This is a genomic window from Microbacterium foliorum (genome assembly GCF_003367705.1).
Classification (GTDB): Bacteria; Actinomycetota; Actinomycetes; order Actinomycetales; family Microbacteriaceae; genus Microbacterium; species Microbacterium foliorum.
This window is the reverse complement of record NZ_CP031425.1, coordinates 628,020-741,622: the sequence shown is the minus strand read 5'-3', so window position 1 is coordinate 741,622 and position 113,603 is coordinate 628,020. Positions and strand designations below refer to the sequence as shown.

The window sequence follows — 113,603 nt, the reverse complement described above, 5'->3', positions numbered from 1 at the left end:
TGCGGCCTCGGCAGCGTCGACGGCGGTCGCCGCTCTCGCCTTCGGTCCGAGCTCCGCGATGAGACCCGCGAGGGTCTCCGGCCCGCGGGAGTTCGCGATCACGACGTCGTACCCGTTTGCCACCGCGACCCGCGCGATCTGGCTGCCGATGTGTCCTGCTCCGATGATTCCGAGAGTTGTCATGCTCGGGCCAACGTCCGAGCGGGCGCACTATTCCCGCGGCGGCCCGCGTGTCGCCGATTGCTCCGTGCCGCCGATTGCTCCGCAGCGCGGGTTAGTCCGTGCCGAGGTTCCCTCAGAGAGACAGCAGGAATCGCTCCTCGACGCGGCGGTATCCCAGCCCCTCGTACAGCCGCACCGCGGCCTCGTTGAAGCCGAAGACGTGCAGTCCGATCGAGTCGGCGCCGAACCGCGCCGCCTCCCGTTCGGCCGCGATCATCACGTCGCGTCCGTACCCCCGGCGACGCCGGTCGCTCGCGATCTCGATGTCGAGGATGAACGCGTGCGGGCGCCCGCCCCGCCGGCGGATGCCGATCCAGAGCACCCCGACCTCCTCGCCGTCGACCTCGGCGGTGAAGAGCTCCTGTCCGGCGGACTCGATGCCGTCGGGCAGTTCGAGCTGCATCTGCCGATGCGACTCGACCGCCGCATCTTCCGCGGAATAGCGACCGGAGGATGCGAGGTCCTCGGCGAAGGCCGCCTCCGACGACGCCGCGAAATCGACGAAGCGGTCGGCCGTCATCGGCGTCAGCACCAGAGACGACGGCGGATTGCGCGGCGGCAGCGGTTCGAGGAGCATCTGGATCGAGGCGACCTCGAATCCGCGCCCCTCGACGAACGCGCGGCTCGTGCCGTCGCAGACGTAGACGGCCATGCTGATCCGGTCGACGCTCTGCCGCCGTGCGAGCTCCTTCAGACGATCGAGCACCTGGTCGAGCAGCCGCGCATCCGGCACGGAGTCGAACGAGAGATCGACGACGAAGAGCACCCCGTTGTTGGCTGCCAGCCACACCGTTCCCCGACGGTGCGCTCCCTCGTCGATCGTGAGGATCAGAGAGGTCTCGGTGGCGAGCCCGTGCGGCAGCAGCTCGTCGAGGAACTCATCGACCCGTTCGATCGCGTCGCCCCCGACGAACATCCCCGACTCGCGGCGCAGGGCGAGCAGGCGCACCCGCGTGGCCGCACGCCAGTCGTCGAACCGGGCGTCATCGAGCGGAGTCAGGCGCAGAGGCATGTCTCCATCCTGCCCGCGCGTGCTCACGCCCGGTGGAGCGCGTCTTCGACGGCGACCCAGGCGAGCATCGCGCACTTCACCCGTGCCACGTACCGCGAGACACCGCCCAGGGCCGCCACGTCGCCGAGGAGCTCCTCGTCGGGCTCGATCTTGCCGCGCGAGCGCATGGCCTCGCGGAACGCCGCGATGCGGACCTCGAGCTCGGGCACGGTGAGTCCCTCGGCGAGCTCGGCGAGCAGCGACGCGGATGCCTGGGAGATGGCGCATCCGTGCCCCTCCCACGCCAGCGCCTCGATGCTGCCGTCGTCGGCCCGATGCACCTGCAGGGTGACCTCATCGCCGCAGGTCGGGTTCACCTGGTGGGACTGCGCCGCGATCTCCTCGCGGAGCCCGAACCCGTGCGGGGTGCGCGAATGGTCGAGGATGAGCTCCTGATACAGGCCCTGCAGATCACTCATGCGCCCCTCCGGAAGAAGTCGATCGCGCCCTGGACGCCGTCGACGACGGCATCCACTTCGGCGTCGGTGGTGTACAGATACGTGCTCGCCCTGGTCGACGAGGTGATGCCGAGACGGCGGTGCAACGGCTGCGCGCAGTGGTGTCCGACCCGCACCGCGATGCCGAGGTCGTCGAGGAACTGCCCGACGTCGTGCGAGTGGATGCCGTCGACGTCGAAGCTCGCGAGGCCCACCCTGGGCAACGCGATGCCGGCGCCGAGCACCCGCACTCCGTCGATGGCGGTGAGCCCGTCGAAGAGGCGTGCGCCGAGCGCCGCCTCGTGGGCGGCGATCCGGGGCATCCCCACCGCGGTGAGGTAGTCGACCGCGGCGGCCAGCGCGACGACCTGCGACACCCGCTGCGTACCGGCCTCGAAGCGCTGAGGCGGTGGCAGGTACGAGGCCTCGGTGGTGGTGACGGTGGTGATCATGGATCCGCCGGTGAGGAACGGGGGCATGATCTCGAGCAGCTCGCGGCGTCCGTAGAGCGCGCCGATCCCGGTCGGACCCAGCATCTTGTGACCCGAGATCACGGCGAAGTCGACGTCGAGAGCATGCACGTCGAGCGGCAGATGCGGCGCGGACTGACAGGCGTCGAGCACCACCAACGCGCCGACCTCGCGGGCGAGACCGACGAGCTGGGCCACGGGGTTGATCACCCCCAGCACGTTCGACACGTGGGTGACCGCGACGAGCCTGGTGCGCGCGGAGATGATCTCCGCAGCGGCATCGAGCCGCAGTGCACCGTGGTCGTCGAGCGGGATCACGCGCAGGGTCGCGCCGGTGCGCGCGGCGAGCTCCTGCCACGGGATGAGGTTGGCGTGGTGCTCCATCTCCGTGGTCACGATCTCATCGCCCTCGCGCAGGCGCAGCGGCTCCGCCGCCGCTCCCCCGCGCCCGAGCGAGGCGTTCGAGAGCGAGTACGCGATGAGATTCAGCGCCTCGGTGGCGTTCGACGTCCAGACCAGCTCGCCCTCGCCTGCTCCGATGAAGCGCGCCACGCTCTCCCTGGCATCCTCGAAGACCTCCGTCGCCTCGGCCGCCAGCGTGTGCGCACCGCGGTGCACGGCCGCGTTGAGGGTGGAGGCGAACTCGCGTTCCGCATCGAGCACGGAGAAGGGGCGCTGCGACGTCGCCCCGGAGTCGAGGTAGGAGAGCGGATGCCCGTGCACCTCGGTCTGCAGGATCGGGAAGTCCTCGCGGAGGCGTCGCACCTCCTGATCTGTGAGGGGACCGTCGCTCGGCGGGCTGATCGCGTCGTCGTCGCGGGAAGTGCTCATCCTTCTAGCTTCTCATCCGGCGGGACGAGACGGGTCACCCGCGCTCGGTCGCGCTCGTCGCACCCGGTCGTCGTGCCGCTGCTCACATCCGGGCATAGCGGGCGCGCACGATCGAGAACACGCCGTACAGCGCGAGCCCGAGACCGACGACCCACAGCACGACACGTCCGAACGGCAGCTCGATGAGACTGCGCAGCGCCGCGTCGAGGCCGCCCGACTTCTCTGCGTCATGCGTCCATGCGGCGACGACGAACAGCACGCCGGTGACGCCGACGGCGATGCCCTTGGCGATGTATCCGAAGATCCCGAGCACGACGATGGGCGGACGCCCCGCTCCCGACGGCAGGTCGAGCATCTTGCGGAAGCCGGTGGTCACGCCGCTGACGAGGAAGCCGATGCCCACGCCCACGACGGTCAGGCCGATCGCGATCAGCAGGAAGACGCCGCCGGGCGCCGACAGCAGCACGGCACTGAGCGTCTTCGACGACTCCTCGGATTCCACGTCGCCGCCGAACGCGTAGACGAGCGCGAGACCGGAGATCACCAGGTACGCGATGGCGATGCCGACCAGCTTGATGCGCTGCCCCCACTTCTTCACCTCGCCGCCGACCGCGACGAACGCGGCCACGCCCTGCCAGATCGCCAGCGCGATGAGCGCCGCGGCGACCACGGCGAGCAGCAGGCCGCCGATCGGCGTCGAGCGGATCTGCTCCATCGCGCCGTCCTGATCGGCATCCCCGCCACCGCCCGAAGCGATCGAGATGGCTATGGCTCCGATGATGATGTGCACCACACCCACCATCACGAAACCCGCCCGTGCCACACGGCGGAAGGCATCGGAATGTTGGGCCGTGCGCGCGGCATCCTTCGGAGAGGAGGTCATCCCTGCAGGATATCGCCGCGTGGCGAGGCATCGGTGGGGCGCACGGCGGCGCTCACGCCCGCGCCATCGCTGCCGCCGAGAAGTCGACGGTCGGCCTCGTCGTCGTAGCGATCCTGGGCGTCGAGGACCTCGTCGACATGCGATTCCGCCCAGATCCGCAGAGCCTGCAGCGGTTCGTGCAGTGTGCGCCCGAGCGGGGTGAGCCGATAGCGTGCATGTCCGTCGTCGTCCACCGCGCGCACGAGCATGCCGTCACGGTCGAGTGCGCGAAGAGTGTCGACCAGGACCTTCTTCGTGATCCCCTCGACCTTCCGGTGCAGCTCGCCGAACCGCAACGGCTCCTCGTGCAGGAGGATCACGATCATCGCGGTCCACTTGTTGGCCACCCGCGCCAACGACGCGCGCGACGGGCAACTGGAGGAGAACACGGTCCATGAGGGGCTCATCCGCTCGGCATCCCTCCGGTGACGTTGAAGTGACCACGCCTGTATGGAGACGCTGGATGCTCAGAATACCGAGACAACGAGGAGGACATCATGTCGGCGATCGACATCGTGGGACAGTACGGGGCGGCCATGGCCGCGGGAGACATGCAGGCGCTGGCGGAGACGTTCGCCGCGGATGCCGTCTGGCACCAGCCGGGCAGGAGCCAGGTCTCCGGCGACAAGGTCGGCTCTGAGGCGATCATGGCGCATCTCGGTCACTTCATGGAGCTGAGCGGTGGCACCTTCGTCCTTGAGACCGACTCGGTGACCGAGAGCGGCGATCTCGTGTCGGCGACGGTGCGCTTCCGCGCCGCGCGCGAGGGATATGCGGATCTCGATCAGCACGGCGTCGATGTGTTCCGCGTGGCGGCCGGGCGGATCGCGGAGGTGTGGCTGATCAGTGAGGACCAGCAGGCGGAAGACGCGTTCTGGGGCCACGCCTGAGGCGGAAAGCAGCGGCCACGCCCGAGGCTGACGCTGAGGTCGGAGAGGCGCATCGGGCGCTCTCCGGCCTCAGCGTCGGACCGGTGGGTCACCCCACGCGCTCGACCGGCTGCCGCAGGATGGTGCGGAGCCTCGCCGGCTGGACCCGCCGGACGTCGCTGAGGTAGACCTCATGATGCAAGCCCGTCATGCGCAGGCCGTTGTCGGGGATGAACCGCTCATGCAGATCGGCGAGGACCGGGGCTTCGTCGTCGTACGAGCCGACGTGCAGGGTCTGCACGCAGAGTCCCTCGTCGAGCGTCTCGAGGCGCACCGTGCGCAGTGCCGGTTTCTGCGGCTGCTTCTTCTTCGCCGCCTTCTGCTCGACCGCCTCGACGGCGTCGGTGAACATCTCGGGCGTGACATGGTCGGGAACCATGACCATCAGCGTCCACACCCACGCCGACTTGTCTCGCCGCGAGGTGAACGACTCCATGTCGGGCGCGTGCCACAGCCCTTCCAGCGGCATCACGACCGTGTCGATTCCGAGGCTCTTCCTGCTCTCGAACTTGAGCGTGTAGGCCAGCGGGAAGAGCGCCCCGACGGCATCGGAGTAGGCCGGCGCCGTGTTCGGGTCACCCGCACCGTCGATCATCAGGTACTGCATCGCCGGCACCTCGAGGATGCGGAACTCGCCCCGCCTCGCTCGGTAGGCGTCGAGCGTCTTCTTCGGATCGATCGCCATCGCCGTTCCTCTCACTGCCGGACACGGCCTCCCGCCGCGGCGACAGTGTCGCACCGACGTCCGACATCGGGCGGGCTCAGCTGCGCTCCCCCGGGTCCGCCAGCAGACCGGCGAAGGCGAGTTCGGCGGCTCCGATCAGCAGGCGGTCTGCACCGAGGTCAGCAGGACGGATCTCGAGCCCCTCGACACTCTCGGACATCGCGAGAGCGCCGACGTCTGCGGCGATCTGCTCGGAGCGCAGATCCGCGATCGTCGCGAGGAAGCCGCCGAGCACGACGAGGCTCGGATTGAGCACGTTGACGGCGTTGGCCAGTGCGCTCGCGAGCACGTGCGCCTGGCGCGTGATCTCGTCGGACACCGCGTCCGAGGTCGAGGCGGAGAGCTCGGCGTCGAGCGTCTCGTCATCGGCGGCGTGCGGGCCGACCGCGTCGAGGCCGACCGCGTCGAGCAGCAGCCGCCGACTCACCTCCGCTTCGAGCACGCCGTCGCCGGTGCGGCGGTCGCCGTCCGCCGAGATGCGCGGCCGGTTCTGTCCGAACTCCCCCGCGTAGCCGCCCGCCCCCGCGACCGCCCGACCGTGGATGATCAGGCCGCCGCCGATGCCCGACGCCCCGCCGTTCAGGTACACGATGTCGTCGATTCCCCGCCCGGCACCGTAGCGGTGCTCGGCGATGGCGCCGAGCGTGGCGTCGTTGTCGACGAAGGTCGGCGTGCCGGTCGCAGCCCGCACCAGCTCAGCGAGCGGCACGTCGATCCACGCCAGGTGCGGGGCGTTGCGCACGACGCCGTCGGAGGTGCGCACGAGACCGGGCACCGCGACGCCGACGGCCTCGATGCGCGCGTCGGCGAGGGGGCCGTCCCGCCAGGCCGCCACGCGACCGGCGATCGTCTCGGCGACGGCCTCGGGCGTGGGAGTGTCGCGGTTGGGCAGCCGCTCGCGCGCGAGGATGCTGCGGTCGAGGCCGACGGCGGCGATCTCGATGGCGTCCACCTCGGGGTTCACCGCGATCGCGACGACTCGAGCCGACGCGCTCACGACCGGCGACGGGCGACCCACCCGACCCGCGATGTCGGGGATGCGCTCGTCGACGAGTCCCCGGCGCACCAGCTCCCCCACCAGGTCGGCGATCGTCGAACGGTTCAGTCCGGTCTGCTCCGTGAGAGCGGCCCTCGAGCGGGCGCCGTCCTCGTGCACGACCCGCAGGACGCGCGAGAGATTGTGGGCGCGCGTGCCCGGCGCGGGGCTCGGCTGTGACGGCATCCCTTCACTGTAGGGGGTGGACGACCACCCGGACATGAGATATGTTGTGATTCACAACTTATTCGCTGACCTGCACAGGAGCAGACATGCCCACTCCCACCCGTGACGACAAGTTCTCCTTCGGCCTGTGGACCGTGGGCTACAACGGAGCCGACCCGTTCGGCGGCCCCACCCGGCCCGCGCTCGACGTCGTCCATGCCGTCGAGAAGCTCGCAGAGCTGGGCGCCTACGGTCTCACCTTCCACGACGACGACCTGTTCGCCTTCGGATCGACCGACGCCGAGCGCCAGACGCAGATCGACCGCCTCACCGGCGCGCTCGCCGACACCGGCCTGATCGTTCCGATGGTGACGACCAACCTCTTCAGCGCCCCCGTCTTCAAAGACGGCGGCTTCACCTCGAACGACCGCGACGTGCGGCGATTCGCCCTGCGCAAGGTGCTGCGCAACCTCGACCTCGCCGCCGAGCTCGGCGCCAAGACGTTCGTGATGTGGGGCGGTCGCGAAGGCGCCGAGTACGACTCCGCGAAAGACATCCGCCAGGCGCTCGAACGCTACCGCGAGGCGGTCAACCTGCTCGGCGACTACGTCACCGACAAGGGCTACGACATCCGCTTCGCCATCGAGCCCAAGCCGAACGAGCCGCGAGGCGACATCCTCCTGCCCACCCTCGGGCACGCGATCGCGTTCATCGACTCGCTCGAGCGCCCCGAGCTCGTGGGCGTGAACCCCGAGGTCGGTCATGAGCAGATGGCCGGGCTCAACTTCACCGCCGGCATCGCACAGGCCCTGTTCCACGGCAAGCTGTTCCACATCGACCTCAACGGCCAGCGGGGCATCAAGTACGACCAGGATCTCGTGTTCGGCCACGGCGACCTGCACAACGCGTTCTCGCTGGTCGACCTGCTCGAGAACGGCGGCCCCGGGGGCGTTCCCGCCTACGACGGGCCCCGGCACTTCGACTACAAGCCCAGCCGCACCGAGGACGAGTCCGGGGTCTGGGACTCGGCCGCCGCGAACATGCGCACCTACCTGCTGCTCAAGGAGCGGGCCGCCGCATTCCGCGCCGACCCCGAGGTGCAGGAGGCGCTCGCCGCAGCGCGCGTCGACGAGCTGGCGACGCCCACCCTCGACCCCGGCGAGTCCTACGACGACCTGCTCGCGGACCGCTCCGCCTATGAGGACTTCGACGCGAGCGCGTACTTCGGCGGCAAGGGATTCGGCTTCGTCCGCCTGCAGCAGCTCGCGACCGAGCACCTGCTCGGCGCCCGCTGATCGCCATGCCGCTGGTACTCGGGATCGACTCGTCGACCCAGTCCTGCAAGGCGGTCGTGGTCGACGCCGCGACCGGTGCGGTCATCCGCACCGGTCGCGCGGCGCACCCCTCGGGGACGGCCGTCGACCCCGAGGCCTGGTGGCACGCGCTCGACGCCGCGATCACCGACGCGGGCTCGCTCGGCGACGTGGCGGCATGGTCGATCGGCGGCCAGCAGCACGGCATGGTCGCCCTCGATGCGTCAGGGCGAGTCATCCGTGACGCCCTGCTCTGGAACGACACCCGGTCGTCGGGGGCCGCGGCCGATCTGATCGACGAGTTCGGTGCGTCCGTGCTGGCGGCGCGCACGGGCCTGGTGCCCGTCGCCTCGTTCACGATCACGAAGCTGCGCTGGCTGCGCGATCACGAACCAGAGAACGCGGCGCGCGTCGCCGCCGTCGCGCTGCCGCACGACTGGCTGACCTGGCGGCTGCGCGGCTTCGGGCCGGAGAACCCTGTGCTCGACGAACTCGTCACCGACCGCTCCGACGCCTCGGGCACCGGCTACTGGAACCCCACGACCGGCGACTACGACCGCGAGCTGCTGGTGGCGGCGCTCGGACACGACGTGGTGCTGCCGCGTGTGCTCGGGCACGACGAGTGGGTGACGGATGCCGACGGGCGCCGCGTCGGCGCAGGAGCGGGCGACAACGCGGCGGCAGCGCTCGGACTCGGTGCCGTGCCGGGAGATGTCGTCGTCTCGATCGGAACCTCCGGCACCGTCTGCGCGATCAGCCGGACGCCCATCATCGACCCCAGCGGCACCGTCGCCGGCTTCGCCGATGCATCCGGGAACTTCCTCCCGCTCGTCGCGACGCTGAACGCGGCCAGGGTCGTCGATGTCACGGCGGCCCTGCTCGGGGTCACGCACGGCGAGTTCAGCGACCTCGCCCTGCACGCCGATCCCGGCGCGGCCGGGCTGACGCTCCTCCCCTATTTCGAAGGCGAGCGCACCCCGAACCTGCCTGACGCCACGGCGTCACTGTCGGGGATGACGCTCGCGTCGACCACGAGGGCCAACCTCGCACGTGCCGCGGTGGAGGGCATGCTGCGCGGTCTCGGCGCGGGCCTCGACGCCCTGCGCGAGCTCGGCATCCCCCTCGAGCGCGCCCTGCTCATCGGCGGGGGCGCGCAGTCCGAGGCTGTGCGGCGGATCGCTCCCGACATCCTCGGCCTCACGGTCGAGGTGCCCGAGCCCGGCGAATACGTCGCCCTGGGCGCGGCGCGACAGGCGGCCCAGCTGGTCGGCTGAGCCCGCGGCAGCACCCCCTCGGGAGGAGAACTCTGCCTCGGGAGGAGAACTCTGCGTCGGGAGGAGAACTCTGCGTCGGGAGGAGAACTCCGCGTCGGGAGGTTAGATCCCCCGCATCCGTCCTCCCGAGGCGCAGTTCTCCGCCGCACGCGACGGATGCCGTCAGCCGGCGAGCACCCGAGCATCCCGCTGCGCGATGATGCTCAGCTCTGCCGCCGTGAAGGCGTGCGCCTGCGTCATCGCGTGCTCGGTGCGGTCGAGGCAGTCGCGGATGAGGTGCCCGAAGAACGGGAACCCGGTCTTGCCCGTCGCATCGAACCGGAACTGCCCGTCCTGGTTGACCAGCAGCACCTGCCCGCCGCCGTTGTCGGTCGTGATGTCGGTGTACTTGCGCAGCTCGATGTACCCGTCGGTGCCGAGAAGAACGGTGCGGCCATCGCCGAAGACATCGAGCCCCGCCGGGGTGAACCAGTCCACACGCACGTACCCGGTGGTGCCGTTGTCGAGCACGACGTGCGCGTCTCCGAAGTCCTGCAGCCCAGGAGTCTCAGGGTGCGCGTAGTTCGCCACCGTCGAGCTGACGATCTCGCCGTCGGTCGCGCCGGTGTAGTGGAGCATCTGCTCGAAGTTGTGGCTGCCGATGTCGCAGATGATGCCGCCGTACTGCTGCGGGTCGTAGAACCAGTCCGGGCGCCCGGTGCCGATGCGGTGCGGCCCGAACGACGCGACCTGCAGCACGGTGCCGATCGCCCCCTGGTCGATCAGCTGGCCGGCGAGGATCGCCGCCTCGGAGTGCACCCGCTCGCCGTAGTAGACCGCGAATTTTCGACCGGTGCGCTCGACAGCCGCGCGGGCTGCCATGAGGTCGTCGATCGTGGTGATCGCGGGCTTGTCGGCGAAGAAGTCCTTGCCCGCATCGAGCACGCGCACTCCGAGCGGAGCCCGCTGATTCGCGATCGAGGCGCTCGCCACGAGCTGCACCGCGGGGTCCTCGAGCACCTCCTGCTCGCTCGCCGCGGCCCGCGCCTGCGGGAACCGTTCGACGAAGTCCGCGACCTTCGCGGCATCGTCGTCATAGACCAGCGACAGGGTCGCACCGGCCTCGATGAGCTGCTCGACCATGCCGTGAATGTGTCCGTGCGCCAGACCGACGGCCGCGAAGACGAACTCCCCGGGGCCGACGACCGGCTCGGGCAGTGGGTCGAAGGTGTACGTGCGGGTCATCGGTCGTTCTCCTCGTCGGTCGTGGCGCCGTCGGTCAGGTCGCCGTCGGTCACGTCATAGGTGCGCAGGCGGCCGCACATGCCGTACCCGCGGTCCCCCACCGAGGGTACGGCCTGGTGCACGCGGGCATCGGCGAGGTGGGCCGCCGACCCCGACGCGACGGCTGCGGCGAGCGCGAGCGACTGCGCGGCCTGCGCCAGCGGACGCTCGCGCACGAGGTCGCCCCAGGCCTGGGCCCGATCACGCGAGAGAGCCCCCGCGGCGGCATGGAAGGCGTCGAGCGGGCCCCGGTCGCCGGCGACGACCGCATCCCGCAGGGTCTCGAATCCGGTCACGGCCAGGTCGCGACGTACGGCTGCACGCCCGGCCCTGCCGCTCTCGTCTCCGAGCGACGCCGCCGCCGCATAGGCATCCGGGTCCGCCACGATCTCTGCGGGGAAGGTCATCACGGCGTCCCCGGCCTCGGGCAGCCCTGCGTTGCTCATCAGCACCACGACCCGGAGGTCGCCGCGGTTCACGGCGCGGTGGATGGTTCCCGGGGTGAACCAGACGACCGATCCGGCCGACAGGGCGGTCTCTCGAAAGCCGCCCGCATCGATCGTCTGCAGCGCGCCGTGCCCCGAGATCACGACGTAGGCCTCGGTCGAGACGAGGTGCATGTGGGGGCTCCCGCCGCAGATGCCGTCGGGGGCCGCATCCGCATAGACGTCCAGATGCGACAGCGACGTGCCGCCGGGGAACGAGGAGGCGGTCATGATGCCGCCTCGATGAGCGAGGCCTTCTTCTCGAAGAAGTGCGGCGCGTTCGCGACGAGCCGGCCCGCCCGGTAGTACGGGTCGGATGCCGCGATCGGCAGCGCCACGAACTCACGCTCGAAACCCGCCTTGTAGATCGCCGTCACGACCTCGACCGCATTGCGGCCGTCCTGGCCCGTGGAGACCGGCGCGCGTCCCTCGCGGACGGCGGCGAGCAGATCGCCGATCTGCCCTTCGTGACCGAGGTGGGCGAGTGGGGTGCGTGCTGCGACGAGGGCGTCGATGCGGGACACCACATCGGGATCACCGCCGGGTTCGGGGAAGCCGTCGGGGCGGGATCGCTCCGCGACGACCGAGAAGGGCTGGGAGACTCGCGCGTGCGCGCCCTGGATCACGATCGCCTGCTCCTGCCCGTGATGCACGACCGAGCTGGTCAGCTGCGCGAGCCCGCGGTCGTAGCGGAAGAGCGCGACCGACAGATCCTCGACCTCGGCGTTCTCATGCTGTGCGTTGGCGAGCATCGCGGTGATCTCGGTGGGGCTGCCCAGCAGCCACAGCAGCAGGTCGATGTGGTGGATGGCGTGGTTGAGCGTGCAACCGCCGCCCTCCTTCTCCCACGTGCCGCGCCACCAGAGGTCGTAGTAGGGCAGCCCCCGCCACCAGGCCGAGTCGACGCGGATGTGGGAGATCGAGCCGAGCATCCCCGAGTCGACGACGTCTTTGAGGGTCGCGAGGTCGTCACGGAAGCGGTTCTGCGCGACGACGGAGAGCATCCTGCCCGAGCGCCGCTGCGCGGCGAGCATCGCATCGCACTCCTCGAGCGAGGGTGCCATGGGCTTCTCGACGAGCACGTGGATGCCCGCGTCGAGGGCGGCGACCGCGAGGGCGGCATGGGTCGAGGGCGGGGTCGCGATGCTCACGATGTCGAGCCGCGCCTCCGCGAGCATCGCGCGCGGGTCGTCGAACGCCGCGACCTCGGTGAGGCCGAATGCCAGGGCCTTGTCGTGAGCCTTGCCCGGCACGACGTCGGCCAGCGCCACGATCTCGCAGGTCTCGGGGAACGCGCGGTACCCCTCGATGTGGGCGTCGGCGATGCCGCCGGTTCCGATGATGCCGATCCTGAGCATGACACGACTCCTCGTTGAGCTGTTACTACGTATTACTAAGACGTAGTAGATACTATCGAGGGAGGCCCCTGACCCGTCAACCCCGGAAGGATGGATGCATGGAACGGCGACCGACCAGCCACGACGTCGCGCATCTCGCCGGGGTCTCGCAGTCGACCGTGTCATTCGTCCTCACCGGCCGTTCGGGCATCTCCGTGGCGACGCGCGACCGGGTGCTGCGCGCCGCCGCCGAGCTGCACTACCGGCCGAATCTCGCCGCACGGTCGATGCGCACGCAGCGCACCGGCCGCCTCGCCGTGGTGGTGCCGATCGCGACGATGAACCCGCTGACGCTCCTCTCGGGGGCCATCTCGGCGGCCCGTGATGCCGGGTATGTGGTCGAGGTCATCAACCTGCCCGACGAGGAGCCGGATCGAGGCGGGCGGCTCAGCGACGTGGTGGACTCGGGCCAGTACGAGGGGATCCTCTCGTTCACTCCCCTGCCCGCCGTCGACACCGAGGGCGGGCCTGTCGTGCTGCCTGTGGGCGAGTTCGACGAGGCAATGCACATGACCGGGGAGTTCACCGACGCGCGTCCCATCACCGAGATGATCACGCACCTGGCAGCGCAGGGCCATCGACGCTTCCTGCACCTCGCCGGCGCCGAGGAGTTCCCCTCCGCACGTGCGCGACGCGAGGCGTACGTCGAGACGATCACCCGCCTGGGCCTGCACTCGCTGGGCATCGTCGCGAACGACTGGAGCGCGGCGGCCGGCGCGGCGGCGATCGCCGCACTGCCCGACGACGCGCCGCCGCTCGCCGTGATCGCCGCGAACGACCTCCTCGCCACCGGAGCCATCCGCGCAGCCGTCCGTCGCGGCTGGCGTCTGCCCGACGAGATGGCCGTGACGGGGTGGGACGACCACCTGCAGAGCGAGTTCCTCGTACCGTCGTTGACGAGCGTCTCGCAGGATCGCGAGCGTCTCGGCGCCTACTCGATGCACCGTCTCATCGCGGCGGTGCGCGGGGAGGATCCGCCGCAGAAACCCGAGCGCCTGCTCGCCGTCGTCTGGCGCGAGTCGACCGAATCCCCCCAGTCCTGATCGCGAACACGGAGGCACCCATGAAGGTCCTGATCCCGAACACCATCGAACTGCCGCTGACGGCCGATGTCGATGCCGTCGTCTACGACACCTCCGCCGACATCCCCGACGAGCATCGCGATGCCGAGATGCTCGTCGTCTGGGGCAACTCCGCCTCCTGGCTGCAGAACGCGGCCGGATCCCTGCCGCGGCTGCGTCTCGTGCAGGCGCTGGCCTCCGGCGCCGATGCGGTGCTGAACGCCGGGTTCGGCTCCGAGGTGCGCATCTGCTCGGGGCGCTCGCTGCACGACGGCCCGGTCGCCGAGCACGCCCTCGCACTGATCCTGAGCGCCGTGCGTCGGATCGACCGCCTTCGCGACGCGCAGCGCGAGCACCGCTGGGACGACGCGTTCAACCAGGAGCAGGCCGCGTCAGCGACGCGAGCCCACCACACCCTCGACGGCGCCCACGTCACGATCTGGGGCTTCGGCTCGATCGCCTCGACCCTCGCCCCGCTGCTCGCAGCTCTCGGAGCCCAGGTCGAGGGCATCGCCCGCACGGCCGGACACCGTGCGGGCTTCGAGGTGCACGCGGATGCCGACGCACCGGCGCTGCTCGCCCAGACCGACGTCCTGGTGTCGATCCTGCCCGCCACCGACGCCACCGCCGACCTGTTCGATGCCGAGGTCTTCGGGGCGCTGAAGCGCGGCGCCGTGTTCGTGAACGTGGGCCGCGGGGCGACGGTCGACGAGACCGCCCTCATCGACGCCCTCGAGTCGGGGCAGCTGCGGGCGGCGGCGATCGACGTCGCGAAGGCCGAGCCGCTGCCGGCATCCGATCCGCTGTGGGACACACCGAATCTGCTGCTCACCCCGCACGTCGCCGGCAACCGCCCGGTCGGCGCCGCTGACCTGGTCGATGAGAACATCGCCCGACTGCGGGCGGGTGACGAACTGGTCAATCAGGTGCACCCCTGAGCTGTGCCGGCCACAGAATAACCTCCGATCGGAGGTTTTCGTCGCGCTCTCGCTATCATCGGAGGATGACCGATCCGACCCCCCGATCGTCGGGACCGCGCGGAAGTTACGCGAAGGGCATCGCGCGGCGCCAGGAGATCCTCGACAAGTCGATCGAGGTGTTCGCGCGACGCGGGGCGAAGAAGACCAGTCTGCGCGCGATCGCTCAGGAGGTCGGCGTGACGCACGCCGCCCTCACGCACTACTTCGGCTCTCTCGAAGACCTGCTCGTGGCCGTCTACCGCGAGCACGAGCGCCGCTCCGACTCCGAGCATCCCGAGACGCCGGCGGATGTGAGCCCTGCGCTGATGATGCGTGTCTCCGCCGAAGAGAACCGCAGCATCCCCGGCCTGATCCAGCTGTACTCCACGCTCGTCGCCACCGCGCTCGAGGAGGAGGGGTCCCCCGCCCACGAGTTCGCGACCCAGCGATTCGGTCGACTCCGCATCGAGCTCACCGACCGGGTGCGTCTGCTGCAGTCCACCGGACAGCTGCGCGACGACCTCGAGCCCTCGCTCGTCGCCGCCCTGGTGATCGCGGCCTCCGACGGGCTGCAGACGCAGTGGCTGCTCGATCCGTCGGTCGACCACGAGGCCGCCCTCGAGATGCTCGACAACCTGCTCGCCGGCGACCACCGCCGATAGGCCAGCTCGATCCTGCGACCGGACGGGCCAGACAGACCGCGCCCCCGTCGACGCAGTGTCGACGGGGGCGCGGTCGGTGCAGAGGACGAGCCGACTAGAGCGTCGCCGCGAACGGGTCGAAGCCCTCGGGGAGCAACGGAACCGGTGCGACCGTGCTCTCGACCACGATCGTCTGGCCTGTTGCCGCCGACTCCTGCGCCGAGAGCAGAATGTCGAGCACGTGGAAGCCGAGCTCACCGGAGGCGACGTGCGGACGCCCCTCGGCGATCGCGCGCACCATGTCGAGCGCGCCGATGCCGCGGCCGACCACGACGTCGTCGTGCTCGATCTCGATCCACTCCTGCTCGAACGACATGCCGTCACGGATCACACCGAGCGGCTTGACGTAGGCGATGCGACCGGCGAACTGGTTCGGATCGGGGATCACGATCGTGCCCTCGGTGCCGTGGATCTCGACGATGCCGTGGCGCTCGAGCGCGGAGTCGAAGCTCAGCAGGCTCTGCGCCTGGGCACCGCCCTCGAAGGCGGTGACGATCTGGATCGTCGACGGCACCTCGACCGGGAACATGGTCCCGGCGTGGGGTCCGGTGTGGATCTCGCGCTCCTCGCGCGCCTTCGTGCCGACCGCGGCGACGTGGTCGACCGGTCCGAGAAGGCTCACCAGGGCCGAGAAGTAGTACGGCCCCATGTCGAGCAGCGGCCCCGCACCCTCCGCGAAGAGGAAGGCAGGACTCGGGTGCCACAGATCGGGCCCCTGGGTCTGGAACGTGGTCTGGGCGAACAGCGGGCGGCCGATGACTCCGCTCTCGATCGCACGACGAGCGGCCTGGAAGCCCGGGCCGAGCAGCGTGTCGGGGGCGGAGCCGATCCGCAGGCCTGCGGCGTCGGCCTCGCGGAGCAGGTCGGCAGCGCCGTCGCGGTCGAGCCCGAGGGGCTTCTCCGTCCAGACGTGCTTGCCTGCGGCGATCGCGGCGCGGGAGACCTCGATGTGCACGGCGGGGATCGTCAGGTTGATGACCAGATCGACGCCGGGGTGGGCGAGCACGTCGTCGGCCGTGCCGAACGACGGCACCCCGTACTTCGCGGCCTGCGCCTCGGCGCGGTCGACCAGCAGGTCGCCGACGACGAGCACCTCGACGTCGGGGAACGACGACAGGTTCTCGAGGTACGTGTCGCTGATGACGCCGAGGCCGATGATTCCGATGCCGACCGCGCTCATCGTGCGAACCCGCCCTCGATGAGGAACGAGTAGCTCGCGGCGATGTCGGCGAAGACGTCACCCGGCGCGTTGTCGTACTCGATGATGGCGTACTTCAGGTCGGATGCCGCGCGCAGCGAGTCCGCGAGGGGCACATCGCCCGTGCCCGCGTGGCGCTGGTCGAGGCTCGCCGAGCCGAACTCCTCCGCCCCGGGGGCGAACGGGTTCTTCTCGGGAGCGATGCCGTCCTTGACGTGCGCGGCGACCAGACGGTCACCGAGGCGGGAGACCAGAGCGGTCACGTCCTGGCCGCCCACGAGCGCCCAGTACAGGTCGAGTTCGAGCACGACGCGCTCGTCGGTCAGCGCGACGAAGCGCTCGTACGCCGTCTGCCCGTCGAAGTCCTCGACGAACTCCTGGGCGTGGTTGTGGTATCCGACCTCGAGGCCGAAGGTCGCGGCCGTCTCGACCAGCGCGTTCAGGCGGTCGGCGATGTCGGTGACGCCCTCGAGGGCGAACCATCGCTCGGGAACCACGAACGGGTCGATCACGGTCTTGATGCCGACCTTGGCCGCGGCCTCGAAGACCACCTCGGGGGCGGGGCTGGGGATCGATCCGTCGGGCGTCCAGAGCTCATCGGAGAGCAGCGGGGCGTGGCCGGTCGGCGAGACGAGGCCCGAGGCGTCGAGCGCCGCGCGGATCTCGTCGGGTCGGCGCACGAAGTCGAACGCCTCGACGTTGCGCAGTCCGATGGCGGCGAGCTTGTCGAGCGAGCCGCCCATGTCGGCAGAGAACTCCGCGGCGAGTGTGTACAGCTGAACAGATGCTTCTGGCAGGGCCACGTTGACCTTCCTTGATTGTGCGAGTGGACGGAGGAATCGCCCGCCGCAAGACTACCAGAAACCTCCACCCGGAAGTAATGAGTTTTTCGTGTCGGCAGCGGTCGACCGCACGCCCTCGCCCCTGGACACACGCGGTGCCGCGGAGCATGCTGAACGCATGAGCGCGTTCCAGACCACACATGCATTCAGCGGGTTCAGCGTCGACGACATCGATGCCGCCCGCTCGTTCTACGGCGACGTCCTCGGACTTCGGGTCGAGACCAACGAGATGGGGTTCCTCGACATCCGGCTCGACGACGGCGGCTCGATCCTCGTCTATGCGAAGCCCCACCACACTCCGGCGAGCTTCACGATCCTGAACTTCCCCGTCGACGACATCGACGCCGCCGTCGATGACCTCAACGGGCGCGGCGTGGAGACGAAGATCTACGACGATTCCGAGTTCGACACGGACCCGAAGGGCATCATGCGGGGCGGACCGGGGCGCGGGCCCGACATCGCCTGGTTCCGCGACCCGGCCGGCAACGTCCTCGCGGTGATGTCCGCCGCCTGAGCCGGGGGCCAGACGTCAGGCCAGACGTCAGACGCCTGGCATCAGGCCAGGAGCCGGTCGAACAGCGCGTTCATCGCCGGGTCGACGCGCTGCAGTTCAGGGTGCGCGTCATGCCAGTCGATGATCTCGCGCGCCGCGGTGTGCAGCGGCACGACCGGGGCGAAGTCCGGCACGATGCGGCGGATCTTCGTGTTGTCGAAGACCACCGAGTGGGCCATGTCGCCGGTGAGCTGCCCCGCGCGCTCGGGGGCCGCGGCTTCGATCGCCGCGCTGGTGGCGTACCGGATCCGGGGCTCGGCACCGGCCGCGCGCCCGAGGATCCCGTAGATCTCGTTCCAGGTGTAGACGAAGTCGCTCGTGATCTGAAAGGTGTCGCCGTAGGCGAGCGGGTTGCCGAGCAGTCCCGCGAACCCGACCGCGAAATCGCTCGCGTGGGTGAGGGTCCACAGCGATGTCCCGTCTCCGTGCACGATGATCTCCTCGCCCCGGCGGATGCGGTCGATCGCGGTCCAGCCGCCGAACGCGGGGATCGTCCATCTGTCGTACGTGTGCGAGGGGCGCAGCACCGTGACGGGGAAGGCGCGGTCCCGATAGGCGGTCGTGAGCAGATCCTCGCAGGCGATCTTGTCGCGTGAGTACTGCCAGTGCGGGTTGCGCAGCGGTGTGGACTCCGTGATCGGCAGGCGGGCCACCGGCTTCTGGTAGGCGGACGCGGAGCTGATGAACACGTACTGACCCGTGCGCCCCTCGAACCGGTCGATGTCACGCTGCACCTGGTCGGGGGTGAACGCGATCATGTCGGCGACGACGTCGAACTCCCGCCCGGCCAGCGCCGCATCGACGGCGGCGGCATCGTCGATGTCGGCCGTGAGCACCTCGACGCCCTCCGCGGGGTCGCGACGCGACGTGCCCCGATTGAGCAGCGTGACCTCCATGCCGCGTGAGGCGGCCAGCGCACTCGCCGCCGACGAGATGATCCCGGTTCCGCCGATGAACAACACCTTCGTCGCACTCATGCGATCGACTCTAGCGAGGCACCCGCCCGCGGGGGCGGGATCGCGCCCCGCGGGCGTGCCGTCAGACGACGGCGGTGCCGGGCGCGGCCGCGAACTCCTCGAGTGCGGCGACGACCTCGGCGGAGAGCTCCACGCGGCTTGCCGCGACCGCATCGTCGATCTGTCCGGTGCGGGAGGCGCCGATGATCGCCGTGGTGACCACCGGATCGCGAAGCACCCAGGCGATGGCGAGCTGTGGGATCGAGAGCCCCGCATCCTTCGCGATGCGGTCGATGCCGCGGATGCGCTCGAGGTAGTCGTCGGTGAGCGCCGACCCGTTCAAGAAGTGACTGCTCGCCGCCCGTGAGTCGGCGGGCACGTCGCCGTCGATGTACTTCGCCGTCAGCAAGCCCTGTGCGAGCGGTGAGAAGACCGCGCTGCCGACGTTCAGCTCGCGCAGCGCCGGGAACAGTTCGGCCTCGGGCGTGCGGTCGAACAGCGAGTAGCGGGGCTGGTGCAGCAGCAGCGTCACGCCCTGCTCGGCGAGCAGTTCGTAGGCGCGGCGGGCGAGCTCGGCCGGGTAGTTCGAGATGCCGACGTACAGCGCCTTGCCGCTGCGGACGATGTCGGCGAGGGCCGTCGTCGTCTCCTCGAGCGGCGTCTCGGGATCGGGCCGATGCGAGTAGAACACGTCCACGTAGTCGGTGTTCATGCGCTGCAGGCTCTGCTCGAGCGATCGCACGAGGTACTTGCGCGATCCGCCGTCGCCGAAGGGCCCCGGCCACATGTCGTAGCCGGCCTTGGTCGTCACGAACAGCTCGTCACGGTAACGGGCGAGACCGCTGGCGAGCACCGATCCGAACGTCGACTCGGCCGATCCGTACGGCGGGCCGTAGTTGTTCGCGAGGTCGATGTGCACGACGCCCCGGTCGAAGGCGTGCAGCACGATCTCCCGCTGGCTGTCGAAGGTGCGGTCTCGTCCGAAGTTCTGCCAGAGGCCGAGCGAGATCTTCGGCAGCTGCACGCCGCTCGCGCCCGCGCGCTGGAAGGGCACGTCCGTGTAGCGCGCGGATGCGGCCTCGTAGACGGAGGTGAGGCGAGGGTCATCAGCGGCGATGGGCATGGAGGATGCTCCTAGGCGAGGCGAGAGGAAGGGCTTCAGGATAGCGCTTCCCGAACGGCCGGAGCAGCCCGGGGTGCCATACTGCGCAATCCTCGAGACGCCGGTGCGGGCAGGCCCGCTGCCCTGCTGTCAACCACGCCGACGAAGTCCGACGCTCGGGGTAACGTGGCGAAGAGTCGGCGATCGTCGCATCCACCCCCGCTCGCCGCGGGATACGAGAAGAGGTCCATGATGGGCGCGACCCCACCGTCGAAGCTCTCCGCCACGTCGAACGCCATCGTCGTGACCGGGGCACGCGTGCACAACCTTCGAGAGGTCGACGTCGCGATACCCCGCGACGCCCTCGTGGCCTTCACGGGCGTCTCCGGCTCGGGAAAGAGCTCCCTCGCGTTCGGCACGCTGTACGCCGAGGCCCAGCGACGCTACTTCGAGTCCGTCGCGCCCTACGCGCGGCGCCTGATGAGCCAGGTCGACATCCCCGACGTCGACGCCATCGAGGGACTGCCCCCGGCGGTCGCCCTCCCCCAGCAGCGCACCGCCGGCAGCGCACGATCGACCGTCGGCAGCGCCACCTCGATCGGCAACGTGGTGCGCATGCTGTTCTCGCGCGTCGGCACGTACCCGCCGGGCGCGGAGCCCCTGTTCGCCGAGGACTTCTCGGCGAACACCGTGCAGGGCGCATGCCCGCGATGCCACGGCATCGGGCAGGTCTACGACGTGCCCCTGCACCTGATGGTCCCCGACGAGTCGTTGTCGATCCGCGACCGCGCACTCGATGCCTGGCCACGAGCGTGGCACGGAAAGCAGCTCATCGACAGCCTGATATCCCTGGGCTACGACATCGACATCCCGTGGCGCGATCTGCCCGAGGAGCAGCGTCGGTGGGTGCTGTACACCGAGGAGTCCCCCCAGGTTCCGGTGTTCACCGACCGCGGTCCTGCACAGGTGCGCAAGGCCGTCGCCGCCGGCGTCGAGCCGTCGTACATGAGCACGTTCGTGGGAGTGAAGCAGTACGTGCTGAACACGTTCGCCCACTCGAAGAGCGCGAAGATGCGCGAGAAGGCGGCGACTTTCATGGTCAGCGTCCGCTGCCCGCTGTGCGACGGACGCCGGCTGAAGCCCGAGGCTCTGGCTGTGACGTTCGCCGGTCTCGACATCACCGAGATGGCCGCGCTGCCGCTCGCCGATCTCTCGGCGCTTCTCGAGACGGTACTCACCCCCTCCGACAGCGGGTCGGATGCCGGCGGCTCCGCAGTCCCTGCACTCGCACCCGAGAAGCAGCTCGCGGCACAGCGGCTGGTCGACGAGCTGCGCGACCGCGTCTCGCCCATCATCGAGCTCGGCCTGGGCTATCTCTCGCTGGATCGATCGACGCCCACCCTCTCCTCCGGCGAGCTGCAGCGCATGCGGCTCGCCACCCAGGTGCTCTCGCAGCTGTTCGGGGTCATGTTCGTGCTCGACGAGCCCTCCGCCGGGCTCCACCCCGCCGACGGCGAGGCACTCGTGCGCATCCTCCGCTCGCTCCGGGACTCCGGCAACACGGTCTTCTTCGTCGAGCACTCGCTCGATGTGATCCGGCATGCGGACTGGATCGTCGACATCGGACCCGGTGCCGGGGCGACCGGTGGCGAGATCGTCTACTCCGGCCCGATCGACGGCCTCCGCGAGGCGGAGCATTCGCAGACCCGGCGATACCTCTTCGCCGACGACCGGAGCGCCGACCGGTCGCCGACGCCGCCGCCCGCCGCCCGCGAGCCCGACGGCGAGCTCGTGCTCACCGACGTCTCGCGGAACAACCTCCGCAGCGTGTCGGTGTCGATCCCCCTCGGCTGCCTCACCGCCGTCACCGGCGTCTCCGGCTCGGGCAAGTCGTCTCTGGTGACCCAGGCCCTGCCCGATCTGCTGCAGAAGAGCCTGTCGAGCGAGGTCGACGGCTCGACGATCGACGCGTCGAACGGCGAGCAGACCGGCACGACCGCCGATCCGCTGTTCTCGGCGCCGACGGCCGAGACGACGGGGCGGGCGTCGGGTCCCGCCGGCCGCGTGCGACGTGTCGTGCAGGTCAGTCAGAAGCCGATCGGCCGCACGTCACGATCGAATGTGGCGACGTACACGGGCCTCTTCGACCGCGTCCGCGCTCTGTTCGCCGCGACTCCGGAAGCACGCCGGCGGCGATACGCCGCGAGCCGGTTCTCGTTCAACCTGGCGAGCGGGCGATGCCCCACCTGCAAGGGCGAGGGCACGGTCGAAGTGGAGCTGCTCTTCCTGCCGACCGTGCATGCTCCCTGCGGCACGTGCGGCGGCACCCGGTACAACCCCGAGACGCTCGAGATCGAACTCCACGGACACACGATCGCCGACGTCCTCGCCCTCAGCGTGAACGATGCGCGCGTGCTCTTCGCCGACGACGCCGACGTCGCGCGCCACCTCGACGCCTTGCTCGATGTAGGACTCGGATACCTGCCGCTGGGCCAGTCGGCGACAGAGCTCTCGGGCGGCGAGGCGCAGCGCGTGAAGCTGGCATCCGAGCTGCGGCGCGCCCAGCACGGCGACACCCTCTACCTGCTCGACGAACCCACCTCGGGACTGCATCCGTCGGACACCGACCGGCTGCTCGTGCATCTTCAGCATCTGGTCGACGCCGGCAACACTGTGGTGATGGTCGAGCACGACATGCGCGTGGTCGCACAGGCCGACTGGGTGATCGACATGGGCCCCGGCGCCGGAGACCTCGGAGGATCCGTCGTGGCACAGGGGCGCCCGCGCTCCGTCGCCTCGGCGAGTGGGAGCACGACGGCGTCGTACCTGGCGGATGCCCTCGCCGCGCAGTGAGTCAGTATCGGCGCCTGAAACCAGAAAATCCCTGCCGAGGCAGGGATTTCATCTGCGGAGACGAGGGGATTTGAACCCCTGGTCCCCGTGAGGGGACTCCACCTTAGCAGGGTGGTGCACTCGGCCGGACTATGCGACGTCTCCAGGCATCCGAACCGTGAAGACCGGATGCACCTTGCAATCATAACGGGTTCGCGGGGCAGCGACGAATCGGTCGATCTCGGATCCCCGTGCCGGTTGCAGGACGGAAGCACGTCTGCAGGACCAGACCCCACAGATGACCCTGCATCCGTGCCCCGGCCCTGCAGACGGACCAGAACGGGGATGAGACGGACGGAAGAGACCGGACGTCAGTCGGTGACGGCGCTCGACTCCCGCACGATGAGCTCGGGCTGGAACCGCACCCGACGGTCGTGCTCGACGCCGTCGAGCTCCTTCAGGAGCAGGTCTACGCCGGTCCAGCCGAGCAGCCGAGCGGGCTGGCGCACCGAGCTCAGCGGCACGACGGTGGCCGAGGCGAAGTCGATGTCGTCGTAGCCGACCATCGCGATGTCCTGAGGCACGCGGATGGCGGAGCCGAAGCTGAACGCCTGCAGCAGACCGACGGCGAGCAGGTCGTTCGCCGCGAAGACGGCATCCGGACGCGCATCGGCGGCCCGCGCCGCGATGGCCTCGCCCGCCGCTCTGCCCTGCAGGACGGTCAGCGCGGACTGCTCGAAGATCTCGAGAGTGACGTCGGAGTGGGCGGCGACCGCCGCCTGCACTCCCCGCAGACGGTCGGCGACCTGCTGCACCGACTGCGGTCCCCCGACGAAAGCCAGCCGACGCCTCCCCGAAGACAGCAGATGCTCGGCAGCCAGACGCCCGCCCTCGACGTCGTCGACCGAGACCGAGGGCAGCAGCCCCTCTTCCACTTCGCGGTCGACGAGGATCACCGGCATCCCGCCCGCGGCGAAACGATGCACGGCCGAGAGGTCGTCGGACGCAGGCGTCAGCAGCACGCCGTTGACGCGCTGCTCCTGGAAGAGCTCGAGATGAGCGACCTGGCGCTCGTCACGCTCGTCGCTGTTGCCGAGCAGCACGGTCATGCCGGCATCCGCCGCTCTGTCTTCTGCCCCGCGCACCACCTCGGCGAAGAACGGGTTTCCGATGTCGGGCACCACGAGTCCGATGCTGCGGCTGCGGCCGGCTCGCAGCTGCCTGGCCGCATCGTTGCGTACGAAGCCGAGCTCCTGGATGACGCGCTGCACGCGCTCGACCGTCTTGGCCGAGACGCGCTCCGGCTGGTTGAGCACGTTCGAGACGGTGCCGACCGAGACGCCGGCCGCAGCCGCGACGTCTTTCACCCCTACCGCCATGGCGTGCCTCCGTCCGTCTGCGCGTGCGCCAACGACTACCTTCTCATCCCGCGCGGTTCTCTCCACGCCGGCGGCGTGCGGGCACGGCGACGACGGCAAGCGCCGCGCAGCCGATTCCGGCGATGAACAGCGGCGCGAGCGCCCAGGTGACGACGCCGGTGAAGATCGCGGCCGCGGCGATGTAGGCGGCTCCCGCGACATCCGCACGGACGACGCCCGGCACCGCGCGCACCGCGGCGACCCAGCCGCGCGAGGGAGACCATTCGCCCGCCGCGAGCAGCACGGTGACCGCGAGCGCGAGCAGACCCGCCCAGCCGACGACCGCGATGGCCTCGCCGCCGGGCAATGCGCCCGACCCTGCGAGCACGACGTCGATCGTGAGCACGGCGGCGAGCAGCGCCGCCGGAACTCCGACGGCGAGCGACGGCAGGATGCCGGCGCGCACGTCATCCCAGAACAGCTGCGCCCGCGAATCCTCCGCCGCGACGAACCGTCGCAGATGACGGATGCCGGCGGCGACCGCGATCGGCAGCGTGACGACACCGAGGGCGACGACCGCCATCATCAGACCGATCGTGAGCACCTCGCCGAACAGGCCGAACTTGGCCGTCGCACCGGGGTTCGCTCCCGGTTCCACGCCCGCGACCGTGGGGCCGGCCCCCGAGCGCGCCTCGCGCGTGGCCGCTCGATGCGCCCGGCGCTCCGCGTTGGTGACCGACATCACTAGCCCTTCAGACCCTGCGTCGCGACACCGTCGACGAGGAAGCGCTGGAAGACGACGAAGAACAGCAGCACCGGGACGAGCGCCACGAAGGAGGCCGTGACCGTCGCACCGTAGTCCGACGACGACGTCTGGTCGTTGTAGAGCCGCAGCGCGATCGGGAGCGGATAGTTCTCGGGACTCGTCAGGTAGAGGAGCGGTCCGAGGAAGTCGTTCCACGCCCAGATGAACGAGAAGATCGCGCAGGTGATCAGCGCCGGCTTGATGAGCGGCAGGATGATCGACCAGAAGATCCGCAGGTGGCCCGCACCGTCGATGCGCGCGGCCTCGTCCATGTCGCGCGGCATCTGGCGGATGAACTGCACGAGCAGGAAGACGAAGAACGCCTCGGTGGCGAGGAACTTCGGCAGGATCAGCGGGATGAAGGTGTCGACCCAGCCGAGCTGGTTGAAGATGATGTACTGCGGGATGATCACGACGTGGAACGGCAGCAGCAGTGTGCCGATCATCGCGGCGAACAGCACCCCGAGGCCCTTGAACTGCACGCGGGCGAACGCATAGGCGGCGAGCGCCGACGAGAGCACCGTGCCGACCACTGCGGACACCGCGAGGATCAGCGAGTTGAGGAAGAAACGCCACATCGGCACTCCGGCGATGCCCTCCATGACCTTGCCGTAGTTCTCGATCGTCGGCGCCTGCGGGAACAGCCCCGGGTTCTGGCCGAACTCGGAGTTCGGCTTGAACGTCGACAGGAACAGCCACAGCAGCGGGTAGAGCACGACAGCGGTGAGCAGGAGCAGACCGACGAACCAGATGACGGTCTGCCAGGTCTTGCGCTTGACGGTGCGGCGAGAGGCGGGCGGCCCGGCGGGCGTCGTCTGCTGCGCGGCGAACACGGGGGTCGACGCGGAGCCGGACGTGGTGGCCTGATTGGAGGTGCTCATTTGTCGTCTCCCGAGTAGTGCACCCACGACCTCTGGGTGCGGAACAGGATGAGGGCGATGATCGCGACGACGACCAGCAGGACCCAGGCGATCGCGGCGGCGTACCCCATCTGTCCGTCGGAGAAGCCGCGCTTGTACAGGTAGACGGTGATGAAGTTCGTCATGCCGGCGGGGCCGCCCGAGCCGTTCGAGATGATGTACGCCGAGGCGAACACCTGGAAGGCGCCGATGAGGCCGAGCAGCAGGTTGAAGAACATCACCGGAGAGAGCATCGGGATCGTCACCGCGCGGAACCGCCGGTAGGCGTTCGCCCCGTCCATCTCGGCGGCCTCGTACAGCTCCTTGGGGATCTGCTTGAGACCGGCGAGGAAGATCACCATCGTGGCTCCGAACTGCCAGACGGCGAGCAGGATCATCATCGGGAGCACGAGCCCCGGATTGCCGATCCATCCGCCCAGGTCGATCCCGAAGATCTGCAGTCCGCTGTCGACGGGACCGTCGGAGTTGAACATCGCACGCCAGACGATGGCGACCGAGACCGAGCCGCCGATCAGCGAGGGGGCGTAGAACGCGGAGCGGAAGAACCCGGCGCCCTTGTCGCGGTAGTTCAGGAGCATCGCGACACCGAGTGCGGCGGCGAGGGTGATCGGCGTGCCGATGAAGACGTAGACCAGGGTGATCTGCGCCGACTGGATGAAGTTCGGGTCGCTCGTGAAGAGACGGATGTAGTTGTCCAGCCCGATCCACTTGGGCGGCTGGAAGATGTTGTACTTCGTGAAGGAGAGGTACAGGGAGTAGATCATCGGCACGGCCGTGAGGCCGAAGAATCCGATGAGCCACGGGGTGAGGAACGCGTAGCCGGTCGCCGTCTCACGCCGCTGGCGCGACCGCTGGCCGGGCCGTGCGGGCTCGTTCTCTGGGCGGCGGCCGCTGCGCAGCGCCTGCCCTCGTCCGGACTTCTTGCCCGTGACGATCGTCCTCGTCGCCGTCGTGCTCATGACAGCTCCTTCCGAAGTGTGCGGGGTGCGGTGGGCCGGGCGGATGACGCCCGGCCCACCGACGGAATCACTGGTTGAGGACGACGTCCATCTCGGAGAAGAACTGCGTGACCGCATCGTCGACCGTCGTGGTGCCGAAGTTCAGCTCGGTGCCCAGCACGCGGAACTTCTCCTCGAGGGTGCCGTAGCCGACGATCGGCACGGGAGGAGCGTCGCCGAGACGGTCGGCGATGGACTCCTCGTAGTCCTTGACGGCCTGGCTCATCGGGTCGAGATCAGCGGCCTCGAGGGCGGTCTCCGAGGCGGGGAGCCCGCGGTTCGTGCCGAAGATGGATCCGGCCTCCGGCGAGTTCACCAGGAAGTTCACGAGGGTCGCCGCCGCTTCGGGGTGCTCGGTCTTGGCCGAGATCGTGTGCAGCATGGACGGCTTCAGGTACAGGTCCTTCGCCCCCTCCTCGGTGACGGGCGGTGCGACGATGCCGAGCTCGGTGTAGCTCTCGCCCAGGTTGGCGAGGTATCCGGCGCCGAAGTTGTCCCAGGTCAGCTCGCTGGCGTTCTTCGCGGTGTCGAAGGCGCTGAGCGGGAGGACTTCCTCGACGACCTGCTGCGGCACCACGGCGCCGTCGCGGATGTCGGAGCCGGACTCCCAGAACTCCTTCAGACGGTCCTCGTCGAAGCCCGCGGTGCCGTCTTCGTTGAAGAGGTTCTTGCCCTCGCTGCGCAGCTGCAGCTCGAAGTTCTGGATGCGGCCGGTCCAGTCGGATCCGCCCCAGAACTGTCCGCCGCCGGCAGTGGTGACCTCGCCGATCCAGTCGTCGTAGTCCTCCCAGTCGCCGCCGGCGAACTGCTCGACGCCGGCGGTCTCGAGCAGCACCGGGTTGGTGAAGACGGCCCAGGCGTTCGTGGACGTCGTGATGCCGTAGGTCGTGTCGTCGACAACGCCGATGCCGAGGATGTTCTCCGACAGCGGCTCGGTGTCGATGACGGATCCGAGATAGGGCTCGAGGTCGAGCAGCAGACCGTTCTCGGCGTACTGACGCAGGTACGAGTAGTCGAACTGCATGACGTCGGGGAGGCCGCCGCCGGCCGCCTCGGTCTGGCGCTTCTCCCAGAACTCGGGGAATCCGAGGAAGGTCGCGTTGACCGTGATGTTCGGGTACTCCTCGTTGAACGCGTCGATCGCCTGGTTGTACAGGTCGGCCCGCACGTCGTTGCCCCAGAACGCGAGGTCGAGGGTGACCTTCTCGTCGGGGTCGTAGGTGGCACCGGCTTCGGGGCCTCCGCCGCCGGCGCAGCCGGCCAGCACCAGCGCTGCGCTGGTGGCGACGGCCGCTGTGGCCGCCAGACGCTTCTTGCTGAACATCGTTGTCCTCTCTGGTGAACGTCCTCGTCCGGCAGTGCCGCGGAACGCCTGTGTCCATGTGGTGCGGGTGCATTCTCCGTCGAGTGGGGAAAACGCTTACCTGCACGCTAATCCAGATTGAAACGTTTCGCAACCGGGAATTCGCGAGGCGGGATTACATCGATTACCGCCCGCTCTCCGATCCTCTCACGACGAGGTTCCCGGCCTCGACGTCGAGGCGCACGCGATGCACGGCCGACCGCCGTCGCTCACCGGTCGCGCCGTGAGCGGCCCCGTCCGTCGCCGTGCGGAAGAAGTAGAACCACAGATCATCGCCGTGCTGTATGTGCGCACCGTGGCTGCCCTGCGCGTCGCCGGGAGCGGAGGCGAGGATCACGGCATCCGGGTCCCCCTGGCGCGTCCAGCCGACGCCGTCGTCGGATCTGTACACCCCCATCCCCCGCCACTCGTCGACGATCATCCACCAGGATCCGCCGAGCTCGAACGCCGTCGGGCCCTCGTGCGGGCGCCCGCCGATCGCGACGCCGTCGAGACTCCAGGCGGCGAAGTCGGCCGAAGACGCGACCATGGTCACCGAATCCGCCGCCTCGTCCTTGTACCAGAGCCGCCATGCGCCGTCGGGGGTGCGCGCCACCGCGGCATCGATCACCCGGTCGCTGCTCAGCGCGAGCGGCCCGCGCCGGCTCCATCGCCGCAGATCGGCAGAGGTGTACTCGACGATGGTGCGCCTGAATCCGGGCCAGCGGTCGGGGGTGCCGTCGATCTCGGTGAGGAACATGCGCCAGCGCTCGCCGTCCCAGACGACCTCGGGAGCCCAGTGCGTCCGGTCCACCTCGGCGGGTGGCGGTCCCGGCTCCAGCGCGAGGTCGGATGCCGCCGGCTCGAGAGTCCCCTGGTATTCCCATCCGAGCCCGTCGACCGAGGTGGCGACCCCGATCCGACTGCCGTGGATCCACGAGACTCCCGGCCCCGCGTCCTCCAGGCTCGCGCGCCGCTGGGTGTAGAACATCCACCATCGCCCGGATGCATCGACGACGACGCGGGGATCCGTGGCCCCGTCGTAGACCGGGTCGCGGTACAGCTCGCTCATCGGCGCAGGTCGGTCACCGGGCTCGCGAAGCCGGCGCGATGCGTCGGGTGCGCGCCGAGCAGCTCCGGCGTGACGACCGCTCCGTCGGCGGCGGCGGAGGCGTAGATGCCCGCCACGATCTCGAGCGAGCGAGCCGGGGCGTCGGCGGTCGGGGGCAGCGGGGCTCCGTCGCGCAGCGCATCGAAGACGTCACGCAGCAGCGGCGCATGGGCGCTGCGCTCCTCGACATCCGGGAACTCCCATGCCGCCGACTCGTCCTCGAACCCGGGCGCGGGGGTGATCCGCCAGTTCTCGTGGCCGTGTCCGTACACGTGATCGACCGTGATCGTCGCCTTCTGGGTATCGATGCGGATCGAGCTCGTCTCACGCGGCGACACCGCGCTCGTGATGAGCTGGGCCACCACACCCGCCTCGAACACGATCGTGGCGGTCGAGACGTCTTCGGTCTCGGTCTCGCGATCGAGCCTCCAGAGACGCCCCTGCACCGACGACCAGTCGCCCAGCAGGTGCGCCAGCAGATCGATCTGGTGGATGCCGTGCCCGAGCGTCGTCCCCCCGCCCTCGGTCTCCCACCTGCCCCGCCACGGCACCGCGAAGTACTCGGGGCCGCGGAACCAGAGCGTCTGACACACCGCGACCAGCGGACGCCCCAGCGCACCGCCCTGCAGCAGGCCCCGCACGTGCGCGGCCGCGGTTCCGGTGCGCTGCTGGAAGACGACGGCGAGCTGCCGCCCTGCGGCCTCGGCGGCCGCGCGCATGTCGTCGAGCTCGTCGAGCGACGGAGCCGGCGGTTTCTCGACGATCACGTGCGCGCCGGCCGCGAAGGCGGCGAGCGCCTGCTCGCGATGCGGCGCGGGCGGCGTGCAGATGAGCACGACGTCGGGATGCTCGACCGCCAGCATCTCGTCGAGGTCCGCGTAGGCGCGCACGATGCCGTACCGGTCGGCGAACTCTCTGGCCTTGGCGAGGCTCAGGTCTGCGACCGCGACGAGCTCGGCGTGCGGGTACGCAGCGACCGCCTCGGCGTGCGAGTTCGCCACGGAACCGGTGCCCACCAGCACGGCGCGCAGGGTCTTCTCGGATGTCATCTGTCCTCCTCAGGACGCGGAGCGCCTGTCATCTCATGCCGTTCTGCACCAGGTGCAGCCGAGCGTACCGCCCGTCGGCGGCGAGCAGCTCGTCGTGCGATCCCTGTTCCACGATGCGTCCGTGCTCGAGCACCACGATGCGGTCGGCCTGCCGGACGGTCGACAGCCGATGCGCGACCACGAGAGTCGTGCGACCGCGCATCAGACGCTCGAGCGCCTCTTTGACGAGTCCCTCGGATTCGGGATCGAGCGCGCTGGTGGCCTCGTCGAGCAGCAGGATCCGCGGATCGCGCACCAGCGCCCGGGCGATCGCCAGCCGCTGCCGCTGTCCGCCCGACAGCCGCGCACCGCGCTCGCCGACCACGGTGTCCCAGCCCTGGGGCTGCGCGCTCACGAATTCCCAGGCGTTCGCGTCGCGCAGTGCGCGTTCGACACGATCGGGGGTCACGTCGGGCAGGCCGTAGGCGATGTTGTCGAAGACCGATCCCTCGAACAGCACCGATTCCTGCGGCACCACCGAGATCGACCGACGCACCGTGCGCAGGTCGAGGTCCTGCATGTCGCGGCCGTCGAGCAGGATCCTTCCACTCGTGGGGCGCACGAACCCGAGCACCAGGTTGAGCAGGGTGGACTTGCCCGATCCCGACGACCCGACGAACGCGACGGTCTCGCCCGGCGCGACGCGCAGATCGATCGCGGACAGCGCGTCATCGTCGGCATCCGCATACCTGTGCGCCGCGGCGTCGAGCACGATCTCCCCCTCGACGCGCGAGACGACCTGCTTGCCGGAGTTCTGCTCGACATCCGGCTCCTGCAGCACCTCGGCGATGGAGCGCACGGACTCGAGCCCTCGGGCGCCGACCGGGATCAGCATGAGCAGCTGGGTGAGCCCGCCGGTCAGCAGGGTGAAGTAGCTCGACAGCATGACGACCTCGCCGGGCGTGATCGGCAGGAAGCCCGTCAGAGCGCACACGGCGGCGAGCATCAGGCAGGCGACGCCGAGCAGCTGCATCGCGACCCACGAGATCGAGGCGACGCGGCCGTTGAGCAGGTCGAGGTCGAGTCCCGCACGACGCACGCCGTCTGCGCCCCCGGCGACCCGCGTGATCGCCGTCTCCTCGAGTCCGTGAGCACGGGTCACCGGGATCAGCGAGGCCATCTCGCCGACGCGGGCGGAGAGCGTCTCGATCTCGCGCCGGAAGACCTCGTTGCGCCGCTGTGACCTGTTGCGCATGCCGTAGCGGATGCCGATGGCGATGGGCACCGCGAGCGCGTAGACGGGGAGGAACTGGGGCACCGTCACCGCGGTCATGCCGAGCGCGCCGAGCATCACCATGGTCGACGAGAGCAGCGGATGCGTGACCTGCTGCAGCATGAGCTCGACGTTCTCGACGTCGCGCACCACCTTCGTCTGCACGATCGAGGAGCTGACCCTTGTGTGGTATCCGATCGACAGGCTCTGCAGACGCGCGGTGAGGGCGTTGCGGAGATCCGCGCCGAGGTCGCGCACCACGGTCATGAAGTTGCGCGTGTAGATGATGTGGTTGGGGTAGTTCTGCAGCAGCAGCACGGCGGCGAGCGCGAACCACCACAGCACCTCGGTCACGTCGCCCTTGCTCGCCACCACGTCGATGATCGCGGCGGTGATGACGGGCAGCGACCAGAGCGGGATCTCCTTGACGGCGAAAGCGGTGATCGCGAACGTCAGCCGCCAGGGGCGACGCGCGACGAGACGCAGCACGGAGCGGGTCGGATGGTGCCCGTCGATGAGCGCGGCCGGGTGGGAAAGCGCTTTCTGTGGCATGGTCCTATCGTAGAGTCCGAACCGTCACCGGGAAAAGCGTGACGACCAGAACCGCCGGGAGCGCACTCATGACCTTCGACGCCGCATTCGACTGGGCCCGCCGTCACGTGCAGGCCGAGCGCCTGCCCACCGCCGTGGTCGGCATGGCCACCGCCGACGGGATCGTCGACCTCGAAGGATTCGGTGCGGCGACCGATGCGGTCTATCCGCTCTTCTCGATCACCAAGGTGCTCACCGGCATCACCGCGGCGCGGGCCATCGAGCGCGGGCTGCTCACGCCGAACACCCCGCTCACCGATGCCCTGCCCGAATTCGGGGGCAGCCGCGACGACATCGTGCGCCTGTGGCATCTCGCCTCGCACACCTCGGGCATCGCCGAGCCCGCACTCGACACGGCAGTGCCTCTGCGCCAGGAACTGCTCACCCGCGGGCGCGACTTCGCGGCGGGAACCGCTTCGCGCTACTCGACGCTGGCCTTCGAGGGCATCGCGGCCTTGATCGAGCACGCGACCGGAACACCCTGGGATGCGGGCACGCTCGCCTGGGCGGCGGAGATCGGCGCGATCGGCCTCACGCTCGATGCGGGGCGATCCGTCGGAGTGCCCGACGCCGCCGCAGGCGGGCTCGACCTCGACCGCTTCCACGCCACCCGCGCGCCCGGGGCCGGCCTGCTCGGTCGCGCCGAGGATCTGCTGCACCTCGGCACCGAGCTGCTGCGCATACATCGAGGCTCCCGCGACGGTATCCTGTCGCCCGCCGGGCTGGACATGATGGTGCGGCCGCTGACCGGCGACATCCCGCGCCTGGATCCGTACCCGCCCGAGCGCGGCCAGGACTGGGGCTTCACCTTCAATCTGCGCTCACGCGCCCCCGGGCTGATCGATCGCGACGTCTACGGACACGGCGGTTGGGCCGGCACGGAGTTCTGGGTGCACCCGGGCGCAGGCGTCGCCTGGGTGCTGCTCACCAACGCCGCCGTCCGCCCCGGCGTCGACGCCGACGAGCTCGACAACGCGGTGATCGCCGGCCTCTGAGGCGACCTGCAGGCCCATCCTCGACATCGAACCCACCCTGCCAGCCCCACTTCGACTGACGCCCTGAAACGTCTCAAGAAAGTTCTTGCCTCCGCCTCCGGCCGCATGCAAGGATCGTGCCAACCCTCGGGAATACGTTTTCCGGGCCATCCGGATCCATCGATCGGCCGAGACGAAGTGGTCTCTTCGCCTCGGCTCCCCCTTTTGATATCCGCACCGATGCGGGTCTCTCAGTCGTACCCCTTAGCCAGTGATGTCCAAGGAGGAACCGTGGAGCACTCCACCCGTTCTGCACGAAAGTCCCGCCCGTTCCCGAGCCTGCGCGCAGGTCTTGCCACCGCCACGATCGCCGCAGTGATCGGCGCGACCATGACCGCCGTTCCGGCGGCGGCCGCGCTCGAGCCGTCCGCAGACGGCGCCTGGCGATTCGACTTCGGCACGGCCACGAGCCCGGTCGCCGAGGGATACGAGCCAGTGCGTCCGACCTCCCTCTACACGGCCGCGTCGGGGTGGGGAGTGACGGTTCCCGACGGCGTCGCGCTGTTCGCCCGTGACCGCACCGGCAACCGCACCCCCGCGGATCCGGTGGCGGAGGACTTCGTCGGCGGGACATCGTGGGGCTTCCTGCTCGACAGCATCCCCGCCGGTGAGTACGACGTGACCGTGACGATCGGCGACGCGCTGACGACGGCATCGAGCACCAACGCGACGCTCACTCTCGAAGGGGTCGCACAGACACGACTCACGACCGCCAAGGGCGGGTCCACGACCGAGACGTTCCGCACGAAGGTCGAAGACGGACAGCTGACCGTGGGCTTCACGGGGAGCGGCCTCGGCGCCTACGTCAACGGGATCGTCGTCGCACCGGTGCTCCCGGCGGTGCCGGCAGACCTCGCGGTCGCCGAAGTCGCCTGGAACGCGGTCGATCTGTCCTGGGCTGCCGCAGACGGCGCCACGGCGTACCGGATCCTGCGAGCGGACGTCGACGGCGATGCGGTCGGCGAGTTCCGCCAGATCGACGAGATCGAGGCGACGACGTACTCCGACACCGATGTCGCCGAGGGCGACGCCTTCGCCTACACGGTTGAGGCCGTCAACTCCTACGGGCTCGTGTCCGCACGCAGCCCCGAGGTGCGCAGCGGCGCGATCCCCGCCCTCGCCGTTCCTGCGACTCCCGAGGGACTCGCGGTCGCGCAGGTGACGAGGGATGCGGTCGCACTGACCTGGACCGCGACATCGAATGCCGACGAGTACGTCGTCGAGCGCGCGGGCGCCGACGGGCTCTTCTCCGCCGTCGCCACGGTGGCGGCACCCGCATTCACCGATGAGGTCGACACGTCGCAGAGCTGGTCGTACCGGGTGACCGCGCGCAACACGGCAGGCACCTCCGCCGCATCCGCCGCCGTCGACTCCGCGGTCTACGCAGCGCCCGCTCCCCTGCCTGCCGGCGACCGGATCGTCTTCGACTTCGGTCCCGGGGCCCTTGCCGACGGCGCCGTCGGCGTCACCTCGTCCGTCGGATTCTCCGACGAGTGGGGATACGGCTTCAGCACCGCCCCGTCCTCCGCACACGCCGATGTCGACCGCGGCGGCGACGATCCGCTGCGCGGAGATCATGTCGCCGCCCACGGCGGCACCTTCGAGGTGCAGCTCGGCGCAGGCGACTACACCGTCGCCGTCATCGCGGGCGACCGCAGTGCCGCGAGCGAGATCGCGATCACCGCAGAGGGCATCGCCAAGGTGCAGACGACCTCGAAGCCCGCCGGCGAGTACCTCGAGATGGCATTCCCGATCGCTCTCATCGATGGCCGTCTGACCCTGCAGGTCGGCGGTTCGGCCGCGGCGCTCGACGCGCTCACCATCACTCGCCAGACGAGCCGCACGCCCGGAGCGCTGCCGACGGTCTACCTCGCCGGCGACTCGACCGTCCAGACCTACACCGACGCCTTCGCGCCGCAGGCGGGGTGGGGCCAGATGATCGACCGCTTCTTCGCCGATGACGTCGCATTCGCGAACCACGCGATAGGCGGACGGTCCTCGAAGAACTTCATCACGCAGGGTCGTCTCGACGAGATCCTCCGCGGAATCCGCCCCGGCGACTATCTGTTCGTGCAGTTCGGACACAACGACGCGACTCAGGGCGTCGACGATCGCTACGCGTCTCCCGCCGACTACAAGGAGTATCTGCGCGGTTACGTGCAGGGAGCCCGCCAGCGCGGCGCCACCCCCGTGCTCGTCACCCCCGTCTCACGTCGCAGCTTCGACGCCGCGACGGGGGCTGCCACCGTGAGCTTCCCCGAGTACGTGGCGAAGATGATCGAGCTCGCAGCGGAGGAAGACGTCCCGCTCGTCGACCTGTCGGCATCGAGCCGCGCCTACCTCGACGAGATCGGTCCCGAGGCGGCGAAGTCGGTGTTCCTCTGGGTCGATCCGGGCATCTTCCCCGGCCGCCCGTCCGGCACCCAGGACGACACGCACTTCCAGGACTACGGTGCGATCCAGATGGCGCGCCTCATCGCTCAGGACGTCAGCGCCCTCGACGACCCCCTCGCCGCGAAGGTCGTCGACGTCGAGCCGCCGGCCGCGGTGCCGGCCGCGCCTGCGAACCTCGTGGCCGGCTCCGTCTCGAATGCCGGTGCCGTGCTGCAGTGGAACGCGTCGCCGGGCGCGGACGTCTACCGCATCGAGCGCCAGGCCACCGCCGACCCCGAGCAGGTCTGGGCGCTGGTGACCACGACCACGCAGACGAGCGCCATCGTGCAGGGCCTCGCCGAGGGCGCGGGGTACCGCTACCGCGTGTTCGCGGTGAACGGCCGGGGCGTCTCGGACGCATCGAACACCGTGAGCTTCTCGACCAAGCAGGCGAAGTGGAAGTTCGACTTCCAGCTGGCCGGCGGGGCCGTGATGCCCGGCTACACCGAGGTGAACCCCGAGGACGGATACACGACCGACTCCGGGTTCGGCTTCGCGACGCCTCTGGCCGCGAACGCCGGGCGCGACCGCGGGACCGCCGGCGGCGCGAGCGACCTCGAGCGAGACTTCGTCCTCCCCGGCGACTCGAGCGAGTTCCTGCTGGACGTGCCGAACGGCACCTACTCGGTCAAGACCTACTCCGGAGACTGGATCGGCTCCACCCGGACGAACGTCGACATCGAGGGCAAGGCCTTCGGCACGGGCAACGCCGGCTCCGGGTCCGTGAATGCCTCGGTCCGCGGCCCGGTGCTCGTCACAGACGGTCAGCTCACCGTGCGCGTGCACGGCGCCGCCGCGGGGACACGCCTCAACGGCATCGAGGTGACCCCGATCCTGCTCGGCCCTGCCGACCTCGAGGTGACGGACGTGAACGCGGATCCCGCGGCACCGACCGTCTCTCTCGCGTGGACCGCCGAGCCCGGGATGACCTGGAAGGTGTACCGCACCTCGGCGTTCGAGACGTCGTCGACGCCGGTCGGCGAGACGACGGCCGCCTCGTTCATCGACACCGGTGCGCGCCTCGGGCTCGATTACACGTATCACGTGACCGCTGTCGATCAGACCGGACTGGAGTCGGTGCCGTCGGCATCCGTCGACGTGTCTCTGGTGGATGCGGCCGTCGACGCGCCGTCCGCACCCACCGCCCTCGCGGTCGACCGGCTCGAGAAGCGCGAGGTCGAGATCTCGTGGGCGCAGCCGAGCACCGCGGTCTACACGATGATCTTCCGCTCCGAGATCGAGGGGGAGCGCGGCGAACTCGCCGGCTTCGCCACCGCGAACCGCTTCGTCGACACCGCCGTGCTGACCACGATCCCGTACCACTACACCGCTGTCGCGGTGAACGCGGGTGGTGCGGGGCCCGACTCCTCGCAGCTGAGCACGGAGGCGGCCACCGTGCTGCAGCGGCAGGCCGAGTACCTCGACCGTGCGCCCGCAGCAGTGCAGACGGACGACGGCGTGCTGGTCAGCTGGCGCATGCTCGGCACCGACCCCGATGCGATCGCCTTCCACGTCTACCGCGACGGCACCCGCATCACGGACGAGCCGATCACCGACTCGACCAACGTCCTCGACGCCGACGGCTCGGGCGACTCGACGTACTACGTCACGAGCGTCCTCGACGATCGCGAGGTCACGGTGACCGACCAGTTCGGAGTCCAGGCCGGCGATCACCTCTCCATCCCGCTCGACAAGCCCGCCGACGCCTACACGAAGGACGGTCAGCCGTACTCGTACCGCGCCAACGATGCGAGCGTCGGAGATCTCGACGGCGACGGGCAGTACGAGATCCTCGTCAAATGGGACCCCTCGAACTCGAAGGACAACTCGCAGTCGGGATACACCGGCAACGTGTACCTCGACGCCTACCGTCTCGACGGCACGCGCCTGTGGCGCATCGACCTGGGGGTGAACATCCGGGCGGGCGCCCACTACACGCAGTTCCAGGTGTTCGACTACGACGGCGACGGCCGCGCCGAGGTGGTCATGAAGACCGCGGACGGCACGATCGACGGCGTGGGCCAGCCCATCGGCAACGCCAGCGCCGACCACCGCAACAGCACGGGCTACGTGCTCACCGGCCCCGAGTACCTCAGCGTCTTCACCGGACTGACGGGAGCTGCGGTCGACACCGTGGACTACGTGCCGGCCCGAGGCGACGTCGGCTCGTGGGGCGACAGCTACGGCAACCGGGTCGATCGCTTCCTGGCGGCGACCGCGTATCTCGACGGCGAGCACCCCAGTGCGATCTTCAGCCGCGGGTACTACACCCGGGCCGTGATGGCGGCGTACGACTTCGACGGCACATCGCTCACCCAGCGCTGGGTGCTCGACTCGGATGACTCCGGTGACGAGGGCTTCTACGGGATGGGCAACCACAACCTGTCGGTCGCCGACGTCGACGGCGACCAGAAGGACGAGATCGTCTACGGATCGGCCACGGTCGACGACGACGGCACACTCCTGTACTCCACCGGCCTCGGTCACGGCGACGCGATCCACGTCTCGGACCTCGTGCCCTCGAACCCCGGCCTCGAGGTGTTCGCCGCACACGAGGAGATGAACGCCTCGGGCAACGTCGGTGCGACGATGCGCGACGCGCGCACCGGTGAGGTTCTGTGGTCGATTCCTGCGGCCAAGGACACCGGTCGTGCAGCCTCCGCCGACATCGACCCCCGGTACGAGGGCGCCGAGGGCTGGGCGATCGGCGGTGATGCCGCGTGGAACTCCCCCGTCGGCCAGCTGCGCTCGTCGACCGGTGAGCTCATCGGCGAACGGATCCCTGCGGCGAACTTCCTCGCCTGGTTCGACGGAGACCCGCTGCGGGAGATCGTCGATCACGACTGGAACGCCGACACGTCCGCGGGTGTGCCGACCGTGTCGAAGTGGAACGGGGAGACGGAGTCCAGCGACGTGATCCTGAAGGCGGAGGGCGCTCTCTCCAACAACAGCACCAAGGGCACGCCGAACCTGCAGGCGGACCTCTTCGGCGACTGGCGCGAGGAGATCGCCTGGCGCTCCGACGACTCGACCGAGCTGCGGATCTACTCGACCGCCGACGAGACGGATCTGCGTCTGCGGACCCTGATGCACGACCCGGTGTATCGACTCTCCGTCGCCTGGCAGAACACCGGATACAACCAGCCGCCGCAGACGAGCTTCTTCCTCGGTGACGGCATGGAACAGCCGCCGGCTCCGCGCATCGCGGTCACCGGCGACCCGTCGGGGGCAGCCGATCAGACGGCTCCCGTGGTGTCGGGGATGCCTGCGGACGGCTCCCTGTTCGCCAGCACGTCCACCTTCACCGTCGACGTGACGGCCGCCGATCCCGAGTCGGGGGTGCGGACGCTCGACGTCACCTTCGACGGAGAACCTGTCGCCCCGGGCCAGACGATCGACCTGGCCGGCCTCGTCGGGCCCCACACGGTGACCGCCAACGCGGTCAACCATGACGGCCTGGTCACGCGTGCGGAGGCGCAGATCCTGGTCTACGACGACGAGCGTCCGACGGCGAAACCCGCCCGCGGCACGCTGTCGACGGACTCGGGCTGGGACACCGGTCTGCACGATGGCGCGTTCACCGTGTCGATGAACCTCTGGCACGGCGTGAACGGGGCGGTGTTCCGCCTCTACGAGAACGGGACGCTCATTACGACGAAGCTCCTCGATGCGAACTCGCCGAAGGCACAGCTCACCACCGTCTCGGTGAGCGGCCGCACGAACGGCACGTATGTGTACACGGGCGAGCTGACCAACGCGAAGGGCACGACATCCACGACATCCGTCACCGTCAGAGTGAAGGATGCCGCCCCAGGGCTGCCCGTGGTCAGCCACGACAATGGGGATCGCGACGGCAGCTACACCGTGACCACCGACCTCTGGTGGGGCACGAACGGCACCGAATACCGGTTGTACGAGAACGGGGTTCTGATCGACACCCAGGCTCTGGTGGCGGCGTCCCCCTCAGCGCAGCGCGCGCAGACCGCGATCACCGGTCGCGCACCCGGCACCTACTCCTATGTCGCCGAGTTCTCGAACACCGCGGGCACCACGGTCTCGAAGAGTGTGACCGTGACGGTGAGGTGATCATCCGATCCCCTCGACAGCATGGCCGGTCGCTTGACAGAGCGACCGGCCATGCTAGTGTTGACACCAGCCAGTGAAACGATTCAAAACCTCGATGAAGAGAGATCCCCATGACCCGCGTCGCGTTCCAGTTGCAGGTGCGCCCTGAGCTGCTCGACGAATACCTCGCCCGCCACTCGCCCGTGTGGCCCGAGATGCTGGCTGAGATCGCCGCTGCCGGACGTCGCAACTATTCACTGTTCCTCGCGGAGGGCGGCACGCTCCTCGGCTATTACGAGACCGACGATGACGAGGCGGCGCAGGCCTACCTCGCCGCCTCCGCGGTCGCCGCCCGTTGGGAGGCCGAGATGGGCCGCTTCTTCATCGGGCTCGACGGTCGTCCCGACCAGGCAGCCGCCACACTCACCGAGGTGTTCCACCTCGAAGACCAGCTCGCCGATGCCGGCGACTCCCCCGCATCCTCCACCGACTCCGATATCGAAGGCAGCGCCTCATGAGCATCCTCTCGTCCGACAACCTCGCCGCCCTCGAGAAGCAGGGCATCGAGCTCCCCAGCTGGGCGTTCGGCAACTCCGGCACCCGCTTCAAGGTGTTCGGCACCCCCGGCACCCCGCGCGACCCGTGGGAGAAGATCGCGGATGCCGCGCAGGTCAACACCTACACCGCGCTCGCTCCCTCGGTCGCGCTGCACATTCCGTGGGATCTCGTCGACTCGTTCTCCGATCTGCGGGCCTATGCAGAAGACCTCGGCGTCTCTCTCGGCACGGTCAACTCCAACACCTTCCAGGACGACGACTACAAGTTCGGCGCCCTGACCCACGAAGATGCGGCGATCCGCCGCAAGGCGATCGATCACCACCTCGCCTGCATCGACGTGATGGATGCCACCGGCAGCCGCGACCTGAAGATCTGGCTGGCCGAAGGCTCGAACTACCCGGGCCAGGCCGACATGCGCGGCCGCCAGGATCGTCTGCAGGAGTCGCTGCAGACGATCTACGCGCGCCTGGGCGACGAGCAGCGCCTCGTGCTCGAGTACAAGTTCTTCGAGCCGGCTTTCTACCACACCGATGTTCCGGACTGGGGCACGTCCTACGCACAGGTCGTCGCGCTCGGCGACAAGGCCTCGGTCTGCCTCGACACCGGCCACCATGCCCCCGGCACCAACATCGAGTTCATCGTGATGCAGCTGCTGCGTCTCGGCAAGCTCGGCTCGTTCGACTTCAACTCGCGCTTCTACGCCGACGACGACCTGATCGTCGGGGCGGCCGACCCGTTCCAGCTGTTCCGCATCCTGTTCGAGGTCGTACGCGGCGGCGGCCTGAACAACCCCGACGTGGCGTTCATGCTCGACCAGTGCCACAACGTCGAGGACAAGATCCCCGGCCAGATCCGCTCGGTGCTCAATGTGCAGGAGATGACGGCGCGCGCACTGCTCGTCGACCGCGACGCCCTGGCTGCGGCGCAGAGGTCCGGCGACGTGCTCGCCGCGAACGCCGTCTTCATGGACGCCTTCTACACCGACGTGCGCCCGGCTCTCGCTGAATGGCGCGAGTCGCGCGGTCTGGCCGCAGACCCGATGAAGGCCTATGCCGACTCGGGCTACCAGCAGAAGATCGCCGCAGAGCGCGTCGGCGGAGTGCAGGCCGGCTGGGGCGCCTGACCCTTCGCCCCTGACATCACAAGACCCGTCGGGATGCGGGAGCCGATCCCCGCATCCCGACGCCCCACCGACAGAACGGACGATGCTGTGAGCGACCAGGTGCTCGACGGACCGCACGGACCGCTGCGCGTGCGCGTGTACACGCCCGAGAGTCCCGCGGGCCCGGGGCTCGTCTGGGTGCACGGCGGCGGTTTCCTCGCCGGCGAGATCGACATGCCGGAGGCCGACTGGGTGGCGCGGAGCTTCGCCGACCGCGGCATCGCGGTGGTCTCGGTGGACTATGCGCTCGCGCCGTTCCCCCTGGCCTGGGCCGCGGCGTCCGAAGCCCCCGAGCGCGAGGGCGTGCACTACCCCGTCGCCTCCGACGAGGTCGAGGCCGCGTTCCGGTGGGCCGTGGATTCCGATCTCGCCCGCGGCCCCTGGTCGATCGGCGGAGCGAGCGCCGGCGGCAACCTCGCCGCGGGTGCCGCCCTGCGGCTGAGTCACGGGGCGGGTCCCGTTCCGGCGCTCGCCGTGCTCGCCTACCCGACCCTGCACGCCGTGCAGGGACACCCGGATGCCGCGCTGCGCGCCGCGCTCGACGCAGATCCCGACGCCGACACATTCGGGCCCGACCCCGTGCGCGTCATGTACGAGAACTATCTCGGCGGGCCCGTCGAGAGCGCAGAGATCTACGCCGTGCCCGGCACAGCATCCCCCGCACAGCTCTCGCGCTTTCCCGCCACGATCATGATCAACGACGAGGTCGACGAGCTGCGCGTCTCCGGCGAGGCGTTCGGCGCGTCCCTGCGCGACGCAGGCGTCGACCTCGACATCTCGACCGAGCCCGGCACCCGCCACGGCCACCTCAACCGTCCGGAACACCCGGGTGCGACCGCATCGATCGATCGCTTCGCCGCCCGCATCCTCGCCACTTCTCCCGAGAACAAGGAACAGCCATGACGAACCCCACCGCCGCCGCCCTCATCGAGCGGTCGAACCGCCTCGGCGCCGACCCCAAGAACACCAACTACGCGGGCGGCAACACGTCGGCGAAGGGCACCGCGATCGACCCCGTCACCGGGCAGCCGGTCGAGCTGATGTGGGTCAAGGGCTCGGGCGGCGACCTGGGCACGCTGACGGAGCAGGGACTCGCCGTGCTGCGCCTCGACCGCATGCGCGCGCTCGTCGACGTCTACCCCGGCCTCGAGCGCGAAGACGAGATGGTCGCGGCGTTCGACTACTGCCTGCACGGCAAGGGCGGTGCCGCCCCGTCGATCGACACCGCGATGCACGGCCTCGTCGACGCCGCGCACGTCGACCACCTGCACCCCGACTCCGGAATCGCGATCGCCACAGCCGTCGACGGCGAGGCGCTGACCGCGAAGATCTTCGGCGACGGTGCTGGTGGGCAGCGTGTCGTCTGGGTGCCGTGGCGCCGACCCGGCTTCCAGCTCGGACTCGACATCGCCGCGATCAAGGCCCAGAACCCGCAGGCGATCGGCACGATCCTCGGCGGGCACGGCATCACCGCCTGGGGGGACACGTCGGAGGAGGCCGAGGCGAACTCGCTGTGGATCATCGACACCGCAGCCGCCTACATCGCGGCGAACGGCACGGCCGATCCGTTCGGTGGCGTCCGTGCCGGATTCGCGGCGCTCCCCGAGGCCGAGCGCCGCGATCGCGCGGCGGCCCTCGCCGGCACCATCCGCGGCATCGCGTCGACCGACAAGCCGATGGTCGGCCACTTCACCGACTCCGACGTCGTGCTCGACTTCCTCGCCTCCGAGCGCGCGCCCGAGCTCGCTGCCCTCGGCACCAGCTGCCCCGACCACTTCCTGCGCACCAAGGTCAAGCCGCTGATCCTCGATCTGCCGGTCACGGCATCCGTAGACGAGCAGATCGCCCGCCTGCACGAGCTGCACGCCGAGTACCGTGCCGACTACCAGGCTTACTACGACGCGCACGCGACCGCGGAGTCGCCCGTGATCCGGGGCGCCGACCCGCTGATCGTCCTCGTCCCCGGCATCGGGATGTTCTCGTACGGTGCGAACAAGCAGACAGCCCGCGTCGCCGGCGAGTTCTATGTCAACGCCATCAACGTGATGCGCGGTGCCGAGGCGCTGTCGACCTACTCCCCCATCTCCGACGCCGAGAAGTTCGCCATCGAGTACTGGGCGCTGGAGGAGGCGAAGCTGCAGCGGATGCCGAAGCCGAAGTCGCACCAGGGCCGCATCGCCTTCGTCACCGGTGCCGCCAGCGGCATCGGCAAGGCCATCGCCACCCGCCTCGCGGCCGAGGGCGCCTGCGTCGTCATCGCCGACCTCGACCTCGAGAAGGCGCAGGCCGCCGCCGCCGAGCTCGGTTCGACGGATGTGGCCATCGGTGTGGCGGCGAACGTCGCGGATGCCGATGCCATCCAGGCCGCGGTGAACGACGCCGTGCTCGCGTTCGGCGGCGTCGACCTCGTCGTCAACAACGCCGGGCTCTCGCTGTCGAAGCCGCTGCTCGAGACCACCGAGAAGGACTGGGACCTGCAGCACGACGTCATGGCCAAGGGGTCGTTCCTGGTGTCGAAGGCCGCAGCCCGCGTGCTGATCGATCAGAAGCTCGGCGGCGACATCATCTACATCTCGTCGAAGAACTCCGTCTTCGCGGGCCCGAACAACATCGCCTACTCGGCGACCAAGGCCGACCAGGCGCACCAGGTACGGCTGCTGGCCGTCGAGCTCGGTGAATACGGCATTCGCGTCAACGGCATCAACCCCGACGGCGTCGTGCGTGGCTCGGGCATCTTCGCCTCGGGCTGGGGTGCCAACCGCGCCGCCACCTACGGCGTCGCCGAAGAGGACCTCGGTCAGTTCTACGCCAACCGCACGATCCTCAAGCGCGAAGTCGTGCCCGAGAACGTGGCGGATGCCGTCTACGTGCTCACCGGCCCCGAACTCAGCCGCACCACCGGCCTGCACATCCCGGTGGATTCCGGCGTCGCCGCGGCGTTCCTGCGATGACGGCCGACATCCTGGTGCGCGAGCGCCCTTCGTCGGATCCTGAGCGCCCTTCGTCTCGCTCCGCTCGCTCAGGAACCGGAGCGCAGCGACGTCCTTCGTCGGATCCTGAGCGAGGAGCGCAGCGACGAGACGAAGGGCGCTCCGCGGTTCCTGAGCGCCCTTCGTCTCGCTCCGCTCGCTCAGGAACCGGAGCGCAGCGACGAGACGAAGGGCGCTCAGGAACCGGAGCGCAGCGACGAGACGAAGGGCGCGCCCGATGACCGTCACCGCTGTCGCCGCCGTCGACCTCGGGGCGACCAGCGGTCGCGTCATGATCGGGCGGATCGGCGACGACCGGCTCGACCTCGAACTCGTCGCGCGATTCCCGAACGGGCCCGTCGAGCGCGAGGACGGCCTGCACTGGGACTTCGGCGCTCTGTTCGAGCACGTGGTCGCGGGCCTCGCCGAGGCCGTGCGGCGAGAGCCGGGCATCGAGAGCATCGGCATCGACTCATGGGCCGTCGACTACGGCCTCGTCGGTGACGGGGAGCTGCTCGCCGAACCGTTCCACTACCGTGACGACCGCACGGCGCGCGGCGTCGCCGAGGTGCACGCCGAGGCGCCGTTCGCCGAGCTCTACCGGCGCAACGGACTGCAGTTCCTGCCGTTCAACACGCTGTACCAGTACCGCGTCGACGCACGCCTCGCCGACGCCGAGACCGCGCTGCTGATCCCCGACCTCATCGCGTTCCTGCTCACGGGCGCCGCCGCCGCCGAGCGCACCAACGCGTCGACGACGGGGCTGCTCGGCGTCGAGACTGGCGAGTGGGACACCGAGCTGGCCGATCGACTCGGCATCCCCTCGGGCATCCTGCCCGGGCTCGTGGATCCGGGTACGACGATCGGCATGCTCCATGCCGGACTGGCCGCGCGCATCGGCAGAGATCTGCCCGTGATCGCCGTCGGCTCGCACGACACGGCATCCGCTGTCGTCGCCGCTCCCCTGTCGACGCCGCGTTCGGCCTACATCTCGTGCGGCACGTGGGGGCTGGTCGGTGTCGAGCTGACGGAACCCGTGCTGACGGATGCTGCACGCCAGGCGAACTTCACGCACGAGCTCGGCGTCGACGGCCGATACCGGTTCCTGCACAACGTGACGGGGCTCTGGCTGCTGAGCGAGACGGTGCGCGCCTGGGAGGCGACCGACGGATCGTCGATAGACCTGCCCGAGCTGCTCGCCGCGGCATCCGCCGTCACGGGCGACGTGCCGACCTTCGACGCGAACGACCCATCGCTCAGCGCCCCGGGCGACATGCCCGCACGCATCGCGACGCTTCTCGGTTCCGCGGCTCCTGCGACGCGCCCCGCGTTCGCCCGGTCGATCGTCGAGTCGATCGCCATGGCCTTCGCGGATGCGGTGCAGACGGCATCCGCTCTGTCAGGCCGTGAGCTCGACTGCATCCACATGGTGGGTGGCGGATCCTTGAACCGCCTGCTCTGCCAGGCGACGGCCGATCGCACCGGCCTTCCGGTGCTGGCCGGACCTGTGGAGGCGACGGCCCTCGGCAACGTACTCGTGCAGGCGCGTGCCCTCGGTGCCGCGCCGGCGTCGCTCGACGAGCTGCGCGCCCTCGTCGCCGCGACCCACGCACCGGAGCGCTTCGACCCGCGCTGACCCTCGCTGCCCTGTGCGCGCCGGCCGGATGGCTGACCGATCCCCGGCTGGCTGCCGATGACGCCCATCCCCGTCAGCCACCCGTACTTTCTCCAGCCATCCGTCCCTACGCGTCAGGCCCCGAATGTCCGAGTGACCGGCCGTCGCAGGCCGTCGTAGTCGGCCGAGGGCCAGCGCTCGTCGACCGTCAACACCTCCCAGCCCGTCGCCGTGCGCAGCATGGTGTCCTCGACCTTGACCCCCGGTGCGGTCGGGTTCCACGCGAAGGCCTGATTCTCGACGAGCAGATCGGTGGTCGAGGCCGTGGCCCGTGGATCGCGGCCGGCGTAGCCGGTCGGCCCTCCCTGATGGTGTCGCTGCCACTCGTCTGCGTCGAAGCCGAAGCGTGCGTACGCTGCTCTGCCCGCCGCGAAGACGTCGTCGAGTCGAGCGCCGGGAGCCGAGGCATCGAGGAATGCTCGCTCCACTCCGAGGATCGGCTCCTCGTCGATCGGGGCTCCCACCCATCGCGTGGCATTCGCGATCAGCCCGTCCCGGCGACCGCACACCACGACCATCGCCCGATCGCCGAGCAGCCCGGCGGTCGGAAGCGGATGCCGATACGCCACCCGCGCGGATCCCGAGACCAGCAGGACGAGCGGATCGATGCCCCGGGCGACGAGTTCGGCGGCGATGACGGCTGCGGCGGCGCGCTCGGTCTGCTCAGGCCCGACCCGACCCAGCACATCGGTCAGGGCCCCCGCGGTCTCACGCCCCAGGGAGCGGTACCTCGCGGTCTCGGCTGGCAGCAGCCGCGCCCTGGCCGCGCGCAGCTGGGGCGCCGCCTGCGACTCCGACACCGACTCCGACACCGACTCCGGCGCCGACACCGACTCCAGCACCGACACCCCGACGTCCTCAGCGGCGGCGACCGCGGGCGGGATCCACCACGGCACCCGGACGATACGCGCGGCGTCCTCGGGCAGCAGCTCCTCGGCGATCATCCGGTCGACCTCGTTGTCGGCGATGTAGAGCACGTCGCCGCCCTGCTCCACGCGCACCGCGACGACCGGCGGACCCGCGAGCGAGACATGCGTGCGCACCCCTTCGAGGTACCACGACACCGCCTCGTGGGAGGTGAGCACGAGCGGCGTCCCGTCGAACTCCCGCCGCACGCGGGCCAGGCGATCCTGCTTCTCCATGCGGTCTTCGGATGCTCCGACCATGCGACTCTCCCTGTAGAACGTTTTCTCGTAGTATGACGACAGCCGCGGCCGATCGCGGAGCGAAGGGATGCCGATGGCCCGCGAATCGTCACGCGCCGGCATCGCCGACGTCGCGAGACTCGCCGGCGTCTCGCTGTCGACCGTGTCCCGGGCGATGAACGGCAATCCGACCGTAGACCCCGCTCTCGCGCAACGCGTCCAGGCCGCCGCCGCCGAACTCGGCTACACCGCCAATCCGGTGGCGCGCAGCCTCGTACTCGGTCGCACCCAGACCGTCGCCGTCGTCATCCCCGACCTCGAGAACCCCACGTTCCAGGCGATCCTGCGCGGGCTCAGTCGCGCCGCGACGGCCGACGGCTACCACGTGCTCGTGGCCGACTCGCGCGAGGATCTCGACGAGGAGCACGCCCTCGCACGGACCACGCGACTGCGCACCGACGGCGTCATCCTCTGCGCCCCTCGCATGGCGGAGCAGGATCTGGCGCAGCTGCTGCCCTCGCTCTCCCCCGCTGTCGTGATCAACCGCGGACCGCAGGGGACAGCTCCGACGGTCGGTGCGGACTACGGCGCGGGCATGCGCGACATCGTCGACCACCTGACCTCGCTCGGTCATCGCCGCCTCGTGTACCTCGCCGGCGCCACCCGCAGCGTGACCCATCGGGCTCGACAGCAGGCGATCGCGGCAGCGATCTCGAGAACCGCGGGACTGGAGGTCGAGGAGCTCACCGCCGGTGTCGACATCGACAGCGGCACCGCGGCCGCCGACCGGGTGCTCGCGAGTGGTGCGACGGCCGTGATCGCCTACAACGACCTCGTCGCGATGGGCCTGCTCTCGGCGGTGACCGCGCGAGGGATCGACGTGCCGGGGGCGCTGTCGATCACCGGGTTCGATGACATCCCGTTCGCCGCCTACACGTCACCGCCCCTCACGACCGACGCGGTTCCTGCCGTCGAGATCGGTGCGGCCGCATGGGCCGCGATGCACGCGCAGCTCACCGGCGTCGCACCGAGGTCGACGCACACGATGACTCCGACGCTCGTCGTGCGCGGCAGCACCGCCCCGCCGTCTGCGACCTGACCTGACCTGAGCATCCTCCGATGGGCCATCGGGCCTGTGATATCGTCGAGAAAACGTTTCCTGGCTGCTGGATCGAAGAGGATCACCATGACGAAGACCCGTTACGCACTGGCCGGCGCCGGAGTCCGCGCGCAGATGTACGTCGGAGCGATCCTCGGTGCGCACAGCGAGCGCGCCGAGCTCGTCGCGATCGTCGAGCCGAACCCGGTCCGCGCCGCCTACCACGCCGCCTGGGTCGCCGAAGAGGGCGCACCCGCTCCCCGACTCGCCACACCCGACGAGCTCGAGAGCGTGATCCGCGACGAGCGCGTCGACAGGGTGATCATCTGCGCGCGCGACGATCTGCACGCCGAACTGATCGTCCGCTCGCTCGAGGCCGGCGCCGACGTGGTCGTCGAGAAGCCGCTCACGATCGATGCGGCGAGCGCTGCCCGTATCGAGGACGCGGTCGCACGCACCGGCCGTCAGGTCGTGCTCACCTTCAACTACCGCTACTCGCCGCGCAACAGCGCGCTGCGCCAGGTGATCCAGGACGGCACGATCGGCGAGGTCACCTCGATCGACTTCTCGTGGATGCTCGACACCAACCACGGAGCCGACTACTTCCGCCGCTGGCATCGCGAGAAGAAGAACTCCGGCGGGCTGCTCGTGCACAAGTCGAGTCACCACTTCGACCTCGTCAACTGGTGGATCCGCTCGCAGCCCACCCGCGTCTTCGCCTCGGGCGGGCTGCGCTTCTACGGCGCCGACAATGCAGCGGCACGGGGGCTGGGCGCGCGTCCGGCCCGCGGCACCCACGACGACGGCGACCTCTTTGAACTCGACCTGCGCGCCGATGAGACGCTGACGGCCCTGTATCTCGACGCGGAGGAGCACGACGGGTATCGGCGCGATCTCGATGTCTTCAGCGCAGGGATCACGATCGAGGACAACCTCGCCCTCGTCGTCGACTACGCGTCGGGCGCGACGATGTCGTACTCGCTCAACGCCCACTCGCCCTGGGAGGGATACCGCGTCGCCGTCAACGGCACGCTCGGGCGCGCCGAGCTCGAGGTGATCGAGCGCGGAGCGGTGCTCGCCGGTGAAGGGCTGCACCCGCACATCGACCCGAGCCTCGCAGGGGCCGACGGCACGACCGCCGTGCGCCCGGAGGGCGAGCGGCTGCGCGTGCAGCGACACTGGGAAGAGGCCTACGAGGTGCCGATCCACGGCAGCGACGGCGGACACGGCGGCGGTGACGAGCTGCTGCTGTCGGACGTCTTCGAGGGGCCGGGCGACGACCCGCTCGCGCGTCCGGCCGACTGGTCGGACGGCATCCGCTCGATCGCCGTCGGCATCGCCGGCAATCGCTCCCTCGAGACGGGGCTGCCGGTGAAGGTCGCCGACCTCGGCATCGCCCTGCTGGCGAACGGATGAGGATCGTCGTCACCGGCGGGTCCGGGCGTCTCGGCCGCTCGCTCGTGACGGGCCTCGTCGGAGCAGGGCACGAGATCGTGTCGATCGATCGCCAGCCGACGGACGGCCTCGATCGCCCCGGGATCACCCAGCTCCCGCTCGATCTCACGGATGCCGATGCCACGGCATCCGCACTCGCCGGGACGAAGGCCGACGCTCTCATCCACCTCGCGGCGATCGCGGTGCCGTTCAGCGCGCCCGAGGATGTGATCCTGCGCACGAACGCCGCACTCGCGCAGTCGGTGCTGGGCGGGGCGGTGCGCGCCGGCATCCGTCGCGTCGTCGCGGCGTCGAGTCCGACGGTGATCGGCTACGGCGCTCCACGGGGGTGGAGCCCCGAGCGTCTGCCCCTGGACGAGGATTCGCCCACCGAGCCGTGGAACGCGTACGCGCTGTCCAAGCTGCTGATCGAGCAGACCGTCGGGATGCTGCGACGTCAGACGGGAGACGATGTGCGGTTCGCCTCGTTCCGCCCCTGCTACGTGGTCGCTCCCGAGGAGTGGGCGGGTGCACCGACGCAGCAGGGGCACACCGTGCGCGAGCGCCTCGACGACCCGGCGCTGTCGGCGCCCGCACTGTTCAACTACGTCGACGCCCGCGACGTCGCGGACTTCACCGGCACGCTGCTCGCCGCCCTCGACGACATCCCGAACGGGGAGGTGTTCTTCGTCGGGGCCGACGATGCACTCGCCCGACGCCCCCTCAGCGAGCTGCTTCCGCAGTTCCATCCCGGCACCGCGCACGCGGCTGCGGCCCTGACCGGGAGCGCCCCCGCTTTCTCCTCCGCCAAGGCCGCTCGCCTGCTCGGCTGGCACCCGACCCGCAGCTGGCGCACCGAGCTCGCCTCCTCAACCGCATCCGCCACCGCATCCGTCTCCTGAAAGGCGCGACATGGACTTCGATGGAATCCTCTTCTTCCCGGTGACCCCGTTCACCGCGGACGGCACGATCGACCACGAGCTGCTCGCCGCCCATGTCGCGACCGGCGTCGAGTCCGGGGCGGGGGGCGTGTTCCCGGCGTGCGGCACCGGTGAGTTCCACGCCCTGTCGGCGAGCGAGGCGGCCGCGGTCACGCGCACCGCCGTGCGCGCCGTCGCCGGACGTGTACCGGTGATCGCCGGTGCCGGTGGCCCGCTCGGCCATGCGATCGAGGTGGCGAAGGCGGCAGCGGATGCCGGGGCCGACGGCCTGCTCGTGCTGCCGCCGTATCTGGTGAGCGGTACGCAGACGGGGCTCGCGGCCTACGTCGAGCAGCTCGTCGAGGCAGCGAGCCTGCCCGTCATCATCTACCACCGCGGGAGCGCGCAGTACTCGGTCGAGACGGTGCGCCGACTCGCCACGAACCCGAAGGTGGTGGGTGTCAAAGACGGCACCGGCGACATCGGTGCGATGCAGCTGATCGTCCGCGCCGTCGCCGAGGAGGGCAGGTCGGACTTCGCCTTCTTCAATGGGCTGCTCACTGCCGAGCTCACGCAGGGCGCGTATCGCGGTATCGGCGTTCCCCTCTATTCGTCAGCCGCCTTCGCCATGGCGCCCGACATCGCGAACGCCTATTACCGCGCGTACGTCGAGGAAGACGAGGCACGGCGCCTCGCCCTGCTCGACGGCTTCTACCGTCCGCTCGTCGAGCTGCGCGACGAGACGCCCGGGTTCGGGGTCTCCCTGATCAAGGCCGGACTGCGACTCTCGGGCGTCGAGGTCGGCTCGGTACGCGCACCCCTGGTCGACCCGTCGCCCGCGCAGGAGGCCCGCCTCGCCGACATCCTCGCGGCGGGACGCGCGCTGCTGTGACCACGATCCGCAGTCTCACGACGCGTCTGCAGCGGGTGCCGCTGTCGCGTCCGTGGGGCGCCGAGGTCACGTCCGTCGGCGTCGTCGCGACGCATGTCGTCCGCTCGGACGGCGCGGAGGGATGGGGCTTCGCGTGGACTCCGCAGATCGGCGCGTCCGCCGTGCAGGCGCTGCTCGAGCACGACATCGCGCCCGCGGCCGTCGGGCGATCCGCTGTTCCCGGCGAGGCCTGGCAGGACCTGTGGGAGCACCTGCACGAGGCGGGCGGCGGCGGTCTCACGACGATCGCCCTCGCGGGTCTCGATCTGGCCCTGTGGGATGCCGAGGCGCGCGCCGCCGACCGCTCCGTGTCGGAGATGCGCGGCCGGCGCCGCGAACGCGTGCGCGCCTACGGATCCGGCGTGAACCTGCACTACTCCGTGGCGGAGCTGCAGGCGCAGGTCCGCCGGTGGGTCGATGCCGGCTTCGACGCCGTGAAGATCAAGGTCGGCAGACCGGACCTCGCCGAGGACCTCGAGCGCGTCGCCGCCGTGCGCGAGGTGCTCGGCCCTGACCGTGCGCTGATGATCGATGCGAACCAGCGGTGGGATCTGACCGCAGCGACGACCGCCATCGAGGCGCTGTCGAGCCACGACCTCACCTGGGTCGAAGAGCCGTTGCGCGCCGACGACCTCGCCGGTCACACCGAACTCGCACGGCGCATCGACGTGCCGCTCGCCGTCGGCGAGAACCTGCACACCGTGCACCGCTTCGATGACTTCCTCCGTGCCGGCGCGGCACAGATCGTGCAACCCAACATCGTGCGCGTCGGCGGCATCACCCCGTTCCTGCGCATCGCCGAGCTGGCGGCGTCGTACGGGGCGACCCTGCATCCGCATCTGCTGCCCGAGCTCTCAGGTCAGCTCGCCCTGACCCTGACCGACACGGGAGCCGAACTGTGGGTCGAAGACGTCGAGGACGCCGGATTCGCCGCGCTCGGTGCCCTCGTCGATCCCTCGCCGGTGCGCATCGCCGACGGATATCTCACCGAGAGGGCGCATCAGGGCCTGGGGCTCCGCTTCGCGCCGCTGCTCTCCGCCGGCTCGTCCGCACCATCCGCACCATCCACGCCGTCCACGCCGTCCACGCCGTCCACGCCGATCGCGTGACGACGCCCCTCTCCCTCCGAGGAGGGCGAGGGGCGTCCTGTCTCGAGGCTGAGGATCAGGTCTGCGAGGCGAGCTGCGCGTTCGCCCCGTCCAGCAGCTGCTCGATCTGCTCGTAGGTGACGTCGACACCGGGGAAGCCGATCAGACGTCCGATCGGGAACGAGGCCATCATCTTCTCCATCGCCTCGTCGTTCGGCATCATCGACGCCGCCGACGAGTCCGCGCCGCTCAATCCGCCCATCAGGCCTCCGAGCGCCTCCATCACGATCGGCCCGGCCACCGGGTGCGCGACCACGTCGCCGATCGACGAGGCCATCGTCAGCGGCAGCACCACGGCATCGCCCTCGACCTCGACGATCACCGACGAGCGGATGTCGCGGCTCGATGCGGCGACCTCGACGCGATAGGCGCCGGGCTCCACGATCCAGCGGTCCACGCGGACGTCCCAGTACGCCAGGTCCGCACGCGGGACGACGAGCTCGACGGACACGGTCTGCCCCGCCGCGATCGCCACGGAGGAGAACGCTTTCAGCTCGCGCGGAGCCCGTTGCACGGCGGAGGTCACGGGTGCCGCGTAGACCTGAACGATCTCGCGCCCGTCGCGCGACCCGGTGTTCGTGACATCGACCGTGACCGTGAGGTCGCCATCGGCCGTCGTCGAGACCTCGGCGTCGCCGTACGAGAACGTCGTGTACGAGAGTCCGTGGCCGAACGGGAAGGTGACGTCGAGCCCCTTCGCGTCGTACCAGCGGTAGCCGACGAGCACGCCCTCGCCGTAGCGGACATGGCCGAACTCGCCGGGGAAATTGCCGAATGACGGGTTGTCCTCGAGCCGCACCGGCACCGTCTCGGTGAGCTTGCCCGACGGGTTCACCGTGCCGAACAGCACGTCAGCGACCGCGCCGCCCCCGGCCTGTCCCAGCAGCCAGGTCTCGAGGATCGCCGGAACGCGGTCGGCGAACGGCAGCGCGACCACACCGCCGTTGGAGAGGACGACGACGGTCGCGGGGTTCGCCTCGATCACGGCGTCCAGCACCGCGAGCTGTGCGGCCGGGAGGTCTATGTGCTCGCGGTCGAATCCCTCGGACTCCTCGGCGGCCGGGAGCCCGAGGAACACGACGGCGACGTCGGCGGTGGAGGCCGTGGCCACCGCCTCGTCGCGCAGGTCTTCGGCGGTGCGACCGGATGCCGCGATCGCCCCGCCCTCGACGCCGAAGCCCGCCGCGTACGACACCGCGTCGCCGGCGACGGCACGCAGCTCGTCGAGCGCCCTGTCGACCCTGGTCGGGTTGATCAGCGACGACCCCGCACCCTGGAACCGCGGCTCCGTGGCGAAGGCGCCGATCACGGCGATGCGCATGCCCGGACCGAGCGGCAGCAGGTCTCCGTCGTTCTTCAGCAGCACGATCGACCGGCCGGCCGCCTCTCGCGCGAGTTCATGGTGCGCCTCGACGTCGAGCGGCCCCTCGACCGGGGGCCGCTGCGCGGCCTTGCGCACCAGATCGATCGCGCGATCCGCGGCGGTGTCGAGCACGCTCTCGGACAGCTCCCCTGCGCGGACGGCCGCGACGAGCTGCGCATCGGTGCGACCGCCCGAGGACGGCATCTCGAGATCGAGTCCTGCGGCAACGCCCGCGACGCGATCGTTGACCGCGCCCCAGTCGGAGACGACGAGACCGTCGAAGCCCCAGTCATCGCGCAGGACGCGGGTGAGCAGCCACGGGTCCTCCGAGGCGTACACGCCGTTGATCCGGTTGTAGGAGCACATGACCGTCCACGGCTGCGCCTCCGTGACGACCCGCTCGAACCCGCGGAGGTAGATCTCGTGCAGCGGACGCGGATCGATGTCGGAGCTCGCGCGCATGCGGTCGAACTCCTGGTTGTTGGCGGCGAAGTGCTTGAGCGAGGTGCCGACGCCCTGCGACTGCACACCGCGCACCGAGGCGGCCCCGAGGATGCCGGAGACCATCGGGTCTTCGGAGAAGTACTCGAAGTTGCGACCGCACAGCGGCGACCGCTTGATGTTGATGCCGGGGCCCAGCACGACCGCCACGTCTTCGATCGCCGCCTCGATGCCGATCGCCGCGCCCACACGCTCGATGATCTGCGGATCGAACGTCGAACCGATGCCCACGGCGGGAGGGAAGCACGTGGCCGGCACGCTGCTGGAGAGGCCGAGGTGATCGGTGCCGCCCGCCTGCTTGCGCAGCCCGTGGGGGCCGTCAGTCATCATGATCGAGGGGAGCCCGATCCGATCTATCGCCTTCGTGGTCCAGAAGTCGGCGCCGCTGGTGAGCGAGGCCTTCTCGTCGAGCGTGAGGTCGGAGGCCGAGGGCTCGGTCATGGTGTTCCTTTCGCGGAGACGGCAGTGTCCTGCGAAAACTATATGCGAGTAGGTATTGGATTTCAAACGTCATTCAGGATTAGTCTCGGAGAATGGCACGACGAGGTTCATACGCGAAGGGCGTCGCCAGACGCGAAGAGATCCTCGAGAGCGCTCTCGACGTCATCGGACGCCGGGGCTATCAGAACGCCTCTCTCAAGCAGATCGCGGAGGTCGTCGGCGTCACCCCCGCAGCCCTCCTGCACTACTTCGGCAGCAAGGAGGAGCTCTTCACCGCCGTGCTCCGCACGCGCGACGAGCACGACGAGACGGGTACGGGATCCCTCTCCCCGGCTCAGGCGAAGTCCGCGTTCCTCGACGTCATCCGCCGCAACACCGAGGTTCCCGGGGTGGTCGAGCTCTTCTCGCGCCTCGCCGTCGACGCCGCCGACCCCGAGCATCCCGCGCACCGGTACTTTCTGGAGCGCAACGCGAGGATCCGCGAGAGCATCGCGGGCGCCTTCGACGACGACCCCACCCGTCGCCGGACGCTCGATCCCGAGTCGATGGCCAGGGTGGTCCAGGCGGTCGCCGACGGCCTCCAGCTGCAGTGGATGATCGAGCCCGACGTCGATATGCCCGGGATCATCGAGGCGCTGATGGACGTCCTCTATCCACCCACATCCGAGGCCTGACCCCTGACGAGCCCGGCCCCTCGCGGAGCCCGCCCTCCAGCGGAGCCAGCGGAGCCCGGACCGCCGGCAGGGCGATCAGCGCACGTTGCCGTTCGAGCAGGTCTGCTGGGCGGCCGAGTTGCCCTTGATCGAATCCGGCAGCGCCACGACGTTCTCGGAGGTCGCCGCAGGATCCGGCATCTCGGTGCCCCCCTCGACGGGCGCCTCCGTACCGGGGTCGGTGACGATGACGCCGTCGTTCTCGGTGTTCTGGTGCGTCACCTGCAGCTGGGCGTTCGCGTTGATCGCGTCCCACATCTCCGCGGCAGCGGACTGGTTCGCGACGACCTTGTTGTCGTTGTCCGGGTCGGTGTTGGTCGGGTACTGCAGGAACACGATGTCCTCGAACGGCACCGACTTCACCGCGAGAGCGATCTGCACGATCTTCACCGGGTCGGCGAGCGACGTGCTCGTCTTGAGGTTGCGGATTCCCGTGTTGGCGAGCCTGAGCATCGTCGGGACGTTGCCCAGCGTCTCGCTGCTGATCAGCTTGCGCGCGAGGCTCGACATGTACTGCTGCTGATTGCCGATGCGGCCGAGGTCGCTGCCGTCGCCGACGCCGTGGCGCGTGCGCAGGAACTGCAGCGCCTCGAGCCCCTGGATGGTCCGCGTGCCGGCCGGCAGATCGAGGCCCGTGTGACGGTCCTTGATCGGGGTGGCGAGGCACACGTCGACGCCGCCGATCGCATTGGTGATCTCGATCACGCCGCCGAAGGTCACCGAGGCCGCGAACTGGATCTCCTGGCCGGTGAGCTTGGTGATCGTCTGCGCGACGCAGTTGAGTCCGCCGTCGGTGTAGGCCACATTGAGCGCTTGCTTGCTCATCGCCGAGTGCACGTTGCCCTGATCGTCCTCGCACTCGGGGATCGCGAGCATCAGGTCGCGCGGAAAGCTGACGACGGTGACACGGCGGGGTTCCTGAGAGACATGCACGAGCAGGTTCACGTCGTTGAGGGTGCTCCCGGAGTCCTTCCCGCTGCACCGATCGCCGAAGTAGGCCGCGTATTCCGGCTCGCAGGTGTCGACTCCGGTCAGGAGGAGGTTGAAGCCCTCCTTGTACTCGCCGATGTCCGGCAGCACCTCGTTCTTCGTGTCGAGCTCGACCGCGTTGGCCGTGACCGTGCTGGAGAGGTCGTAGACCACGTAGCCCGCGACGCCGAAGCCGCTGACCAGCACCACGGCGAGGCCGATCGCGATGAACTTGAGAAGCTGGTTGAGCGGTCCTGGCGTGTGCAGCTGACCGTGGCGAGCGATCGTGCGACGGCGTCGGGCGGTAGGACTCACTCGGGGCCTTTCGGTTCAGCGTGCGGTGCGGGGGACACCGTGCCCGGTACAGCGGAGGGTGTGGGATTCGAACCCACGAGACATCTCTGCCCACTGGTTTTCAAGACCAGCTCCATCGGCCACTCGGACAACCCTCCCGACAGACGAATCTGCCGACAAGCCGTGAGTCTAGCCGAGTCTATTCTCCCGCGCTGACCTGGGCGGTCGCTGGAAGCGTGTCGAGCGCCGTCGCCAGTCCGCCGTCCTCGACGTCCCCGGTGACCTCGCTCGCCGCGGCCTTGACCTCGTGGGGAGCCTGCCCCATGGCCACCGCGCGTCCGCCGATCTCCCGCGCCCAGCCGAACATCCCGATGTCATTGCGGCCGTCCCCGGCGACGAGCACGCGTTCGCGCTCCATGCCGAGTTCGAGACGCACCCGCTCGAGCGCCGTGCCCTTGTCGACCCCCTGCGGGGCGATGTCGAGCCACGCCGTCCAGCCGATCGCGTACGAGACCTCGTTCAGACCGGCATCGGCGACGAGGCGATGGAAGTCCTCCTCGTCGTGCCCGGGAGACACGACGACGATGCGCGAGACGGGCTCGGCGACGAGCTCCTCGAACCCGACCTGACGTCCGCCGTCGAGCGTCCAGTCGTCGAGTTGGGCGGTGTACAGGCGCAGTCCCGACCCCAGCTCGACCATGTAGCGAGCATCCGGCAGACGGTCTCGCAGCAGCGCGAGCGCCGGCGACGGGTCGAAGGTCTCGATGTGCCAGCGCTCCCACTCGTCGCCGACCCGACGCATCGTGACGGCTCCGTTGGAGCAGACGACGAACTTCGGGGTGAGGCCGAGCTGCTCGACCCACCGCCGCGTGGCCATCCAGCTGCGCCCCGTCGCGATGGTCACCTCGTGGCCGGCGTCGCGCAGGCGGGCGACCGCCTCGGGCACGCCCGGGCTCATCGACTCGTCCTGCAGCAGGATGGTGCCGTCGACGTCGAGACCGACCAGCCAGGGGGCGGTCACGCCTCGGGCTCCAGCACCTCGAGGCCACCCAGGTACGGGCGCAGAACCTCCGGCACCCGCACGGAGCCGTCGGCCTGCTGATGCGTCTCGAGCAGCGCGACGATCCAGCGCGTGGTGGCGAGCGTGCCGTTCAGCGTGGCCACGGGCTGCGTCTTCGCCTGCTGACCCTCGACGGCCTCGGGACGGTGGCGGATGTCGAGGCGACGCGCCTGGTAGGTCGTGCAGTTCGAGGTCGAGGTCAGCTCGCGGAACGCACCCTGGGTGGGCACCCACGCCTCGATGTCGTACTTGCGCGCGGCACTGGATCCGAGGTCTCCGGCGGCGACGTCGATGACGCGGTAGGAGAGGCCGAGCGAGGTCAGCATCTCCTCCTGCAGCGCGACGAGGCGCAGGTGCTCCGCCTCCGCCTCCTCGGGAGTCGTGTAGACGAACATCTCGAGCTTGTTGAACTGGTGCACGCGGATGATCCCGCGGGTGTCCTTGCCGTGCGACCCCGCCTCGCGCCGGTAGCAGGTCGACCACCCCGCGTAGCGCAGCGCTCCCCTGCCGAGGTCGAGGATCTCGTCCTTGTGGTAGCCGGCGAGCGCGACCTCGCTCGTTCCGACGAGGTAGAGGTCGTCATCCTTGTCGAGGTGGTAGACCTCGTCGGCGTGCTCGCCGAGGAACCCGGTGCCCTGCATGATCTCGGGCCGCACGAGCGTGGGCGTGATCAGCGGCACGAAGCCGTGCTGCAGCGCCTTGTCGAGCGCGAGGTTCATCAGGGCGATCTCGAGTCGCGCGCCGATGCCGCGGAGGAAGTAGAAGCGCGCGCCCGACACCTTCGCGCCGCGCTCCATGTCGATCGCGCCGAGTATCTCCCCGAGCTCGAGGTGGTCGCGGGGTTCGAAGTCGAAGGTCGGAGTCTCCCCCACCGTCCGCAGTTCCACGAAGTCGGCTTCGCCACCGGCGGGCACGCCGTCGATCACGACGTTCTCGATGCGGGCGAGCGCGACGGACGCGGCTTCCGATGCCTCGTTCGCGGCCTGCTGCGCCTGCTTGACGCGCTCGGCGAGATCCTTGACCTGGGCGACGAGTGCCGCCTTCTCATCCTTGGGTGCTTTCGCGACCCGCTTGCCGAACGCGTTCTGCTCCGCTCGCAGCTCCTCGAAGGCGGCGAGAGCCGCACGACGCGATCGGTCGGCCTCGAGAGCGATGTCGACGGTGCCCTGGTCGTTGCCACGGGCGGCCTGAGAACGGCGGACGATCTCCGGATTGTCGCGGAGGAGTGCGAGGTCGATCATCCACCAAGTCTATGGGGCGGGCGGGCTCGACCCTGCGGCGGGAGGGGGCGGATGCCGGGGCTAGAGTAGCGCCATGACCACGAGCGCCACCGGCCGACGCCAGGCGGCACTCGTCTACAACCCGATCAAGGTCGACGAGGGGCATCTGCGCGCACGGGTGCGAGATCTGTCCCGCGAGGCGGGATGGGAGCATCCGGCCTTCTATCCGACCACCGTCGATGACGCGGGCCAGCAGGCGACCTCGCAGGCGTTGGCGCGCGACGTCGACGTCGTGCTGGTCGCCGGGGGCGACGGCACCGTGCGTGCGGTCTCCGAGGCCATCGCCGGATCAGCGGTGCCGCTGGCGATCCTCCCCAGCGGCACGGGCAACCTGCTCGCGCGCAACCTCGGCCTCCCGCTGTCCGACCCCGACGAGATGATCCGCGCCGCCCTCGGCGATTTCCGTCACGCCATCGACATCGGCTGGGCGCGTCTGACGCGGGTCGACGGCACGCACGAGGAGCACGCCTTCGTCGTCCTCGCCGGGATCGGACTGGACGCCGACATGATCGCCAACACCCGGCCCGACCTGAAGAAGACGGTCGGCTGGATCGCCTACGTCGACGGCGCGGCGCGCTCGCTGGTGACGGCCGTGCCGTTCCGCGCGGTGTTCCAGATCGACGACGGGCGTCTGCACTCGACCAAGGTGCACAGCATCCTGTTCGCGAACTGCGGCACCCTGCCCGCCGGGATCGCGCTGATCCCCGATGCGTCGATCACCGACGCCGTGCTCGACGTCGCTGTGATCCAGCCGACCGGTGTGCTCGGCTGGCTCGGGGTGTGGCGCAAGATCTGGTGGGACAACTCGGTGCTGCGGCGCTCCCGCGCCGGTCGACGCGTTCTCGAGCGTCGCGGCAGAGACGCCTCCGTGCACTACTTCCGCGGTGTGGCGGCCGAGGCCGCGGCATCCGCCCCCACCCCGATCGAACTCGACGGCGACGGGTTCGGCACCGCCGTGCGCATCACGTGCCGGGTGGACCCTCGGGCGCTGCTGCTGGCGCTGCCCGCCGACCATCCCGTCGCGGGCCTCTGAGGCACACCGCGGGAACCCGCGGCCGCGGGTCACCCGCGGCCGCGGGTCAGCCGCGGACGTCGACCGTCCCGTCGAGGCCGCCGCCGACCAGCGTGAGGACGAAGGCATCGTCGTCCACCGCGTCGCCGCCGAGATCGATCAGAGTCGCCCGCGGAGCCATGTCCATCGTGCAGGCCTGCTGGTCATCGGTCACGAAGGTCGCCGTGCCGGCCGACCCGGCCACCTCGACGCTCTCGACGACCGGAGGGCACCCCGACGATCCCCAGGTGAGTAGGACGAGCGTCGCGTCGTCGACCCATCCCGCGGTCGGCAGGTACTCCGTCGGCGATCCCGGCACGCCGCTGAACGAGGGATCCCCGTCGAGATCGACATCGTCGCGCAGATCCCCGTAGGCGACCTGCAGGGTGATCTCCGTCGTCGGGTCGACGCCCTCGGGAAGAGCTCCGATGCTCGCTCGCGGAGCCAGGTCATCCGTGCAGACCCGGTCGCGGTCGTCGGCGGGGTCGGCCAGGGTGACCGAGACGGTCTGCCCGTCTGCATCGACCTGATCCACCTGCGGCACGCACGTCGACGATCCCCTCGTGACGACGGCGAACAGGCGCCCATCATCGAGCAGCGTCCCCTCCATGTCGTCGGAGTCGCCGGAGCTCTGCCCCGGACCGCCAGACGGGTCGCCGGTGGACTCCGGAGCCGTGCCGACGGGTCCGGACCCACACCCCGCGACGAGAACGGCGACGGCGAAAGAGAGCGCAGCGGCGGCGAGGACACGCATGGGGGAGGCCATACATCTCAGGGTAGCCTCGGGACCCGATCTCGGGCAGGCTCCCTCGTCTCGCTACTGCAGTGCCGAGGTGAGTCGGGCGAGGTTGTCGAGCACCGTCGAGCGCAACGGCTGCTGCATCCATTCGTCGAGGGTGAGCTCTCGGCTGAGCGACCGGTATCCGTCCTCGACCGCGCGCATCTCGGCGACGAACTCCTCGCCCCGCACCAGCATCGAGACCTCGAGGTTCAGACCGAAGGAGCGCATGTCCATGTTGCTCGATCCGATGACCGCGACCTGGTCGTCGATGGTCAGACTCTTCGTATGCAGGATGTAGGGCTTGGGGTACATCCGGATGCGCACCCCGGCCTTCAGCAGCACCTCGTAGTAGCTGCGCTGGGCGTGATAGACCATCGCCTGATCGCCCTCCTCCGAGACGAAGAGCTCGACCTGCACGCCGCGGTCGACCGCCGCGGTCACGGCCAGCAGCAGCGCCTCATCGGGCACGAAGTACGGGCTGACGATCATGATCTTCTCCTTGGCCGCGTACAGCAGCCCGAGGAAGAGGCGCAGATTGTTCTCGACCTCGAAGCCGGGGCCCGAGGGCACCACCTGGCAGTCGAGGTCGCCCGACCCCGTCTCGGCATGGGCGATGTCGATCTCCTGCAGGATCTCGTCGGTCTCGCTGTACCAGTCGCTCAGGAAGATCGCGTTGACGCTCAGCACCACGGGACCGTCGATGCGGACCATCAGGTCGACCCAGTGCAGACCGCGCTTGATGTTCTTGGGGAGGTTGTAGGTCGAGTCGGTGACGTTCTGCGATCCGAGGAAGGCGACCTTGCCGTCGACGACGAGCAGCTTGCGGTGATTGCGCAGGTCGGGCCGCTGCATGCGCCCCTTGAGAGGCTGAACGGGGAGCATCAGGTGCCAGTGCGCGCCCATCCGGTCGAGGCGCGCGATGGTCGACCGGTACTTCGGCTTCCAGCGGTTCGCCCAGTGATCGAGCAGCACGCGGACGTGCACCCCGCGCTCGGCGACCTCCTCCATCGCGCGGAAGAAGTTGTCGGTCGAGGCGTCGGACTGCAGGATGTAGAACTCGATGTGCACGTAGTCCTGGGCCTTGCGGATCTCGTCGGCCATCGCGTCGAGCGATTCCTGGTAGTCGGAGATCAGGTGCGCGCCGTTGTCTCCCGAGATCGGCAGGGCGCCGAGGCGGTGGTTCATCTCGACCAGCGGCGGGAACCAGCTCGGGGCGTCGGGGCGCAGGGTTCCGAAGTGCAGATGCTCGCTCGTGTCGGCGATGTACTCATTGATCTGGTCCTGCTTGCGGCGGCGCACACGCGGCAGACGCGGGTTTCCGATCAGGAGGAACAGGAAGACGCCGACGAACGGGATGAAGAAGACGGCGAGCAGCCAGGCCATCGCGGCGGTCGGGCGGCGATTCCTCGGGATCACGATGATCGCCGTGATGCGGATCGCCAGGTCGAGCGCCAGCAGGAAGGCGGCGATCCACCATGCCCAGGTCTCCGGCGTCATGCCTCGTCCTCCCGACGGGTCGGCACCTCGACGGCAAACGCCTCAGTGGGCACCAGCGGTGCTCTGGCTACACAGTAGCCGATGGTCCGGACACCCCTCAGGGGCGCGGAGGCAGACCGCGCGCGGCGCGCTCCTCCGCCTCGATCCGTGCGTGCACGCGGCGCTCGGTGCGGTCGAATCTCAGAATCCCCCTGAGCACGAAGAAGAACACGACGCTCACGCCGATGGTCGGGATGATCGACCATGCGGCGGCGAGCCAGAAGTTCTCCATGACCCCATGGTACGCGACCGATCACTCCTCCACACTCGACGCCAGAGGCGGAACCGGCCGTGCGGCCTGTGGAATCGCGCCACGGGCACGACGTGCCGACGAGACTCCCGTGATGACCACACTCCTTCGTGCCTCCGGCTCCGCCGAGTTCCTCCAGCTGGTGCCCTCCCTCGCGGGCTTCACCCCCACCGACAGTCTCGTGCTGCTCCCCTTCCACGGCTCGCGCACCAGCGGTGCGATGCGCCTCGATCTCCCCCACGACGACGTGAGCACCGAAGACTACGCCGATGCCGCCATCGGACTCGTCTCGCGGGTGCGCGCAGCGGATGCCGTGGCACTCGTCGTCTACACCGTCGACGAGGTGCACGTCACCCCCGAGGGTCTGGTCCTGCCCTTCGCGATCGACGTCGACGAGGTGCTCCAGCGGGCCGAGGACGCCGGGCTGCGCATCGTCGACGCCCTCTGCGTCACGCCGCGAGGCTGGTCGAGCTATCTCGACGACGATCCGCAGCTGCGGGTGCTCGATGGTGCGGCTCCCGTGGTGCCGGGGCTCGGCGATGTCTCGGGCGATCAGCGGTCGGGTGCCGACCTTCCCCCGGTCGACCTCGCGGAGGCCGAACGGGTCGGCCGGGCGCTGCGCGACATCGACGCGCTGCTCGAGCACGCTCGGGTGCACGAGCCGGCCGCTCCGCAGAACCCTCAGGCGATCGCGGCGCTCCTCCTGCTCGACGATGTGCCGGCGTTCTTCGAGGCCGCGATCACCACGCCGGACGAGCTTCCGCCCTTCGCGATCGCCGCACTCCTGTGGTGCCTCGATCGTCCGCTGTTCCGCGACGTCGCACTGGTGCAGTGGGCCACCGACGCTGTCGGAGGCATGCGCACCCTCGAGGCCCAGCTGTCCTTCGCCGACGCCCGATCCAGCGTGCCCGACGACCTCGGCGATGTGTTCCTGGGCCGGGGCCCGACACCCGATCCCGAGCGGCTGCGACGCGCTCTCTCCCTCGTCCGCATCGCGGCGGCGCGGGCACCGCAGGCATCGAGGCCCGCTCCTCTGACGGCCGCCGCCTGGTTGTCGTGGGCGCTGGGGCGCGCCAGTCACGCCGCCCACTACCTGGGTCTGGTCCGGGCGATCGATCCCGAGTACGGACTGGCCGCCCTGCTCGAGACGATGATCGCCGCCGCCGTGCTGCCGGAGTGGGCGTTCCGCCGTGGCGCGACCTCGACTACTTGACCAGCGGGAAGAGGATCGTCTCGCGGATGCCCAGACCCGTGATCGCCATCAGAAGACGGTCGATGCCCATGCCCATACCCCCGGACGGCGGCATGCCGTGCTCGAGCGCGCGCAGGAACTCCTCGTCGACGGGCATGGCCTCGACGTCGCCGCGTGCGGCCAGCTTCGCCTGCTCGACGAAGCGCTCGCGCTGGATGACGGGGTCGACGAGTTCCGAGTACCCGGTCGCGAGCTCGAAGCCGCGGATGTACAGATCCCACTTCTCCACCACGCCGTCGATCGCGCGGTGCTCGCGCACCAGCGGCGAGGTGTCGAGAGGAAAGTCCATGACGAACGTCGGGCGCACGAGGTCGCCCTTCACGAAGTGCTCCCACAGCTCTTCGATGAGCTTGCCGTGGGTCTCCTGCGCGGGCAGATCGACACCGTTCGCCTCGGCGAACGCGACGAGATCCTCGACGGTGTCGGCCGGAGTGAACGGGCGTCCGGCGGTGGTCGACAGCGACTCGTACATCGAGATGCGGTCCCACTCGCCGCCGAGGTCGTACTCGGTGCCGTCTGCCCACGTGACGGTGGTGGACCCCGCGACCGCGACGGCCGCGTTCTGCACCAGCTGCTGGGTGAGCGAGGCCATCTGGTTGTAGTCGCCGTAGGCCTGGTAGGCCTCGAGCATCGCGAACTCGGGGCTGTGGGTCGAGTCCGCACCCTCGTTGCGGAAGTTGCGGTTGATCTCGTAGACCCGCTCGATGCCGCCGACCACGGCGCGCTTCAGGTAGAGCTCCGGTGCGATGCGCAGGTAGAGCTCGGTGTCGAACGCATTCGAGTGCGTCACGAACGGGCGTGCGGATGCCCCGCCGTGCTGCACCTGCAGCATGGGCGTCTCCACCTCGAGGTAGTCGTGGTCGCCGAAGGTCGCGCGCAGACTCGCGTTGACGGCGGCGCGGGCGCGCACGGTCGTGCGGGCCTGCTCGCGGACGATCAGATCGAGGTAGCGGCTGCGCACCCGTCCCTCTTCGCTGAGCTCGGAGTAGGCGTTCGGCAGGGGCAGGATCGCCTTCGCGGCGATCGCCCAGTCGTCGGCCATGATCGACAGTTCGCCGCGACGGCTCGAGATGACCTCACCGTGCACGAAGACGTGGTCGCCCAGATCGACGTACTCCTTCCAGTCCGCGAGCGACTGCTCGCCGACGTTGGCCAGCGAGATCATCGCCTGGATGCGCGAGCCGTCACCGGCCTGCAGCGTCGCGAAGCACAGCTTCCCGGTGTTACGGCTGAAGACCACACGACCGGCGACGCCCGCGATCACTCCGGTCTCCGCACCGGGCTCGAGCTCGCCGTACTCGGCGCGCAGCGCGGGGATCCGGTGCGTCACGGGGACGCTCACCGGGAAGGCGCCTCCGCCGGCATCCGTGCGGTTCGCCACCAGACGCTCGCGCTTCGCGAGCCGCACGGCCTTCTGCTCGTGGACGTCTTCTTCGGTGACGACCGTGGTCGTCTCGGGCGCGGCAGACGCGTCAGTCATTCGGGGCTCCTTGGAAAGTCGGGTCCAGTTTACCGAGGTCGCGCCCCTGCTCCTGCGGCGAAGTCTGGGTAGCCTCGAAGCATGGCAGCCCACAGACTCGCCCCCGTCCTCGCCACGATCGTCGCCGCTGCCGCAGTGCTGTTCCCTGCGGCGGCCGCATCCGCTTCCGCCCCTGTGCCCGCAGCGGAAGCCGACGTCGACGTCGACGACTTCTCGTACGCGTCGTGGGACACGCAGATCGACCTCGGTCTCGATGAGGACGGACATGCGCGCATGCACGTCACCGAGTCGCTGACCGCGCGGTTCCCCGACGCCGACCAGAACAAGGGGATCGTCCGCGGCCTGCTCACGACATACGAGAACGCGGGAGTCGACCTGCGAGTGCTCTCGGTCACCGACGAGACCGGCGCGGAGGTCCCCTACGAGACCGAGGAGGACGACGGCCTGCTGTACGTCCTCACCGGCGACGACGACTACGTCCGGGGCCTCACCACGTACGTCATCGAGTACGAGATGCGGGATGTCGTCCTCGCCGCCGACACCGGCGTCGATGAGTTCTACTGGGATCTGCTGCCCCTCGACAGCACGCAGCGCATCGACGCGTTCCGCGCCGACATCGCCGTCGACCCGCAGATGACCGAGCGTCTGACAGGATCCTCGCGCTGCTACATCGGCGTCTCCGGATCGAAGGAGACATGCGACCTCACGATGCCGACGCCTGGCGAGTACAGCGTCGAGTCGGTCGACCTCGCTGCCGGCGAAGGAGTGACCGTCGCCATCGGCTTCGACGCCGGCACCGCTGTGCAGCCGGCTGCACGTCAGCCCGACCCGGTCACCGACACCGTGCCCGCGGTCGCAGCTGTCGGCGCGGCGGCGCTCTCGGTGGGCGGATGGTTCGCGGTGTCCGCGTTCAAGAGGTCCCGCCGCACGTCGAGCGGGCTCGTCATCGCACAGTACGACGTGCCCGATGCACTCCCGCCGCTGTTGGCGGCCGCCATCGTGCCCGGGTCGAAGGATGCGATCCCGGCCGAGATCGTCCACCTCGCGGTGCGCGGGGCGCTGCGCATCGAAGAGGGCGCCGAGTCCGAGCAGCCGCGCCTGCGTCGCCTGGACGGCCGCGCTCCCGATCCGCTGGACGCCGAGGCCCTCGACGCGCTGTTCGACGGAGCCGACGACGGCGTCGCCGACCTCCCGACGTCCAGCGAGGCGTTCGCTGCCCGGATGACCGCCCTGTCCAGAAGCGGCATCGACGCGGCGGTCTCTCGCGGGCTCACGACGAAGGCGCGCAGCCGCACGGCCGTGATCCTGCAGTGGTGCGCGATCGCCCTCGTGCTCGCGGGCTTCGGACTCGGCCTCTGGGGTGTGATCGCGGGCCGTGTCACGGCCCTGCCCGCCTTCACCGCCATCGCGTTCGCGACCTTGCTCGTGCTGCTGTCGAGCTTCTACGGCTTCTCGAAGCACGTCGTTCTGACCGCCGAGGGCGCGCGGCAGTACGAGTACCTGATGGGCGTCAAGGAGTTCATCCGGGTGGCGGAGGCCGATCGACTGCAGATGCTGCAGTCCTATTCCGGCGCCGAGCGGCGGCAGGACGGCAGCGCGAACGTGATCGACGTGTACGAGCGACTTCTCCCCTACGCCATGCTCTTCGGCATGGAAGACGAATGGGGCTCCGTGCTCGAGCACGTGTACGCCTACGAGCAGCGAGGCGCCTCCTGGATCGGAGATCCGAACGCACCGTTCCTGCGGGCTCAGCTCATCGGCTTCGCCGCGACCTCCCAGGCCGCCGCGTCGTACTCCGCTCCGACCACCGGCAGCTCGTCGAGCGGCGGGTCCTTCGGCGGCGGGTTCTCGGGCGGCGGAGGCGGAGGCGGATTCTCGGGCGGACGCTGACGGTTTCTCGGGCGGACGCTGACTCAGAGCAGCGGTTCGGGACTCGACGCGTCGCGAAGCGCTCGCTCGACCGTCGACTGCACCAGCGCCGACAGGTATCCGCCGGGGTTCTCGACCCCGATCTCGCCGAGGCTCCCCGTGGCCTGAGCGATGATCGAGCGCGAGAACTCCGTCACCGTCTGGATCACGTCTGCGTAGGCGGGGCGGTCGGCCTCGTCGATCACGATCGGTTCGCACCCCATCTCCACGGCGAGAGCCTGTGCGATCGGGAGAACCCCCGCCGGCGCGGTGACCGCCGCATAGCTCGCCTGCAGCTGACGCAGGTCGATCGTCGAGCCCGTGAACGTGATCGCCGGATGCACGGCCAGCGGGATCGCGCCGCTCTGCGCGGCGGGACGCAGCACGCCCACGCCGTAGGCGGGGTCGGTGTGCAGCACGAGCTGCCCGAGCTGCCACCCGCCGACCTCGGCGATGCCGGCGATGAGGTCGGGCAACTGGTCGTGCGGAACCGCGATCACCACCAGCTCGCTGCGCCGCACGACCTCGAGCGGGTCGAGGATGGGGACGTCCGGAAGCACCGCGGAGGCACGGTCGTCATCGGAGCCGCTCGTGATGCCGGTGATCGCATGGCCCGCTCCGGCCAGCGCCGCACCGATCACCGGACCGACGCGGCCGGCGCCGATGATCCCGACCCCGAGCCGGCCGTCGCGTCGAGACGGGTCAGTCACGGTCGGGAGCAGGCGGAGCCACCGGCGGAGCAGGCGGAGCCACCGGCGGAGCAGGCGGACCAGCCGGCGGAGCAGGCGGACCAGCCGGCGGAGCAGGCGGACCGACCGGAGGCGCAGGCGGAGCAGGCGGACCAGCCGGCGGAGCAGGCGGACCGACCGGAGGCGCAGGCGGAGCAGGCGGACCAGCCGGCGGAGCAGGCGGACCGACCGGAGGCGCAGGCGGAGCAGGCGGACCGGCTGGCGGAACAGGCGCAGCCGTCGGCGGAGCAGGAGCAGCCGGCGGAGCAGGAGGCGCATCGACCGCCGCATCCGGGGCCTGTCCGGGGTACCCCGGAACCTGCGCACCGTCGGCATCCGTCACGTACTGCCCCCACCGGTGCGTGTGATCGCGGGCGGCCGCCGAGACCGCGGCCGCGCTCACACCGTCGATGAGGTAGAGGGCGTCGCTCCGCTCGAGTCCGGACAGATACCCCGTGATGAGGCCCTGCACCGAGTGCACCTGCGCGCCCGAGACCCGCTGCGCCCGATCGACGGGCCCCTGCGACAGCGAGACTCCCTGCAGCCTGGCGAGCGGGAAGATCGCGAGCTTGCGCCACACGATGCCGCGGCGCAGCAGCAGGCCGAATTCGGTGAGCGCGAAGCCGTGACGTTTCCACGACAGCGGCCGACGCCACCACGCACGTCGCGGCATCGTGCGGTAGGGGTCGCCCTCCACCGGTCCGAGGATGCCGTGCTCCCAGACCAGCGGGATGTCGGCGACCGGCGCCTCCGGCAGGATCAGCGCGAGCACGCGTTCCACGTCCGCACGCTTGCCGACCGGCAGCACCACATTGAACTGCTGGACCGACCCCGACGACTGCTGCGCCGCGCTCTTGCCGCTCATCCGGTTGATCCTGATCATCCACCAGCCGAACGGTCGCCACAGCAGCGACTGCGTGACCTCGACGGCGAAGATGCGCCCCGGCGGCAGCGTCTCGGTGACCGTGGTGAGCAGACCGTACGTGATCCGCACGCCGTCGGGCGTCGGAGCGATCGAGTACCGCAGCGACTTCGAGATCTGTGCCCAGGTGATACCCACGACCGCGACGATCATGGGGATCGCGATGCCCAGCGTGATCCCCAGCCCGAGGAATCCGTCGATCGGATCGCCGTCGAGCAGCGAGCCGATCGCGATGCCGCCGACCGTCACGCCGAAGATGACACCGAAGACCACGAACCAGAGCAGGCTCGAGATCAGCTGCGAGCCGATGAGGCGGCCCGTGGGGATCTTCACGACGCTCTCGGGTGCGACGTCGGTGAGGTCGACCCCGCTGATGAGACCCGAGACGCCCTCGTTCATCGAGCCGACGAGCTGCGAGCGGGCGGAGGCCGGCGCACCGGCGACGCCCTCGTCCGCCGCACGCCCGCGGGTGACGGCATCCGTCGCACCCTGACGCGCCGCGCGGGCGCCGGAGGCGAGTCGCAGGATGTCGGTGCGCACCGACTCCGCGCGGGCCGTCGCGAGGTACTCGAGCTCGACGTTCGAGTCGTTCCCCGCCCCCACGACCTCGAGCTTCGCGAGTCCGATGATGCGCGCGGGGAACGGCCGGGTGAGGTTGACCCCCTGCACGCGGTCGAGGGGTGCGCGACGATGCGAACGGAACACGATGCCCTTGCGGACCTCGACGTGGTCGCCGGTGATGCGGAACTGCTGGAACCGCCAGACGAACCAGAAGATGCCGACGAGGACGACCGCCAGGGCGAACACTCCGACCAGCACCACCAGCAGAAGGTTGTTCGCCAGCACCCAATCGACGGGGTCGCCCCCGGTGTAGTCATAATGCGCCTCTTCGGGAGTGAAGAGATCGACGAACCAGGCGATCAGTCGGTCACGCAGGTTGGCGAACGCGATGCCCGCGACGATGATCAGCGCCAGCCCGCCCTTGAACAGGGGGGTGAGCGGATGCATCCGGTGCCACTCGCCGTCGGCGAGGGTCGCGCCCGTGTCCGGGCGCCGCGTCTCCGCCGCCGGGGCGGGGGCCGCCGGGATGGCGGGAGGCTGCTGCTCGCTCACAGGCCCGTCCGGCGGGTCTCGGCGACCTCGATGAGGGTGTCGCGCAGCGCCTCGGACGCTGCCTGCGTCAGCCCGGGGATCTGCACGCCGGTCGTCGCGGCGGCGGTCACCATCTTGAGCTGGGAGACGCCGAACGCACGGTCGAGCGGACCCTGGGTGATGTCGACGAGCTGCATGCGCCCGTAGGGGACGGCGATCATGCGCTGCCAGAGGATGCCCTTGCGGAAGACGATGTCGTCGTCGCGCAGCATGTAGCCGATGGCCTTCGCTTGACGCGGGAGGATCACGAGAGTGATGATCTCGATCGCCACCACCACGGCGGCGGGGATCCAGACCCAGCTCTGGTCGAGCACGAGCGCCAGGACGACCGCGGCGGCGAGCACGAAGGCCAGGAAGATGAGGTTCTGCACGATCTGTGACACCACGTAGCGGGGCGAGATCTGGTGCCAGCTGCCGTCGAGCTCCAGGCGGGCCTCACTGCGCGCGGTGCGCAGCGACGAGTAGGTCCCCTGGTCGAGGGCTGCGAGGTCAGTGACCTCCGCCGAGTTCAGCGGGGCCGGGATCCCCGGCTCGATCTCTGGGTTCTGAGTCATCAGGATCCTTCGGAAGTGTGCAGAACTGTTCGGCGATGAGCGCGGCGACCGCGAGCACGACCGCACTTCCGATCAGCGCCAGCATCGCCACAGTCGACCCTACCGGGGGATCGATCGGCCGGGACAGCAGGAACACCAGCAGCCCGGCTCCGAATCCGGCCATGATCGCTCCGAGCAGGCTCGACGCACGAGCGAGGGTGACGGCGCGGGTGGCCTGGAACGGATCGATGCGGACACCGCTGCGCACGCTCCTGCGCACCGGCCATGCGACCCCCAACGACGCCGCGCCGATGAGCAGGAGCAGCAGGGGCAGCAGGAGCGACGGCGTGAAGGTGGTGCGCCCCATGGCCGTGAGCACGTGGTCGAGCACGTACCCCGCGGCCCCGGAGAGCAGCGCGAGGACGACGAGCAGTCCGACCGAGGTGCGCTTCATCGCTGCTCCGCGGTGCGCAGGCTCGTGACGAGGTCCGCGACCCTGCCGCGGCCCGGCAGCTCGGCGTCCGGGTCGAGAGCGAGCCAGGGCTCCAGCACGAAGAGCCTCTCGGCGGCGCGCGGATGCGGCAGCTGCAGTCGGTCGTCATCCGAGCTCTCGTCGCCGTAGGCGATCAGGTCGAGGTCGAGCGTGCGGTCCCCCCAACGCTCGTGCCGCTCTCGGCCGTGCTCGTCCTCGACGGCGTGCAGCATCCCGAGCAGGATGCTCGGAGCCAGACGCGTCGTGACAAGCGCGACCGCATTGACATAGGCGGGCGCCTCGGGGTCCGGCCCGTCCACCCGCAGCGCCACGGTCTCGAACAGCGGCGACAGGCGTACGTCGCTGACCAGAGGCAGTCGTGCGATGCGGTCGGCCGCCGCGCGGATCGTCGCCTCGCGGTCGCCGAGGTTCGCACCGAAGGCGACGACGGCCACAGCCGCTGCACGTCCGGGGCGGGGGCCGGGAAGGCGGGGCGGGTTCGCCAGGTTGCGGCTCATCGCGCGTCCTTCCCGGTGGGCTGCGCACGGCGCACGGTGACCGCGACGTCGCTGAAGGTGAGTGCGATCGGAGCGTGCGGCTTGTGCACCGTGACGGTGACGAACTGCACGCGGGAATCCGCGAGAGTGACGTGGGCGATGCGCTCGGCGAGCGTCTCGATCAGGTTGACCGGCTCGCCGGCGACCACGGCGGCCACTTTCTCGGCCAGTTCGCCGTAGTGCACCGTGTCGACCACATCATCGGATGCCGCGGCCGCGCGCAACGACATCGTCAGGCGCAGATCGACCCTGAATTCCTGGCCGTCCTCGCGCTCGTGGTCGTAGACGCCGTGCCTGCCGAAGACGGTGAGTCCTGTCAGGACGATCTCGTCGAGGGGATCCATGGTCCTATCCTTCCCAGGCGCGCACGACGGCGAGCGCATCCCGTGTGGCGCTCACGTCGTGCACGCGCACTGCCCACGCTCCGGCCCGCGCGGCGAGCGCACTGGTCACCGCGGTCGCGAGGTCGCGGCGGGCCTCCGAGACCCCGGCGGGGTCTGCGGCGAGCGTCTCCGCGAGGAACCTCTTGCGCGACGTGCCGATGAGCACGCGCGGGCCGAGGGCGACGATCTCGTCGAGTCCGCGCAGCACGTCCCAGTTCTGCGCTCCCGCCTTCGCGAAGCCGATGCCCGGATCCACGATGAGCCGCGACGGGGCGATGCCCGATGCGGCGGTCTCGCCCATCCGCTCCTGCAGCTCCCCCGCGACCTCACGGGCGGCGCGACGGTAGACGGCCTTGGCGTACATGTCGTCGGAGAAACCGCGCCAGTGCCCGATCACGTAGTCGGCCCCGGACTCGGCGACCGCCGCGAGCATCTCGGGATCCGCGAGACCGCCCGACACGTCGTTGACGATCCGCGCACCCGCTCGCACCGCGGCCGCGGCGGTCGAGGCGTCGAGGGTGTCGATGCTGACCGGTGCGCCCTCGGCGACCAGCCCCTCGATCACCGGCAGCACGCGCCTCTGCTCCTCTTCGGCTCCGACGCGCTCGGCGCCGGGTCGCGTCGACTCGCCACCGACGTCGAGCACCGTGGCGCCGTCGGCCCGCAGCTGCAGCCCGTGCGCGACGGCGCGGTCCACGTCGAAGTAGCGCCCGCCGTCGCTGAACGAGTCGGGGGTGACGTTGACGATGCCCCAGATGCCGGTCATGCGTGCGCCGACCCGGTCGATGCGCCGATCAGCGCGATGAGCTCCGTGCGAGCGACCGCATCCGTGTACTCGCCGCGTGCGGCGATCGTCAGGGTCGAGGCCTCCGGCTGGCGCCCGCCGCGCATCGTGACGCAGCCGTGGCTCGCGTCGAGCACGACCAGCACGCCGCGGGTGTCGAGGTTCTCGGCGATCGTGTCGGCGATCTGCTCGCCGAGACGCTCCTGAACCTGCGGCCGGGCCGCGAGGGTCTCGACCACGCGCACCAGCGCGCCGAGACCGACGACCTGCTCGCCCGGCAGGTACGCGATGTGCGCGCGTCCCGCGAAGGGCAGCAGGTGGTGCTCGCAGACCGAGCGGAAGCGGATGTCGCGCAGCAGCACGGCTCCCGAGGGCAGGGTGTCGGGCGCCGGACCGCGCGCGACGCTGATGGTGTGCGCGAGCGGGGCGGCGGCATCCTCGCCGACGCCCGCGAAGAACTCCGCGTACAGCTCTCCCATCCGCGCAGGGGTCTGCTTCAGCCCCGGGCGGTGCGGATCCTCGCCGATCGCTTCGAGCAGCTCACGCGTGAGCCGCTCGACCCGTGCGCGGTCGACAGCCACGGCTCAGGCCGTCGCGGGTCGAGCCTGACCGGCTCCCGCGGATCCGGGCTGCGTGCGCGGAGCGGCGGCGGGCGCCTCGACGGATGCCGCGACGGGCACGACCTTCTTCGGAACCTCGATCGGAGGAACGTCCGACACCGGTCGTGTCTCGCTCGACAGCCACAGGGGCCGCTCGGGGAGCTTGCGGACCTCGGTGAAGATCTCGGCGATCTGGTTGTGGTCGAGCGTCTCCTCCTCGAGCAGAGCGAGGGCGAGGCGGTCGAGGATGTCGCGGTTCGCGCTGATCACCTTGTACGCCTCGTCGTGCGCCTGCTCGATCAGGGCGCGCACCTCGGCGTCGACCCGCTCGGCGACCTTCTCGGAGTACTCGCGGCCTCGCCCCATGTCCCGCGCGACGAACATGTCGCCGCCCTCGGAACCGAGCTTGACCGGACCGACCTGCGTCGTCATGCCGTACTCGATGACCATCTTGCGGGCGATCGACGTCGCCTTCTCGATGTCGTTCGACGCACCGGTGGTCGGGTCGTGGAAGATGATCTCCTCGGCGACGCGTCCGCCCATCGCATAGGTGAGCTGGTCCTGCAGCTCGTTGCGGGTGACGGAGTACTTGTCGTCGAGCGGCAGCACCATCGTGTATCCGAGGGCCTTGCCTCGGGGCAGGATGGTGATCTTGGTCACGGGATCGGTGTAGTTCATCGCCGCCGCGGCGAGCGCGTGACCGCCCTCGTGGTAGGCCGTGATGAGCTTCTCGCGGTCCTTCATGACGCGGGTGCGACGCTGCGGTCCGGCGATCAGACGGTCGATGGCCTCGTCGAGAGCGCGGTTGTCGACGAGCTGCGCGTTCGAGCGCGCGGTCAGCAGCGCGGCCTCGTTGAGGACGTTCGCGAGATCGGCACCCGTGAAGCCGGGGGTCTTGCGGGCGACGACCTCGAGGTCGACGCTCTTCGCGAGCGGCTTGCCCTTGGCGTGCACCTCGAGGATCCTCTGCCGACCCTTGAGGTCGGGGGCGTCGACGCCGATCTGACGGTCGAAGCGTCCTGGGCGCAGCAGCGCGGGGTCGAGGATGTCGGGGCGGTTGGTCGCCGCGATCACGATGACGTTCGCGTTCGGGTCGAAGCCGTCCATCTCGACGAGCATCTGGTTGAGCGTCTGCTCGCGCTCGTCGTTTCCGCCGCCCATGCCGGCGCCGCGGTGGCGGCCGACGGCGTCGATCTCGTCGATGAAGATGATCGCGGGGGCGTTCTCCTTGGCCTGGGTGAACAGGTCGCGTACGCGGGAGGCACCGACACCGACGAACATCTCGACGAAGTCCGATCCGGAGATCGAGTAGAACGGCGCACCGGCCTCACCGGCCACGGCGCGGGCGAGCAGCGTCTTTCCGGTTCCGGGAGGGCCGTACAGGAGCACGCCCTTCGGGATGCGGGCGCCGATCGCCTGGAACTTGGCCGGATCCTGCAGGAACTCCTTGATCTCGTGGAGTTCCTCGATCGCCTCGTCGGCACCGGCGACGTCGGCGAAGGTGACGGTGGGGGTCTCCTTGCTGACGAGCTTGGCCTTGGACTTGCCGAACTGCATGACCTTGCTGCCACCGCCCTGCATCGACGAGAGCAGCCACCAGAACAGCAGGCCGAGCAGCACGAGCGGGAGGAGGAGCGAGAGGATGCCGTCGAACCACGTCGCGCGCGGCACGGCGTCGTCGAAGCCGTCCTTGGGGTCGGCGGAGGTGATCGCCGTCACGACCTCGTCGGCCCGGGCGTCGACGTAGTAGAACTGCACGTTCTCGGAGCCCTTGAACGGCTTGGAGAGGGTCATGTCGACGCGCTGATCGCCGTCGGTGTTCACGACCTCGGTGACGGTCTTGCCGGAGAGGAGCGTGAGCCCCTCCTGCGTCGTGATCTGCTTCGGAGCGCCGAGGTTCGAGATCAGCAGGAAGCCGCCGAACAGCAGCAGCCCGATCAGCGCGACGTAGATCAGCGGATTCCGAGTGAGCTTCTTGACATCCATGGTCGGATCAGCGTATCGCGCACGCTCTAGGTGGGCGCTGTGCGTTCACCCACGGCGTACCGGCGCTCAGATCCGGTCGTCGAGCGAGGAGCCTGCGACGAGACGAAACGCGGCTCAGCTGTAGACGTGCGGCGCGAGCACCGCGACGTCACGCAGGTTGCGGTAGCGCTCGTCGTAGTCGAGTCCGTAGCCCACGACGAAGTCGGTGGGGATGTCGAAGCCGACGTACTTGCAGTCGATGACCACCTTCGCCGCCTCGGGCTTGCGCAGCAGTGCGAGCACTTCGATCGACTCGGCCCCGCGCGACTCGAAGTTCTCCAGCAGCCAGCTCAGGGTGAGGCCGGAGTCGATGATGTCCTCGACGATGAGCACGTGCTTGCCGTTCAGGTCGGTGTCGAGATCCTTCCGGATCTGCACGACACCGCTCGACTTGGTGCTGGCGCCGTAGCTCGAGACGGCCATCCAGTCCATCGGCGCGTGGAAGGGGAGGGCACGAGCGAAGTCGGCCATGACCATGACCGCTCCTTTGAGCACGCCGACCAGGATGATCTCCTTGCCGGCGTAGTCGGCCGCGACCTGGATGGCGAGCTCATCGAGCTTCGCGATGATCTCCTCCTCAGTGACGAGGATCTGAGCAAGGTCGTCCTGGATTTCCGCGGCGCGCATGGATCGATGTTACGTCGTCGCAGGCGGTCTTCCCCAACCGGGCGAGACCGGCACGATCGGCATACCCCACGTGCGCCGCGCGCATTACCCTGGCGATGGAACGGGCATCCGTCCACCGAGGGAAGGAATCACCCATGGCTCTAGACGACATCCTCAGGCAGGTGCCGGTCGACGACATCGCCGCGAAGCTCGGCGTCTCGCCGGACGTCGCCAGGTCGGCGGTCGAGCAGGGCGGCGCCGTGCTGCTGGGCGGGCTGGCGAAGAACGCCTCGACCGCCGAGGGCTCGGCCGCGATCGAGAACGCCCTCAAGCGCCACGAAGGCAGGGGCGGCGCGGCGACGGTCGACGACATCGATCAGACCGACGGCGGCAAGATCGTCTCGCACATCCTCGGCGCCGACGAGAAGAAGGTGACGGAGAAGCTCACCGAGTCGAAGGAGACCGCCGGCATCGACTTCGGCGCGCTGCTCCCGATCCTCGCCCCCATCGTGATGGGGCTCATCGCCAACGCGACGAAGAGCAAGACGGCACCGTCGAGCACGTCCGAGCCGCGATCGGGCGGTGGCGGCATCGGCGAGATCATCGGCGGTCTGCTCGGCGGCGGCGGCGCGTCGTCGGGCGGCGGCGGCATCGGCGACCTGCTGGGCGGGCTCTTCGGCGGCAAGAAGTAGGTCGGCGCCGCACGATCGACGCGGGGTGCGGATTCGTCCGCACCCCGCGCGGTCTGCACCTCAGCGCGCGGTCTGCACCTCAGCGCGCGGTGAACACCTCAGCGCGCGGTGAACACGATGCGTCCGCCGACGCGGGCCGCCGCGCACGAGGGCAGGTCGATGGGTCCCTGACCCGACCAGTCCGTCGCCAGGCGCGCGACCTCCAGGGTCTGCAGCCGGGTCAGGCTGACACCGAACTCGCTGTCGACCACCAGGCGGATGATGCGGTTGCGCAGCGCCGCGGGGTTCGCGGCGAGCGCCGCGACGCTGACCGAGATTCCCGCCTCCGCGTGCTCGACGATGTCCTCGATCGTCTCGTGGATCATCTCGTCGAAGGCTTCCGCGTCTTCGCGCAGCTGCTCCGCCGTGCGGGCGAGAGCCTCGGCGATGCCTGGTCCGAGTTCGGATTCGAGGACCGGCAGCACCCGCTCCCGCACACGCACCCGAGCGAAGCGATCCTCGAGATTGTGCGGGTCGTCCCAGAACTCCAGGTCGGATGCCGCGCAGAACGCCCGCGTCGTCTCTCGCCTGACCCGCAGCAGCGGGCGCACCCAGCGCAGTCCGTCGTCATCGGCGCGCACCGGGGCCATGCCCTGCAGGCTCGCGGCGCCGGCCCCCCGGGCAAGGCCGAGCAGCACGGTCTCGGCCTGATCGTCGAGCGTGTGCCCGAGCAGGACGACCGCGGCACCGGCATCCGCGGCGGCGTCCTTCAGCACCCGGTAGCGCGCATCCCGCGCGGCGGCTTCGGGGCCGCCGTCCGCACCGACGTCGACGGTGACGACGAGAGCGTCGAGACCGAGCGAGGTCGCCGTGTGAGCGGCGCGCGCGGCGACGGCATCCGAGGCGTCCTGCAGCCCGTGGTCGACCGTGACACTGCGCACCCGCAGTCCGAGCTTTGGCCCCTCGAACGCGGCGGCCGCGGCGAGCGCGAGCGAGTCCGCGCCGCCCGACAGCGCGACGACGACGGTCGAGCCCTCGTGCAGGTCGGCGAGCGCGGTGCGCACGGCGAGGCGGATCTCGGCGATGGCGGGTGAGAGCGAGGGCACAGCTCCACGGTAGATCACGTCGACGGATCGCCGTGCGACGGTCGCGCGGATGACGCCGATCGCCCTAACCTGACGCCGTGGCAGAACACGTAACGCGATCCCGCACGGACGGCCGATTCTCCATCGAGCGCTTCAAGACCTTCATCGACGCCGTGGTGGCGATCGCGATGACGCTGCTGATCCTGCCTCTGATGGAGGCGGTGTCGGAGGCCGCGTCCGACAAGCTCAGCACGGCGGAGTTCTTCTCCGAGCACTCGGGGCAGCTCTTGAGCTTCGGTCTGAGCTTCGTGCTGATCGCGACGTTCTGGATGGGGCACCATCGGCAGTATCGCGAGGTGGAGCGGGCGACGACTCCGCTGCTGTGGATCAACGTGGCGTGGATGGCGACGATCGTCTGGCTGCCGGTACCGACGGCGATGATCGGGCAGATGGACACCGACATGCTGCAGCCCGTGGTGTACATCGGCACCCTGATCGCGACGCAGATCACCACGCTCGCGGGTGGCGCCTATCTGCTGCGTCATCCCGAGCTCGGCACGACGAGCCCCGAGACCCTGCGCGAGGGGATCATCGGCGATCTCGCCGCGATCATCCTGTTCCTGATCGCACTGGCGCTCTCGATCTTCGTACCGCCGTTCGGGTACGCCGGCCTGCTGATACTGCTGCTCAGCGGCACCGTCTCCCGGCTGCTCGGCCGCATCACGCGCCGGAGAGGCTGAACGGCTGGGCACCCCCGCCCGGACGACGACGGCCACCCCGGGTAGGCTGTTGCGCGGCATCCAACCGAACTTTTCCTGAGGAGCACACGCATGGGCGCACACGACGCCGTCATCGAGATCCCGCGCGGCAGCCGCGTGAAGTACGAGGTCGACCACGAGACCGGGCGAGTCCACCTCGACCGCGTGCTCTACACGACCTTCGGGTACCCGGCCGACTACGGCTACTTCGACAACACGCTCGGCGAGGACGGCGATCCGCTCGACGTGCTCGTGCTGCTCGACCACGCCATCTACCCCGGCGTCGTCGTCGAGGTCCGCCCCGTCGCGGTTCTCAAGATGAGCGACGAGGCCGGCGGCGACGACAAGCTGGTCGCCGTGCTGTCGAAGGACCCGCGCTGGGCCCACATCCAGGACATCGACGACATCGCCGAGTACACGAAGAAGGAGATCGCGCACTTCTTCGAGCACTACAAGGACCTCGAGCCCAACAAGTGGGTCAAGGTCGACGCCTGGGGCGACAAGGCCGAGGCCGAGCGCATCCTCGACGAGGCGATCGTCCGTTTCGGCGAGCAGGGTCACTGACCCGAGCAGCATGCAGAAGACCCCCGGTTCCGCTCAGCGGCCGGGGGTCTTCTGCGTGGGCGGTGCGGATCAGACCGAGATGCCGCGATCCGCGAGGAACGAGATCGGGTTCGTGTACGCGCCGTTGAGGTAGACCTCGAAGTGCAGGTGGCAGCCGACGGATGCTCCGGTGTTGCCCGCGTAGGCGATGACCTGGCCGGAGTTCACCCAGTCGCCGTTGCGGACGGCGAAGCCGCCGTCCCTGATGTGCGCGTAGCCCGACGAGACTCCCCCGCCGTGCTGGATGCGGACGTAGTTGCCGTAGTTGCCGCGGGGGCCGGCGTAGTCGACGGTGCCGGACTGCGCGGCGTAGATCGCGGCCCCGCACCCGTTCGCGAGGTCGACGCCGTAGTGCCAGCCCGAGCACGCGGCGCAGGGCTTGGGACGCGGGCCGTATCCGGCGCTGCGGTGACCACCGTGCGGGCGGACCCAACCGCCGGTTCCTGCGGAGCCACCTCCGCCACCGCCGCCCCCGCCGCCAGCACCGTTGTCGTTGCCCGCTGCGGCCTTGGCGGCCTCTTCGGCCTCGCGGCGCTTGCGCTCCTCCTCGGCGACGCGCACGCCCTCCTGGTAGCCGGCCACGGTGGTGGCCGTCGCGTCCTTCAGAGCGGCGAGCTGCGCCTGCATCGTGGCGAGGTTGGCCGACTGCTCGTCGAGTGCGGCCTGCGCGGCATCCGCTGCGGCCTGCGCCTCGATCATCTTCTGCTCGGCGATCTTCTGCAGACGGTCGCGCTCGGTGCGGGCGACGTTGGCCTGATCGGTCAGCGACTGCGCGGAGTTGCGCGCGGCGACCGCATTGTCGTGCACCGTCTGGTTGTACTGGTAGACCTTGTCCATCGTGCCGAGGCGCGAGAGCAGCTCGTCGGCGTTGTCGGCGGACCCGGCGAAGAAGAGCTCGAGCGCCGTGTCGTCGCCGCCGTTGCGGTACAGCTGGGCGGCGAGCTGTGCAGCCTTCTTGGTGGCGTCGTCGGCGATGACGGCCTGAGCGTCGGCCTGCGACTGCAGCTCCTCGGCGACGGCGATCGAGTCGAAGTACGCCAGCTGGGCGGTGTTGTACTCCTCGCCCGCGAGGATGGCCTTGGCCTGCGCGTCGGCGACCCGCTGCGTGAGCGACTGGATGAGCCCCTCGATGCGCGTCACCTCCGCGGCCTTCGAGGACTGGTTGTTCATGGCGTTCTGCACGTCGTCCCAGCTGGGGTACGACGCGGCGTAGGCGGCGTTCACACCGGAGGTGACGCCGAATGCGCTGAGCGCGACGACGCTGAGCGCGCCGAGAGTCAGGGCACCGCGGCGGCTGACCGCGCCGTCCTTCCAGAAAGCGCGGCTCTCTGCGGGCGTGGGCGCGCAGCCGCAGTCGTCGGATGCCGCCGCAGCAGCATCCGTCGGAGAGTGCTTGTCGTTCACACGGCCCCTTCCGCCGGTTTCACAGATGCCACACTAACAACATCAGTCACATCCGCAACAGGTGGCGGGCGACATCAGCGGGCACAGCGATGACCCCATGTTCCTCCCGAACACGCCCGGGGGACAGCAGGCTCGCCCTCGATTCGCGTTTTGCTCGAATCTTCCCTTATGCTTGAGCGTCGGCAAGGAAGTCCCCCGGGACAGACTTCGGCCCCATCGTTTAGCGGCCTAGGACGCCGCCCTTTCACGGCGGTAGCACGGGTTCGAATCCCGTTGGGGTCACTCCTTCCGATACAATTGAAAACAAGTATGGCCCTGTAGCGCAGTTGGTTAGCGTGCCGCCCTGTCACGGCGGAGGTCGCGGGTTCAAGTCCCGTCAGGGTCGCTCTAAGCGATGGGCTCTTTTCTTCGAGAAGGGCCTTTCGTCTAGGTGCGGCAGGTTCGCCGGTCGCACGGCTCTGTAGCTCAGTTGGTAGAGCGCACGACTGAAAATCGTGAGGTCACGGGATCGACGCCCGTCGGAGCCACAGGGTGATCATTACAGTCACCTTAGGAACCCTCGCCTAGCTTCTACATGGCGGGGGTTTCCGCTTTTCTCCGGCAGTGGCGCCTCTCCCCCGCTACGCCCTGCAACGCCGAGACGCCGATCCCACTTGCCGGAATCACGACCTCACGAGCCGGATCGATGCTCGATGCGCGTGCGATCATCGAACCCACTGCCATTTCGAGACGACTCGTGTGTGAGCCGGTCTCCGCGGGTCTCCGCGGGGCGTGGGACTCAGGCACCGGCCAGGTCGGCGAGCGGCTCGGACCACCCCATACGAGGGTCCGGCCGGGAGCCGTCTGACCACATCCCGGTGCACGTGTAGGCGACCGCCGTGGTCGACGCAGGATGCGCGAACGCGATGTTCCCGCCCGCGCCGGGGTGCCCGAATGTTCCCCCCGTCGCGAATCTTCCCGACGGGAATTGCGACCCCAACCAGAATCCCAGCCCGAACTCGGCGAGCTGCTGATCGGGCACGCCGGCCAGTTGTGGGACCGGACCGAGCCCCAGGGTGCGAGGCTCGGTGACGAGGTCGAGCGTCGTGGGTGAGAGCAGCTGCACGGAATCGATCTCCCCGATGGCGGCGGCGTAGACCTTTGCCACCGATCGGGCGCTCGCGATTCCGCCGGCGCCGCCGAACTCCATCCGGTGCCCCTCGGCGCTGTTGAGGAACTCGACCATGTCGGGGATCGACTGCACCTCCCTGAGGAGCTCCTGGACGACCGGGTCGGAGAGATCCACTCCGTGTTGCGACCACAGGTCGGCCGGGCTGGCGGCAGGGTGCATCTCATTGCGATGCGTCACGTCGGGCTCGCGAGAGGTCGGGAGCCCGCCGATCCAGAAGTCGACTCCCAGCGGGGTGGCGACGTACTCGTCGAAGAGGTCGCTCACTGACTTGCCCGCGACGCGACGAATCACCTCACCGTTGAGATACCCGAACGTGAAGGGGTGATACCACGATGCGGTCCCCGGCGCCCAGAGCGGTTCGGCGGCGGCCAGCGTCTCTGTGCACAGCGCCCAGTTCGGCAGGTCGCGACTCTGAATCCCCGCCCCGGAGGGGAAGAAGGGCAGACCCGCTGCATGGCTGAGGACGTGCGCCACGGTCGTCTGGCCCTTGCCGCCGACGCCGAATTCCGGCCAGACGCTCGACACCCGTTGCTCGGGGTCGAGCTGTCCGCGTTCGATGAGCAGCGCTGCGAGGATCGCGACCATCCCTTTGGTGGTGGACCACAGCACGAACAGGGAGTCTCCGTCGATCGCGTCGCCCGTGTTCGGGTCGGTGCCCGTCCACAGATCGACCACGACTCGCCCTTCGTGATAGATGCACAGTTGGGCGCCGCCGGGATCGCCTGAGTGCCCGCGCTCGAAGGCGGCACCGACCGCGGAGAAGCCTGGGGCGACATGACCGTGGAGCATGGTCTACCTCTCCGACTAGCGGAACACGCCACCGAGGGCGACACCCTTGGTGATGCTCCGATTGAACACGAGGTACACGATGATCAGCGGGATCGTCGCGAGTGTGAGGCCTGCGAAGATGGCTCCGGTGTTGCTCGCGAACTGCCCCTTGAAGTCGAGCAGACCGACCGGGATGGTGCGGCTGTCGGGGGCCTGCAGGAGCACGATCGCCAGCTGGGTCTCACCCCATACGAAGAACGCGTTGATCATTCCCACCGCGACGATCGGACCCTTCGAGAGGGGAAGCACGATCTTCGCGAAGACCTGGAATCGCCCGAGGCCGTCGATCGCCGCAGCCTCCGCGAGCTCCGCGGGGAACCCGAGGTAGAAGCTGTGCAGGATCAGCACGCAGGTGGGGAGGCACAGCGCGATGTACAGCACTCCCAGCGCCCAGGGGGATCCCAGCAGATCGAGAGCGTTGAACGCCGAGTAGTACGGGATCAGCAGCATGATCAGCGGCAACGTCGTCGCCACCAGGAACAGTCGGACGATCATCGACCGCACCCGCGTCGATGCGAGCGTCGCGAAGTAGGCGGTGAACGCCCCGATGAGCAAGCAGCCCGTGATCGCCACGATCGTGACGATCGCCGAGTTGATCAGGTAGACGGCGAAACCCTGACCGCCGGGGGCTCCGTTCCACGCGTCGACGAAGTTCTGCGGATACCAGTCGACGTCGAAGAGCCCCAGGGGATCGGTGTAGATGTCCGTGTTCGACTTGAACGCCAGGAGAACGATGAGCGCGAACGGGATGATCGCGAGAGCACTCCAGAGGATTGCAGCGGTGTGGCCGACGACTGTGCCGGCGCGAACGCGAGTCTTGCGGGTCATTCGTCGACCCCTTTCCGGGATCCGAGGGCTTGGCCGACGAGGCCGACGACGAGAAGAAGAAGCCCGCCGATCACGCTGACGGCGGCGGCGAGGCCGAAGTTGGCGAAGAGGAACGCATCCTTGTAGACCTGCACGGGCAGGATCGTCGAGGCGCTTCCGGGCCCGCCTTGAGTCATTCCCCACACCAGGGTGAATCCGTTGAACGCCCAGATCACCTCGAGAAGAACGATCATGGAGAGAACCGGGCGCACGAGCGGGAGCGTGATCGAGAAGAACTGCCGGATCCGGGATGCACCGTCGATCGATGCCGCCTCGTACACCGAGACCGGCACCTCCTCCATCGCCCCGAGAATCACGAGGAACGCGAATCCGACGCCCGCCCAGACCGCGACGGCGATGACGACGTACATCACCGTGGAGGGATCCGCGAGCCATGCATGCGTATCGCCGAGACCGATGGCGCCGAGGAAGGCGTTCACGGCACCCGACCGAGGCTGGACGGACAGCGCCCAGAACACGGCGACGGCAGACGGCGGCGCGATCGCCGGCAGAAACCACACGACCCGGTAGAAGGCCTTTCCTCGGATGCCACCCGACACGAGCGCCGCAAGGACGGTGGCGATGGCGCAGAGGACCAGCGCCGCGCCGACGCCGAGGAGGACGGAGCGGAACAGAGCGTCACGCACCGCGGAACTGGTGAACGCCGCGACGTAGTTGTCGATCCCGATGTACCGGGGTTCACCGACACCGGGCCACTGCGTGAAAGACGTTCGAATCAGATCGATGATCGGGAGCCCGAAGAACACCGCGAGGATGATCAGCCCCGGGGCGAGCATCCACCAGACTTCGCGGGGCGTCCCCCGTCCTGTCGCTGATCGTGCCGCTCGTCGGGAGGGCCCCGATTCATCGGGGAGGACTACTGTCACGGTTTCGAGTGAACTCACCATGCGCCTTTCTCGCAGAACAGGATGGTGTGCCGCCCGCCATGGCGAACGGCACACCGTCGTGCGCTACTTGTTCTGAGACTTCCAAGCATCGAACGCGTCCTGCTCCGCCTGACCGATCTGCTCAGCAGTGGTCTGTCCGCTGACGAGCTGCTGGATGTGCGGATCGAGGAACGATTGACCGATCGCTCCCGGGAGGCTGCCGGTCCAGCCGAGTCCGAATCCGACGGTGTTCGTGAACTCGACGACGCTCTGCACCACCGGGCCGAGACCGGGAACGTCCGATGCAGCGACGGTGTTGACGGCGGGAAGAGACCCGACGTTCTCTGCGGCGAACTTCTGGACGTCGTCGGACGAGTACACGGCCAGGAACTTCTTGGCGAGGTCGATGTTCTTCGACGTCTTCGGGACCGCCAGCGTGTCACCTGCGTACAGCGACGGGAGTGTCGGCTCGTCTCCCGCTCCGGGGAGCAGCAGCCAATCGTACTCGAAGTCGACATCGCCGAGAACGGACGGAATCCACACGCCGCCGAGGAGCATCGCGGCATCACCGGCAGCGAAGGCCGCCTGCGCCTGGTCGCCCGCGGCGCCGGCCATTCCCTCCTGGAAGACGTTGTTGTCGTTCCACTCCGCGATCTGTTGGAGCGAATCCGTGAACGCAGGGTCGTCGTACTTCTCTTTGGGCTCCGCTCCCGGCTGCCACGAGACGAGGTAGTCCTTCAGGGCATCCGGCGCGTTCGCCTGCAGCTGCGCATCCTGGAGCCAGGCGAGCTGATATCCGGCCGCCCCTCCGACGGCGAGACCGTCATACCCCGACGTGTCGAGCTTCGAAACGATGTCGTACAGTTCGTCGTTCGACGCGATCTGGTGATTGACGGGTGCGGTGATTCCGGCCTCCGCGAACGCATCCTTGTTGTAGAAAACGACGTTGTAGTACGTGGTGTCGAACAGGACGAGGTACGGAGTGTCGTTCCACTTGAGGGCCCCCGCGATCGTGTCGCCGTAGCGAGACTCGAGGTCCGCATCCGCCCACAGGTCGTCGAGGGGCTCGAGCGCGTCTGCCTTGACCAGGTCGAAGTAGGGCTGTGCGTTGACCGGCACGAGACCGATGTCCGGAGCATTCGACGACGCCATGATCTGCGTGTTGGTGGTGCTCTTCTGCTGCTCGGTCACCGTCTGGAACTCGACGGTCACTCCGGGGTTCTCCTTCTCGAAGATCTTGGCCGCGTACTCGAAGGCGGGCTGCTGGACCGACTGGACCTGCACGGTCAGCGTCTTGTCACCACCGCCCTCGGATGCTGCGCCGGACGAGCATCCGGCGAGCGCGAGTGCGGAGATGCCGACGAAGGCGCTGAGCGAGAGAACGCGTGTGCGCGCCCCCCGGTGGATCTTGATCTGGTGCATTTTCACTCCTTTGTGGTTGCTGTGCGGCGTAGACGATCCTTCAGGGTGAATCGTTTCGCTCTGCCGGGGCAAATATAGCACCAAGCGAGCGAAACGTCTCGACTTTCATCCATAATCAGGTTGAATTTCACGAATGCCCCGCGAGGGAAACGTTATGCTCGGGCAGTCATTCCCGGAGCTTCCCCTGCGGGCAGCTCAAAGACGATCGCATCGAGACCTTCATCCGTGCGGACAACGACGTGCGGATCCTCCGCCACCACGACGATCGAGTCACGGTGTCGCCATGCAACCCACCAGTCGCTGCCGGTGACGCTGACGGTGCCGGGCTCGATCGGCGACCTGTCGAGCGTGTACGGCTTCAGGTCCTGGCTCCATTCGCCGAACCCCTCGAGACTGCAGCGCTGAACGTCAGGGATCCGCCCGCTGGCCTCCGGCCCGATGTTCAGGAGCAGACGACCGCCGCGCGAGACGACGTCGGCGTACAGACGAGCGAGCTCGCGCGCAGACAGCGTGAGGGATTCGTCTTCCGTGCGGTTGTGTCCGAACGAGAAGCCGAGCCCGCGGTTGTGCTCCCAACCGATCCCGCGCTCGTTCTGGGTGTCGTGCGAGTACTCGCTGGTCCGGTAGTCCCACACCGGCGCACCCCAACGGTCATTGACGATGCCTTCCGGCACCACGCGCTTGTAGTAGTCCAGCAGCTGCACCAGCGAGCCGTCAGCTTTTCCCGCGTCCGGCCACTCGATGTCGTTCCAGATCACCGCCGGCTTGTAGCGGTCGATCAGGTCGCGCACCTGCGCGGTCGCATACTCGGCGTACTCCGCGCCGTTGGGGCGGTATTCGGCGACATCAGCCATCGACTCGATGGGAGGGAAATCCGTGAAGGCCCAGTCGAGTCCGCCCGAGTAGTAGACGCCGAAGCGCATTCCTTCCTTGCGCACCGCCTCGGCGAGCGGCGCGAGCAGATCGAGTTTGGGCCCCCGAGCCACCGTGGACAGCCTGCCCGCTCCGGGTGCATCCCAGAGGGTCACTCCGTCGTGGTGCTTCGCCACAGGGATGACATAGTCCGCACCGGCACGATGGAAGAGCCGCGCCCATTCGGACGCATCGAACTGGCTGGGGATCCACCGGTCGAGGAACGTGTCGTACGAGTTGTCCCCGTACTCAGCGACGTGGTGCAGCGCTGCCGGGGACCCTTCGATGCGCGAGGTGTTCGCGTACCACTCGGCGTACGCGTTGTGTGCGAACCACTTCTCTTCGGGGACCGCACCCCATGCTCCGGTCGGCTCCGCCCAGGCCGGAACAGAGTACGGCCCCCAATGGATGAAGATGCCCAGGGTGGACTGTCTCGCCCATTCGGGCAGGCTGGGGCTATCGGTCATTGCTCTCTCCTCGGCGTGACTCGGCGAATCGCCGCGTGGCGCACCGCCTGGTAGGTGGTTCTGCATTCGCGATACAGCGAAACGACTAAAGTTTTGCGGATCGTAGGTAGACTCCGGGCAACATCGTTGATCAGCGCGAACGGTGGCGACCCTCGCGATACGAAGGACCGAATTTGTCGAAAAGCACTAGATCTCCCGCAACGTATAAGGACATCCAGCGACTGACAGGCTTGTCGTTGGCGACGATCTCGAAGTACTACAACGGGCGAAACGTTCTGACCTCGAACCGGGAAGCGATCGAGGCGGCGGCCGCAGAACTGAACTACCGACCGAACGCGTTCGCCAGCAGTCTGCGGCGCGGCGTCACCCGAACCGTCGGCGTCCTGCTGCCCTCGTTCCAGAACCCCTTCCACCTCGAGATCGTCGTCGGCATCGAGAAGTATCTGCGCACCCACGGCATCGGCGTGCTGGTGACCTCCAACGAGCAGGACGGAACACCATCCACCGTCAATGCCGTAGAGCTGCTCCTCAGCAGAAGGGTCGATGGCATCATCGGGGTTCCCGCACTGTCGGACTCGTCGGCGCTCGCGACCGCCGTCTCCATCGGCATCCCGGTCGTCACGGTGGACTGGCTCCCGCGCGGACTCGACGCCGACTCGGTCTCGCTCGACAACGTGCAGGCGGGCAAGGTCGCAACCCAGCATCTGATCGATCACGGCCATCGGACCCTCGGCGCCCTGGTCGGAGAAGAGGGAATGTGGAGCCTGCAGGGCAGGCTCGATGGTTTCCTCACAGCAGCCCGAGCTGCCGACATCGCTGTCGCCGAAGACCACATCCAACGCGGTCCCATCAGCGTCGAGGCGGGATACGCGGCGATGATGCGGGTGCTCGCGGCAGATACGCGGCCGACGGCGGTGTTCGCCGGGAATTACGACCTGACCGTCGGCGCCGTGACCGCCATCAACGACTCCGGCCTCCGTCTCGGGCATGACATCTCGCTCGTCGGCTTCGACTCCGTCGACCTCGCCCAGGTGACGAGCCCGAAGCTGACGGTCTACGTGCAGCCCGTCGAGCAGATCGCGACCGAGGCCGCACGAATCATGAACTCTCGACTGGATGACCCGGATTCGTCGACGAGCCGCGTGACGCTCGAGCTTCCCGGACACCTGCAGATCGGTGCGTCGGTGCGGCGACTGAGCGACTGAGTCGCAGAGCCGGTCCGCGCACGCAGGACCGCTGGGGACGACAGAGGGACCGACCATAGACATGGGGCTCCTCGACGTCGAAGTGGCGAAACGATTTACTCAGAGTAAAGCGGAACGCGCTGAAAATCAATGGCAAAGCTTGCCTTGACGCAGTTATTCGCATGTCGTAACGTTTTGCTCGATTGCGGGAGTCTCCCCGCGCGCTTACCGATCTCAAGGAAGAGAGAAGTAGATGAAGACCGTTCGACTCACACAGCGAAGGAACCGGCTCACTGCCGCGTTCGTCGCCGCGATGCTCGCGGCGGGTGCGCTCGCGGGCGCCGCCGCGGCTCCACCCGCCCACGCCACGACCGGAAGCGCCAACGCATCCGACGACTTCGAACGTGCGAACGGCACTTTGGGAACTGCATGGACCACGGATCGCGGCGCGTGGAGCATCGCATCGGGCAAGGCGCTGTCCTCGAGCTCACCCGGGAACAACGTCGCCACGCATCGAGCGCTGCAACTCGGCCGCTCGTACACGGTGACCGCTGACATCGACATCGTCTCGTCGGCGCCCAGCGGTACCGAGTGGTCAGGAATCGTCGCGAACGTCCAGGGCACGACCTCTCTGAGCTACTACGTGCTCCGGGCGACGACCGCCGGTGGCACCCGGCCCGCCCAGTGGCAGCTGCTGCAGATGACGAACAACGCGACCCCCACGGTCCTCACCCAGGGCACGATGACCGCTCCCTACGGAACGCGTCTGCAGCTGAGCCTGGCGCGAGACGGAGCACAGTTCCAGGTGACGGTCCGCAACGGTGCGACGGGAGCGACTCTCGCCACCGGCGCTCACGCCCTTGCCGTCGTCGACCCTGCGCGAGTCGGCGGCCACGCCGGGCTCTACTCGAACTCCGGCAACCTCCAGGCGCGGTCGTTCGATCTCACCACCTCCACTCCGGCGATCGCGCCCCCGGGCGCCGTGGCGTGCAAGCCCGCCGGGGAGTACGACTTCCCCGGCGGCAGCGGACAGGTGCTCGAGACGGTCCCGGTGGGCACCACCTTCGCTGGAGCGCCCGTGACACAGCGCGTGCTCACCGACGGCGACGACCAGTACGTCGCCTACTACAACGCGCAGCGCGGCATGACCATCGCGCACCGCAGCCTTTCGGCCGCGACTCCCACGTGGACGACGAAGGTCCTCCCCACCACCCTCGGCTGGGACAGTCACAACTACATCTCCATCGGGCTCGACCGCAACCGCAACCTCCACGTCGCCGGCAACATGCACAACGTCGGCCTGATCTACTTCCGCACCACGACGCCGGGCAATGTCAACACCCTGACACGCGTCACGAACATGGTGAGCGCCAGCACCGAGAACTCGGTCACCTACCCGGAGTTCGTGAACAGGCAGGACGGCAGCCTCGTCTTCAGCCACCGCAACGGCGGCTCCGGGGATGGCGTCACGTACTTCAACCTCTACAACGAGACCTCCAACACCTGGTCCCGTCTCGTCGACCAGCCGCTGTTCAACGGGACCGGTTCGGCCACCAACCCATCCGGCACGTGGAACGCCTACTTCGAGACCCCGCTTCTCGGGCCGGACGGCAACTTCCACATGATCTGGGTCTGGCGAGACACACCCGACGCGGCGACGAACAGCCTGCTCACGTACGCGCGCAGCGCGAACCTGGTCGACTGGTTCGACAGTGCGGGCAACCCGCTCACCTCTCCGTTCCGCTATGGCGACGCCGATGTCGTGGACCCCGTACCCAATGGCGGAGGACTGCTCAACGGCAACGCGAAGCTCGGCTTCGACGCGGATGGCACGCCCATCATCAGCTACCACAAGTACGACGACACAGGTCGCTCGCAGATCTATGTCGCCCGCGCGGACGGCACCGGTGACTGGGATATCAGCCAGGTCAGCAACTGGGAAGGACGCTGGAGCTTCGGCGGCGGCGGAAGCCTCGACTTCAAGGTCATCATGGGCGGATCTCAGGTCATGAGCGACGGGAACATCCGCGTCGACTTCCGGTGCGAGGGATCTCCCCAGAGCATCGTGGTCAACGATTCGCTGACCGGTGTGGCTCAGGCCCCGACCCCGCCGCTGCCGTCATCGGTCACCACCGTTCGAGGCACCTACCCGGGGCTTCAGGTCAATCTTCAGACCGACCTCAACGGCGCGGCCGCTACGGGAGGAACCTGGTATCTCCGCTGGGAGTCGCTGCCCAGCAACCTGGACCAGCCGCGCACAGAATGGCCCCAGTCGGGGAGCGGCATCGAACTGGTTCGCATCGGAGTCCCTGAGGAGTAGACGATTCCGAGCGCAAGACACCGAAGCCGCCCCTGCACCCCCGGCAGTGGGCGGCTTCGGTGAAGCCTCGACGATGTGGCCGAAACGTGCTGGTGGTCGCTACAGATTCTCGGGTTGGTAGGCGAACCGACGGAGGATCAGTTGGTCGCCGATCGGCTGAACCCCGATGACGCGACCGGTGAATCCGCCGGCCACTTCCGTCGACACGAATCGGCCGTCGAGGTTTCCTAGAGGCTGGTGATCGCCATCGATGATCACGGATGCTTCAAGGCGGTCAGGTCCGCCTTGATAGGGCGTGCTCGGGGCTTGCGTGGATCGGAGCATGAGGCGGGCTCGGGCAGAAGCGCCGGCGATGCTCCCGGTCGGGATCTCGGTTCCTCCGATGATGGAGAATCCGGAGTAGGTGCCGTCACGCACTTCCACACCGAAAGCGTGCAGATCATCGATGCGCACGACGAGCCGAGCACCTTCGGAGGACTCCACGTCAGCGGTCACGGTCCAGTACTCGTCGCGGGCTCGCACGCAGAGTAGCGGGGCGGACGAGCCGTGCTCGGCCCGCAGCAGCACTCCGCCATCGTCGCGCTTCACGACGTGCCTCTCGGGGTAGTCGCCCGGCATGATCCACCGCGGATCGAGTGTCGATCCGGCGAAGTCGTCATCGAAAGCGGTGACGGCCGGCGGGATGTGCAGGGTGTTCTCCTCGATGACCGGCCAATCGTCCTCCCAGCGCACGTCGGCGACGAAGGTCTCGCGCCCGTTCACGTGGAAGCTCCATACTCCGCGCGGTCGCACACCGAGGTAGACGAGTGCCCAGGATCCGTCTGCCCTCTGCACGAGGTCGGAGTGGCCGGTGTTCTGTACGGGCGCAGCGAGGCTGCGATGGGTGAGGATCGGGTTCCCGGGCGCGCCCCCGAACGGTCCGTCGGGACGGCGCGAGCGGGCAATGCTGACGCTGTGCCCTGCTTCGGTGCCGCCTTCGGCGATGAGGAGGTACCACCAGCCGTCTTTTCGATGCAGGTGGGGGCCTTCGGGGTGTCGCATCCCGGTGCCCGACCACAGCCGACGCGGCTCCTCGAGGGGCGTCCCCGTGGCGAGGTCGACGCGGCATTGTGCGATCTCGGTCGTCGCTCCTGGCACCTTCCGGGCCCACGTCAGGTAGCAGTCGTCTCCGTCCCAGGCGAGATCGGGATCGATGCCGTGGACGCCGTCCGTCGTTACCGGGTCGGACCACGGTCCGCCGGGGTGCTCGGAGTGGAGGATGACCTGCTCAGGATCAGGCCCGTCGACGATCGACGTGATCAGCCAGAACAGGCCGTTGTGGTGGCGGATCGTCGGAGCGAAGATGCCGGTGCTGGAGTCGCCGGCGCTCGGTGCCATCTGGGAGGCACGCTCGAAGACATTACCCACCTGTCGCCACTCCACGAGGTCGGTACTCGTCCAGACCGGGACTCCCGGGTAGTACTCGAAGGTCGAGTTGACCAGGTAGTAGCTCGTTCCGACGCGGCAGATCGAGGGGTCGGGATAGAAGCCGGGGAGGATCGGCTGACTACCCGAGTTGGCGACAGGGGACGGGGCGATACGCGTGGTCACAGAGATCTTTCCAGGATGGCGAACGTCGGACTCGTTCTGCGGGCAGGTGTCACTTGATGCCGGTGGTGGCGATTCCGGCCGTGAAGTACTTCTGGAGGAACAGGAAGAGAACGAGGATCGGGACGATGACGAGCACGGAACCGGCCATGAGGAGGCCGTAGTCGGTGGTGTTGCGATTCGTCGCGTAGAGAGACAGGGCTACGGGGAGGGTGTACTTGTCTTCGCTTTGCGCCGCGACGAGGGGCCACAGGAAGTTGTTCCACGACGACAGGAATGTGAGGATGCCCAGGGTCGCCAGTGGCGCTCCGCACAGCGGCAGGATGATCCGTCGGAAGGTGGTCAGCTCTCCGGCTCCGTCCAGACGTGCCGCCTCGATCAGCGAGTCCGGGATGGACATCATGAACTGGCGCATGAGGAAGACTCCCAGCGGCGTGACGAGGAACGGGAGGAACAGCGCGGGCAGCGTGTTGACGAGTCCCATCTGGCTGATCAACACGAACAGCGGCACGAACGTGACGACGCCGGGGACCATCAGGGTGACGAGCACCAGTGCGAGGAGAACCCGCTTTCCCGCGAAGTCCATCTTCGCCAGGGCATAGCCGACGAGCGAGCAGAAGATCAGGTTGCCGGCGACGGTGATGACGGACACCACCGCGCTGTTGAAGAAGAAGCCGCCGATGTTCAGCTCTCCGAACCAGGAGCCGTAGTTCTCGAACGTGATGTTCTCGGGCCACCAGGTGATCGGTCGCTGGGCGAGTTCGGCCTGGGTCTTGAATGAGCCGAGCAGCATCCACACGAACGGCAGCAGGATCAACGCAAGGGCGATGCAGAGGCTGACGTGCAGCGCCGTCGAGCTCAGAATCCGCCGAGTGCGAAGGGACGATCGAGCGGGGGCGTGCGTGGGCGAGAGCGGTGCGGGTGTGATCGTCATCGTCAGTCCTTGCTGCGGAGAAGTCGGAACTGCACGACGCTTATCACGGCGATGATCACGAACAGGATGTAGCTCGCGGCAGAGGCGGTACCGTAGTTGCCGAATCCGAACTGGTTGAAGGTGTAGTAGCTGATCGACAGGGTGCTGCCGAGCGGGCCGCCCTGCGTCATCACGTAGGACTCCTCGAAGAACTGCAGGAACCCGACCGAGAGCAGGATGGCTCCGAGCAGGAGCGTGGGTCGCAGGATGGGGATGACGATGCTGAAGAAGCTGCGCACCTTGCCTGCGCCGTCCATCGACGCTGCTTCCATGACGTCCTCCGGCACGGTTTGCAGCCCGGCGAGGAAGATGATCATCAGTGTCCCGAGGTTGCGCCAGACGGCCATCAGGATGAGCGAGGGCAGAGCCCAAGCCGGGTCTGTGAGCCAGCTGGGCCCCTCTATACCCAAGCCAGCGAGAGCGACGTTCAGCAGGCCGTCGGGCTGGAGGATGAACCGCCAGACGATGGCGACAGCGACGATGCTCGTCACGACCGGAGTGTAGAAGCCCACACGGAACACCGAGCGGAACTTCACGATCTTACTGTTGAGCGCGACGGCCAGAACCAGCGCGATCACCATCGTCAGCGGGATGCCGACGACGACGAAGTAGCCCGTGACGAGAAGGGATTTCAGGAACTCGGGGTTGCCGAGAAGGTTGACGTACTGATCGACGCCCACGAAGTTCACGTTGAAGGGCGAACGGATGTCGCTGCTGCGGAAATCGGTGAAGGACATCGCCAGGGACTGCACGATGGGCGCGACCATGAACGTCGCGAAGACGAGAACGAAGGGAAGAGCGAACAACCACGCCGTGAGGGTCCGCTTCCGGCGCGCCCGACCCGAAAGGGTGCGGGCGCGCCGGCCGAGGGCGACGGTCATGTCGGTCAGCGTCCTGTTCCGAGTCCGTCGGCGAACGTCTGGAGCTCGGCCAGAGCATCGTCCACACTCGACTGACCACGAGCGATCTGCTCCAGCAGCTGGTCACCCTTCGACGAGATCTGGGCCCAGGTGGTGAGGTTTGGGGTGATCTCCGCGGCCTTCAGCTGCTCACCGAACACCGCCAGGCGAGGGTCGCTGGTGAGTGCGTCGTCCTGCCATGTCGACTGCGTGGCCGGGAGGTCCCCGGTGGCCTTGAAGAACGCGAGCTGAGTCGAGGGCTCGGCCAGGTACTGCAGCACCTTCCACGACGCCTCCGGATTCTTCGACTCCTTGAAGACAGTCATCAGCGCACCGCCGAGGAACGACGTCGAGCTCTTGTCCTTCGGCACCGTCATGACGCCCCACTTGTCGTTGAATTCGTCACCGGCGATGCTCGTCATGTACGGGCCGAAGAAGGGGGCGTTCATGATGACCGGCGTCTTGCCAGAGATGAACTCGTTCGCCATCACGGTGACATCGCTGCTGGCTCCGGCCGGATCCGCGATCCCCTTGTCGAAGAAGCTCTTGTAGTACTCGAAACCCCGATTCATGGCGGGAGAATCGAGCGTCCACTCGGTCTGGTCAGCGTTCATGATGTCTCCTCCGGCGGACCAGGGGAGGGCCATGTTGCCGGAAAAGCTCAGCGTCTGATTCGTCGTCAGCCCGATACCCCACTGCGAGCCCGCCTTGGACTGCATGTCTTGCGTGAAAGTCTGGAATCCCTCCCAGTCGGTCGGCGGGGTGTCGTAGCCGGCTGCTTGCGCCAGATCGGTGCGGTAGTAGACGACACGGGTGTCGAGGTACAGCGGGACGCCGATCGACACGCCATCAACCTTCGCGGCTTCGAGTGCCGAAGGGAACATGTCGGAAGTGTCCAGTCCTTCGGGTACGGCCTGCAGAGCCTGCGGGTAGTTCGCGATCCACGTCGTGCCCAGCATGCCGATGTCGGGGGTCGTGTTCCCCGCGACAGACGTCTGGTACTTGCTCTCTGCAGAAGCCCAGGCCAGCTCCGTGACGTCGACCGTGAGGTCCGGGTTCTCCTTGAGGAACGGGGCGAGCACCTCGGGAAGCTTCTGCGCTTCCACGCCCTGCGCCCAAATCGTCACGTGTCCTGTGGCGGGGCCGGAAGTGAGGTCGACCGACTCAGCTTCGTCCGGTGCAGCAGCACCACGGCTGCAGCCGGAAAGGGCGAGGAGGGCAGCCAGGGGAAGGGCACTGGCGGCCCACATACGACGTGATCGGATCATCTTTGTTCCTGTCTCTAAGCACCATGTGTGCTCCTGCATGTTATGCGCGTAACAACTGGAGCGCAACCCTGCAGAATTCCAGCCTTCGCTGCACCGACGGATGCGAGAACCTGAGTGGCCATCGCAACGTTCACCGTGAGGGAAGCACCGTTGGCGCGCATCTCTCTCGGTCTCGGTCTCGGTCTCCGTCCCGGTCTCCGACTCCGTCTCCGTCTCCGTCTCCGTCTCCGTCTCCGTCTCGCGGGCATATTGGTATCGTCGAGGTGTGGTCGGGCGCCCCCTCGTGCTCCGTCTGACACGGATGGGAGGATCACAGTGAGCAAGCGGCCCACCGTTTATGACGTAGCGGCTCTGGCGAATGTATCGACTGCCACGGTCTCCTTCACCTACCGCAAGCCGGAACGCGTCAAAGCGACGACGCGACAGCTGGTGCACGACGCCGCGCACCAGCTGGGTTACGTTCCCAGCGGCAGCGCCCGCGGTCTCGCCGGCGGACGCACCGGCGTGCTCGGGCTCTACTCATTCGACCTCATTCTCGACGCCGAGCAGCAGACTTCAACGGACGAGGACGGCTTCGAGCTCTTCCCGCTCTACGCTGACGAGGTCCAGCACGGATTCGAGCTCGAATGCCGGTCCCGTGGCTACGCCACCATGCTCGGCGGGGTCATCGGAGCACGGTCGGAATCGATCGTCGATATCGCCGGCCGTGTTGACGGCGTCGCAGTCATGACGCATTACACCAGTACCGAGCAGCTCACGAATATAGCCCGTCGACTTCCTGTAGCGCTCATTTCGCAACCACCGAATGGTGGCCTCGATCGCATTTACACTGACAACGCAAGCGGCATGCACCAGCTCGTCCAGCACATGGTGGAGATCCATCACAGCTCCGATTTCGTTTTCGTCGGCAACGACGAGAACCTGGAGATCGCGGAACGCTACGCCGCTTTCCGAGCAGAACTCGCCCGATGGGACCTCTCAGAATCTCGTGCTCGCCCCCGCATCACCGTGATGGCGAATGACCCGCACCTGCGGACCGCTCTACACGAGTACATCGCGACCACCGGCCTGCCGCAGGTCTTCGTCTGTGCGCAGGACCAGCTCGCCCTTGCACTGTTGCGTACCCTCCACGATCGCGGCATCCGCGTTCCCCAGGACACGACGCTCACCGGTTACGACGGAGTCGTCGCCAGTCAACTGAGCCAACCTCCGCTCACCACCGTTCGTCAGCCCATGCAGCAGCTTGGCCGTGAGGCCGCACGCGCGCTGATCCATCGGCTCGAAAGCCCCGACGCGGCTCCGATAGATCTGCAACTGCCTTCGCGCCTGAGGATACGCCGCAGTTGCGGCTGTGATTGACCGGGACGCGTGCCGCAACAGCTGCCTTCGAGTGCTGTCCTGGTGTTCCCGCGTTTCCTGTAGGGCTTGTTCATGGCTGCGAAGCTCTGCGCATCGCATCGGGGGGGTATCGTGCCGATCCAGATCGGCTGATCATGCCAGCCCGCCCGAGGTGCCGCTCAAGGCAGGAGTCAGGTCGATGTCCACGAACGCCCTGAAGAACCTGCTCAACTCTTCCGCCATATCGACGACATCAGGATTCAAGAGCCACTGCACCTGCAGACCGTCCATCATGGCGAGGGTGGCGACAGCAGCCCCTTGCGACGTGACCCCCGGCCGCATGCGGCCCTGTCGCTGCAGATCCTCAAAGGCCCTGCGCAGATTGGTACGAGCGACGTCGTAGCGAGTGACGAAGTACTCGTGCGCCGGGTGCCCCGGCTTCGTCCCTTCCGCAGAGAGGATGCAGTAGAGCTCAACGATCCCGGGGACAGTGGAGTTCCGAACCGCCGTCGTGACGAGCCCACTCAGGGTCACCTCGCCGTTGCCCTCGGCCATACGCACCCACTCCAACGTGTGCTGATCGCGGCGATCGAGCACTGCCGCCAGAAGCGCGGGCTTGTTCGGGAAGTGGTGCAGCAGGCCCGCCTCACTCATGCCGACCCGCTCAGCCACATCCCGAAGAGAACCCGAATGATAGCCGGAGTCGGCGAACACGTCGAGCGCGGCGTCGAGGATAGCCGCGCGTTTCGCGCGTGTCTTCGCGTACTCTCCGCGGGGCTTCCGCATACGCGAATCAGCCATGGTCTCCGTCACTCGATCCGAAGGTCGACATCGGTCATCCACTCTATTGTGCCGTTCGGGACGCGGGCCTGCAGCACTCAGCATGACTCGAGGTGACTAAAACCTAGTGAATACTCATTTTCAGTGCTACCTTTCCTTGAAGCAATGTGACGCCGCATCTCCCGCACACAGAGGGAGCTCACCGGATCTTCTCCTCAAAGCAAGAGGCCGATGCCCGACCCCGACAAGCAGCAAGCCCGACGGCTCGAACGATGCCCACTGCTGAACGCGGACGACGCCCCCGCATGATCCCGCTTCCCTGTGGGCGCGCGCCGGTGAGCACGTGCTCACCGGGAGTCCAACCGACCTCCCCCACACGACGAAGGGCCCTTCTTTGAGTTCCCCCACCGATCATCTGTTGCCGTTGCTGGCGAAGCTCACCCTCGAAGAGAAGGCTGCGCTCATCCAGGGCGCCGACTTCTGGACGACGATTCCCCTCCCCTCGATCGGGCTGCGCGCGCTGACGCTGTCTGACGGGCCCGCAGGCGTCCGTGGACCCCGTTGGGATGAGCGCGATCCCTCCCTCAACCTGCCCTCCGGATCTGCGCTCGCGGCATCGTGGGATGTCGATCTCGCGTACCGATATGGAGCTGCCGCGGCATCCGAGGCACGACGCAAGGGTGTCGACGTCGTGCTCGGCCCGACCATCAATCTGCAGCGCACGCCTCTCGGCGGTCGCAACTTCGAGTGTTTCAGCGAAGATCCCGAGCTCACCGCCGCGCTTGCGGCGACCTATGTCGCCGGGCTGCAGGACAACGGCGTCGGAGCCTGCCCGAAGCACTACGTCGCGAACGACTCGGAGACCGACAGGTTCACAGTGAACGTCAAGGTCGGCGAGCGCCCGCTGCGTGAGGTCTACCTGGCGCCGTTCGAGCGCGCGGTCGAGGCCGGTGCCTGGAGCATCATGAGCGCGTACAACTCTGTCGACGGGGTGACGATGACCGAGAACGACCTGCTCGAGAGTCCCCTCAATGACGAGTGGGGCTTCGATGGAGTGGTCATCAGCGATTGGACCGCTGTGCGCAGCCTTGCCGCGATCCCCGCGGCGCAGGATCTCGCGATGCCGGGACCCGCCCCCGCGTACGACGACCTTCTCAGCGCGATCAACGACGGTCTCGTGCAGGAGTCGGACCTCGATCGCAAGGTTCTGCGTCTGCTGTTGCTGGCCGAACGGGTCGGGGCTCTCGGCGACGCATCTGCGGCGGTCCCTGCTCCCCTCGACGGAACCGCATTTGCGCGCACCGCCGCAATCCAGGGAAGCGTCCTGCTCGCGAACGACGGCGCTCTCCCCCTCGACGCAGCGGCGCTCTCGCGAATCGCGCTGATCGGCCACAATGCCCGCGAGGCCCGCACCCAGGGCGGCGGCTCGGCGACGGTGCTTCCTGCGCATGTCGTCTCACCTCTGGAAGGTCTTCGCGAGGCGTTGCCGCACGTGCAGATCGACTACGAGATCGGTGCCGTCGTACAGGAGGGCGTGTCCCGCTTCCCCCTGGAGACGATCGCGAATCCGATCACCGGCGAACCAGGCGCCCGTGTCACGTTCTTCGATGCCGACGGCGAGGACCTCTCCCACGAGGACCGACGCTCGACGGAGTTGATCTGGTTCGGCGGAGACAGCGCACTGGCCGGGGCCGACACGCTCGAGATCCGGGCGGCCTACACACCCCAGGCATCGGGAACGATTCTGCTCGGATTCTCGGGCTCCAACCCGGGCAAGATCTTCGTGGATGGGGAGCTCGCTCTGCAGGACGCTCCGGTAGCCCGAGGCAACGATCTGGGTGCGGCGATCACATCACCGGTGTCCGCGACGGTGACGGTGCCGGTCACCGTCGGGATCCCGGTGGATGTGCGGGCCGAGTTCTCTCTCGCCACCGCCGGAACGCTCGCCGGCTCGCTGAGCGTGACGGTGGGGATCGCCCCGGATGACTCCGACCCCGACGGCCTCATCGCTCGTGCGGTGGCCGCCGCGACCGGTGCGGATGTCGCGATCGTGGTCGTCGGCACGAATTCCCGGGTCGAATCCGAGGGGCACGACCGGGAGAACCTTGTTCTTCCCGGCCGCCAGGACGACCTGGTGCGGGCGGTGGCGGCGGTGAATCCACGAACGATCGTGATCGTGAACGCGGGTTCTCCAGTCGCGCTTCCGTGGGCCGGCGAGGTCTCCGCCATCTTGCACGGGTACTTCGGCGGGGAGCAATTCGGTTCGGCCATCGCGAGCATGATGATCGGCACATCGGAGCCGGGCGGCCGCCTCCCGACGACGTGGCCCGCCGCGCTCTCGGACGCACCGACCACGAATGTGGTTCCCGAGAACGGCAGACTGACCTACGACGAGGGCATTCACGTCGGCTACCGCTCCTGGTTGACCTCTGAGGCGGAGCCCGCGTTCCCCTTCGGACACGGTCTCGGATACACGACCTGGAGTTGGGGAGCGGTGACCCGCGTCGATGACACGCTCGAGGTGCTCCTCTCGAACACAGGCTTACGAGCCGGCAAACAGGTTGTTCAGGTGTATGCAGAGCGCCCCGACTCCACCATCGAGCGTCCCGCCCGATGGCTCGTGGGGTTCGCTGTCGTGCACGCGGCGGCAGGAGAGACCGTCACCGTCACCATCCCGATCGACTCGCGTCGGCTCACGCATTGGACCGCTCAGGGCTGGAGCCTCGAGGAGGGGCGTTTCACCCTTCGCGCCGGCGCGTCAGTCCATGATCTCCCCCTTGCCTGCGACTGGGAGCCGCAGCCTGCGATCGGGTGAGTTCCACCGGTCGGACGGACATTCAGCTCCCGCGCGCGGGAACGGGAAGAGCCCGGGGCCGCCCACGACTCGCGACGCATCTCCTCGGGATCCGCCTTCAGATCTCCAGAGCTCCGCTCCATCGGATTCCCGAAGGGTCGTCAGACACAACCGCTCGCCCGCCGGAAACGATGGTTACGGCAAGCTGGACGATCCTGACGGCTTGAACGGCCCCGTCGCGCTCGAGGATCCCCCTGCGGGCAGCCCACGCACGGGCACCTCAGCCCCGCGGGAGGACGGAGGCACCAAGGATGCCCTCGATATCGGCCCACAGTGCGGCACCGATCGTCTCGTCGGAGCTGGTGGGCACCGGCGCGGCGAGATGCGGTGTGCCCGTCGCGACATGTCGGGGGCCGATGTAGGGTCGCACGCCTGGCGTCGTCATCGCTACGGCGGCGACGGCCGACTGCGCAGCGGACTCCTTGCCCTGAACGACCCGCGAGAAGAGCGGCGCGATGACAGGCGCCAGAAGACGCACGGCCGGCGACCGCTGATGCAGCGGCGGCCTGTCGGGGGTGAGCGCATCGATCGCTCCACCTGGATGCGAGACGACGGATCGGATGCGCGAACCCGAGGCGATGAGCCGCCTGTCCAGCTCGAATCCCAAGATCTCGGCGGCGTGCTTCGACATGGCGTACGCGACTCGGGGGCGGTAGGAGGTCTGCGCACGCCAGTTGGCGAGATCGAAGGGGATCGCTTTCGTGAGCATGCTGCCGGTACTGATGACACGCGCGGAGGGTGCGCGGTCGAGAGCGGGCAGCGCGAGGCGCAGGAGCTCCATGTGCGCCACGACATTCACATCGACGGTGGATTCGACCCCGAAGGCGCCGGTCGTGAACGTCGGCGACGCGGCGATGACTCCGGCGTTCATCACCAGCCCGTCGAGCGTGCTCTCTCCGCCGATGAGGGCTCCGGCAGTTCGGATCGATTCCCGGTCGGACAGGTCGAGTTCCAGGTGACGATGTCGGCTCGGTTCGGGCAGCAGATCGATGGCGGCCTCCGCCCTGGTCGTGGAGCGCGCGGCGACGATGAGGCGTGCGCCCCGGCGAGCGAGCCCTTCCGCGATGAAATAGCCGATGCCTCCACTGGCACCGGTGACGAGGATCGTACGTCCGTCGAGTCTCGACAGGTTCATGCGCAGCCTCTCTTTCCCTCGTTTTAATTAAAGACTTGAATCATACTCTCCGATAGTACAGTCCTTGAAGTGAAGACCGATACGCTGAGCGCATGGCCTCTTCGCGAGAACAGCAGCTGTCGAAGGCTCTCTTCGCCGTCTACGATGTCGTCGCACGCACCGACGAGGCTCTTGCGCCCGCCCTGCGCGAGTATGGGATCACCGCGACGACCGCGCATGTGCTCTGGACGATCGACCCCGACGAACCGGCTCCATCCATGCGTACGGTCGCCCGACTGACGCACTGCACTCCCCAGAACGTGACGTTCATGTGTCATCAGCTCGAGGCCAGGGGGCTGGTCGAACGACGGACCTCGCCGTCAGACAAGCGTCAGCGCGTGATCGAGCTCACGGCACGCGGTCGCACGGCACGCGAATCGATCGTGGCGCTCGTCTCGACCCACTCACCTCTCGCCGACAAATCGAGCAGAGACCTCGACGCCATCACCGGGCTGCTGATCGCACAGCCTCACCCGACACCGCAGGGCACGACTCGCACCGACGCCCAGGTTCCGCCGCGCGAGCGTCGGCCGCGCTAGGCCTGCGCAGACAGCGCCAACTCGAACCGACTGTGAACAGCACGCCTTCCACTCTCCTCGTCACGACACGGACCGTCACCGCTGCGGCATCGAGGCCGCACGATCGACGCCCACGGGAAGAATCTCCGTGCGAAGATCGAGGACGACCCGCAGAACCCCGCTCGTCTGGTCACCGTCTACGGGGTCGGATACACGCCGCGCTCAGTCTGAGAGCGCGCTCGTCGGCGGGGTCAGCGAGCGAGGAGAGAGCGTATCGCGTCGACGAATGCCGACGGCGCTTCGAGCGGCACGAAGTGCCCGCTTCCGTCGACGGGTCGGAGGGCGATGTCGGTGAAGTGGTCGCTCAACCGGTCTGCCCACTCGATCGGGAACAGCGGGTCATCCGTCGGCCAGAGCATGAGCGTGGGTGTCTCGATCGTCGGAGGATCGCCTGCATACCCACGGTTCGCGAGGTACCACTGAATGCTTGCAGCGAACGCTCCCGGTCGCGAGTAGGCCTCGATGAGGTGCTCGCGGTGTGGGTGGGCCGTCGGCGCAGCGGGGCCGCTCCAGGCGCTCCAGAGATGGTCGAGATACCGAGCCACCGCGTCGGGGTTGCCGTCGATCAACTGGGCGGCGATCGGCTCGCGATGGAAGTGCTGGTACCAGAACACCGGCGCGAGGGCCGGCGCCGCAGCTCGGTCTCCGATACCCGGATACCCCGGAGTGAGCACGGCACCGTCGAAACGCGACGGGTCGAGGCGGAGGGCCGCCTGAGCGATGCGGCTGCCGATGTCGTATCCGGCGATGACGGTGCGACCACCCGCACCGTCGCTCTCGAGCGCCTCGAGCGCCTCGAGAAGACGACGCGCGTGCGCGTCGGCCGTGGCCTCCGCCAGCGGAAGGTCGCCGTCGAATGCCGCTCCGAATCCGCGGAGATCGGGCACGATGACCGTCGCGGGCTGAAGCGCACCTCTCACCGCGTCATGGTCCGACGCAAGCCCCGGCCACCCGTGCACGAGGATCACCCGATCTTCGCCTCTCGCACCGTTCATCCGCGCTCCCTCCCCCGACGCCCCCCGCCGGAGCAGTCTATCCACGCGCCTCGTCGAGGACGTCGGAGGCGACGAGGCCCGCGAAATCGCCGTTGGCGGCCAAGCGGATCATCGCTTCAGCCGATGGGAGACAGCAGCAGTTCGCAGCACGTTCATCTTCCGTTGACCGAAGCTCCGGAGACCCGAACGACCGTCGCCACCGAATTGATCGAGCGGCGAAGCACCGCACCCCCGCTGTGAGCAAGGAAGCTCCGCGAGCGGTGGATCTCGAGACCTCCGGATAGTGCCCTGGACGGAGGCAGCAGAGCCGTCTACGACCTCGACACCGGTCGGATCAGGAAGTCCCTCTCAGCTGGCCGAACGCGTGCTCGCGACGTACGCCTGCAGGCGTCCGAACATCTCGTGGTCGTACGGACCCCACTCGGGTCGCGGCGTCGACGGACCCCGGTAGGGCTCGTCGTCGTACCGCTGCTGGTACTCGGCGAGCGTGACCTCGAGGTCGGCCTTGATCTGCGCGTACGCCGGATCGGCGGCGACGTTGCGCATCTCCTCGGGATCAGCCTTCAGGTCGTAGAGCTCCCATTCCGGCTCGTAGACCTCGTCCGATGCTCCGGGAACCCCGAGTCCCGCCCCGTAGAAGTAGAGGAGCTTGTACGAATCGGTGCGGATGCCGTAGTGGGCGGGAGCCGCATGGATCGGGTCGTCGTGCTCCCAGTAGCGGTAGTACATCGCGTCGGGCCAATCCGCGACCTCCTCGCCACGCAGAAGCGGAAGGAAGCTGCGCCCCTGCGAGGTGGGCAGCGCCTGTGTCGCATCGACGCCGCAGATGTCGAGGAACGTCGCAGCGAAGTCGACGTTCGTGATGATCGCCTCCGACCGCGACCCCGCCTCGATCACCGCCGGCCAGCGCATCAGCATCGGCATCTGGAGCGACTGGTCGTACATGAGCCGCTTGTCGAACCATCCATGGTCTCCGAGGAAGAAGCCCTGGTCGGAGGTGTAGACGACCAGCGTGTTCTCGGCGAGCCCCTTCTCCTCGAGATGATCGAGGAGGCGCCCGACGTTGTCGTCGATCGACTGGATGCACTGCAGGTAGTCGCGCATGTAGATCTGGTACTTCCAGCGCATCCGCGCCTCACGGTTCTCCGGTCCGCGCAGCTCCTCGGGCATCGCGATCTTGAGATCGTCGCCACCCATGTCGTCGGCGATCGTCATGTGCACGCCGCGGACGGCCTTGCTGCGGCTCGCGTTGTCGTCGAAGAAGGTCTCGGGCTCGGGGATCGTGCCGTCGGCGTAGAGATGCGAGTGCTTCGTGTCGGGCACCCAGGGACGATGCGGCGCCTTGTGATGAACCATCATGCAGAAGGGCTCGTCGTCATCCAGTCCGTCGATCCACTCGAGAGAGAGATCGGTGACGATGTCGGTGGCATAGCCCTCGACGGTCGAGACTCCGTCCTCATCGATCATCTGCGGATCGACGTAGTCCCCCTGTCCGGGGAAGACCTTCCATGCGTCGAACCCCCGCGGGCGCGATACGCCCTCCTCGCCGAGGTGCCATTTGCCGAACATCGCCGTCCTGTATCCGGAATCGTGCAGAACGTCGATGAACGTGGGCACGCGATAGTCCATCTCCGTCCAGATCGACGACACGCCGTTGACGTGGCTGTACGTGCCGGTGAGGATCGACGCCCGCGACGGAGAGCAGATCGAATTGGTGCAGTACACGGCATCCATCCGCATCCCCTGGTCGGCGATCCGGTCGAGGTGCGGAGTGGAGTTGACCCGGCTGCCGTACGCGGAGATCGCGTGAGCGGCATGGTCGTCGGACATGATGAAGATGATGTTGGGTTTCGGCATCCGGTTCCTTCGTCGAGATCGGTCGTTCAGTCGCCTGCCGCACCGGTGCCTGAGGCGCCGGTGTCGAGGGCGGGAGCGAGGAGGACGCACGTCGGCGCATCCTTCGCCGTGCTGGCGTCGATGATGAGACCCGCGCAGGCCTCTCCGGCCGCCGAGAGGGGCAGCCGACTGTATGTGAGGCGCGGCCAGAGACGCGGGTCGAGAGAGCCGCCTGCGAGAGCGGCGACCCTGACGCGAGGACCGTGCTGCACGATCCAGAAGTAGGCCGCCTCGGCGTCCGCACCCCAGGAGCAGACGATCGCCGTGGATTCCGGCTCCTGATCGATCCAGTCGCGAGCGGCATCCAGACGCCCGACGACGCTCGCGGCATATCCGGTGGTGCCGCCCGGGTCACGATCGAACCGAGCGAGGATCTCATCGGTGACTCCGGTGGAGAGCACGATGAGAGCGAGTCCGTTGTCGCGGGCGAGCGCCTCCATCGCCGAATTCCTCGTCCGATCAGCGCGTGATGTCACATCCGGTCGAAGGTGGAGGATCCTCGACACGCCCTCGCCGATCAGATTCTGCACGAGCTGCTCCGCGCCGGCGGCGTAGTCGAAGTCGACGCTCGACCAGATGCCCGGCGTCACTGCGGGCCCGCAGTCGAGCGCGACGAACGGAATCCTGTGCGCCATGACCTCGACCGCCAGCTCGTGTGGCACGTCGAGGTCATCGTGACCGATGAACACCAGTCCGTCGAGCAGCCCGCCGCGAACATCGTCCGTGCACCGCTCCGCCGAGTCACCGTGGAGCAGAGCGAGATGGAACCCCCGTCGAGCCAGTCCCTCACTGAGCCCTTGGGCGATCTCGGCGTATCGAGGCGTCGTCAGAGGCTTGTTCAGCAGAACTCCGATGGTGCGATTCGACCTCGCTTGCAGCGACCGCGCCAAGCCGTTGGGCACGTACCCGAGCTCGTGCGCGATCGTGCGGATGCGGGTCTTCGTCGCCTCTGCCAGAGGCAGACTGCTCTTGTCGTTCAGTGCATACGACACCGTCGAGATCGAGACCCCCGCCCTGCTGGCGATGTCCTTCAGTGTCGGCCTGCCCATGCTCTCATCCCACCACGACTGCGCGTCGGCTGCTCAGCTCGGCGCTGTTCGCCTCGACCGTGCGGCGGTCGAGCGGGAACCAGAACAGCAGGATGAGCGCGACGATCGCGTACAGGACGCCAGGCACGAGTGTGGCGATGGTGTAGATGCCCTGCACGGTGCCTGCCGCCTGTGTGTCGGTGCCGGCCTCGTAGCCGATGATGGCGAGGGCGTAACCTCCGAGGCCGCCGGCGAGCGCGAGCCCGAGCTTGCGTGCCCACGTGTTGATGGCATAGACCGTGCCGTCATCGCGTTGCCCCGTGCGCACTTCCTGATGGTCGACGACGTCGGTGATGATCGCCCACACCAGGAGGTTGAACATGCCCACCCCGAACCCGGCCACGATGCTGAGCACGATGAACACCCATGGCGATGTGATTCCGAGGAAGAAGAGCAACAGATAGATCGCCGCGCTCGCGAAGAGCAGCACCACGAGCATCTCCTTCTTGCCGCAGCGACGACCGAGTGCGGCGGCGAACGGTGCGGCGATGAGCGCGGGAACGACGTTGGCGAGCGCCGCGACACCCGAGAGCGCACCGTTGTTGAAGTAGTTGAGCCAGAGGTAGGCACCCACCGAACCGGTCAACAGCGACGACAGCATCAGCACGAGATTGCCGCCCATGAGCGAAAGGAGAGCGCGGTTGCCTGCCAGCGAACGCAGCAGGGCGGGGAACGACGCCTTCGCACGACCCGGCACCGCTCTCACGCGCTCTCGCACCAGCGAGTAACAGACGATGTAGAAGACGAGCGCGGCGGCCGAGAAGGCCACGCCGGTCGCGAAGAACGCCGGCGGAAGCACCTGCGATACGCCGTCGACGTTCGCATAGATGAACAGAGGCGGCACGAGGGCGACGAAGATCCCCGCGAGGTTCGCCCCCACTCCACGGAAGACCGAGAGGGACGCTCGTTCGGCGGGCTCCTCGCTCATCACCGAGGCGAGGGAACCGTAGGAGATGTTGACCATCGTGTAGAAGACGGACCCCCAGAGGATGTACGTCGCTGTCGCCCAGATCAGCTTGACGGTGTAATCCCAGTCCGCCGCGAACGGCGCATACAACAGGGCGCTCACGACGACGAGGGGGATGGCCGCGCGGATGATCCAGGGACGGAACCGCCCGGCAACCGACGGAATGTGCCGATCGAGGAACTGGCCCCAGCCGACATCGGTGAACGCGTCGAGGAGACGCACCAGCAGGAACAGGGTTCCGACGTGCGCCGGGTTCAGTCCGAGGACGTTCGTGTAGAAGATCAGGAGATAGCTCGACGCCAGGATGAACAGGAAGTCGTTGCCGAAGTCTCCGAACAGGTATCCGACCTTGTCGCGCCAGCCGAACGGCCTCGCGGTGGCGATCGCTTCTGTCGTGCTCGTGTAAGTCATGGTTCTCCTCGTCGAGAGCGGGCGAGAGGACGATAACCAGTTCAAACGTTTGAAGGCAAGCAGGTCCGAAAAAGAAGTTTCGTGGCCGACGCGCCGCGCTCCCGAAGCCGGACGCGGATACGATGTCGGGATGCGCCGCTTCCCCACATCCGTGTACGGCACCGGCGAGGAGCCGGATCCGCGTTTCTCACTCGCGAACGAGCGCACCTTCCTCGCGTGGACGCGCACGGCACTCGCTCTGATCGCCGGCGGCGTGGCACTCGAGGTGCTCGGTCTCGATCTGCATCCCGGCTTCCGACTCGCGGCCTCGCTGGTCCTCATCGTCGCCGGCACGGCAGTCGCGCCGCTCGCATGGTGGGAGTGGAGCAGGACGGAGCGGGCTCTGCGTCGGTCGCTGCCACTGCCCGGTGCGATATCGGCAGTCGTCCTCGGCATCATCGTGCTCGTCGTCGGCCTGCTCGTCATCGCAGGGGTCATCTGGCGATGACAGAGTCGACGCTCTTCGATCCCGGTCTGCAGCCCGAGCGCACCGAGCTCGCCTGGCGCCGCACCGCCCTCGCCATCGCCGTCTGCTCGCTGCTCTCGCTACGGGTCCTCCCCGTGGCACTACCGGCCCCCGCCGCGGCGTTCGGTGTGATACCGGGCCTCCTCGGCCTTCTGGCGGCATGCGCGATCTGGATGGCTGCGCGTCGCCGCCAGACCCGGCTTACCGCGTTCCTGACCGGTACGTCATCGCGCACACCGCATGGCGGTGGCCTACTCATCTCAGTGGCGGTGCTGGCGGTCGCCTTCGGCGCGGCAGCGATCCTCTTCGTGACGATCTCGGTGCTGACGTGACCGCCGCGATGACCCGCATCCCCGCGGGGCGGCTGCTCATGGGCTCCGTCGACTTCTACCCCGAGGAAGGGCCGGTGCACGAACGCGAGATCGAGGCGTTCGATCTGGATCCGTACCCGGTGACGAATGCGGAGTACCTGCGCTTCGTCACCGAGACCGGCTACGTGACGGTCGCCGAGCGCCCCCTCGATCCTCGCGAGTTCCCGGGCGCTGATCCGGCCACGCTCGTTCCCGGTGGGCTGGTGTTCACCCCGACCGACGGCCCCGTGAATCTGAACGAGTGGCAGCGCTGGTGGCGCTGGCAGCCCGGGGCGCACTGGCGTGCGCCCGAAGGGCCAGGATCGGACGTCGACGGACGCCTCGAGCATCCGGTCGTACAGATCGCCTTCGAGGATGCCTCGGCGTACGCCGCCTGGGCGCATAAGCGGCTACCCACCGAAGCAGAGTGGGAGTGGGCGGCTCGAGGAGGGCTCGTCGGCGCGCGCTACGCGTGGGGCGAAGAACTGCGCCCGGACGGAGAGCTCATGGCCAACACCTGGCAGGGAGACTTCCCGTACCGCAACTCCGGAGCCGCCGGCTTCATCGGAACGTCCGCGACCGGGGCGTTCCCTGCCAATGGCTTCGGCGTGCACGACATGATCGGCAACGTCTGGGAATGGACAGCGGATACGTGGAGCGCTCGTCACAGCATGAGCCCGACGATCCAGCCCGGTGAACGCCGCAACCTTCTCGGCGTGGACGCCGGAGGTCCCCCACGTCGGGTGACGAAGGGCGGCTCGCACCTCTGCGCCCCGGAGTACTGCCGGCGCTACAGGCCCGCCGCGCGAAGCTCCCAGACCGAGGACTCCGCGACCACCCATCTGGGTTTCCGCTGCGCGCGATGACGGGCGCCGTGGCGGCGCGAATCGCGGATCAGGTCTGGACGACGCGCACCCATGCCCGATCGACGTCGTCGGCGTCCGTGAGGTTCACCTGCACCACACCGGCGTACGGCAGCCGGTACGAGAACTCACCGGCCGGCGGATCGTCGCAGCGGAATCCCCCTTCGGCGAGCACCCGCCTCTCTCCGTCGGCCGTGACCACCTCGAACCCGACGCGATCGCCCTCGCACTGCCCCTCGACGGTGAACTGTCGATCCGCGACGAGCACAGCGGGCCCTGCGATGATCTCGCCCGACGGATCGCTGCCCTCCTCGTACTTGAGGGCGATGCCGACCTGAGTCGGGTCCGTCTTGTCGGGGTAGGCGAATGCCTCCGCGGGAGGTGCTGACGTCGCCGACGGCGACGGTGCGGATGTCGATTCCGACGCCATCGGCTCGGGAGCGTCGCCCGAGGTGCAGCCGGCGATCACGAAGGCGAGAGCCACCAGCCCGGTGGGCACGATGGCGACGGCGCGAGTGCGATTGCGAGTGTCCATCGATCCACACTATGAACCCTCGATCACCGACCACAATGCCTTGCGGGACGCTGCAGATCTGCTATCTGCTCGATCTGGGAGTCCCGTGGGAATCGACGCGCGACGCTCGTCCCCGCCGATAGCGTCGAAGGATGGATATCGACACGACACGACCTCGGGCTCGCAGTGCACGCATCCTCACACCACTGTTCGGGATGGCCGTGACAGCTGCTCTTCTGGCGGGATGCTCGGCCCCCGTCTCGCCGACGCCGACCGTCACGCAGACGGTGACGGCACCCGCCGATCCCACGCCGAGCGCATCTCCCAGCGCGTCCCCGACCGCGGGCGCCGGCCCGTCGGGCATCGGCGACGTCGAGCTGGGCACTCCCTACGACGAGGCGGTCGCGACAGCGGGTGCGACCCCCGCAGAAGTCTGCCCGTGGCTTGCCACGGTCGAAGCCGACGGATACACACTGACGCTGCAGAGCCCCGAGCTGCCGGAGCAGGATCCGGCAGTGGTCGATCTCGTACAGGTGTCCGCGTCGCCCGCCGATCTCGAAGGCGGGCCGGCCGTCGGCCCGCTGACGGCCGAGGGGATCGGTGTCGGTTCGCGGGTGGACGAGGCGCTGGCCGCCTATCCCGACGCCACAGAGATCGAGAGCGTCGGCGACCGCCGATATCTCGCGATCGAGTCGGAAGCCGGCGTCGGCTCCGTCTTCCTCACCTACACGGCGGGCAGCGACATCATCTGGGCAGTGACGGCGACGACCCTCGAGAAGCCGCCGTACGAGTCCTGCGCCTGAATGCGGACGCCGACGCGCGGACCTATGGCGTCCGCACAGCCGTCCGCCCCGGCGCCGCCTCGCGGACGCGGAACCACATGGTGAGCTCCATCAGGGCCCGACCGATCATGTCGTGGTCACCCATGCGGAGGTCGTCGAAAGAGTCGCGGTAGCCGTCGAGCATCTCGGGCTGGGCAGCGACCAGCGGTCGGTACCCCATGGTCCACTTCTCGAAACGCCGCTCGTGCAGCGGCTCTTCGAGGAGCACGCGGACGTCGCTGTGGCGCCGGTCCCCCGCGATGTCCGCCATGAGCGACTCGACGTCGGCGCGCGTGCCTTCGAGGATCTGGATGAACTCACGCTCGCGGTAGAGCAGCATCCCGGTGATGTTCCGCTCGGCGTTCCTCGCGCGGCTCACTGCGAGAAGGCCAGCCAGCTCGTCGTCGTCGAAGGGGCGGGTCGCGGTGCTGCTGTACACGAGCGAGACGAGAGAGCTGTGCGGTGCCATCAGCGGATCGCTCCCGGGGTCTCGAGCTCGCCGGCAGAGACCGAGACCGCGCCGATCTGCGTCACCGCGGCCATGGCCCGGTGGTGATCGGAGAAGTCGCCGACGGCGCGCGACGCCGCGTCGAATGCCCGCCATGCCCCGTCGTGCTGCCGGTCGACGTATCCGAGAAAGGTCCCGTCCTGGCTGCCGACGTAGAAGCCGTCGGCCACGCTCGCCCACAGGGGGCGGGAGGTGGCCCGCTCAGGATCGCTCATATTCTCAGCGTACCTTCGCCCACCCGCACCGGCTCGGATCCTCCTGCAGACGGATGCCAATACCTCCGTCGCCCGATGCCGGGCCCTCGTCGGGTGGCGATGCTGAGGAGATGCACATACGAACCGCTCTCTTCGTCCCCGCTCTCGTCGCCGTGGGCCTGGTGTCGCTGACCGGATGCTCCGCCGTCGACAGCATCCTCCACAAGCAGTCCACCTCGACGTTCGACGACGTCGGGGCGTTCCGCGACGGCACCGAGCTCGATGCGAGCTGGGCGCCCGCCGATTCCACCGCGATCACCGCACGCACGTCCACCGTCGACGCCGCATCCGATGCCGTGATCCTTCTCACCAGTTCGTCGTCTCTGCCCGGCGAATGCGTCGAGGTGGAGCGCTCTTCGGCACCCGCCTGGGTTCTCGACGACGCGCCTGATCCGTACAAGGCCGAGAGGGTCTTCGCCTGCGGCGAATGGAGCGTCATCTCCGCCGACGACGGCTGGTACGGCTGGACTCCGAATTCGGAAGCGGAGCGCACCGCGGCAGCGGGATGAGCGTTGCGGGAAAACTCGGCGGGACCCGGAGATTCCTCAGCAACCACGAGGGTTTCGGCACGTAGTATTCCGGTATGGGACCTGAATCACCTGTTGTGCCTGGGGCGCAGCACAACCTCGGCGCCGAGGAGCTCTTCCGCCGACTCGCGACCTCGATCGCCGACGGCACGTATGCACCGGGCGCGAAGCTGAGCGACAAGGCGATCGCCGAGGACCTCGGCGTGACGCGCACCCCCGTCCGCGAGGCCGTCCAGCGACTCGCGCGTGCAGGACTCATGGAGGTGCACGCGAACCGCTACTCGATGGTCACCGACATCACCGACGAGCGCTCGCGGATCACTCGCGAGTTCGCCGCATCTCAGGGTGGCGAGATCATCCGCGAAGCCGCGCTCGCGCTCTCCGAGCAGGATCTCGTGATCGCCTGCGAGCTGATCCACGACGCGATCGAGTCCGTCGAGTCCGGAGAGGGCTGGATCGAGACGCACGTCGAACTGTTCGAGTTCCTGACAGACCGTGCGCTCAACGACCTCTACCGGCTGATGCTGAGTGACTTCTGGTACCTGGTCTTCCGCGACCTGTACCTCGGCGAGCCCAGAGTCGACACGAAGGAGTCGCTCGAGGAGCTCGAATCGGCGATGCGGGCCCGCAGTGCGAACGCCGGCGTACGCGCCGTGCAGCAGATGCTCCGCCTCAAGTAGCCGGTCGCACGCGCAGGAGATTGGTTCCGGTCCTCCCGCGCCCGAACGGGGAGGACCGGAGCAGTCGATGAGAAGGTCCGCACGCGCACCCACCCCCCGATGGGCGCTCGAGACCGAGAGAGATCGAGGGCACCGTCTGGTTCGACCGACGCAGAGCGCCATAGGCGGCTCGTCGTGATATCAGCGTAGGACGGACCGCCGGCGGACACCCACTTTCGGCCGTCCGTTGACGCGGGGTGGCAGTGACTGGTATGCGCCGGGAACGCCGTCGTGGCGACGACGCGATCGCGCCACGGTTACGCTCGGAGGATGATCGAGACGCTCACCGGATTCGCCGTCGTGGGAGTCGCGATCGCCCTGGGCTGGCTGCTCGGGCGCATCGACCTTCTGGGGCCGCACGCGCGACATGTGCTCGGCCGGCTGATCTTCTTCGTACTGTCGCCCTTCCTGCTCTTCACGGTGCTCGCGCACGCGGACGCGAAGATGCTCTTCTCCTCGCTGCTGCCGGTGTCGGCGATCGCCGCGGTCACGATCATCGCGATCTACACGCTCGTCGCACGGCTGTGGTGGAAGCGTCCTGTCGGCGAGACGCTGATCGGCGCCCTGTCCGCGGGCCAGGTGAACTCGAACAACATCGGCATCCCGCTGTCGCTCTACCTGCTGGGCAGTGCCGCGTACCCCGCGCCGGTCGTGCTGATGCAGCTGCTGGTGTTCACCCCCATCTCGCTGACGATCCTCGATGCGGTGACGAGCGACCGGGTCTCGCTGCGCAAGACGCTCGTGCGCACGGCGACGAACCCGATCATCATCGGCTCGATCCTCGGCACGCTCG

At 68.6% G+C, this 113,603-nt stretch carries 102 protein-coding genes and 5 tRNA genes (2 of these 107 cut by a window edge); 43 read left to right on the top strand and 64 right to left on the bottom strand.

Annotated features, from left to right (window positions below):
* From DXT68_RS03330 to DXT68_RS03305, 6 genes are all read right to left on the bottom strand, one after another.
* Positions 1–183 carry the 5' portion of an NADPH-dependent F420 reductase gene (locus tag DXT68_RS03330; protein ID WP_045254804.1) on the bottom strand. 459 nt of this gene lie to the left of the window's left edge, so only the first 183 of its 642 coding nucleotides appear in the window; the start codon lies at positions 181–183; its stop codon lies off the left edge, out of view.
* A gap of 112 nt (positions 184–295) precedes the next feature.
* Positions 296–1,234: a GNAT family N-acetyltransferase gene (locus DXT68_RS03325; RefSeq protein WP_052677783.1), complete on the bottom strand. Its 939-nt coding sequence runs from the start codon at positions 1,232–1,234 to the stop codon at positions 296–298.
* A gap of 23 nt (positions 1,235–1,257) precedes the next feature.
* Positions 1,258–1,692: a Fe-S cluster assembly sulfur transfer protein SufU gene (gene sufU, locus DXT68_RS03320; protein ID WP_045254805.1), complete on the bottom strand. Its 435-nt coding sequence runs from the start codon at positions 1,690–1,692 to the stop codon at positions 1,258–1,260.
* A complete protein-coding gene (locus DXT68_RS03315; protein WP_045254806.1) occupies positions 1,689–3,011 on the bottom strand; it encodes a cysteine desulfurase in 1,323 nt (440 codons plus the stop codon). The genes sufU and DXT68_RS03315 overlap by 4 nt, the downstream gene beginning before the upstream one ends.
* Positions 3,012–3,093: 82 nt before the next feature.
* Positions 3,094–3,894 (bottom strand): DUF1206 domain-containing protein, encoded by an 801-nt coding sequence (locus DXT68_RS03310; protein ID WP_052677784.1) that lies wholly within the window; start codon positions 3,892–3,894, stop codon positions 3,094–3,096.
* Positions 3,891–4,340 carry a winged helix-turn-helix transcriptional regulator gene (locus DXT68_RS03305; RefSeq protein WP_082068983.1) on the bottom strand — a complete coding sequence of 150 codons (450 nt, stop codon included), beginning with the start codon at positions 4,338–4,340 and terminating at the stop codon, positions 3,891–3,893. The genes DXT68_RS03310 and DXT68_RS03305 overlap by 4 nt, the downstream gene beginning before the upstream one ends.
* Positions 4,341–4,430: 90 nt before the next feature.
* Between DXT68_RS03305 and DXT68_RS03300 the strand changes: the two genes are divergently transcribed.
* Entirely contained in the window at positions 4,431–4,823 is a 393-nt protein-coding gene (locus tag DXT68_RS03300; protein WP_052677785.1) for a nuclear transport factor 2 family protein, read from the top strand.
* 88 nt (positions 4,824–4,911) lie between these two features.
* Here the strand turns inward: DXT68_RS03300 and DXT68_RS03295 are convergent, their stop codons facing one another.
* Positions 4,912–5,547 carry a GyrI-like domain-containing protein gene (locus DXT68_RS03295; protein ID WP_045254808.1) on the bottom strand — a complete coding sequence of 212 codons (636 nt, stop codon included), beginning with the start codon at positions 5,545–5,547 and terminating at the stop codon, positions 4,912–4,914.
* Between the two features lie 76 nt (positions 5,548–5,623).
* Complete coding sequence (locus DXT68_RS03290) at positions 5,624–6,808, bottom strand: ROK family transcriptional regulator (protein ID WP_045254809.1); 1,185 nt, start codon at positions 6,806–6,808, stop codon at positions 5,624–5,626.
* An 86-nt stretch (positions 6,809–6,894) separates the two neighbouring features.
* On the opposite strand from DXT68_RS03290, the gene xylA reads away from it, so the two are divergent.
* Both xylA and xylB read left to right on the top strand, forming a co-directional pair.
* Positions 6,895–8,082 (top strand): xylose isomerase, encoded by a 1,188-nt coding sequence (xylA, locus tag DXT68_RS03285; RefSeq protein WP_045254810.1) that lies wholly within the window; start codon positions 6,895–6,897, stop codon positions 8,080–8,082.
* A 5-nt stretch (positions 8,083–8,087) separates the two neighbouring features.
* Positions 8,088–9,374, top strand: coding sequence for a xylulokinase (xylB, locus tag DXT68_RS03280; protein WP_045254811.1), 1,287 nt, complete (start codon positions 8,088–8,090; stop codon positions 9,372–9,374).
* Positions 9,375–9,536: 162 nt separating this feature from the next.
* Here the strand turns inward: xylB and DXT68_RS03275 are convergent, their stop codons facing one another.
* From DXT68_RS03275 to DXT68_RS03265, 3 genes are read right to left on the bottom strand one after another with little or no spacing between them, the layout of a single operon-like run.
* Positions 9,537–10,598, bottom strand: coding sequence for a Gfo/Idh/MocA family protein (locus tag DXT68_RS03275; RefSeq protein WP_045254812.1), 1,062 nt, complete (start codon positions 10,596–10,598; stop codon positions 9,537–9,539).
* Entirely contained in the window at positions 10,595–11,353 is a 759-nt protein-coding gene (locus tag DXT68_RS03270; RefSeq protein WP_045254813.1) for a cupin domain-containing protein, read from the bottom strand. Before DXT68_RS03270 ends, DXT68_RS03275 begins: the two co-directional genes overlap by 4 nt.
* Positions 11,350–12,480: a Gfo/Idh/MocA family protein gene (locus tag DXT68_RS03265; RefSeq protein ID WP_045254814.1), complete on the bottom strand. Its 1,131-nt coding sequence runs from the start codon at positions 12,478–12,480 to the stop codon at positions 11,350–11,352. The genes DXT68_RS03270 and DXT68_RS03265 overlap by 4 nt, the downstream gene beginning before the upstream one ends.
* A 98-nt stretch (positions 12,481–12,578) precedes the next feature.
* On the opposite strand from DXT68_RS03265, the gene DXT68_RS03260 reads away from it, so the two are divergent.
* From DXT68_RS03260 to DXT68_RS03250, 3 genes are all read left to right on the top strand, one after another.
* Positions 12,579–13,562, top strand: coding sequence for a LacI family DNA-binding transcriptional regulator (locus tag DXT68_RS03260; protein WP_045254815.1), 984 nt, complete (start codon positions 12,579–12,581; stop codon positions 13,560–13,562).
* Positions 13,563–13,582: 20 nt separating this feature from the next.
* Positions 13,583–14,518: an NAD(P)-dependent oxidoreductase gene (locus tag DXT68_RS03255; protein WP_045254816.1), complete on the top strand. Its 936-nt coding sequence runs from the start codon at positions 13,583–13,585 to the stop codon at positions 14,516–14,518.
* A 65-nt stretch (positions 14,519–14,583) separates the two neighbouring features.
* Positions 14,584–15,201 (top strand): TetR/AcrR family transcriptional regulator, encoded by a 618-nt coding sequence (locus DXT68_RS03250; protein ID WP_045254817.1) that lies wholly within the window; start codon positions 14,584–14,586, stop codon positions 15,199–15,201.
* A gap of 94 nt (positions 15,202–15,295) precedes the next feature.
* On the opposite strand, the gene DXT68_RS03245 is transcribed toward DXT68_RS03250, so the two are convergent.
* Both DXT68_RS03245 and DXT68_RS03240 read right to left on the bottom strand, forming a co-directional pair.
* Positions 15,296–16,420 (bottom strand): Gfo/Idh/MocA family protein, encoded by a 1,125-nt coding sequence (locus DXT68_RS03245; protein ID WP_045254818.1) that lies wholly within the window; start codon positions 16,418–16,420, stop codon positions 15,296–15,298.
* Positions 16,417–17,241 carry a sugar phosphate isomerase/epimerase family protein gene (locus tag DXT68_RS03240; protein ID WP_045254819.1) on the bottom strand — a complete coding sequence of 275 codons (825 nt, stop codon included), beginning with the start codon at positions 17,239–17,241 and terminating at the stop codon, positions 16,417–16,419. Before DXT68_RS03240 ends, DXT68_RS03245 begins: the two co-directional genes overlap by 4 nt.
* A gap of 157 nt (positions 17,242–17,398) precedes the next feature.
* Here DXT68_RS03240 and DXT68_RS03235 point away from each other — a divergent pair, with 157 nt between their 5' ends.
* Positions 17,399–17,794 (top strand): VOC family protein, encoded by a 396-nt coding sequence (locus DXT68_RS03235; RefSeq protein ID WP_045254976.1) that lies wholly within the window; start codon positions 17,399–17,401, stop codon positions 17,792–17,794.
* A 41-nt stretch (positions 17,795–17,835) separates the two neighbouring features.
* Here DXT68_RS03235 and DXT68_RS03230 read toward each other — a convergent pair whose 3' ends face one another.
* Together DXT68_RS03230 and DXT68_RS03225 are read right to left on the bottom strand one after the other, a co-directional pair.
* A complete protein-coding gene (locus DXT68_RS03230; RefSeq protein WP_045254820.1) occupies positions 17,836–18,810 on the bottom strand; it encodes an NAD-dependent epimerase/dehydratase family protein in 975 nt (324 codons plus the stop codon).
* 61 nt (positions 18,811–18,871) lie between these two features.
* Positions 18,872–19,912, bottom strand: coding sequence for an aldo/keto reductase (locus DXT68_RS03225; protein ID WP_045254821.1), 1,041 nt, complete (start codon positions 19,910–19,912; stop codon positions 18,872–18,874).
* Between the two features lie 228 nt (positions 19,913–20,140).
* On the opposite strand from DXT68_RS03225, the gene DXT68_RS03220 reads away from it, so the two are divergent.
* Positions 20,141–22,744, top strand: coding sequence for an excinuclease ABC subunit UvrA (locus DXT68_RS03220; RefSeq protein ID WP_167541602.1), 2,604 nt, complete (start codon positions 20,141–20,143; stop codon positions 22,742–22,744).
* A 55-nt stretch (positions 22,745–22,799) separates the two neighbouring features.
* Here the strand turns inward: DXT68_RS03220 and DXT68_RS03215 are convergent.
* The 9 genes from DXT68_RS03215 to DXT68_RS03175 form a co-directional block, all read right to left on the bottom strand.
* Positions 22,800–22,888: transfer RNA gene (locus DXT68_RS03215), tRNA-Ser, on the bottom strand.
* Positions 22,889–23,094: 206 nt separating this feature from the next.
* Positions 23,095–24,102: a LacI family DNA-binding transcriptional regulator gene (locus DXT68_RS03210; RefSeq protein ID WP_045254822.1), complete on the bottom strand. Its 1,008-nt coding sequence runs from the start codon at positions 24,100–24,102 to the stop codon at positions 23,095–23,097.
* A gap of 43 nt (positions 24,103–24,145) precedes the next feature.
* Complete coding sequence (locus tag DXT68_RS03205) at positions 24,146–24,823, bottom strand: hypothetical protein (protein ID WP_045254823.1); 678 nt, start codon at positions 24,821–24,823, stop codon at positions 24,146–24,148.
* Between the two features lie 2 nt (positions 24,824–24,825).
* Positions 24,826–25,767, bottom strand: coding sequence for a carbohydrate ABC transporter permease (locus DXT68_RS03200; RefSeq protein ID WP_045254824.1), 942 nt, complete (start codon positions 25,765–25,767; stop codon positions 24,826–24,828).
* Positions 25,764–26,765 (bottom strand): carbohydrate ABC transporter permease, encoded by a 1,002-nt coding sequence (locus DXT68_RS03195; protein ID WP_045254825.1) that lies wholly within the window; start codon positions 26,763–26,765, stop codon positions 25,764–25,766. The genes DXT68_RS03200 and DXT68_RS03195 overlap by 4 nt, the downstream gene beginning before the upstream one ends.
* A gap of 67 nt (positions 26,766–26,832) precedes the next feature.
* Positions 26,833–28,128, bottom strand: a complete 1,296-nt coding sequence (locus DXT68_RS03190) for an ABC transporter substrate-binding protein (RefSeq protein WP_045254826.1) — start codon at positions 28,126–28,128, stop codon at positions 26,833–26,835.
* Between the two features lie 163 nt (positions 28,129–28,291).
* Positions 28,292–29,218, bottom strand: a complete 927-nt coding sequence (locus DXT68_RS03185) for a glycoside hydrolase family protein (RefSeq protein WP_045254827.1) — start codon at positions 29,216–29,218, stop codon at positions 28,292–28,294.
* Positions 29,215–30,306, bottom strand: coding sequence for a Gfo/Idh/MocA family protein (locus tag DXT68_RS03180; protein ID WP_045254828.1), 1,092 nt, complete (start codon positions 30,304–30,306; stop codon positions 29,215–29,217). The genes DXT68_RS03185 and DXT68_RS03180 overlap by 4 nt, the downstream gene beginning before the upstream one ends.
* 28 nt (positions 30,307–30,334) lie before the next feature.
* Positions 30,335–32,110: an ABC transporter ATP-binding protein gene (locus DXT68_RS03175; protein ID WP_045254829.1), complete on the bottom strand. Its 1,776-nt coding sequence runs from the start codon at positions 32,108–32,110 to the stop codon at positions 30,335–30,337.
* 68 nt (positions 32,111–32,178) lie between these two features.
* Here DXT68_RS03175 and DXT68_RS03170 point away from each other — a divergent pair, with 68 nt between their 5' ends.
* The 7 genes from DXT68_RS03170 to DXT68_RS03140 all read left to right on the top strand — a co-directional run bounded on the left by DXT68_RS03170 (position 32,179) and on the right by DXT68_RS03140 (position 46,006).
* Complete coding sequence (locus DXT68_RS03170; protein WP_045254830.1) at positions 32,179–33,144, top strand: serine hydrolase domain-containing protein; 966 nt, start codon at positions 32,179–32,181, stop codon at positions 33,142–33,144.
* A gap of 270 nt (positions 33,145–33,414) precedes the next feature.
* On the top strand, positions 33,415–39,702 hold the full coding sequence (locus DXT68_RS17370) for a rhamnogalacturonan lyase family protein (protein ID WP_341853368.1): 6,288 nt from the start codon (positions 33,415–33,417) through the stop codon (positions 39,700–39,702).
* A gap of 110 nt (positions 39,703–39,812) precedes the next feature.
* Positions 39,813–40,199, top strand: a complete 387-nt coding sequence (locus DXT68_RS03160; protein ID WP_045254832.1) for an L-rhamnose mutarotase — start codon at positions 39,813–39,815, stop codon at positions 40,197–40,199.
* On the top strand, positions 40,196–41,362 hold the full coding sequence (rhaI, locus tag DXT68_RS03155; protein ID WP_045254833.1) for an L-rhamnose isomerase: 1,167 nt from the start codon (positions 40,196–40,198) through the stop codon (positions 41,360–41,362). The genes DXT68_RS03160 and rhaI overlap by 4 nt, the downstream gene beginning before the upstream one ends.
* A gap of 87 nt (positions 41,363–41,449) precedes the next feature.
* Positions 41,450–42,304, top strand: a complete 855-nt coding sequence (locus DXT68_RS03150; RefSeq protein ID WP_045254834.1) for an alpha/beta hydrolase — start codon at positions 41,450–41,452, stop codon at positions 42,302–42,304.
* Complete coding sequence (locus DXT68_RS03145; protein ID WP_045254835.1) at positions 42,301–44,352, top strand: bifunctional rhamnulose-1-phosphate aldolase/short-chain dehydrogenase; 2,052 nt, start codon at positions 42,301–42,303, stop codon at positions 44,350–44,352. Before DXT68_RS03150 ends, DXT68_RS03145 begins: the two co-directional genes overlap by 4 nt.
* Positions 44,353–44,608: 256 nt before the next feature.
* Entirely contained in the window at positions 44,609–46,006 is a 1,398-nt protein-coding gene (locus tag DXT68_RS03140) for a rhamnulokinase (RefSeq protein ID WP_045254836.1), read from the top strand.
* 113 nt (positions 46,007–46,119) lie between these two features.
* Here the strand turns inward: DXT68_RS03140 and DXT68_RS03135 are convergent, their stop codons facing one another.
* Complete coding sequence (locus DXT68_RS03135; protein WP_244268209.1) at positions 46,120–47,211, bottom strand: M24 family metallopeptidase; 1,092 nt, start codon at positions 47,209–47,211, stop codon at positions 46,120–46,122.
* A 73-nt stretch (positions 47,212–47,284) separates the two neighbouring features.
* On the opposite strand from DXT68_RS03135, the gene DXT68_RS03130 reads away from it, so the two are divergent.
* The 5 genes from DXT68_RS03130 to DXT68_RS03110 all read left to right on the top strand — a co-directional run bounded on the left by DXT68_RS03130 (position 47,285) and on the right by DXT68_RS03110 (position 52,683).
* Positions 47,285–48,289, top strand: coding sequence for a LacI family DNA-binding transcriptional regulator (locus DXT68_RS03130; RefSeq protein WP_045254979.1), 1,005 nt, complete (start codon positions 47,285–47,287; stop codon positions 48,287–48,289).
* A gap of 87 nt (positions 48,290–48,376) precedes the next feature.
* Positions 48,377–49,705, top strand: coding sequence for a Gfo/Idh/MocA family protein (locus tag DXT68_RS03125; protein WP_045254837.1), 1,329 nt, complete (start codon positions 48,377–48,379; stop codon positions 49,703–49,705).
* Positions 49,702–50,625 carry an NAD-dependent epimerase/dehydratase family protein gene (locus tag DXT68_RS03120; protein ID WP_045254838.1) on the top strand — a complete coding sequence of 308 codons (924 nt, stop codon included), beginning with the start codon at positions 49,702–49,704 and terminating at the stop codon, positions 50,623–50,625. The genes DXT68_RS03125 and DXT68_RS03120 overlap by 4 nt, the downstream gene beginning before the upstream one ends.
* 10 nt (positions 50,626–50,635) lie before the next feature.
* Entirely contained in the window at positions 50,636–51,535 is a 900-nt protein-coding gene (locus DXT68_RS03115; RefSeq protein ID WP_045254839.1) for a 5-dehydro-4-deoxyglucarate dehydratase, read from the top strand.
* Positions 51,532–52,683, top strand: coding sequence for a mandelate racemase/muconate lactonizing enzyme family protein (locus tag DXT68_RS03110; protein WP_244268210.1), 1,152 nt, complete (start codon positions 51,532–51,534; stop codon positions 52,681–52,683). Before DXT68_RS03115 ends, DXT68_RS03110 begins: the two co-directional genes overlap by 4 nt.
* Positions 52,684–52,738: 55 nt before the next feature.
* On the opposite strand, the gene DXT68_RS03105 is transcribed toward DXT68_RS03110, so the two are convergent.
* Complete coding sequence (locus DXT68_RS03105) at positions 52,739–55,027, bottom strand: glycoside hydrolase family 3 C-terminal domain-containing protein (protein WP_045254840.1); 2,289 nt, start codon at positions 55,025–55,027, stop codon at positions 52,739–52,741.
* Between the two features lie 92 nt (positions 55,028–55,119).
* On the opposite strand from DXT68_RS03105, the gene DXT68_RS03100 reads away from it, so the two are divergent.
* Positions 55,120–55,701, top strand: a complete 582-nt coding sequence (locus DXT68_RS03100; protein ID WP_045254841.1) for a TetR/AcrR family transcriptional regulator — start codon at positions 55,120–55,122, stop codon at positions 55,699–55,701.
* A gap of 75 nt (positions 55,702–55,776) precedes the next feature.
* On the opposite strand, the gene DXT68_RS03095 is transcribed toward DXT68_RS03100, so the two are convergent.
* The 4 genes from DXT68_RS03095 to serS form a co-directional block, all read right to left on the bottom strand.
* Positions 55,777–57,024 (bottom strand): LCP family protein, encoded by a 1,248-nt coding sequence (locus tag DXT68_RS03095; protein WP_052677786.1) that lies wholly within the window; start codon positions 57,022–57,024, stop codon positions 55,777–55,779.
* A 52-nt stretch (positions 57,025–57,076) separates the two neighbouring features.
* A tRNA-Ser gene (locus DXT68_RS03090) sits at positions 57,077–57,161 on the bottom strand.
* Between the two features lie 41 nt (positions 57,162–57,202).
* Positions 57,203–58,024: an HAD family hydrolase gene (locus tag DXT68_RS03085; RefSeq protein WP_045254842.1), complete on the bottom strand. Its 822-nt coding sequence runs from the start codon at positions 58,022–58,024 to the stop codon at positions 57,203–57,205.
* On the bottom strand, positions 58,021–59,304 hold the full coding sequence (serS, locus tag DXT68_RS03080) for a serine--tRNA ligase (RefSeq protein ID WP_045254843.1): 1,284 nt from the start codon (positions 59,302–59,304) through the stop codon (positions 58,021–58,023). The genes DXT68_RS03085 and serS overlap by 4 nt, the downstream gene beginning before the upstream one ends.
* A 73-nt stretch (positions 59,305–59,377) precedes the next feature.
* On the opposite strand from serS, the gene DXT68_RS03075 reads away from it, so the two are divergent.
* Positions 59,378–60,376 (top strand): diacylglycerol/lipid kinase family protein, encoded by a 999-nt coding sequence (locus DXT68_RS03075; protein ID WP_045254844.1) that lies wholly within the window; start codon positions 59,378–59,380, stop codon positions 60,374–60,376.
* Between the two features lie 46 nt (positions 60,377–60,422).
* On the opposite strand, the gene DXT68_RS03070 is transcribed toward DXT68_RS03075, so the two are convergent.
* From DXT68_RS03070 to DXT68_RS17060, 3 genes are all read right to left on the bottom strand, one after another.
* Positions 60,423–61,160: a hypothetical protein gene (locus DXT68_RS03070; protein ID WP_045254845.1), complete on the bottom strand. Its 738-nt coding sequence runs from the start codon at positions 61,158–61,160 to the stop codon at positions 60,423–60,425.
* Positions 61,161–61,211: 51 nt separating this feature from the next.
* Complete coding sequence (gene cls, locus DXT68_RS03065; RefSeq protein WP_045254846.1) at positions 61,212–62,672, bottom strand: cardiolipin synthase; 1,461 nt, start codon at positions 62,670–62,672, stop codon at positions 61,212–61,214.
* Between the two features lie 97 nt (positions 62,673–62,769).
* Positions 62,770–62,943, bottom strand: coding sequence for a hypothetical protein (locus DXT68_RS17060; RefSeq protein ID WP_167541603.1), 174 nt, complete (start codon positions 62,941–62,943; stop codon positions 62,770–62,772).
* Between the two features lie 112 nt (positions 62,944–63,055).
* On the opposite strand from DXT68_RS17060, the gene DXT68_RS03060 reads away from it, so the two are divergent.
* Entirely contained in the window at positions 63,056–64,174 is a 1,119-nt protein-coding gene (locus DXT68_RS03060) for a DUF4192 family protein (RefSeq protein ID WP_045254847.1), read from the top strand.
* Here DXT68_RS03060 and lysS read toward each other — a convergent pair.
* On the bottom strand, positions 64,167–65,693 hold the full coding sequence (gene lysS / locus DXT68_RS03055) for a lysine--tRNA ligase (protein ID WP_045254848.1): 1,527 nt from the start codon (positions 65,691–65,693) through the stop codon (positions 64,167–64,169). The two genes, DXT68_RS03060 and lysS, sit on opposite strands and share 8 nt — an antisense overlap.
* 81 nt (positions 65,694–65,774) lie before the next feature.
* On the opposite strand from lysS, the gene DXT68_RS03050 reads away from it, so the two are divergent.
* Entirely contained in the window at positions 65,775–67,583 is a 1,809-nt protein-coding gene (locus tag DXT68_RS03050; protein WP_045254849.1) for a DUF2207 domain-containing protein, read from the top strand.
* A 23-nt stretch (positions 67,584–67,606) separates the two neighbouring features.
* Here DXT68_RS03050 and DXT68_RS03045 read toward each other — a convergent pair whose 3' ends face one another.
* The 10 genes from DXT68_RS03045 to hpt form a co-directional block, all read right to left on the bottom strand.
* Positions 67,607–68,311: a DUF2520 domain-containing protein gene (locus tag DXT68_RS03045; protein ID WP_052677787.1), complete on the bottom strand. Its 705-nt coding sequence runs from the start codon at positions 68,309–68,311 to the stop codon at positions 67,607–67,609.
* Positions 68,304–70,364 (bottom strand): PH domain-containing protein, encoded by a 2,061-nt coding sequence (locus DXT68_RS03040; RefSeq protein ID WP_045254850.1) that lies wholly within the window; start codon positions 70,362–70,364, stop codon positions 68,304–68,306. Before DXT68_RS03040 ends, DXT68_RS03045 begins: the two co-directional genes overlap by 8 nt.
* Positions 70,361–70,957 (bottom strand): PH domain-containing protein, encoded by a 597-nt coding sequence (locus DXT68_RS03035; RefSeq protein WP_045254851.1) that lies wholly within the window; start codon positions 70,955–70,957, stop codon positions 70,361–70,363. Before DXT68_RS03035 ends, DXT68_RS03040 begins: the two co-directional genes overlap by 4 nt.
* Entirely contained in the window at positions 70,893–71,390 is a 498-nt protein-coding gene (locus tag DXT68_RS03030; RefSeq protein WP_045254852.1) for a DUF3180 domain-containing protein, read from the bottom strand. Before DXT68_RS03030 ends, DXT68_RS03035 begins: the two co-directional genes overlap by 65 nt.
* Positions 71,387–71,926, bottom strand: coding sequence for a 2-amino-4-hydroxy-6-hydroxymethyldihydropteridine diphosphokinase (gene folK / locus DXT68_RS03025; protein WP_045254853.1), 540 nt, complete (start codon positions 71,924–71,926; stop codon positions 71,387–71,389). Before folK ends, DXT68_RS03030 begins: the two co-directional genes overlap by 4 nt.
* A complete protein-coding gene (gene folB / locus DXT68_RS03020) occupies positions 71,923–72,309 on the bottom strand; it encodes a dihydroneopterin aldolase (protein WP_045254854.1) in 387 nt (128 codons plus the stop codon). Before folB ends, folK begins: the two co-directional genes overlap by 4 nt.
* A 4-nt stretch (positions 72,310–72,313) precedes the next feature.
* Positions 72,314–73,114: a dihydropteroate synthase gene (gene folP / locus DXT68_RS03015; RefSeq protein WP_045254855.1), complete on the bottom strand. Its 801-nt coding sequence runs from the start codon at positions 73,112–73,114 to the stop codon at positions 72,314–72,316.
* Positions 73,111–73,713, bottom strand: a complete 603-nt coding sequence (folE, locus tag DXT68_RS03010) for a GTP cyclohydrolase I (RefSeq protein WP_045254856.1) — start codon at positions 73,711–73,713, stop codon at positions 73,111–73,113. Before folE ends, folP begins: the two co-directional genes overlap by 4 nt.
* Before the next feature lie 3 nt (positions 73,714–73,716).
* Positions 73,717–75,717 carry an ATP-dependent zinc metalloprotease FtsH gene (ftsH, locus tag DXT68_RS03005; protein WP_045254857.1) on the bottom strand — a complete coding sequence of 667 codons (2,001 nt, stop codon included), beginning with the start codon at positions 75,715–75,717 and terminating at the stop codon, positions 73,717–73,719.
* Between the two features lie 114 nt (positions 75,718–75,831).
* Positions 75,832–76,383, bottom strand: coding sequence for a hypoxanthine phosphoribosyltransferase (gene hpt / locus DXT68_RS03000; RefSeq protein ID WP_045254858.1), 552 nt, complete (start codon positions 76,381–76,383; stop codon positions 75,832–75,834).
* 134 nt (positions 76,384–76,517) lie between these two features.
* On the opposite strand from hpt, the gene DXT68_RS02995 reads away from it, so the two are divergent.
* The gene (locus tag DXT68_RS02995; RefSeq protein WP_045254859.1) at positions 76,518–77,054 is read left to right on the top strand and encodes a DUF937 domain-containing protein; all 537 of its coding nucleotides are present in this window, start codon (positions 76,518–76,520) and stop codon (positions 77,052–77,054) included.
* Between the two features lie 98 nt (positions 77,055–77,152).
* Here the strand turns inward: DXT68_RS02995 and tilS are convergent, their stop codons facing one another.
* Positions 77,153–78,139 (bottom strand): tRNA lysidine(34) synthetase TilS, encoded by a 987-nt coding sequence (gene tilS / locus DXT68_RS02990; RefSeq protein WP_045254860.1) that lies wholly within the window; start codon positions 78,137–78,139, stop codon positions 77,153–77,155.
* Between the two features lie 77 nt (positions 78,140–78,216).
* Between tilS and DXT68_RS02985 the strand changes: the two genes are divergently transcribed.
* Together DXT68_RS02985 and DXT68_RS02980 are read left to right on the top strand one after the other, a co-directional pair.
* Complete coding sequence (locus DXT68_RS02985) at positions 78,217–78,858, top strand: TMEM175 family protein (RefSeq protein ID WP_045254861.1); 642 nt, start codon at positions 78,217–78,219, stop codon at positions 78,856–78,858.
* Positions 78,859–78,948: 90 nt separating this feature from the next.
* Complete coding sequence (locus DXT68_RS02980; RefSeq protein ID WP_045254862.1) at positions 78,949–79,440, top strand: inorganic diphosphatase; 492 nt, start codon at positions 78,949–78,951, stop codon at positions 79,438–79,440.
* Positions 79,441–79,509: 69 nt separating this feature from the next.
* Here the strand turns inward: DXT68_RS02980 and DXT68_RS02975 are convergent, their stop codons facing one another.
* On the bottom strand, positions 79,510–80,883 hold the full coding sequence (locus DXT68_RS02975; protein ID WP_045254863.1) for a peptidoglycan DD-metalloendopeptidase family protein: 1,374 nt from the start codon (positions 80,881–80,883) through the stop codon (positions 79,510–79,512).
* Positions 80,884–81,092: 209 nt separating this feature from the next.
* Between DXT68_RS02975 and DXT68_RS02970 the strand changes: the two genes are divergently transcribed.
* From DXT68_RS02970 to DXT68_RS02960, 3 genes are all read left to right on the top strand, one after another.
* Positions 81,093–81,165: transfer RNA gene (locus tag DXT68_RS02970), tRNA-Glu, on the top strand.
* Between the two features lie 29 nt (positions 81,166–81,194).
* Positions 81,195–81,268: transfer RNA gene (locus DXT68_RS02965), tRNA-Asp, on the top strand.
* A 69-nt stretch (positions 81,269–81,337) separates the two neighbouring features.
* Positions 81,338–81,410, top strand: a tRNA-Phe gene (locus DXT68_RS02960).
* Between the two features lie 251 nt (positions 81,411–81,661).
* On the opposite strand, the gene DXT68_RS02955 is transcribed toward DXT68_RS02960, so the two are convergent.
* From DXT68_RS02955 to DXT68_RS02935, 5 genes are all read right to left on the bottom strand, one after another.
* Complete coding sequence (locus tag DXT68_RS02955; RefSeq protein ID WP_045254864.1) at positions 81,662–82,843, bottom strand: serine hydrolase domain-containing protein; 1,182 nt, start codon at positions 82,841–82,843, stop codon at positions 81,662–81,664.
* Positions 82,844–82,858: 15 nt separating this feature from the next.
* On the bottom strand, positions 82,859–83,710 hold the full coding sequence (locus tag DXT68_RS02950; RefSeq protein WP_045254865.1) for a carbohydrate ABC transporter permease: 852 nt from the start codon (positions 83,708–83,710) through the stop codon (positions 82,859–82,861).
* Complete coding sequence (locus DXT68_RS02945; RefSeq protein WP_045254866.1) at positions 83,707–84,546, bottom strand: carbohydrate ABC transporter permease; 840 nt, start codon at positions 84,544–84,546, stop codon at positions 83,707–83,709. The genes DXT68_RS02950 and DXT68_RS02945 overlap by 4 nt, the downstream gene beginning before the upstream one ends.
* Before the next feature lie 174 nt (positions 84,547–84,720).
* The gene (locus DXT68_RS02940; protein ID WP_045254867.1) at positions 84,721–86,058 is read right to left on the bottom strand and encodes an ABC transporter substrate-binding protein; all 1,338 of its coding nucleotides are present in this window, start codon (positions 86,056–86,058) and stop codon (positions 84,721–84,723) included.
* A gap of 152 nt (positions 86,059–86,210) precedes the next feature.
* Positions 86,211–87,437, bottom strand: coding sequence for an alpha-L-fucosidase (locus tag DXT68_RS02935; RefSeq protein WP_052677788.1), 1,227 nt, complete (start codon positions 87,435–87,437; stop codon positions 86,211–86,213).
* A gap of 173 nt (positions 87,438–87,610) precedes the next feature.
* Between DXT68_RS02935 and DXT68_RS02930 the strand changes: the two genes are divergently transcribed.
* Complete coding sequence (locus DXT68_RS02930; RefSeq protein ID WP_045254868.1) at positions 87,611–88,642, top strand: LacI family DNA-binding transcriptional regulator; 1,032 nt, start codon at positions 87,611–87,613, stop codon at positions 88,640–88,642.
* 232 nt (positions 88,643–88,874) lie between these two features.
* Positions 88,875–90,941 carry a BNR repeat-containing protein gene (locus tag DXT68_RS02925; RefSeq protein WP_052677789.1) on the top strand — a complete coding sequence of 689 codons (2,067 nt, stop codon included), beginning with the start codon at positions 88,875–88,877 and terminating at the stop codon, positions 90,939–90,941.
* Positions 90,942–91,040: 99 nt separating this feature from the next.
* Here the strand turns inward: DXT68_RS02925 and DXT68_RS02920 are convergent, their stop codons facing one another.
* The 4 genes from DXT68_RS02920 to DXT68_RS02905 are packed head-to-tail and all read right to left on the bottom strand — an operon-like array spanning position 91,041 to position 95,506.
* Complete coding sequence (locus tag DXT68_RS02920; RefSeq protein ID WP_208856526.1) at positions 91,041–92,531, bottom strand: glycoside hydrolase family 43 protein; 1,491 nt, start codon at positions 92,529–92,531, stop codon at positions 91,041–91,043.
* 49 nt (positions 92,532–92,580) lie between these two features.
* Positions 92,581–93,462 carry a carbohydrate ABC transporter permease gene (locus DXT68_RS02915; protein ID WP_045254869.1) on the bottom strand — a complete coding sequence of 294 codons (882 nt, stop codon included), beginning with the start codon at positions 93,460–93,462 and terminating at the stop codon, positions 92,581–92,583.
* 2 nt (positions 93,463–93,464) lie between these two features.
* A complete protein-coding gene (locus DXT68_RS02910) occupies positions 93,465–94,382 on the bottom strand; it encodes a carbohydrate ABC transporter permease (protein ID WP_045254870.1) in 918 nt (305 codons plus the stop codon).
* 5 nt (positions 94,383–94,387) lie between these two features.
* Complete coding sequence (locus DXT68_RS02905; protein ID WP_052677790.1) at positions 94,388–95,506, bottom strand: extracellular solute-binding protein; 1,119 nt, start codon at positions 95,504–95,506, stop codon at positions 94,388–94,390.
* A gap of 477 nt (positions 95,507–95,983) precedes the next feature.
* Between DXT68_RS02905 and DXT68_RS02900 the strand changes: the two genes are divergently transcribed.
* Complete coding sequence (locus DXT68_RS02900; protein ID WP_045254872.1) at positions 95,984–97,027, top strand: LacI family DNA-binding transcriptional regulator; 1,044 nt, start codon at positions 95,984–95,986, stop codon at positions 97,025–97,027.
* Between the two features lie 132 nt (positions 97,028–97,159).
* Here DXT68_RS02900 and DXT68_RS02895 read toward each other — a convergent pair whose 3' ends face one another.
* A complete protein-coding gene (locus DXT68_RS02895; RefSeq protein WP_045254986.1) occupies positions 97,160–97,807 on the bottom strand; it encodes a TetR/AcrR family transcriptional regulator in 648 nt (215 codons plus the stop codon).
* A gap of 373 nt (positions 97,808–98,180) precedes the next feature.
* On the opposite strand from DXT68_RS02895, the gene DXT68_RS02890 reads away from it, so the two are divergent.
* Positions 98,181–100,601 (top strand): beta-glucosidase, encoded by a 2,421-nt coding sequence (locus DXT68_RS02890; RefSeq protein WP_045254873.1) that lies wholly within the window; start codon positions 98,181–98,183, stop codon positions 100,599–100,601.
* Positions 100,602–100,860: 259 nt separating this feature from the next.
* Here the strand turns inward: DXT68_RS02890 and DXT68_RS02885 are convergent, their stop codons facing one another.
* Positions 100,861–101,775 carry an SDR family NAD(P)-dependent oxidoreductase gene (locus DXT68_RS02885; RefSeq protein ID WP_052677792.1) on the bottom strand — a complete coding sequence of 305 codons (915 nt, stop codon included), beginning with the start codon at positions 101,773–101,775 and terminating at the stop codon, positions 100,861–100,863.
* Positions 101,776–101,867: 92 nt separating this feature from the next.
* On the opposite strand from DXT68_RS02885, the gene DXT68_RS02880 reads away from it, so the two are divergent.
* Both DXT68_RS02880 and DXT68_RS02875 read left to right on the top strand, forming a co-directional pair.
* The gene (locus DXT68_RS02880) at positions 101,868–102,353 is read left to right on the top strand and encodes a MarR family winged helix-turn-helix transcriptional regulator (protein ID WP_052677793.1); all 486 of its coding nucleotides are present in this window, start codon (positions 101,868–101,870) and stop codon (positions 102,351–102,353) included.
* 81 nt (positions 102,354–102,434) lie between these two features.
* A complete protein-coding gene (locus DXT68_RS02875; RefSeq protein WP_082069004.1) occupies positions 102,435–102,563 on the top strand; it encodes a winged helix-turn-helix domain-containing protein in 129 nt (42 codons plus the stop codon).
* A 20-nt stretch (positions 102,564–102,583) separates the two neighbouring features.
* Here the strand turns inward: DXT68_RS02875 and DXT68_RS02870 are convergent, their stop codons facing one another.
* From DXT68_RS02870 to DXT68_RS02855, 4 genes are all read right to left on the bottom strand, one after another.
* Positions 102,584–103,387, bottom strand: a complete 804-nt coding sequence (locus tag DXT68_RS02870; protein ID WP_045254874.1) for an alpha/beta fold hydrolase — start codon at positions 103,385–103,387, stop codon at positions 102,584–102,586.
* A 348-nt stretch (positions 103,388–103,735) separates the two neighbouring features.
* A complete protein-coding gene (locus tag DXT68_RS02865) occupies positions 103,736–105,244 on the bottom strand; it encodes a sulfatase family protein (protein ID WP_045254875.1) in 1,509 nt (502 codons plus the stop codon).
* A 26-nt stretch (positions 105,245–105,270) separates the two neighbouring features.
* A complete protein-coding gene (locus DXT68_RS02860) occupies positions 105,271–106,332 on the bottom strand; it encodes a LacI family DNA-binding transcriptional regulator (protein WP_045254876.1) in 1,062 nt (353 codons plus the stop codon).
* Positions 106,333–106,336: 4 nt separating this feature from the next.
* Complete coding sequence (locus DXT68_RS02855) at positions 106,337–107,749, bottom strand: MFS transporter (protein WP_045254877.1); 1,413 nt, start codon at positions 107,747–107,749, stop codon at positions 106,337–106,339.
* A gap of 130 nt (positions 107,750–107,879) precedes the next feature.
* Between DXT68_RS02855 and DXT68_RS02850 the strand changes: the two genes are divergently transcribed.
* The 3 genes from DXT68_RS02850 to DXT68_RS02840 are packed head-to-tail and all read left to right on the top strand — an operon-like array spanning position 107,880 to position 109,470.
* The gene (locus tag DXT68_RS02850; protein ID WP_045254878.1) at positions 107,880–108,236 is read left to right on the top strand and encodes a YidH family protein; all 357 of its coding nucleotides are present in this window, start codon (positions 107,880–107,882) and stop codon (positions 108,234–108,236) included.
* Positions 108,233–108,586, top strand: coding sequence for a DUF202 domain-containing protein (locus tag DXT68_RS02845; protein ID WP_045254879.1), 354 nt, complete (start codon positions 108,233–108,235; stop codon positions 108,584–108,586). Before DXT68_RS02850 ends, DXT68_RS02845 begins: the two co-directional genes overlap by 4 nt.
* 8 nt (positions 108,587–108,594) lie before the next feature.
* Positions 108,595–109,470, top strand: a complete 876-nt coding sequence (locus tag DXT68_RS02840; protein WP_052677816.1) for a formylglycine-generating enzyme family protein — start codon at positions 108,595–108,597, stop codon at positions 109,468–109,470.
* A 28-nt stretch (positions 109,471–109,498) separates the two neighbouring features.
* Here DXT68_RS02840 and DXT68_RS02835 read toward each other — a convergent pair whose 3' ends face one another.
* Positions 109,499–110,002 carry a hypothetical protein gene (locus tag DXT68_RS02835; RefSeq protein WP_045254881.1) on the bottom strand — a complete coding sequence of 168 codons (504 nt, stop codon included), beginning with the start codon at positions 110,000–110,002 and terminating at the stop codon, positions 109,499–109,501.
* 131 nt (positions 110,003–110,133) lie between these two features.
* On the opposite strand from DXT68_RS02835, the gene DXT68_RS02830 reads away from it, so the two are divergent.
* On the top strand, positions 110,134–110,784 hold the full coding sequence (locus tag DXT68_RS02830; protein WP_045254882.1) for a hypothetical protein: 651 nt from the start codon (positions 110,134–110,136) through the stop codon (positions 110,782–110,784).
* Between the two features lie 22 nt (positions 110,785–110,806).
* On the opposite strand, the gene DXT68_RS02825 is transcribed toward DXT68_RS02830, so the two are convergent.
* Both DXT68_RS02825 and DXT68_RS02820 read right to left on the bottom strand, forming a co-directional pair.
* Entirely contained in the window at positions 110,807–111,271 is a 465-nt protein-coding gene (locus DXT68_RS02825) for a BLUF domain-containing protein (RefSeq protein ID WP_045254883.1), read from the bottom strand.
* Entirely contained in the window at positions 111,271–111,525 is a 255-nt protein-coding gene (locus DXT68_RS02820) for a hypothetical protein (RefSeq protein ID WP_045254884.1), read from the bottom strand. Before DXT68_RS02820 ends, DXT68_RS02825 begins: the two co-directional genes overlap by 1 nt.
* Before the next feature lie 110 nt (positions 111,526–111,635).
* Between DXT68_RS02820 and DXT68_RS02815 the strand changes: the two genes are divergently transcribed.
* The 3 genes from DXT68_RS02815 to DXT68_RS02805 form a co-directional block, all read left to right on the top strand.
* On the top strand, positions 111,636–112,073 hold the full coding sequence (locus DXT68_RS02815; RefSeq protein WP_045254885.1) for a hypothetical protein: 438 nt from the start codon (positions 111,636–111,638) through the stop codon (positions 112,071–112,073).
* Positions 112,074–112,147: 74 nt separating this feature from the next.
* Complete coding sequence (locus tag DXT68_RS02810; RefSeq protein WP_082068989.1) at positions 112,148–112,771, top strand: GntR family transcriptional regulator; 624 nt, start codon at positions 112,148–112,150, stop codon at positions 112,769–112,771.
* 309 nt (positions 112,772–113,080) lie between these two features.
* Positions 113,081–113,603: the 5' portion of an AEC family transporter gene (locus tag DXT68_RS02805; protein ID WP_045254886.1), read on the top strand. The gene runs 398 nt beyond the window's last position; only the first 523 of its 921 coding nucleotides appear in the window; the start codon lies at positions 113,081–113,083; the stop codon falls past the right edge of the window.

Bases quoted from the DNA above. Each gene is read 5' to 3' on its own strand.
- DXT68_RS02925 (WP_052677789.1), top strand. From the start codon at position 88,875: ATGAAGACCGTTCGACTCACACAGCGAAGGAACCGGCTCACTGCCGCG.
- DXT68_RS02915 (WP_045254869.1), bottom strand. From the start codon at position 93,462: ATGACGATCACACCCGCACCGCTCTCGCCCACGCACGCCCCCGCTCGA.
- DXT68_RS03310 (WP_052677784.1), bottom strand. From the start codon at position 3,894: ATGACCTCCTCTCCGAAGGATGCCGCGCGCACGGCCCAACATTCCGAT.
- DXT68_RS02940 (WP_045254867.1), bottom strand. From the start codon at position 86,058: ATGCACCAGATCAAGATCCACCGGGGGGCGCGCACACGCGTTCTCTCG.
- DXT68_RS03130 (WP_045254979.1), top strand. From the start codon at position 47,285: ATGGCCCGCGAATCGTCACGCGCCGGCATCGCCGACGTCGCGAGACTC.
- DXT68_RS02825 (WP_045254883.1), bottom strand. From the start codon at position 111,271: ATGGCACCGCACAGCTCTCTCGTCTCGCTCGTGTACAGCAGCACCGCG.
- DXT68_RS02880 (WP_052677793.1), top strand. From the start codon at position 101,868: ATGGCCTCTTCGCGAGAACAGCAGCTGTCGAAGGCTCTCTTCGCCGTC.
- DXT68_RS03145 (WP_045254835.1), top strand. From the start codon at position 42,301: ATGACGAACCCCACCGCCGCCGCCCTCATCGAGCGGTCGAACCGCCTC.
- ftsH (WP_045254857.1), bottom strand. From the start codon at position 75,717: ATGGATGTCAAGAAGCTCACTCGGAATCCGCTGATCTACGTCGCGCTG.
- DXT68_RS02895 (WP_045254986.1), bottom strand. From the start codon at position 97,807: ATGGCTGATTCGCGTATGCGGAAGCCCCGCGGAGAGTACGCGAAGACA.
- DXT68_RS03305 (WP_082068983.1), bottom strand. From the start codon at position 4,340: ATGAGCCCCTCATGGACCGTGTTCTCCTCCAGTTGCCCGTCGCGCGCG.
- DXT68_RS03030 (WP_045254852.1), bottom strand. From the start codon at position 71,390: ATGAAGCGCACCTCGGTCGGACTGCTCGTCGTCCTCGCGCTGCTCTCC.
- DXT68_RS02835 (WP_045254881.1), bottom strand. From the start codon at position 110,002: ATGGACACTCGCAATCGCACTCGCGCCGTCGCCATCGTGCCCACCGGG.
- DXT68_RS03255 (WP_045254816.1), top strand. From the start codon at position 13,583: ATGAAGGTCCTGATCCCGAACACCATCGAACTGCCGCTGACGGCCGAT.
- DXT68_RS03060 (WP_045254847.1), top strand. From the start codon at position 63,056: ATGACCACACTCCTTCGTGCCTCCGGCTCCGCCGAGTTCCTCCAGCTG.
- hpt (WP_045254858.1), bottom strand. From the start codon at position 76,383: ATGCGCGCCGCGGAAATCCAGGACGACCTTGCTCAGATCCTCGTCACT.
- DXT68_RS02935 (WP_052677788.1), bottom strand. From the start codon at position 87,437: ATGACCGATAGCCCCAGCCTGCCCGAATGGGCGAGACAGTCCACCCTG.
- DXT68_RS02980 (WP_045254862.1), top strand. From the start codon at position 78,949: ATGGGCGCACACGACGCCGTCATCGAGATCCCGCGCGGCAGCCGCGTG.
- DXT68_RS03125 (WP_045254837.1), top strand. From the start codon at position 48,377: ATGACGAAGACCCGTTACGCACTGGCCGGCGCCGGAGTCCGCGCGCAG.
- DXT68_RS03050 (WP_045254849.1), top strand. From the start codon at position 65,775: ATGGCAGCCCACAGACTCGCCCCCGTCCTCGCCACGATCGTCGCCGCT.
- rhaI (WP_045254833.1), top strand. From the start codon at position 40,196: ATGAGCATCCTCTCGTCCGACAACCTCGCCGCCCTCGAGAAGCAGGGC.
- DXT68_RS03260 (WP_045254815.1), top strand. From the start codon at position 12,579: ATGGAACGGCGACCGACCAGCCACGACGTCGCGCATCTCGCCGGGGTC.
- DXT68_RS02850 (WP_045254878.1), top strand. From the start codon at position 107,880: ATGCGCCGCTTCCCCACATCCGTGTACGGCACCGGCGAGGAGCCGGAT.
- DXT68_RS03070 (WP_045254845.1), bottom strand. From the start codon at position 61,160: ATGGCCTCCCCCATGCGTGTCCTCGCCGCCGCTGCGCTCTCTTTCGCC.
- DXT68_RS03315 (WP_045254806.1), bottom strand. From the start codon at position 3,011: ATGAGCACTTCCCGCGACGACGACGCGATCAGCCCGCCGAGCGACGGT.
- DXT68_RS03200 (WP_045254824.1), bottom strand. From the start codon at position 25,767: ATGAGCACCTCCAATCAGGCCACCACGTCCGGCTCCGCGTCGACCCCC.
- DXT68_RS03075 (WP_045254844.1), top strand. From the start codon at position 59,378: ATGACCACGAGCGCCACCGGCCGACGCCAGGCGGCACTCGTCTACAAC.
- DXT68_RS02810 (WP_082068989.1), top strand. From the start codon at position 112,148: ATGGGACCTGAATCACCTGTTGTGCCTGGGGCGCAGCACAACCTCGGC.
- DXT68_RS02830 (WP_045254882.1), top strand. From the start codon at position 110,134: ATGGATATCGACACGACACGACCTCGGGCTCGCAGTGCACGCATCCTC.
- DXT68_RS03115 (WP_045254839.1), top strand. From the start codon at position 50,636: ATGGACTTCGATGGAATCCTCTTCTTCCCGGTGACCCCGTTCACCGCG.
- DXT68_RS02945 (WP_045254866.1), bottom strand. From the start codon at position 84,546: ATGCTCGCCCCGGGGCTGATCATCCTCGCGGTGTTCTTCGGGCTCCCG.
- DXT68_RS03135 (WP_244268209.1), bottom strand. From the start codon at position 47,211: ATGGTCGGAGCATCCGAAGACCGCATGGAGAAGCAGGATCGCCTGGCC.
- DXT68_RS03300 (WP_052677785.1), top strand. From the start codon at position 4,431: ATGTCGGCGATCGACATCGTGGGACAGTACGGGGCGGCCATGGCCGCG.
- serS (WP_045254843.1), bottom strand. From the start codon at position 59,304: ATGATCGACCTCGCACTCCTCCGCGACAATCCGGAGATCGTCCGCCGT.
- DXT68_RS02855 (WP_045254877.1), bottom strand. From the start codon at position 107,749: ATGACTTACACGAGCACGACAGAAGCGATCGCCACCGCGAGGCCGTTC.
- DXT68_RS03220 (WP_167541602.1), top strand. From the start codon at position 20,141: ATGATGGGCGCGACCCCACCGTCGAAGCTCTCCGCCACGTCGAACGCC.
- DXT68_RS03205 (WP_045254823.1), bottom strand. From the start codon at position 24,823: ATGTCGGTCACCAACGCGGAGCGCCGGGCGCATCGAGCGGCCACGCGC.
- DXT68_RS02870 (WP_045254874.1), bottom strand. From the start codon at position 103,387: ATGAACGGTGCGAGAGGCGAAGATCGGGTGATCCTCGTGCACGGGTGG.
- DXT68_RS03120 (WP_045254838.1), top strand. From the start codon at position 49,702: ATGAGGATCGTCGTCACCGGCGGGTCCGGGCGTCTCGGCCGCTCGCTC.
- folB (WP_045254854.1), bottom strand. From the start codon at position 72,309: ATGGATCCCCTCGACGAGATCGTCCTGACAGGACTCACCGTCTTCGGC.
- DXT68_RS03275 (WP_045254812.1), bottom strand. From the start codon at position 10,598: ATGACCCGCACGTACACCTTCGACCCACTGCCCGAGCCGGTCGTCGGC.
- DXT68_RS02950 (WP_045254865.1), bottom strand. From the start codon at position 83,710: ATGACCCGCAAGACTCGCGTTCGCGCCGGCACAGTCGTCGGCCACACC.
- DXT68_RS03170 (WP_045254830.1), top strand. From the start codon at position 32,179: ATGACCTTCGACGCCGCATTCGACTGGGCCCGCCGTCACGTGCAGGCC.
- folP (WP_045254855.1), bottom strand. From the start codon at position 73,114: ATGACCGGCATCTGGGGCATCGTCAACGTCACCCCCGACTCGTTCAGC.
- DXT68_RS02820 (WP_045254884.1), bottom strand. From the start codon at position 111,525: ATGAGCGATCCTGAGCGGGCCACCTCCCGCCCCCTGTGGGCGAGCGTG.
- DXT68_RS02995 (WP_045254859.1), top strand. From the start codon at position 76,518: ATGGCTCTAGACGACATCCTCAGGCAGGTGCCGGTCGACGACATCGCC.
- DXT68_RS02865 (WP_045254875.1), bottom strand. From the start codon at position 105,244: ATGCCGAAACCCAACATCATCTTCATCATGTCCGACGACCATGCCGCT.
- DXT68_RS02860 (WP_045254876.1), bottom strand. From the start codon at position 106,332: ATGGGCAGGCCGACACTGAAGGACATCGCCAGCAGGGCGGGGGTCTCG.
- DXT68_RS03175 (WP_045254829.1), bottom strand. From the start codon at position 32,110: ATGCCACAGAAAGCGCTTTCCCACCCGGCCGCGCTCATCGACGGGCAC.
- DXT68_RS03195 (WP_045254825.1), bottom strand. From the start codon at position 26,765: ATGAGCACGACGGCGACGAGGACGATCGTCACGGGCAAGAAGTCCGGA.
- DXT68_RS02845 (WP_045254879.1), top strand. From the start codon at position 108,233: ATGACAGAGTCGACGCTCTTCGATCCCGGTCTGCAGCCCGAGCGCACC.
- DXT68_RS03160 (WP_045254832.1), top strand. From the start codon at position 39,813: ATGACCCGCGTCGCGTTCCAGTTGCAGGTGCGCCCTGAGCTGCTCGAC.
- DXT68_RS17060 (WP_167541603.1), bottom strand. From the start codon at position 62,943: ATGGAGAACTTCTGGCTCGCCGCCGCATGGTCGATCATCCCGACCATC.
- DXT68_RS02840 (WP_052677816.1), top strand. From the start codon at position 108,595: ATGACCCGCATCCCCGCGGGGCGGCTGCTCATGGGCTCCGTCGACTTC.
- folK (WP_045254853.1), bottom strand. From the start codon at position 71,926: ATGAGCCGCAACCTGGCGAACCCGCCCCGCCTTCCCGGCCCCCGCCCC.
- DXT68_RS02955 (WP_045254864.1), bottom strand. From the start codon at position 82,843: ATGCTCCACGGTCATGTCGCCCCAGGCTTCTCCGCGGTCGGTGCCGCC.
- DXT68_RS03230 (WP_045254820.1), bottom strand. From the start codon at position 18,810: ATGAGTGCGACGAAGGTGTTGTTCATCGGCGGAACCGGGATCATCTCG.
- xylB (WP_045254811.1), top strand. From the start codon at position 8,088: ATGCCGCTGGTACTCGGGATCGACTCGTCGACCCAGTCCTGCAAGGCG.
- DXT68_RS03190 (WP_045254826.1), bottom strand. From the start codon at position 28,128: ATGTTCAGCAAGAAGCGTCTGGCGGCCACAGCGGCCGTCGCCACCAGC.
- DXT68_RS03295 (WP_045254808.1), bottom strand. From the start codon at position 5,547: ATGGCGATCGATCCGAAGAAGACGCTCGACGCCTACCGAGCGAGGCGG.
- DXT68_RS02910 (WP_045254870.1), bottom strand. From the start codon at position 94,382: ATGACCGTCGCCCTCGGCCGGCGCGCCCGCACCCTTTCGGGTCGGGCG.
- xylA (WP_045254810.1), top strand. From the start codon at position 6,895: ATGCCCACTCCCACCCGTGACGACAAGTTCTCCTTCGGCCTGTGGACC.
- DXT68_RS03035 (WP_045254851.1), bottom strand. From the start codon at position 70,957: ATGACTCAGAACCCAGAGATCGAGCCGGGGATCCCGGCCCCGCTGAAC.
- DXT68_RS02815 (WP_045254885.1), top strand. From the start codon at position 111,636: ATGCACATACGAACCGCTCTCTTCGTCCCCGCTCTCGTCGCCGTGGGC.
- DXT68_RS03100 (WP_045254841.1), top strand. From the start codon at position 55,120: ATGGCACGACGAGGTTCATACGCGAAGGGCGTCGCCAGACGCGAAGAG.
- DXT68_RS03325 (WP_052677783.1), bottom strand. From the start codon at position 1,234: ATGCCTCTGCGCCTGACTCCGCTCGATGACGCCCGGTTCGACGACTGG.
- DXT68_RS03290 (WP_045254809.1), bottom strand. From the start codon at position 6,808: ATGCCGTCACAGCCGAGCCCCGCGCCGGGCACGCGCGCCCACAATCTC.
- DXT68_RS03105 (WP_045254840.1), bottom strand. From the start codon at position 55,027: ATGACCGAGCCCTCGGCCTCCGACCTCACGCTCGACGAGAAGGCCTCG.
- DXT68_RS03225 (WP_045254821.1), bottom strand. From the start codon at position 19,912: ATGCCCATCGCCGCTGATGACCCTCGCCTCACCTCCGTCTACGAGGCC.
- DXT68_RS03235 (WP_045254976.1), top strand. From the start codon at position 17,399: ATGAGCGCGTTCCAGACCACACATGCATTCAGCGGGTTCAGCGTCGAC.
- lysS (WP_045254848.1), bottom strand. From the start codon at position 65,693: ATGACTGACGCGTCTGCCGCGCCCGAGACGACCACGGTCGTCACCGAA.
- DXT68_RS03180 (WP_045254828.1), bottom strand. From the start codon at position 30,306: ATGACATCCGAGAAGACCCTGCGCGCCGTGCTGGTGGGCACCGGTTCC.
- cls (WP_045254846.1), bottom strand. From the start codon at position 62,672: ATGACGCCGGAGACCTGGGCATGGTGGATCGCCGCCTTCCTGCTGGCG.
- DXT68_RS03245 (WP_045254818.1), bottom strand. From the start codon at position 16,420: ATGAGCGCGGTCGGCATCGGAATCATCGGCCTCGGCGTCATCAGCGAC.
- DXT68_RS03270 (WP_045254813.1), bottom strand. From the start codon at position 11,353: ATGACCGCCTCCTCGTTCCCCGGCGGCACGTCGCTGTCGCATCTGGAC.
- DXT68_RS03250 (WP_045254817.1), top strand. From the start codon at position 14,584: ATGACCGATCCGACCCCCCGATCGTCGGGACCGCGCGGAAGTTACGCG.
- DXT68_RS03185 (WP_045254827.1), bottom strand. From the start codon at position 29,218: ATGAGCGAGCTGTACCGCGACCCGGTCTACGACGGGGCCACGGATCCC.
- DXT68_RS03210 (WP_045254822.1), bottom strand. From the start codon at position 24,102: ATGGCGGTAGGGGTGAAAGACGTCGCGGCTGCGGCCGGCGTCTCGGTC.
- sufU (WP_045254805.1), bottom strand. From the start codon at position 1,692: ATGAGTGATCTGCAGGGCCTGTATCAGGAGCTCATCCTCGACCATTCG.
- DXT68_RS02885 (WP_052677792.1), bottom strand. From the start codon at position 101,775: ATGAACCTGTCGAGACTCGACGGACGTACGATCCTCGTCACCGGTGCC.
- DXT68_RS03265 (WP_045254814.1), bottom strand. From the start codon at position 12,480: ATGCTCAGGATCGGCATCATCGGAACCGGCGGCATCGCCGACGCCCAC.
- DXT68_RS03140 (WP_045254836.1), top strand. From the start codon at position 44,609: ATGACCGTCACCGCTGTCGCCGCCGTCGACCTCGGGGCGACCAGCGGT.